Below are 96,696 nucleotides of genomic sequence, written 5' to 3' on the forward strand. Positions count from 1 at the left end.
GGGTCAGTCAGGGACAGGTTATCGGTTTAGTAGGAAGCACAGGTTTGGCAACAGGGCCACATGTTTGTTATCGATTTTGGAAAAACGGAAGACAAGTAGATGCATTAAGACTTAAATTGCCTAGTGGTGAGCCGATGAATGGCGCTAATAAAAGTCGGTTTTTGACACAAATAACGCCCTTGAAATTTGAACTGGATAGTGTGGCTAACTTATAATGCAGCACTTAAAAATTAATTGAAAACAATTATTCTGTTGAAAAATACAAATACGTGGTGTGATTATACGATGGTCATTATTCATTGTATTTCCTGATAAATTGTTATATAAATGAAAACTCATTTAGCATTAAAACTAATTTCACTATTTTTACCCTATTAAAATAATACTACAAAACACATAATAAATGGCTTTAAATACCACAAATCCAACCGAAACAAGCGCTTGGAAAAAACTTGAAAAGCATTACAGCGAAATGCAAAAAGCGTCGATTCAGGAATTATTTCAATTGGACGAATCCAGAACAAAAAAATTCAATTTGAAATGGAATGATTTTTTAATTGATTATTCAAAAAATATTATTAATCAAGAAACACTTCAGTTGTTATTACAACTAGCAGATGAAGTAGGACTTAAAAGTGCTATTGCTGATTATTTTAATGGTGCAATAATTAATCAAACCGAAAATAGAGCAGTACTTCACACCGCATTGCGTGCCAAAAAATCAGCAATAATAAATGTTGATGGAAGTAATGTACTTACTGAAATTAATGAAGTAAAAAGTAAAATTAAATTATTTACCAATGAAGTAATTTCCGGCAAAAGAACAGGTTTTACAGGGAAACCGTTCACGGATGTGGTCAATATAGGCATTGGAGGCTCGGATTTAGGGCCTGTTATGGTTGTTGAGGCATTGCAATTTTATAAAAATCATTTAAATGTTCATTTTGTTTCTAATGTGGATGGGGATCATGTAAATGAAATCATAAAAAAACTAAATCCAGAAACAACGCTTTTTGTGGTTGTTTCCAAAACATTTACAACTCAAGAAACATTAACCAACTCTGAAACCATCAGAAAATGGTTTTTAAAATCGGCTACTCAAGAAGATGTGGCCAAGCATTTTGTTGCCGTTTCTACCAATATTCAAAAAGTAACAGCGTTTGGGATAAACCCAGACAACGTATTCCCTATGTGGGATTGGGTTGGAGGGAGATTCTCTTTGTGGAGTGCCGTTGGACTTACGATAAGTTTAGCCGTTGGGTACGATAATTTTGACGGCATGCTAAAAGGAGCCAATGAGATGGACGAGCATTTCAAAACTGCCGATTTTGACCAAAACATGCCGGTTACGTTAGCGTTATTGAGTATTTGGTACAACAATTTTTTTGGTGCCGAAAGTGAAGCTTTGATTCCGTACACGCAATACTTACAAAAATTAGCACCCTACTTGCAACAAGGAACAATGGAAAGCAATGGTAAAAGTGTGGGTCGGGACGGGAAACCGGTCAATTACCAAACGGGGACGATCATTTGGGGAGAGCCAGGAACGAATGCGCAACATGCCTTTTTTCAGTTAATTCACCAAGGGACAAAACTGATACCTGCAGATTTTATTGGATTTGTAACTCCTCTATACGGCGACAATGATCATCATGATAAACTAATGTCTAACTTTTTTGCACAAACAGAAGCATTAATGCATGGGAAATCAGAAGAACAAGTACAAGCTGAATTTGATACACAAGGAATTTCAGCTGATAAAGCAAAATTCCTTTTGCCATTTAAAGTTTTTACAGGTAACAAGCCTACAAACACTATTTTAATCCAAAAACTGACACCCGAAACCTTGGGTTCTTTGATAGCCTTGTATGAGCACAAGATTTTTGTACAAGGAGTGATCTGGAATATTTTTAGTTTTGACCAGTGGGGAGTTGAATTAGGAAAACAATTGGCAAATTCTATCTTGGAAGAAATTAATACAAAAACGGTTCAAACACATGACGGATCTACCACTTTTTTATTGAATCATTTTTTGAAGAATAAATAGGAGCAAATAAGCTACTGATTTTTATGATCGTATCAATTTTCATTTAAGGTTGATTACTGCTCTGTTTTTGATGGAGGTATAAAACACTAAAAGCCTTGATTTTAGCTAATTCAGGGCTTTTTAGTATTTAAGTAATTCTGGCAGAGTACTTTTTTTAAATTTGTGTTATTTTTTTTAGTATTTGCAATTGGTAATTTGGTGTGGATAATTTAATATAAAATGATTTTAATTGAATAATTTCTTTTTTTTTAATTAAAAAAAGCGAGATTATTGGTTTGAGATAAAAATTCTGTTTAAAAGAAACGATATTCTTAACGTTATGTTAACTTATTAAAGCAAAAATGTTATATTTTTGCCAAATATTAATAAACTAGACAATATGAAAAAATTTTTAAAGTTGTTTTTTGCATTAGCGTTATTATTTTGCGCTAATCCTAACCTTTACGCACAGGGAAATACAAATTCCTCTGTAAGCGGAAATGTTTATGATAACGATTCTCAAACTTTACCAGGGGCATCTATTCTTGCAGTACATACTCCTTCAGGTTCCCGTTACACTGCATCTACAGATGGGACTGGTAATTTTAGTATTTCAAACATGAGAGTAGGGGGACCTTACAAAATTACTATCACTTATGTAGGTTTCAGAAACCATGAAGAAAACGAAATTTATCTTCAATTAGGAGAAAATAAAACCTTTAAAATTGCTTTGGCTGAAGAGTCAAATCAATTGAAAGAAGTAGTAGTTAGAAGCGCAAGAGACAATACGTTTAATTCTCAAAGAACAGGAGCGCAAACAGTAATTAATTCTGATAAAATCAATTCATTACCTTCCTTATCCAGAAACATTTCTGATTTTGCAAGATTGACACCTCAGGCACAAATTCGAGGCGATGATCAATTGTCTATTGGGGGACAAAATAATAGATTCAATGCAATTTATATTGATGGAGCTGTAAGTAATGATGTTTTCGGACTAGCTGCAAACGGAACTAACGGAGGGCAAACGGGTGTAAGTCCAATTTCTGTGGATGCAATTGAGCAATTTCAAGTAAGTGTAGCTCCTTATGATGTGAAACTTTCAGGTTTTGCGGGTGGAGCAATTAGTGCAATTACGAAATCAGGAACTAATGATTTTGAAGGATCTGCCTATTTTTTCAATAGAGACGAGTCTATTTCTGCTAAAACGCCTCCTTCATTGGCAGGTGCAGACGGAAGACAAAAGTTAGCTGATTTTTCTGCGCAAACGTACGGAGTTCGTGCAGGTGGATCAATTGTCAAAGACAAATTGTTTTATTTTATCAACTATGAAAAACAAAATAATGAAACACCACAACCTTTTGATTTTGGTACCTACGCAGGAGATTCTAAATTAGCTGATATTAATGCCTTAACTGCAAAATTAGCAGGTTTTGGATATGATCCAGGTTCTTACAATAATAATGTCAGAACACTTAAGAGTGATAAAATCATTGCTAAGTTAGACTGGAACATCAGTGATAATCATAAATTATCATTTAAGCACAGTATTGTTGATGCAGAGAATTTTTCTCCTAGCCGTTCTTCTGCTACAGCAATTAGTTTTATCAATGGTAGTCAGTTATTTAAATCGACAACTAATTCAACAGCTTTAGAACTAAACTCAAGATTTAGTAATAAATTTTCTAACAATCTTGTTATTGCTTACACAACTGTAGCTGATGACAGAGACCCATCTGGAGATCCGTTTCCTACCGTTCAAATTATAGATGGTCCAGGTAGTATTTTCTTTGGTGCAGAAGCTTTTTCAACTGCAAATCTTTTAGATCAAAAAGTATTGACTATTTCTGATAATTTTGAAATCAATCTTGGAAGAAATAAAATCACGATTGGAACTCACAACGAATTTTCACAATCTAAAAACGTATTCTTTGGTAACAATTTTGGAGCTTATCGTTACTCCAAATTATCTGATTTCTTAACAGATGCAAGAGCAAATAGGTTTTTAATGAACTATTCCTTGATTGGTGGTAGTGGAGATGAGTCGCTAGGAGCAGCTGAGTTTGGTACAAAACAATTTGGTTTGTATATTCAAAATGACATGAGATTGACTGAAAATTTCAAACTTTCTTACGGAGTAAGAGTTGATATGCCGGTATGGGAAGATGGTTTAGTAAATAATGATTTTAATGTTAGAACGGTTGGGTTATTACAAGCAGCCGGTAAAAACTTGAAAGATGCCAGAGTAGGTCAAGGGATATCTAATTATGCTCATTTTGCACCGCGTTTGGGTTTTAATTATGATGTAAATGGTGCAAAATTAACTCAAATTAGAGGTGGATTTGGAGTATTTACTTCTAGGTTACCGCTAGTATGGCCAGGTGGGACATATAACAATAATGGAGTTACTCAAGGAGCGATTCAAATTACCGGAGGGACAACGCCAGTGTTCAATCCTAATCCAAGCGTTGATAGTCAAATAGCGCCGCTTCCTGCTTCTGTCCCAAGACCAGGTTCAGGTAGTACGGGCGGTAATATTGATATTTTTGCAAAAGATTTTAAATTACCACAGGTATTTAAAGCAAGTTTTGCAGTAGATCAAAAATTGCCATTAGGCTTCGTGTTTACTTCTGAAGTTACTTACAATGATAACATCAGTGCTATCACCTATGAAAATTTGAATATCAAAGCGTCTACAAGTAACTTAACTGGAGCGGATACAAGACCAACTTACAATGCAAATAATAGAGTTGATAACAAGTATCTAGGAATTTATTTGGCCTCTAATACAGATGAAGGAAAAGCTTATAATGTGTCTTTTACTTTAACTAAAAACTTTAGATCACCATTTATTGACGGTAATATTTCTGGTACATATTCCTATGGTAAGTCTACCGTTCTATTGGATGCAACCTCATCTCAAAACAGTTCTCAGTGGAATAATACTGAAACCGTTAATGGAGCTAATTTTCCAACATTGTCAAGATCTGATTTTGATCAAGGTGCAAGAGTTATTTCGAACGGAAATGTTACTTTGAAATGGAGTAAATTCACAAAATCAAGAATTGGTTTCTTCTACGAAGGAGCTCAAGGAACACCGATAAGTTATGTGTATAATGACCGTGGAAATTTGTTAAAAGATACATTCTCTAGTTCAGCATTGATTTATGTTCCTGCTGCTAAATCTGAAATTAATTTAGTAAGCACAACTAATGGCTTAACCGCTGATCAACAATGGGATGCGCTTAGTGCTTTTATCGAAGGGAATGAGTATTTAAGAAGTAGAAAAGGTGGATACGCTGAGCGTAACGGAGATCGTTTAAAAACGACTCATGTTGTCGATTTGAAATTTGCACAAGAGTTTACTATCAACGTAGGGAATAAGAAACATACCTTAGAATTTACAGCTGATATTTTCAACTTTACCAATCTTATAAATAAAAATTGGGGTAAACGTTATTTTACAAGCTTTGACCAAGTGCAATTGCTTCAGCAAGTTGGATTCTTAGCTAATGGTACCACACCAACGTTTAGATACAACCCTGCTGTAGGAAATAATGTTAACCAAGTTGATGATGTAGGTCTTAACTCGTCAAGATGGCAAATGCAAACTGGTGTTCGTTATACATTCAACTAGTTTAGCTTAAAATAATCTAACCCTCATTTCAATTTGGAATGAGGGTTTTTTTTTATAACTAAAAACCACATTTTAAGTCTTTTAAAAAAAGAATAATCTTTAATAAAAAAAATAAATACTTTGGTTTTCGATCTAAAAAGAAATAATGGTTGAGGGCGAAAAAATTGTTTTGAAATACCGTATTCTTAACAGTATGTTAACTTATTTAAGTAAAAATGTTATATTTTTGCCAAACTTTTTTAACTAAACAAAAAAACAAAAATGAAAAGAATTATTTTTATTTTGATTATTTTTTTATCAGTTGTAGGTCATTCGCAGGTCACTAGTTCTGCTATGTCTGGTACTGTTAAATCGAATGCTGGAGAGACTCTTCCAGGAGCGTCAGTTGAGGTCGTTCACACGCCTACAGGAACAAAATATTTTTCAACTACAAGTGCCAATGGAGGCTATGCAGTTCAGGGTATTAGACCAGGCGGTCCCTACACTGTAAGAGTGACTTATGTAGGCTACAAAACAACAGAAATCACGGACATTAACGCTCCTTTAGGGAATAATTTAACTGTAAATATTGTTGTAGAAGAAGAATCAAATGCGTTGAATGAAGTAATTGTTTCTACAAAATCGAAAGGGACTTTCAATAAAGGAAGAACTGGAGCATCTCAACAATTTTCTAACAGAGAAATCACTGCCGTGCCAGTAACAGGTGCACGTTCCATAAATGCAATTACTAAGTACAATGCTAATGCAGGTAGTAACGGTACTTTTGGTGGTCAGGATTCAAGATTAAACAATTTTACTATTGACGGATCTGTTTTTAATAATGGTTTTGGTTTAGGTAGTGACTCACAAGCCGGAGGAAGAACCGGTTCTACAGCTATTTCATTAGATGCTATTGAGCAATTACAAGTAAATATCGCTCCTTATGACGTACGTCAATCCGGATTTTTAGGTTCTGGAATCAATGCGGTTACCAAAAGTGGAACCAATGAAGTGGAAGGATCAATATACAATTCATTCCGAAGCAACAAAAAAGACTTCATAGGAAGTAAAGCAGGAGAAAGAACAGTAGTGCCTGGAAAATTTGAAGAAAAAATTTGGGGTGCCAGAATTGGAGCACCAATCATTAAAGATAAATTATTTTTCTTTGGGAATGTTGAAACTATAGAGAACATTAGCCCGGCTACTACTTGGACATCTACAGGTTCGCCACAAGCAAGTGCACAGGTTTCGGCTCCTACTTTTGCACAAATGCAAACACTTTCTACTTTTTTGCAAGATAAATTTAATTATACCACAGGACCATGGGAAAACTATGATGCTGAAAGAATTTCAAAAAAATTCCTAGCCAGACTGGACTGGAATATTAATGATAATCATCAATTGACCGCTCGTTATGTTTTTCATAACTCTAATTCTGATGAGTTAACTTCAAACTCTAATTCATTAGGTTTTGGAAACAGAAGAACAAGTCCGTTAGCAATGTCTTTTAAAAACAGCGGATATGTAATTCAGGATAATACGAGATCAGTAGTCTTAGAATTGAATAGTAAATTAAGCAATTCTTGGTACAATAACTTTATTGCAGGTTACGATAAGCAAATTGAAGACAGAGCATTACAAGGTGGTGGTTTGTTTCCAACAATTGATATCTTAAACGGTTCAAACACATTTATTTCGGCAGGTTTAGATCCGTTCACTCAAGGAAATAAACTTTCGTATTCTACATTACATTTTACAAATAATTTGACTAAAACCATAGGAAAACATTCTTTATTGTTTGGTGCTAACTTTGAGTACTTCAAATCAAGCAACTTGTTTTTCTCTGGTTCAAATGGTGTTTACACTTTTAATTCACTTTCTGACTTTTATGCAGCAGCTAATCAGTCTGCAAACACAGGTGGCATTCCATCAACAACGGCACTTCCTGCACGTCTTCAATTCAGATATTCTGCATTGCCAGGTGCTCAAGAGCCATTACAAATCTTCAAGTCAAACAAATTAGATTTGTACACGCAAGATGAAATGAAATTGAGCGATAGATTTAAATTAACAGTAGGTCTTCGTGCCACAGCTGTTTGGTTTGCTGATACAGCTCTTGAGAATCCTGCAGTTACTGCATTAACTTTTGGACAAGGCCAAAAATTTAATACAGGAGAAATGCCTGATACACAGTATTTGTTTGAGCCAAGAGTTGGTTTCAACTTAGACTTAAATGGCGATGCAACGACGCAACTTCGTGGAGGTAGTGGTGTTTTTACAGGAAGAGCACCTTCAGTTTATTTATCTAATGCAATTGGTAATAATGGAGTGCTTACAGGTTTTGTTGATGTAAGTGGCACTGCATTGGCTTCTGGTGGGTATGGTTTTACTCCAAACCCAAATGATTATTTTATTCCGGATACCCCAACGCTTCCTACTACTTTTGAATTGGCTTTCACCGATAAAAAATTTAAGTTTCCGCAAGTTTGGAAAACTAATATAGCGGTTGATCAAAAACTTCCTTTTGGTTTTGTAGGTACAGTAGAAGGGATTTTTCAAAGAAATATTAATGCGATACATTATTATAATGCTAATTTTGATGCGCCAGTTGGAACTTTCAGCGGTCCGGATAACAGACCAAGATATGCTCGTACCGATGCAGGTGTTCGTGTTAATGATAATGTTTCCAGTGCCGTTGTTTTAACAAACACGGACAAAGGATATTTTTATTCTTCAACCTTTAAATTAGAGTATCCATACAAAAAAGGGCTATGGGGATCGTTTGCATACACGTATTCAAGTGCTAATGATTTGTTATCTCCGGGTTCTATTGCTTCTGGTTCGTGGACGGGCGCTAGATCTGTAAATGGAAATAACGACTTACCTTTAGCATTGTCTAACAATAATACACCACATAGATTAGTTGGTATTTTAGGATACAAAATTGAATACGGTAAAAATGTAGGGGCGGCAACTTCAATCAATTTAGGATACATTGGAGAACAATCCGGACCGTTTTCCTATTCTTACGGGGGTGATATGAATGGTGACAGAGTAAATAACAATGACTTGATTTATGTCCCTAAAAATGCAAATGAAATTCGTTTTCAATCACTTTCAGTAACAAATGGGACTGTGACAACAGTCTACACTGAAGCGCAACAACAACAAGCTTACGAATCCTATATCAATCAAGATGATTACCTTTCTACTAGAAGAGGGCAGTATGCAGAGAGAAATGGAGGAGTTTTACCTATGCTACATAGATTAGATTTATCAGCAACTCAAGATTTTTATATTACAATTGCGGGTAAAAAGAATAATTTTCAATTCAGAGCTGATATCCTGAACTTTACTAATTTCATTAATAAAGATTGGGGAGTTACACAACGAGTTACAAATACAAATGTTTTGAACTACAGAACAACGACTACGAATGTTCCTTTTTATCAATTAGCGACTCAAGTAGAAGCTAACGGAACTCGAGTTTTAATAAAAGACACTTTTCAAAAAAATGCTTCAACTTTTGATGTTTGGCAAGCACAATTTACACTTAGATACATTTTTGGTAAGTAGGAGTAATTTAAGTGTTTGAATATTTAAAACCACGTTGAAAAACGTGGTTTTTTTATGCCTTTTTTGCTTATATTTGTTAAAACAAAAATATTATTTATGGACGATTTTATTCAAAAATTTCATTCTGGCTGGGCTTATCTGGCACTTTTAGTTTTAGTGGTGGCTGTGGTTAATTCTTTGATAGGGATGTTTTCTAAAAAAGAATTTACTTCCAAAGACAGAAAGATAGCGCTGTTTGGCTTAATAGCAATACACACTCAATTAGTAGTAGGTGTACTTTTATACTTTGTGTCTCCCAATGGTTTGAATATGATAAAAGCCGTTGGAATGGGTGGGCTGACAACGGAAAGCCGATTGTTGGCTTTAGAACATCCTTTGATCAATATAATAGCAATTGTCTTGATTACTATTGGGTGGTCAAAACACAAAAAAGTAACTACAAGCGAATCTAAATTTAAAACATTTTCTATTTTTTATGGTTTAGGATTAGTGCTTATTTTAAGCCGAATCCCATGGAAAATATGGTTTTAAAAAAAACCGTGAAAGCTCTAGAAATAGAGCTTTTTTTATCTAGGTATGGTTTTTGTAAAATAGATTTAACTAAAAAAGACATAAATGAAAAAATCAATAACATTATTTTTTTTGTTGGCAATAATCACTTTAGCCAGTAGCCAAAGTTCCATCTCTGAAAGACAAAAAGCCACCATACAAAAAGACAGCATCAAAAAAAGTCGAACCGCAATGGAGCTGGAAGAAAAAAAAATAGACTCATTGATCTCTTCTTTAGGAAAATTTAAAATCTACAAAAAAGCCGCTCACGCATCCTATTACGCAGATAAATTCAATGGCAGAAGAACGACCAGCGGTACAAAATTTGACAATAATAAATATACCGCCGCCCACAAAAAACTGCCCTTTGGTACCAAAGTCAAAGTGACCAATGAAAAAAACGGGAAGTTCGTAATTGTAGAAATTACAGATAGAGGCCCATTTGTCAAGTCTAGAGAGATTGATCTTTCTAAACGAGCATTTATGGATATTGCAGCTAATAAAAACAGCGGAGGGCTGCAGGTAACTATAGCCGTAATGAGTAATTAGATTACCAGTTTCTAAAAGGCGAAGTGCTCAAATAAGAATTGTAATAGCGGGAGTCTCCGGTGACTTCCTTGTCCAGCCAAGCTGGTTTTTCAAAAAATTCTTCTTCAGAGTTTAATTCAATTTCTGCCACAACCAGTCCTTGATTTTCACCATGAAATTCATCTACTTCAAAAATATGAGAGCCCACTTTTATTTCAAAGCGAGTTTTATCAATAGCTCCCTTTTCACACAAAAGCAGTAATTTTTCAGCGTCACTAATGGAAATTTCTTTTTCCCACTCAAAACGGGACAGTCCGGAGGTATTAGAAATCCCCTTTATCGTCAGAAACCCCTTTTTTCCTTTTATTCGTACCCGTACCGTTCGCGCTGGCGCGGAACTCAAATAGCCCTGCGCAATATGATTTTGAGTAAAAGCAGATTCTTTATAGGAATCATCTTTGACTAAAAATTTTCTTTCTATTTCTATCATTTCAAGCGAAATTTGTTATTTTTAGTTATTTATTTTGTCAGTTCACTTGGCTCGTATCCAGATATTCATTTCAATTTTTACTCATAAATCTTTTTTCAATTTGTAAAAAATAGCGTCTTGGGTTGCTCTTTTTTAAATGAAAAATAGTTTTTTTCAATCGAAGATTTTTCATTGCTATCTGGGCTGATACCAGCAACCAAAGGTATTAAATATTTTGCTTTTGTTCCGTTTTTATCTCTTTGACAAAAGCGGAGTTTATGCTAGTTTGCTGTTTTTTATGTTCCAATTCTGTGTGTCGATTACCGATAATAGGAAGGAAATTTTGCGAATAGGTCTTTTTGTGCGTCCTTGAGCAATAATTTCAAGGATTTATTAATGAAAAATGATCAGTCTGTTCGTATTTTTACAAAAATTAAACAAAGTTGATAAAACCATTTTTTAAAAGAAAACACAAGCCAACTCCAGTGGGAGTGCTAACTGAATTTTTTGGGGAAGCAGAGTCTTGGCGTGATACAGAAGACAACCTGGAGCCTTTAGTGGAGTTAATTCGGTTGATTCGGCCTTTGCAAACAAAAAAATTGGCAACCGTGGATTTGCAGGATATTATTACTTTTTTGAAAGAAAATTATTCTTGTCGGAAACAACTTTCCCTTTATCTCAAAGAAATTCTCAAAGACATTAAGTTTAATAAAATCCTCACAGACGCAGCTATTTTACAAGATGTAGATTTTCTTTTTGAAGTCAAAAAAAGAATCTTTGCTAAGATATTGCCTTATCAACCTCAAAAAGACACTTTAGAATACATTTTCAATCAGGTTTTTTATCTAGCCAATGATGGGATTTGGGTAAATAAAATTCCAGTGGAGCAATTAGAGGAATTATACAGCCTTTTAAAATTCAAATCTATTTATGAAAGTGTAGCACCTCACTCCGTTTTATCAGAAATACTTGTTGCAATGCATCTTATTACACAACGCATCAGCGGTCGTGCCATGGAAACGGATGTGATTAAAATGGTACCTGAATTTGATGATTTTGAAAGTCCTTTTTCAGCTTTTGAAAAGGAATTGTTTCAAATAGAAGATCAAGTCCGGAGTTCTGAAAATCATTTCATCACTATAGATGATTTATCTTATTCCCAATTGATGGTTTTGCATAAGCAATGCGAAGAATTTGTGGACAGAGCTTTTCATAATAGTTCTAAATATGGCATTTCACTTCGGGTAAACCAGAATTTACTAAAAATCAGACAGCAATTAGAGCGGCTTAAATTTTTAATTCCGTTGCTGATCGTTGAAAAAGAGAGTGATAAAAAAAACAATGGGATTGTTTTAGCCTTACGTTTGATAAAATTCAATTGCTACAAGAACAATGTTAGGAAATTTATAGCCGAAAGTACACAATTAATCTCTTATGAAATTACCCAGCACACGGCTAAAACAGGTGAACATTATATCACAGAAAGTCGCAAAGAATATTTTAAAATGTTCCGTACCGCCCTAGGTGGAGGGTTTATTGTAGGTATATTATGTGTCATTAAGGTTTTGCTTGCTAGCGCTGACACTAGTTTTTTTGGGCATGCTTTTCTTTATAGTATGAATTATGCTTTTGGATTTATTGCTATTTATCTTCTGGGGTTTACTTTAGCTACAAAACAGCCAGCGATGACTGCTGCTGCCTTGATAAAAGCTCTAGAAAAAGGAGTTGCAAAACAAGGGAAGGAGGCGGAGAAATATGAAGCTTTTGCCATTCTTTTTGCACGTGTTTTCAGGTCCCAGTTTATTGCATTTTTGGGGAATGTAATTATGGCTTTTCCAGTTTCATTGCTTGGAATTTGGGCTATTGATTACTTATTCCATTATAATATTGCTGCAACTAAATGGGAAACGTTACTTATAGACATTAGTCCCATTCATTCATTAGCTATTTTTCATGCGGCAATAGCAGGATTTTTTCTGTTTTTATCTGGAATTATTTCGGGAAGTATTGCCAATAGGGATAAGCATAATCAGGTTTTTTTCCGAATAACGGAACACCCTATGTTGAAAAGAAGCTTAGGAAAAGTACGTACTTTAAAATTAGCCAAGCTGTACGAAAAAAGAGGGGCTGGAATTATTTCTAATTTTTGGTTTGGCGTTTTTATGGGAAGTACGGCTTCCGTTGGCTTGTTTTTAGGGTTGAATCTGGATATTAGACACATCACTTTCGTAAGCGGTAATCTTGCCTTAGGAGTGTATGGAGCAAATTATCAAGTAAGCAATACTATGTTGTTTTGGGGCATTTTTGGGATTGGAGTTATTGGGTTAGTGAATTTTACGGTCAGTTTTAGCCTTTCGTTGGGATTGGCGCTCCGCTCCAGGGCTATTTCTTTGTTTGAATTGCGATTTATTGCTGCTTCTATCTGGAATCATTTTAAATCCAGACCCATTAGTTTCTTTTTTCCAACGGAAAACAAAAAAAAATCAAAAGTAGTTGTCAATTATTTGAGTTCAGACGGTAAGAATTAATCAGAATGCTAGGTTCTTTGGAAGAAATCGAAGAGAATATTCAATTAGAACATTATGCAGGGATTCATTCCAGTAAGAAAAATTATTCACGTTGACATGGATGCTTTCTACGCCTCTGTGGAGCAATTGGACAATCCATTGTTGCGGGGAAAACCCATTGCAGTGGGAGGTTCAGAGAATCGAGGAGTTGTCGCTGCAGCAAGTTATGAGGCTAGGAAATTTGGCGTAAGGAGTGCCATAAGTGGCGTTATGGCTAAAAAAAACTGCCCAGAACTTATTTTTGTTACACCGAGATTTGATCGGTACAAAGAAATATCAAGAAAAATTCACAAGATTTTTTATGAATATACGGATCTAGTAGAGCCACTCTCACTCGATGAGGCGTATTTAGATGTCACTACAAATAAAAAAGGAAATCCTAGCGCCACTTTATTGGCACAGGAAATAAGACAACGCATTTTTAATGAAGTAGGTTTGACAGCTTCGGCAGGGATTTCAGTTAATAAATTTGTCGCTAAAATCGCAAGTGATTATAATAAACCCGACGGGCAGAAAACAGTCGATCCAAATGAAGTGATTGCATTTTTGGAAGAATTAGCCATTCACAAATTTCATGGGGTTGGAAAAGTAACCACCGAGAAAATGTACCAATTAGGGATTTTTACGGGAGTAGAATTAAAAAGTAAATCATTGGAGTTTCTGGAGAGACATTTTGGAAAATCAGGACATTTTTACTACAACGTAGTTAGGGGAATTCATAATAGTGAGGTTAAATCCAATCGAATCACAAAATCAGTAGCGGCAGAACATACTTTTGACGTCAACCTTTCTTCAGAAATTTTCATGATGGAGCAACTGGATCCTATTGCAAGTGCCTTAGAAAGAAGATTAAAAAAACAAACTATAGCTGGAAAAACAATCACTTTGAAAATTAAATACAGTGATTTTACCCAACAAACCCGCAGTAAAACCTTGCCTTATTTTATATCTGGCAAAGGACTGATTCTAGAGGTTGTGAAAGAACTTTTGTACCAAGAGCGCATGAAGGATTCCGTTCGTTTGCTGGGGATTTCTCTAAGCAATTTGAATACAGAGCAGAAAAAATTTGTTGTGGTGCAGCTGAAATTTGATTTCTAATGGAGAATGAAGGAGTTCAACAATGGTTAAAATCTGAAATTTGTAATTTTATCTTTGTGAATAAAATTACATTTGGTTCATTAAATTATGTGTTATGAGCAATTTTAAAGAATATGAAGACGCTATTGCGATGTATCACAGCGCTTTAAGTATTAAGACGGTTCCTGTTTGTTCTTGGGATTTTCATAATGAATTTTTGAGTTCAGTCAAGAATGTTTTTTTGGATTTAAACAAGCTAAACTCAATTGCTTTGCAAAATAAATGGTCAAAAAATGATTGGGATCTCAATAGTAGCCTGAAAGAAGAGGTTGTTATTGTTACGGATGTAAAATTGAATATTATATTTGCTTCACACAACATGAAAAAAATGAACGGCTATGCAGAATCCGAAGTTTTGGGAAAAAGCCCTAAGATTTTTCAAGGGAAAGCAACGAGCAAGAGTACTTCAAGTGAAATTCGTACGGCAATAGTAGAGCAGAAACCTTTTGAAAAAACAGTGTTGAATTATAAAAAAAATGGGACTATTTATGTTTGTTTCATAAAAGGGTTTCCTGTTTTCAACAATAAAGGGCTTTTAAGTCATTACATTGCTTTTGAGAAAGCAGCATAAAAAGAGTGACTCTTTTACACTTTAAAAGGTTCACTCTTTTTTATACAGCTATTAGCACGATTAGTTTTTACTGTTTAATTTTGAGAGCAATCTTAAAAATTCAATATACAGCCAAACAAGGGTGATCATTAACCCCATGGCACCATACCATTCCATGTATTTTGGCATTTTTTGTTCTGATCCTTTTTCGATGCGGTCAAAATCCAAAAACAGATTTAAAGCAGCAATCACAATTACAAAAACACTGATTCCAATACTCATCCATGAGCCGCCATAATGCACGGGCACAAAACTGGTGAACATTGAAAATACCCAAGATATAAGATAATACGTAGCAATTGCCAATGTTGCAGCCACAACTACCGATTTGAATTGTTCTGTTACCTTCACAATTTTATATTTATATAATCCCAGACAAATCATGAAGGTTACAAATGTAGCTCCTACGGCCTGAATGACAATTCCAGGATACATTGCTTCAAATATTGCTGAAATTCCACCAATAAATAAGCCCTCAAAAAGTGCGTAACCAGGGGCTAAATAGGGGGAATATTGAGGTTTAAACGCTGAAATTACCACTAGAATAAGTCCTACTACTGCACCGCCAATTGCTGGAACCATTGGGTTCATCCCATTAAAGGTCAACCACCATATTACCATAGCCGAAGCTGTAAGTAGTAAAAATAAAATCAAACTTTTATTTATGGTTCCTGACAAGGTCATCTCGTCATTATAATCAAGAATTGTGGTTTGATGTACTTGATCATTTTTTGAAACTGCAGTAGAAAAAGTTTTAGTATTTAAAAATGGATTTTTAGAATTAAAATTCATAATTGTTATATTTTTTTGTTATTCAAATATACGCTTTTGTTCCTATGTCTCTTTTGTTGCTGAACGCCAAAGCAAACAACCAATTTGGTATTTAAATGTGGCATGAAATACCTAGTTCACTCCTCTAAAAAAACCGGTACTATCGTCAGGGTAATTAATGACGAGAAAAAACGTCGGGTCATTAATCATTCAACTTCAAAACAGCCATGAACGCTTCTTGCGGAATTTCAACATTTCCAACCAATCTCATTCGTTTTTTACCTTTTTTCTGTTTTTCCAATAATTTACGTTTACGGGAAATATCTCCACCATAACACTTAGCGGTAACGTCTTTACGCAATGCTTTTATTGTTTCGCGAGAAATAACTTTTACCCCAATAGCCGCTTGAACAGGAATATCAAATTGTTGGCGCGGAATCAATTCTTTCAGTTTTTCACACATTTTTTTTCCTATTTGATATGCGTTGTCGGCATGCATCAAGGAGGATAATGCATCCACAATCGTTGCGTTCAATAAGATGTCTACTTTCACTAAATTAGAAGTTCGCAACCCAATTGGCGTATAATCAAAGGAAGCATATCCTTTAGAAACGGTTTTCAAACGGTCGTAAAAATCAAATACAATTTCTGCCAATGGCATATCAAAAGTCAACTCTACACGTTCCGTAGTCAAATAGGTCTGATTCGTAATCAACCCACGTTTTTCAATACACAAACTCATTACATTTCCAACATAATCCGATTTGGTGATGATGGTTGCCTTAATAAAAGGCTCTTCCACGTGGTCTAAACGGGAGGGCTCGGGCAGGTCCGAAGGATTGTTTACGATAAGTGGAGTTGTTGGATCCTTTTTGGTGTAAGCCAAATAAGAAACGTTGGGAACCGTGGTAATCACTGTCATGTTGAATTCACGCTCCAAACGCTCTTGGATAATTTCCATGTGTAACATTCCTAAGAATCCACAACGGAAACCAAATCCCAAAGCAGCTGAACTTTCCGGTAAAAATACTAATGAAGCATCATTCAACTGCAATTTTTCCATAGAGTTTCGCAACTCCTCATAATCTTCCGTATCCACAGGATAAATTCCTGCAAAAACCATTGGTTTCACCTCTTCAAATCCTTTAATTATATTCGTTGTTGGCGTTTTCGCATCTGTCAATGTATCACCTACCTTTACTTCTTTCGCTTCTTTAATTCCAGAAATTAAATACCCAACATCACCGGCTGAAATCACTTGTTTCGGAACTTGGTTTAATTTTAAAGTCCCAATCTCGTCTGCAAAATATTCGTTTCCGGTAGCCATGAATTTTATCTTCTGACCTTTTTTAATCTGACCATTTTTTACACGGAAAATAACTTCGATTCCTCGAAATGGATTGTAATGCGAGTCAAAAATCAAGGCTTGTAATGGCTCATCAACACTTCCTTTTGGAGGAGGAATTCGATCGATGATCGCTGCTAAAATATTTTCGACACCAAAACCAGTTTTACCCGATGCATGAATAATATCCTCTAATTTACATCCAAGTAAATCAATAATATCGTCACTTACTTCCTCTGGATTCGCGCTTGGTAAATCTACTTTGTTCAAAACCGGAATAATTTCCAAGTCATTTTCTAAAGCCAAATATAAATTCGAAATCGTTTGTGCCTGAATGCTTTGTGCTGCATCTACAATCAAAAGTGCGCCTTCACAAGCGGCAATCGACCGAGAAACTTCGTACGAAAAATCCACGTGTCCAGGAGTGTCAATCAAGTTCAAGATGTATTCTTGTCCTTTATACGTATATTCCATCTGAATCGCGTGACTCTTAATCGTAATCCCACGTTCACGTTCTAGATCCATGTTGTCCAGCAATTGCGCTTTTTCCTCACGAGCGGTAACGGTTTGTGTAGCGCCAAGTAATCGGTCAGCAAGCGTGCTTTTCCCGTGGTCAATATGTGCAATAATACAAAAATTCCGTATGTGTTTCATTTTCTGTTGATATCAAATTTATTTGGGTTTACCCTGATTTTTTTTCAGGGCGTGACCACAAGGGTCGGGCTTTCCGCTACAATCTTTTCCTTTTTTAAAGAAAAAAGGAAAAGGATTTTCACTGCAATCCCTCACGCAATCGCCAAACAGCGACTATTAATCTGCAAATATAAGCTAAATTCAACAGTTTCAAAGTCCCGAATTCGTAAACCAACACCTTTAATACGAAGTCTTTCTCCTTTCTTCTTTTATCCTTTCAGCTAAATGTCGTAATTTTGCAAAAAAATAAGGACGATGATCAAGATTGGCAACATAATATTACCCGAATTCCCTTTACTTCTCGCACCAATGGAAGATGTGAGTGATCCGCCTTTTCGCAGATTGTGTAAAGCGCACGGTGCCGATATGATGTATTCAGAATTTATTTCTTCCGAAGGATTGATTCGGGACGCCATCAAAAGCCGCATGAAATTAGACATCTTTGATTACGAACGCCCCGTTGGGATTCAGATTTTTGGTGGAGACGAAGAAGCGATGGCCATGTCCTCTAAAATTGTGTCTGCCGTAAACCCGGATTTAATCGATATTAATTTTGGTTGCCCTGTCAAAAAAGTCGTTTGCAAAGGAGCCGGAGCCGGCGTTCTTAAAGATGTAGATTTAATGATTCGCCTGACTAAAGCCGTTATTGATAGTACCCATTTGCCGGTAACCGTAAAAACCCGTTTGGGTTGGGACGATAACTCCATTAATATTGATGAAGTAGCAGAGCGTTTGCAAGATATTGGGGTTGCCGCTTTGAGCATACACGCCAGAACTCGTGCCCAAATGTACAAAGGCCATTCCGATTGGTCGCATATTGCCCGAGTTAAAAATAATCCAAGAATCACGATGCCTATTTTTGGTAATGGCGACATTGATTCTCCGGAAAAAGCATTGCAATATAAAAATGAATATGGTATCGATGGCATTATGATTGGTCGTGCTGCCATTGGTTATCCTTGGATTTTTGACGAAATCAAACATTACTTTAAAACGGGAGAACATTTGCCAAAACCTACCGTTATTGATAGAGTCGAAGCAGTTCGAAATCACCTTACTTGGGCCATGGAATGGAAAGGAGAAAGATTAGGAATTGTGGAAACAAGACCACATTACACCAATTATTTCAAAGGAATTCATTCTTTTAAACCCCACAAACAAAAATTAGTAACGCTGGACCGCCCTGAAGAATTATTCGCTGCTTTGAATGAAATCGAAGAAGCGTATGCGGGATATGAGTTGGTTTAAGCAGTATATATTAATCAACTTCTACCGCCAATTCGCTAATTTATAATAGCTTATTAATTAAACATCTTTGCTAAATCTAAAGAGTAATTTTTTTAAAAATTAGCGAATTAGCGGTAAAAAACTTACTCCAATAACTTCTTACTCACGCGACTACTTGCAATCAAGGATGCAATAAAGCCAAGCGTAATAATCGTCCCCATAACAATAAGTACATTTTCGAGAGAGAAAATCACAGGATAAGCCAGTGTAGGAGTAATCATTACAAGCTGAAGATGTTCTTGAAGTAGTACAATTATAATCCCTAAGGTTAGCCCAATAATTCCGCCAAAAACACTCAATAAAGTCCCTTGAAGCAGGAATATTTTTCGCAAATTTTTGATTTCAGTTCCCAAATTAAAAAGGGTTTTTAGATTCCCTTTTTTGTCTAAAATCATCATAATTAACGCGCCAATCAAGTTGAATAGTGCCACAACAATTACCAGAGTAAAGATTAAATAAACAACGATATTCTCGGTATTCAACATTTTGTAGAGCGAGTCGTTAAGTTGAGCCCTATTTTTTACGGTGATTTTATTCTTAAAAATAGTTTGAAGTTGATTTATAATAGCAGTTTCATCAGCACCAGTTTTTGCTTTGATTTCAATCCCGGAAACCTGATTGGTTTTGTATTCCAATAGTTCCTGCGCTAAACCCAAATCAGCAAAAACATATTTAGAATCTAAATCTTCGCTAATGGCGTAAATACCAACAGGAATTATATCCGTTTTGTTAAAGGCCTGTTCTTGATTTTCAATCGTGCCTTTTCCAGCTTTAGGCACCATTACTTCCAAATGATTATTAAAATCCAATAATCCCATCGAGAATTTCTGAGCAATTCCATACCCAACAACTACTTGATAGGTGTCAGGTTTAAACCATTGCCCATTGAAAAGTTTGGATTCAATAGCATTTACTTTGCTAAAATTAGCATCAACCCCTTTTAAGTACGTAACTTGTTGTTTTCCGTCAAAAGTAAATAAAACACGCTCTTCGATGATTTTGGTATACCAAGCAAGACCGTCTATTTTTTTGATTTGGCTTTCCTGATTGGGAGAAATCAAAAAGGATTTTCCTAAAGTGCTGCTTATTTTTAAATCCGGATCGATGTCATTGGTAAACGAAAGACTAAATACTTTTAGCCCGCTAAAAACGGATAAAACAACAAACAAAGCCATTGCACCAACAATAATTCCCATGCTGGCAATGCGATTGATGATGTTTATAGCATTGTTTTTACTATTGCTGAGGATGTATCGTTTGGCTATGTAGAGGGAGAAATTCAAACTTTATTGGAATCTGCGTTTGTCTAAAAGATCCCTGTTTTCTATAGGATTATCTCTGTTGGCTAACGCATTGTCAATTTTTTCAATGTAATCTAAAGAGTCGTCAATAAAGAAAACCAAATTAGGAACTTTTCTTAATTGCAAACGAACGCGTTGTGATAAATCATGTTTTATAGTTTTAGCATTGGACTTCACCGCCTCTAAAATTTCTTTGGCTTTGTCCTGAGGAAAAACGCTTAAATGTACTGTCGCCACTGATAAATCTGTAGTTACAGTAACTTTGGATACCGAGATAATTAAATTAGCTACTCCATTTTTTCTCACTTCACCTTGCAGAATATCAACCAAATCTTTTTGGATAACCCCACCTATTTTTTTCTGTCTATTTGTTTCCATAGTGCAAAAATACTACTTTTAAGTTTTATCCCGAAGTTTCGGGGCAAATTTTAAAAGTTACCTAACAATTGGTGCGTTTTTAGACGCTTTTTCCGAAGAATAAAAAAACACTTTAACTTTTATCAGGCCTTCAAATCGATAAAATCGCTAGTATTGGAAGCAAAAACAACAGATAATATTTGAATAAATAAGCTTAGGATCGTTTGAAAAGAATGAAAATTTTCAACTAAAACCGCGATGTTTTTGTATGTTTTTTATTTTTAACCTAAAGAGTAATTTATTTATTGAAAATCAATATGTTATTGTTTTTTTTGTACATTTAACATTATAATTCGTTCGTGACAACAGGCTGAATTTTAAATACCACTTTTTTCAGCATTATAGTAGTAAGGTTTTATACTCTTTTTCCAAAATTCATTTTTAATTGTTTTCAAAGTTATTCCCTTTCGGATGACGCTTTCTATGTTTTAGTTCAACCGTTGCAATTCATTGTAATGGTTGAACTTTTTATTGGAATTTATAATTTTTATTAAATAGAACCCTCATCGTTTGAATATATGAATAATTTTTACATAGCTTTCTTTTTCATGGTTCAACTGGGATGCATTACGGCACAAAATAACACAGGCTTTTTTGGAAAAATCATCGATTCAAAAACGCAAATTTCGTTAGGTTTTGTGGTTGTCAGTGTTCAAAACACGACTTTAATGCAACTCACTAAAACGGATGGTAATTTCAGTTTTGATACCGTTCCCACAGGAAATATTTTGCTTCTGGTACACAGTCAGGGTTTCAAAGATGGCTTGTATCCCGTTGAAATTACCGAAGGACAAATGCTGGATTTGGGAACCATATCTTTAGAACAAGACCAATCCATAGAGCAGCAAAACAGTATCATCACACTTATTGAAAGTGATTTTGGCGATGACAACAGCAGTTCCGAAAGTACTTCCGGACTCTTGCAATCCTCCCGAGATGCTTTTTTGCAAGCTGCCGCTTTCAACTGGGGACAAGCTCGTTTTAGAGTTCGGGGATTAGACAGCGAACATTCCACAATGATGATCAATGGCGTTTCCATGAATAAAATTTATGACGGCAGACCGCAATGGGGTGCATGGGGCGGATTGAATGACGCGCTACGTAATCAGGAATTTACCCTGGGAACTGCCCCTTCGGATTATACGTTTGGGGGTATTTTAGGGACACAGGAAATCAATACGCGAGCCTCTATTTACAGACCAGGTTCTCGAATTTCATTTTCTGGGACCAATACCAATTACAGTTGGCGCACCATGGCTACGCATGCTTCCGGAATGAATTCCCGTGGCTGGGCTTTTGTAGTTTCGGCAGGAAAGCGCTGGGCGCAAGAAGGGTATTTTGAAGGCAGCAGTTATGATGCGAATTCCTTTTTTATAAGTCTCGAAAAAAAAGTAGGCGAGAAGCATTCGTTGAATCTCACGGCACTGTACACTCCGAATTCCAGAGCCAAAAATTCCCCTAATACAGCTGAAGTTACCCAATTGACAAACGTAAAATACAATTCGTATTGGGGTTTTCAAGAGAATGAAAAAAGAAATGCCCGCATCAAAACCATTGAAGAACCCATGATAATGCTGAATCATTATTTTAAAATCAATGATAAAACCAATTTGAATTCGAGTGTGACGTATCAATTTGGAACAATTGCCAACAGCAACATCGATTATCAAAATGCGAATAGTCCTGATCCAACGTATTATCGAAATATGCCCAGTTATTACAGCTCTCTTTATGCGCCTGATAATGGAGAATTCTCGGGTGCATTTACTCCGGATTATGAAAATGCAGAAAAAAGTAAAGCGGAATTTTTAGCCAATTCGCAAATCGATTGGACGGCATTGTACCAAGCCAATCAAAATCCAGTTTTGGATGCTAATGGAACAATTACGAGCTACGAACCCACAAAAAGCAAGTATGTTTTGTATGAAGATCAAGTAGAAGATCAGACAGCGGTGGCCACAACAAATTTGAGTGCGCAACTGTCGGAAAATATTTTTTTGAATGCAGGAGCATCTTTCAAAAAACTAAAATCGCATAATTCACAAAAATTGTTGGACTTGCTTGGCGGTTCCTATTTTGAAGATATCGATGCTTTTTATAGTGGAAATCAATCCCAGTCTGATTTGAATAGTCCCGACCGTCAAGTAGTGGTTGGGGATACGTACGGATACAACTATAATTATTTTGCCAATACTGTAGAAGCGTTTACCCAATTCAAATTCACCTACAACAAAGCGGATTTTTATCTGGCTCAGCATTTTTCTACTGCCAATTATCAAAGGGAAGGTCTGTACAAAAACGGAATTTATGAAACCAATTCCTTCGGGAAAAGCGAAAAAATAGCATTTGAAAATTTTGGCTTCAAAGCCGGATTCAATTTCAAAATCTCCGGCAAACAGCTGGTGACTTTTAATGCGGCATATTTAACCAAAGCACCCTCTTTGAAAAATACGTTTGCGAATTCCCGATTGAATAATGCGATTGTAGACGGTATTGAAAGTGAGAACATCAGCAGTTTGGACGCCAGTTACATCTATCGTTCCCCAAAACTCAAAGCCAGACTAACTGCGTATTATTCCTTAATTAAAAATGCGACTCAAATTTCCTTTTTTTATGCCGAAGGAATTTTTGATGATGGCTCCGGTTATTTAAATACCGATGCTTTTGTGAGTCAGACATTAACACAATTGAATAAGAAAAATGTAGGGGCCGAATTCAGTTTGGAATACCAATTAAGCCAAACATTTAAAACCACTTTTTCGGCCGCTTTCGGGGAATATACGTATGACAGTAATCCAAGAGTGACTTTGACAAACGATGCTGAAGCAACTCCAGAAAATACCAGTCCGGTTTTTGATTTTGGAACGGCTTCCCTCAAAAATTATAAGCAAGCGGGAATGCCACAACGCGCGTATTCCGTGGGAATTGAATATCGAGATCCAAAATATTGGTGGATTAGCGCCAATGTAAATTACCTCACCAACAGTTATATTGATATTTCTCCTATTTCCAGAACCGAAATATTTTATAAAAATCCCGCAAGCGGTTTCAATTTTCCAGAGGCAACGGAGGAACGGGCTACAGTACTTATAAAACAAGAAAAATTTGATCCAACGATGTTGCTCAACCTTGTGGGTGGAAAATCATGGAGAATTTACGGAAAGAATGTCGGGATTTTTGCCAGCATCAATAATGTACTCGATGTTACCTATAAAACGGGTGGTTATGAACAAGCCCGAAACGCAAATTTCAGACAAATTAATCAAGATGTTTCCAGTGGCACGCCTTCTTTTGGACCAAAATATTTTTACGGATACGGAAGAACGTATTTTGTCAATCTTTATATCAATTTTTAAATTAAAGCACATGAAATCAATATTCAGCAAACCGGTTCTATTTTTACTGTTGACAATCACTTTCAGCAGTTGCGTAACGGATGAGGTTGTGGCTCCAAAACTCATGTGCACCCAGCCAGATTTAGTTATAAATAAAACAGTTAACGAAGTTCATGCGGTTGCGAATGCCATTGTAACACAGTACAAATACGAGGATATCATCGAGGCGTATGTGGTTTCCAGCGATGAATCGGGGAATTTTTTCAAGTCGATTTCCTTTCAGACTTTGGCAACAGCCACAACGCCAGCTATAGGATTTAGCGTTCCTGTGGATGCTACCAACTTGTATATTGACTATAGATTGGGCAATAAAGTATATATAAAATTGAAAGATCAATATACGGATATTTCATTTGGCGGGATGCGTATCGGAAGTATTTTTGTGAATTCCTATAATGAAGGTGGAGTGGGGCGACTTTCACAAAATGAGTATAAAAAAGTGTTGAATGCGTCGTGTAGGAATGTAAAGGAGGAGGTTTTGGTTCGGTCGTTAACCATGTCGGAACTGCTGAATGATTCTAATTTGAATACGTTGGTCGAATTGTCTGATGTTCAGTTTTCAGCTTTGGCCATAGGGCGTCATTATTTTGAGGAAACCAATAATGTGGGCGGTGCGACAAATTGGGGATTAGTAGATAAATTAGGCAATCAAGTCTATTTTAGAACGAGTAGTTTTTCTGATTTTTCGACTAAAGTTGTTCCCGAAGGAAGCGGAAAAGTAAGGGGAATTTTGACAAAATACGGAACGGATTACCAATTATTGCCGCGTTCCGAAAAAGATGTGGTGATGACTGGAAGCAGAGCTGTTCCTTTTTTCTCCCAAGATTTTGAAAAAGTTGTCGATAAGTCGAATTTGAGTCTTCCCGGTTGGGCAAATATGGTTCAAAAAGGAACACTTTTCTGGAAAGGCACCGTTTATTCCGGTAACGGGTATGCCGAGTTTGCCATTAGCGGAACTAAAGTTGTTTCGAATGTGGCTTGGTTGATCTCGCCAAAAATTGACATGGATGTTCATACGAAAGAAGTCCTTACTTTTAGAAGCGCTCAGCATCATTTAGACGTTGATTCCCAGTTAAATTCCTTGGAAGTGTATGCTTCCAGTAATTTTGACGGATTGAATTTTGCAACTGCCACTTGGATTCCTTTAATGGTTAATTTGCCCAAACAAGCCACGCCTTGGTATCAATTTGTAGGAAGTGGCGCAGTAGATTTATCTGCATTCCAAGGTAAAATCAGCATTGCTTTTAAATATACAGGCTCCGGAAAAAACCTGGCTTTGGATGGCGCTTTTCAAGTAGATGACGTCCAGATTTTTGGTGATAAATAATTTTTATAAAAGACTTTGCTTGAATTACTATATTTGCAGCATTAACGTTTAAATTAAATTATGAAATCTACTTTATTAGCCCTAATTTCTTTATTATTTGTTTCTTGTTTATCGGATAACGAAGCATCTAAACCTGTTGATTACACGGTTCAAAACGAAAAAGAAATCGTGGATTACATTGCGAAAAATAAATTGACTGCCACAAAAACCGATTCAGGATTGTATTATGTGGTTAATGAAGCGGGAACTGGCGCTCAACCAACAGCTTCATCTAATGTAACAGTAGCCTACAAAGGATATTTTACTAATGGAAATGTTTTTGATCAAAGTGATGCTTCAGGCATTTCATTTGGTTTGAACCAAGTGATAAAAGGATGGACAGAAGGTATTCCCTTTTTTAAAGAAGGAGGAAGCGGAGTTCTTTTAATTCCTTCTCATCTGGGTTATGGAAGCAACGGTAGTGGACCTATTCCAGCAGGATCTGTTCTTGTTTTCAATGTTAAACTGATTAAAGTAAATTAGTTAAAGAGAAAGATAAAACTAAAAAAGGCTGTCTAGATTTTCTAGGCAGCCTTTTCTGTTTTATGAATTTATGTGGTAGAATGAATTACAATACACGGATTATTATTATGAACTCGTTGGGTGTAATTAAAGAAAATTTCAATTAATCTTTAATAAAAAATTTGAACCGCATAGAGACATAGAAAAAAAGAGTAAGATAGCCTAATTCTTGGGTTCACATAGCTATGGTTTTCTAGGAAAAAGTGAAACGCATTACGGAATTTTAAAATCTATATTTCTATGTGGTTAAAAAATTAAACAAATTGAATTACACCCAACGGCTTATTATTATTTAATTTCAACGATGCTTATCGCATAACCTCCACCGGGCGCACTGAGTTGTGCCAGTTTTGATTTGTTAGTCACCGTCATTTTACGAATTGTATAGGCTTGTGGATTGGTTTTATAATGTGCCTCTTTTGCATCAGCATAAATAGTGGCAACATATTTTTTTCCTTTTTCCAAAAAATCAAATTTGATGGTTGATGTACGAGAAGTATCGCCATTTACATTACCAATAAACCAATTGTTCGTCACTTTTGCTTTACGCGCAACAGTAACATATTGACCAGGTTCTGCTTCAAGGTATTTGCTGTCAGACCAATCTACGGCTACATCTTTGATGAACTGAAAAGCATCAGGAAAGCGATCGTAATTTTCCGGCGTATCGGCTGCCATTTGCAACGGGCTGTACATCGTTACGTACAATGCCAATTGATTTGCAATCGTACTGTTGACATGGGAATTATTATCCGGATTCAATTTGCTTAAATCCATTTCAAAAATCCCAGGAGTATAATCCATCGGTCCGCCTACTAAACGGGTAAAAGGCAACACTGTCACGTGATTGGGTTTAGAACCACCAAAAGCTTGGTATTCTGTTCCTCTTGCTGCTTCGTTACCAATTAAATTGGGATAGGTTCTTGAAATTCCCGTTGGACGAACCGCTTCGTGAGCATTCAACATAATTTTATATTCGGCTGCTTTTTCCAAAGCATATTGAAAGTGATTGACAATCCATTGGCTGTAGTGGTTTTCGCCTCTTGGCATAATATCACCTACATAACCACTTTTTACAGCATCGTATCCATTGTCTTTCATAAACTGATACGCTTTATCCATGTGGCGCTCATAGTTACGCACAGATCCTGAAGTTTCATGGTGCATCATCATTTTAATACCTTTTGATTTGGCATATTCATGCAATCCTTTGACGTCAAAATCCGGATACGCAGTCAGAAAATCAAAAACATAATCTTTGGAATGACCAAACCAGTCTTCCCAACCTTCATTCCAGCCTTCTACTAAAACGGCATCAAAACCGTGTTTAGCTGCAAAATCAATGTATTTTTTTACATTAGTGTTGTTGGCACCGTGTTTTCCATTTGGTTTCGCTTTTGAAAAATCAGAAACGCCAAGTTGTACCGTTGGAAATTCATCCGTATACGCCCAAGAACTTTTTCCGGTGATCATTTCCCACCAAACACCTACATATTTAACGGGTTTTATCCATGATGTATCTTCAATTTTGCTTGGGTCATTCAAGTTCAATGTCATTTTTGAAGCCAGAATTTCTCTTGCGTCATCACTAACAATTATTGTACGCCAAGGCGAATGATTTGGGGCCTGCATGTATCCTTTGTCTCCTTTGGCATCTGGTGTTAACCAAGATTCGAATACCATATTTTTATCATCTAGATTCAAATGCATGCACGAATAATTGATTAATGCTGCTTCATGTAGATTGATATACAATCCATCTGCTGTTTTTAGCATTAGCGAAGTCTGTACTCCTGTTGTAGAAAAAGACTTTTGAGAAACATTTGCGGTAGTTGCTTTTTCTGATAAGCCTCGGATTTCCGATAATTTTGATGTGGTGTAATCGTATTCTTGAGTGTCATAATCACCCGGAATCCAAAATGCAGTATGATCTCCTGTCATGGCAAACTGAGTTCTTTCTTCTTTAATTACAAAATAAGTAAGGTTTTTTTGCGAAGGAAATTCATAACGAAATCCTAAACCATCGTCAAACAAACGGAAACGAATCACAATCTTTCTGTCTGTTTCTTTCTGATTTAAGGTTACTGCCAATTCGTTATAATGATTGCGAATGGAAGCTACTTCTCCCCAAACGGGTTTCCAGTTTTCATCAAAAGTAGCTGTTTGGGTATCTGTTATCGTGAAATTATTTAACAACGAATTTTTATCAAAAAGTAATTTTTTTTCAGCGGGATTAGTACTATATGTCAAATCAAACAACATTGTTTTTTTGTCGCTTTTTAGTTCAAGACCCAGTTTACTAGGTTTTATAACGACGTTATTTTTGTAGCTCAAAGTGTAACTTGGAGTGCCGTCACTTAACAATGAAAAATCCATTGTGAATTTTTGGTTGGGTGATTTTAATTGTTGTGCCGCAACGTTACTCAAGAACGTTAAAGTGAATAGTAGTGAAAAAAGATAATGCTTCATTTTTATTGAATATAAATTACTAATTGATTTTTGGTTTTATAATTCGGCTTGATTTTTACGAGATCGTTTTATTTAAAACAGTAACAAAATTGTAGTTATCGCTGCAATTTCTTAAAAAGTAAAAGTAAACTCTTTATTGTTTATTTCACACTCTTTCCAGTGGAATAAAATTTGGAATGATGTACTGTTTTGTTCAATTTAATTGATAGTAAGTCAAAATTAGCGCCTAAACTGTTTTCAAATAATGCACTTTATTAAAATAGAACTAACATTTAATGTGCGTAAGACAAAAACAAGGGTTTTTAAAATAACTTCAAATTCGACAAATTTTTTTAGCCACGAATTATCCGAATTTTCACTGATTTTTTTGAAATCAAATGGTGATTTGTGGCAAAATTTTTCTCGTTCTGGAGTTAAATAGCAGTTTCATCTGGAGAAATACACGGCTGAATTTATTTTATTCGCAGAAAAACATTTCAGCAGTATAATTTTCGGATCGACAAAAAAACTATCATTATTTACGGCTTCTAATTTTTTATAAACCCAGAACTCAATAAGTCCCTGACAAATCATTAAATTTGTAACTTATTCAAAAATATGTTAGAAAAAGAAGTAATAAATTTCGAAAAGACGGCTATAGTTGGTATTGTAACTCAAAACCAAAGTGAAGAGAAGCTGCGCGAATATCTTGACGAATTAGAGTTTTTGACTTTTACCGCAGGAGGGCAAGTGGTGAAACGTTTTTCGCAAAAAATGGAACGTCCTAATCCCAAGACTTTTGTTGGTACCGGAAAAATTGAAGAGATTCATCTTTTTGTAAAAGAAAATGATATCTCGACTTTGGTATTTGATGATGAATTATCACCTTCACAACAAAAAAATATATCTAAAATCATAACGGAATGTAAAATTCTGGACAGAACGCACCTTATCTTGGATATTTTTGCGCAACGTGCTGAAACTTCGTACGCCAGAACGCAAGTAGAATTAGCGCAATGTCAATATTTATTACCAAGGCTTTCCGGAATGTGGACGCACCTTGAACGCCAAAAAGGGGGAATTGGAATGCGTGGACCTGGAGAAACCGAGATTGAAACCGACAGACGTATTGTTCGTGACCGAATCGCGTTATTGAAAGAAAAAATAAAAACCATCGACAAGCAAATGGGTGTGCAGCGCGGCAATCGTGGCGCTATGGTTCGTGTGGCTTTGGTGGGATATACTAATGTGGGGAAATCAACCTTGATGAATGCCGTTGGTAAAAGTGATGTTTTTGTAGAGAATAAACTTTTTGCTACGCTGGACACCACCGTCCGAAAAGTAGTTATTAAAAACCTTCCTTTCTTGCTTTCGGATACGGTAGGATTTATCAGGAAATTGCCAACACAACTGGTTGATTCTTTCAAAAGTACGCTGGATGAGGTTCGCGAAGCGGATTTGTTATTGCACGTAGTTGATATTTCGCATCCTGAATTTGAAGATCATATTGCATCCGTAAACCAAACTTTATTGGATATTAAGGCAAATGACAAACCGGTAATTATGGTTTTCAATAAAATTGATGCTTACCAGCATTTGACTATTGACGAAGATGATTTAATGACCGAAAAAACGCCAAGACATTATACGCTGGAAGAATGGAAATCGACTTGGATGAGCAGAGTAGGCGAGCAAAATGCGTTATTTATTTCGGCTACTAACAAGGAAAATTTTGAGGAATTCAGAGAACGTGTTTATGAAGCCGTACGTCACATTCACATTACCCGTTTTCCGTACAATAAGTTTTTATATCCGGATTATAAAGACGCGGTGGAGAAAGAAGACAAAGACGCGGAAGAAATGGAATAATTTTCTCCAAAACATAAAATAAACCAATCCCTTTTGAAGTTTTAAGAGGGATTTTTTTTGGGCATGCCCAGCTGTATCAGGTTGTAGGCTGCACAACAAGTTCTCATAAAAGATGGCTGAACGAAGTAATTTAAAAAAGATATAATTAGAGATGAATTAATTTGGAAATTATTCTCGTTTTAAAAAAGCAACTAAGAATGTTGTTAGGGTTGAAAGTCTCAAAACACTAATTATTGGAGTCTAAATTATTTTCAAAAACAGTAACAGCTACACCATTCTTTACATCATAATCGCCAATTTTGGTTCGGCGTAAAGCCGTTAAGTGCGAACCAGAACCCATGGCTTTTCCAAAATCAAATGCCAAGGAACGAATGTAAGTTCCTTTGCTGCAAACTACTCTAAAGTCTATTTCAGGAAGTGCAATTCTGGTGATTTCAAATTCGTGAATCGTTGTTTTTCTGGTGGCAATTTCAACAGTTTCTCCTGCTCTGGCATGTTCATACAAGCGCACGCCATCTTTTTTTATAGCCGAATAAATAGGGGGTTTTTGATCTATTTCGCCTAGAAACTGTTTTATGGTATCATGGATTAAAGCATCATCAATATGATCTGTCGAGAAAGTTTGATCGATCTCCGTTTCTAAATCATACGAAGGCGTAGTCGCTCCAATGTAAAAAGTTCCGGTATATTCTTTGGCTTGACCCTGAAGTTCAGTGATTCTTTTGGTGAATTTTCCGGTACAAACTAACAGTAATCCGGTTGCCAAAGGGTCTAACGTTCCAGCGTGACCTATCTTGAATTTTTTTGGCAGATTCAGTTTAGTGATTAATGCCCATTTCAATTTATTCACCGCCTGAAAAGAAGTCCAGTTCAAAGGTTTGTCAATCAGTAAAATTTGTCCGTTTTGGTAATCTTCGGCTGTCTTCAAAGGAAATTATTTAAAGTATGAAAAGTAGATCAATAAAAAGATACCTACAATTATTCGGTACCAGCCCCATGGTTTGAAACCATATTTTTTGATAATTTCAATAAAAAATTTAATTGCTATAATGGCAACGATAAAAGCCACGACATTACCAATCAGGAATAATTGGATGTTTTCGTTAGACTTTAAAATCAATTCGTAGCCTTTCATTTGTGAAGTTTCGTAGGTTTTCAAGAACACAGAATAGCATGTTACCGCCATCATTGTTGGCACGGCCAAAAAGAAAGAGAATTCTGCCGCAGCATGCCGCGTTAATCCTTGTTGCATTCCCCCAATTATCGAGGCAGCGGAACGACTTGTCCCCGGCATCATGGCTAAACATTGCCAGAAACCAATAATTACAGCTTTTTTTACAGTAATATCTTCTTCTTGAATGACAGTGGGGCTTTGAAAACGACTGTCAATAAAAAGCAGAATTACACCTCCTATAATTAACACCACCGCTATAGGGATAGGATCACCCAAAATAGCTTCAATTTTATCGTCAAATAATTTTCCTAAAACCAAAGCAGGAATTACGGCACAAATGAGTTTAATGTAAAAATTGAATTTGGAGAAATCGAAGAATTTTTTCCAGTACAATACCACGACAGCTAAAATAGCTCCAAACTGAATAGAAACCTGAAAAAGCTTCACAAAATCATCTTCTTGAATTCCAAAATAGGAACTTAGGAAAACCATGTGTGCTGTGGATGAAACGGGCAAATATTCTGTTAATCCTTCGATTATGGCAATTAAAAAAGCTTGTAATGTATTCATTATAGCGTGATCAGTGTTCTGTTTTTAGTAGTCTGTTAATCAGTATTGTAACTTATAATGCGTCAATGTTTGTTATTTTTTTGGGTTTTTAAGAATGGCATATACAGTAATGCCAAAACCAATTAAAACAGTTGTTGGCGCAAGTCGAATTCTTCTAAAATTGAAGATGTCTTCGCTAAATACATTTGGATCATCACTTCCTCCGCCGGCCATTAGAATAAATCCCAAGGCAATTACACCAATCCCGATTAAGAGAATTTTATAATTTATTTTGTCAAAAAGAAATTCTGGTTTGTGGTTGTTGTTTTCCATAAAATCATTGCGAGGAGTTGCGCGGCACGAAGCAAAGCAATCTTATCCTCATTGTTTAATTAATAAAGGTCGTCTGTTCTTAAATTCAAGAACCGTTGTGTTGCAAAATGCGTGCTTAACCAGGTAATTAAAATACCAATTCCTAGAACACTCAATAAAACAAGTCCAATTAATGCTTTGTCTTCTAATATGCCAAGATTTGGAAAACTGGTTTCTATATAAATCAGTACACCAGTCAAGGCTATTATGGCTAAAAAAGCTCCAATCATGCCCAGTTTTATACTTCGCATTACAAAAGGTTTTCTGATAAATGATTTGGTAGCACCTACCATTTGCATGGTCTTAATGATGAATCTGTTAGAATGTATGGACAAACGCAACGAACTATTGATCAGTAATACGGCAATAAAAGATAAAAAACCGCTGATTATCAAAATCCACATGCTTACTTTTTTGATGTTATCGTTCACCAGATTTACTAATTGTTTGTCATACACAATATCGGAAATCATAGCGTTTTTGCGTAAGCTAGCTTCAATTTTTGTGATGCTGTCCTTTACTACATAATCTCCTTTCAGGTGAATGTCATACGAGTTTTGCAACGGGTTTTCTCCCAGAAATACCAGGAAATCCTCCCCAATAATATCGGTATGTTGTTTTGCTGCAGCTTCTTTGGTTACATAATCGTATGATTTTACAAAGTGACTTGCTTTTAATTCAGTTCCAAAAGCTTTTAATATCGTGTCATTGGCTTCGTTTTTGAAAAAAACGGTCATGGCAATATTTTCTTTGAAATCGTTCGCTAATTTTTTAGAATTTATAATGAAAAGACCCAATATTCCCAACAGAAATAAAACCAAGAATACACTTAGCACTACTGAGAAATAAGAGGAAATTAAACGACGTTTTTGGAAATTATCAAAGGAAGAACTCATAGTTTACTGAAATTATTGGGTAAAAATAACAAAGAATTTCTTTATTTAAAGTTAATAACGCTCAAAGTTTCAACTTTCGTACAATAAACGTAAATTTGCGACCTAAAAATAGTCATCGTAATAAAAGGTAGAACCTCAGTTGCTCATTTGTTCAGAACCTTATAAAAAGGACTTGAGTGCGCGACAGCATGACTCCATTAAAAAACAATAAAAAAGAGGAATGACTTGAGTGCGCGACAGCATGACTCCATTAAAAAACAATAAAAAAGAGGAATGACTTGAGTGCGCGACAGCATGACTCCATTAAAAAACAATAAAAAAGAGGAATGACTAAAAACAATAAAAAAGAGGAATGACTTGAGTGCGCGACAGCATGACTCCATTAAAAAACAATAAAAAAGAGGAATGAAATACAATCCGAACGAAATAGAGACCAAATGGCAGCAATATTGGTTAGAAAACGAAACATTTAAAGCTGAAAATAACGCAACAAAACCTAAATATTACGTACTTGATATGTTTCCGTATCCATCAGGAGCGGGATTACATGTAGGACATCCTTTGGGGTATATTGCCTCAGATGTGTATTCTAGATACAAAAGACACCAAGGTTTTAATGTGTTGCACCCTATGGGTTATGACAGTTTTGGTTTGCCTGCTGAGCAATATGCCATACAGACTGGTCAGCGTCCTGAGGATACTACTTCGGTAAATATTGACGGCGGAACGGATAAAGAAGGAAATAAAATTGCAGGATACAGAAAGCAATTGGACAAAATTGGATTCTCTTTCGACTGGAGTCGAGAAGTGCGTACTTCAAATCCCGATTATTACAAACACACACAATGGATTTTCATTCAATTATTCAATTCATGGTACAATAAAAACAGCGACAAAGCCGAAGATATTTCGACTTTGGTTTCGATTTTCCAAAAAGAAGGAAATGCAAATGTCAATGCGGTTTGCGATGAAAATAGTGAAGTTTTTTTAGCAAATGAATGGAACGCTTTCGCAAAAGAGCAACAGGAGCGAATTTTATTGCAATACAGATTGACCTATTTGGCCGAGACTGAAGTAAACTGGTGTCCGGGATTGGGAACGGTTTTAGCAAATGACGAAATCGTAAATGGTGTTTCAGAGCGTGGCGGTTTTACAGTGGTGCGCAAGAAAATGACACAATGGAGCATGCGAATTTCGGCTTATGCAGAACGTTTACTGCAAGGCTTAAACGATATTGACTGGAGCGAAAGCATTAAGGAAAGTCAGAGAAACTGGATTGGGAAAAGTGTTGGGGCGATGGTAACCTTTAATCTCCTCCCCCCAGCCGCCTCCAAAAGAGGGGGAGCCGAGCCTGTGTACATGACAGGGGATTCTCAGAATGCTAAACATTTATTGGTTAATGCCAAGGAAATGCGAAAAGAACCAACATTTGCTGAAGCGTTATTGTGGGATGCTGTTCGGAATAAAAAATTAGACAGTAAGTTTAGAAGACAACATTTAATTGGTAATTACATTGCTGATTTTGTTTGTTTGGAAAGTAGATTGGTTGTTGAAGTTGATGGAGAATATCATAATACTCCTGAACAAATAGAACTTGATGAAGAAAGGACTTTTGAATTAGAACAAAAACACAGATTCAAAGTTATTCGATTTTCAAATGATGAGGTAAAAAAAGATATTGAAGCAGTTTTGTCTAAAATTCAAACTGAATTAAATAATAGAAAACGAGAAGATATTACGAATTCAGCTTCGGCTCCCTCCCCTTCGGGGAGGGTTGGGGTGGGGATTTTCACCACTCGGCCCGACACCATCTTTGGAGTTACATTCATGACTTTGGCTCCAGAGCATCCTTTGGTTCAAGAAATAACAACTGAGGAACAAAAAGCGGCAGTCAATGCATATATCGAAAAAACGTCAAAACGTTCTGAAAGAGAACGTATGGCCGATGTTAAAACCATTTCTGGAGTATTTACTGGTGCTTACGTAGAGCATCCTTTTACGAAAGAACCAATTCCGGTTTGGATTGGGGATTATGTTTTGGCAGGTTACGGGACAGGCGCGGTTATGGCGGTTCCTTGTGGCGATGAAAGAGATTATGCTTTTACGAATTTCTTCAAAGGGCAACAAGGCATGCAAGAAATCAAAAATATTTTTGCCAATGTAGATATTTCTGAAGCTGCATACGTTTCGAAAGACAATGTGATTATCGCCAATTCTGATTTCCTAAACGGATTAACGTACAAAGAAGCGACTAAAAAAGTAATTGAAGAATTAGAAAAACTAAACCAAGGAAAAGGAAAAATCAATTACCGTTTGCGTGATGCTGTTTTCTCGCGCCAGCGCTATTGGGGAGAGCCGTTTCCGGTATATTATGTGAATGGCTTGCCGCAAATGATTGCCGCAAAACATTTACCAATCATCTTGCCGGAAGTAGAGAAATACTTACCAACCGAAGACGGGCAACCGCCTTTAGGTAACGCTTTGGTTTGGGCTTGGGACAGTGTAAATAATAAAGTGGTTTCGAATGAGCTTCTCTCCCCTCCTTCGGAGGGGTTGGGGGAGGAAACTATATTCCCATTAGAATTGAACACGATGCCAGGTTGGGCGGGAAGTTCATGGTATTGGATGCGTTATATGGATGCGAAGAACGAAAGCGAATTTGCAAGTAAAGACGCATTGGCATATTGGGAAAGCGTAGATTTATATATTGGCGGAAGCGAACATGCCACCGGACATTTATTGTATTCCCGTTTTTGGAACAAATTCTTGAAAGATAAAGGTTTTGCTCCAACCGAAGAGCCATTCAAAAAACTGATCAATCAGGGAATGATTTTGGGAATGAGTGCATTTGTTTATAGACTAGACGGAACAAATACGTATGTTTCTAAAAATAAAATCGGTGGACAAAACGTGCAGCCAATTCATGTTGACGTTTCAATGGTTAATTCTTCTGATGAATTAGATATTGAAAGATTCAAAGCTTGGAGAGAAGATTATGCAGATGCGGAATTTATTTTAGATGAAAACGGAAAATACATTGTAGGTCGCGAAATCGAAAAAATGTCGAAATCCAAATACAATGTAGTAACGCCAGACGATATTTGTAACGAATATGGAGCTGATACATTGCGTTTGTATGAAATGTTCTTAGGACCATTGGAACAAGCAAAACCTTGGAATACAGCAGGAATATCAGGAGTTTTTGGTTTCTTGAAAAAATTATGGCGTTTGTATCATACTGGACCAGACGACTCTTTCTACGTTTCTGACTCCCCTTCTTCGGAGGGGTTGGGGGAGAATCTAAAATCATTGCACAAAACTATCAAGAAAGTAGCAGAAGATATCGAAGGTTTTTCATTTAATACTTCGGTTTCACAATTTATGATTTGTGTGAATGAATTGTCAACGCAGAATTGTCATTCTCGTGCAATCTTGGAGCCTTTAGCGATTGTGATTTCGCCGTATGCACCACACATCGCCGAAGAATTATGGTCGTTGCTAGGAAATAAAGGTTCGATTGCAACAGTTGCTTTTCCTGTTTTTGAAGCTAAATATTTAGTAGAAAGTGAAAAGGAATATCCGGTTTCTTTCAATGGAAAAATGCGTTTCACGATGGTTTTGCCTTTGGATTTAACCAAGGAGCAAATCGAGAAAATTGTAATGAAAGATGAAAGAACCATCAAACAATTAGAAGGAAGAACGCCAAACAAGGTAATAATTGTTCCGGGAAAAATTATTAATTTAGTGGGGTAAATTTTTAACAAACATACTAATCCGTATAAATCTGCGCATATCCTTTTCATCCGCGTAATCTGCGTTCCATTTTTAGGAATGCCAAATTGACGCAATAAAAAAATGGTTCAGATTTTGATAATTCTTTTGTAACTTTAAATAATAAATTAAAAAACAAAAATATGGGAATGGGTTATTTGATTCTTGCCGGAGCAATCATGCTTTTCAGCTGGTTAGTTAGTTCAAGACTAAAAAGCAAATTTGAACATTATTCTAAATTGCAATTGCAAAACGGATTGTCCGGTGCTGAAATCGCCGAGAAAATGCTTGCCGATAACGGGATTCGTGATGTACGAGTAATCTCTACACCGGGACGTTTGACGGATCATTATAATCCATCTGACAAAACTGTGAATTTAAGCGAGGCCGTTTACAACCAAAGAAATGCGGCTGCGGCAGCTGTTGCGGCTCACGAATGTGGACATGCGGTGCAACACGCTGTAGGGTATCAGTGGCTGACAATGCGATCTAAATTAGTGCCGGTGGTAAATGTAGCCTCTACGTATATGCAGTGGATCTTGCTAGGAGGAATCTTGATGATGAAGACTTTTCCGCAATTACTACTGGTGGGAATTATCATTTTTGCAGCAACTACTTTATTCTCTATAGTTACTTTGCCGGTCGAATATGATGCGAGTAATCGGGCGTTGGCTTGGTTAGAAAACAAAAGAATGCTGACACAGCAAGAACAAGCGGGAGCCAAAGATTCGCTTAAATGGGCTGCTAGAACGTATGTTGTGGCTGCTTTAGGATCCATCGCGACACTCTTGTATTATGTTTCGATTTATATGGGAGGAAGAAGGAATTAGATGTTTGCTAAAAAAATACAAATCCGTCTTGTGTAAGAACAAGACGGATTTTTTTGCCTCTATTTCATCTTTACGGAGAAGAAATCTCATCAAGTTATTCGGAGTATGTGATTTATCCTACGCAGAAATGACAAGGTTCATGGAGTCACAAAGAGATAAAAGTGTTGCTACAATTGAATTTGTCTTTCAATTTGTTGGTCCAGAGAAATAAAAGTTTCTGTTCTGGAAACGCCTTCTATCGCTTGGATTTTGGTATTGAGTAATTGCATTAAATGTTCGTTATCCCGACAAATTATTTTAATAAGAATAGACCAGTTTCCTGTCGTATAATGGCATTCTAGTACTTCAGGAATTTTTTTTAGATCACGTACCGCCTCTGGATTTCTAGCCGCCTTGTCCAGATAAATTCCAACAAAAGCCATCGTGTTATAGCCCAAAATTTTATTGTTTACCGTAAATTTTGATCCCGAAATAACGCCGGATTGTTCCAGTTTTCGCAAACGTTGATGAATCGCAGCTCCGGAAATTCCAATTTTATTGGCGATTTGAAGAATTGGCTTTCGGGCATCTTCCATCAAGTCGCGCAAGATTTCTTTATCGATACCGTCAATTTCTACTACTAGTGAATTGATTTTCATAGGTTGTTGTTTTAAACTAAACTATTAAATTTAGTTTGAATTGAAAATCAAATTTAAAAAAAAAACGATTAAATTTAGTATTTGTTGAGTTTTATGTGATATTGAGCGCAGTCTGGATGCTAAAATGATTTTCGATTGTGCTCGAACTGACAGTAGTACTAATTTATATGTATCAGTAATACACGATAAAGAACCACAACGGAATTTTAGATTTTGTATTATCAAAAAAGCCATTCGGATTGCGAATGGCTTTTTTGATTTTATTTCGAAAAGTAATTTTTTATTTTCCTTTGTTGGCTTCCATAACATATTTCTCTAAAGCCATTGTCATCGAGGGAGTTTCCGGGGTTGGTGCAAGAATATCGATTCTTAAGCCATGATCCAAAGCTTCTTTTTGGGTGGTACTGCCAAAAACAGCAATTCGAGTATTGTTTTGCTCAAATTCTGGAAAATTCATGAACAATGATTTTATTCCGGTTGGACTAAAGAAGGCCAAAACATCATAATATACATCGGCTAAATCAGACAAATCGCTCATCACTGTTTTGTAAAAAATAGCGGGAGTCCAGTCTACTTTTAAGGCGTCCAGCGTTATTGGAGCATCCGCATTGAGTTGATCTGAAGCAGGTAATAAGAATTTTTCGTCTTTGTATTTTTTAATCAGTGGGGATAAATCGGCAAAGTCTTTTGGTCCAACGTAAATTTTCCGTTTTCGATATACCACATATTTTTGCAGGTAAAAAGCGACTGCTTCTGATTGGCAGAAATATTTTAATCCCTCGGGTACTTTAAATCGCATTTCTTCGGCCACTCTGAAAAAGTGGTCTACTGCATTTCTACTGGTTAAAATAATTGCGGTGTAATGATTAAGATCAATTTTTTGAAGGCGGATCTCTTTTGCATTAACTCCTTCTACATGAATAAAAGGCCTGAAATCAATTTTTACTTTATGCTTTTGTTGAAGTTCAAAGTATGGGGAATTTTCCACTTTAGGCTCTGGTTGTGATACCAAAATTGTTTTCACTTTCATATTTTAACGTTTTCTAAGCACTCCCTTTTGTGAACCAATAATACATGAAATAATAGGGAGCTATTTCGAGAGCGCAAAGATATAAAATAAAATAAAACAACTTACCGATTATTAAATTTTGATAATTTTTTATTGAAATAAAATAAGTTATAACATTGATTGTCAATATAATGCCTATAATTAATAATGGAATATTTATTGAGATTGTGTCGTTATAAAACAAAATAATATTGAATGGCAGTATGATTAATCCAATATAGGTCCTGTAAGTTACCTTTTGAAGGTTGAACTGCTCCATAAATTCTTCAATATTGAATGAGGTTGCAATTATTTTTTCGATTAAATACTTTGCTAAAACGAAGAAGATCAAGAACGTAAATATTTGAATATAAAGCAACCAGTCCGTTTTTGAAACAGGGCCAAAATAGCTCAATGCAATTTGGATGAAGAACGCAAGGGAGATGATTTGAACCAAAAATAAAGCAACAGTGAATCCGCTTTTGAGATGACTGCTGTCACGGTATACTTTGGTGTATTTATTGGAGAAAATAAGGTTCGCAAAATCACCAAAACGATTTTCGAAAATGGATCTAGTAATAGCAATAATAGCAAATGACAGCACAAAAAGTACGGTCGCCCAGTCTTTGTTCTCTGTTATTCTTGGATGAAGTATGGTTTCTATCATAACAGTGCAAAATTACTAATTTTTATGCCATTCTTTTTATTATAATTTTATTAAGGATCAAGTGGCATAAAAAGTTTACTTTTGCGGTGAAATTAGCCTAAATATGAATGATTGTATTGTTATAATTCCTACCTATAACGAAATTGAAAATATAGAAAGCATTATCCGATCGGTGCTTTCTCAACACAAACCCTTTCATGTGCTTATTATTGATGATAATTCACCAGATCACACTGCTGATAAGGTTGTTTTGCTTCAGAGAGAATTTGCAGGCAGATTGTTTTTAGAAAAAAGAAATAAGAAATCAGGTTTGGGAACGGCTTATGTACATGGATTCAGATGGGCATTGGAGCGCCGATATGAATATATTTTTGAAATGGATGCCGATTTTTCTCATAATCCCAATGATTTAGAAAAATTGTACAGTGCCTGTCATTTTGGGGATGCTGATTTAGCAATTGGATCTAGATATGTAACCGGTGTCAATGTGGTGAACTGGCCTTTAAGCCGGGTGCTAATGTCATATTTTGCCTCTGTTTATGTGCGCATGATTACCGGAATGAAAATTCATGATGCTACCGCTGGGTTTGTCTGTTACAAAAGAAAAGTTTTAGAAGAATTCCATTTAAATTCCATTAAATTCGTTGGGTATGCCTTTCAAATTGAAATGAAATATAGAACATATTGTAAGAATTTTCAAATCGTAGAGGTTCCAATTATTTTCACTGATAGAACCAAGGGGCAATCCAAAATGAGTAATTCAATAATTATTGAAGCCGTTTTTGGAGTTATTTCGCTTAGATTAAAAAGACTTTTCAATACATTATAAGAAAAAAATACGATGAACAGGGTTTTAATAAAGAATGCCAAAATAGTAAATGAAGGAGTCATTTTTGAAGGTGATTTGTTAATTGAGAATGACCTTATTGTTGAAATTGCAGAAAGCATCAGCGCTAAATCCTCTGAATGTAAAATCATTGATGCCGAGGGAAATTATTTAATTCCCGGAGCCATTGATGATCAGGTGCATTTTAGAGAGCCAGGACTCACGCACAAAGGCGACATCGAATCCGAATCTAAGGCCGCAATTGCAGGGGGAATTACGTCCTTTATTGAACAGCCGAACACGGTTCCGAATGCGGTTACCCAAGAAATATTAGAACAAAAATACGAGTTGGCTGCCCAAAAATCGTATGCGAATTATTCGTTTATGATGGGTGCAACCAATGATAATTTAGAAGAGGTTCTAAAAACAAATCCAAAGAATGTTGCCGGAATCAAAATATTTTTAGGATCCTCAACGGGAAATATGCTGGTGGATAATGAAGCCACATTAGAAAAAATATTTTCCAGTACACCACTGCTTATCGCGGTACATTGCGAGGATGAAACGACTATCCAAAATAATTTAGCAAAATACAAAGCAGAGTATGGAGAAGATGTTCCCATTACCGCACATCACCTGATCCGCAGTGAGGAAGCGTGTTATATTTCGTCTTCCAAAGCGGTTGCGCTGGCAAAGAAAACAGGAGCGCGTTTGCATGTTTTTCACCTTTCAACTGCTAAAGAAATGGATTTGTTTACCAATAAAATTCCATTGGAAGACAAGAAAATCACAGCTGAGGTTTGTATCCATCATTTGTGGTTTACCAATGATGATTATGCAACCAAAGGCAATCTGATCAAGTGGAATCCCGCGGTAAAAACTGCGAATGACCGGAAAGTGCTTTGGGAAGCCTTGCTGGATGATAGAATCGATGTGATTGCCACAGATCATGCGCCACACACATTAAAAGAAAAAAAACAATCGTATTTGAATGCGCCTTCCGGTGGGCCTCTGGTTCAACACGCTGTTGTGGCTATGTTTGAAGCCTTTCATCAAGGTAAAATTAGCGTGGAGAAAATTGTGGAAAAAATGTGTCATAATCCGGCAAAGATTTTCAAAATAGAAAAACGTGGTTTCATTAAAGAAGGCTATTATGCGGATTTAGTGATCGTAAATTCAGGTTTGCCGTGGAGTGTTAAGAAAGAAAATATTATGGCTAAATGTGGGTGGTCACCATTTGAAGGTTTTACTTTTAAGTCCAGAATTACCCATACTTTTGTAAATGGACAATTAGTATATAACGCATTTAAGGTAAAAGACATTCGTGTGGGCAAACGGTTGTTGTTTGAAAGATAAATTTTTGATAAATGAAAAAAATTATAGCATTTTTAGCGATCGGGACTCTCTTATTAGGTTGTAAAGAGGAAGTAGTCAAAAAACCGGAACGGCTTATTCATAAAGACGTTATGATAAATGTGATGTATGATTTGTCTGTTTTAGAAGCGATAAAATACCAAAATCCAGCCTCCCTGGACACGTTCAAAATAAATCCTACACAATATATTTATAAAAAATATAAAATTGACAGCCTGCAGTTTGCCAAAAGTAATATTTATTATGCGTCCGATTATGAGGGTTACAAAGTGATGTTTGAGCAAATGACCCAACGATTGGAGGATAACAAAAAACAAGTTGATTCTTTACTTACCATAGATAAAAAGAAAAAGAAATCCCTTCTTTTGAAAAAGAAAAAAACGCCTGTAATTGTTAAGGATACTTCGCGATTAAAACAGAATGAAGCGCCCTTTTAAAGCGCTGAAATGTCTTTTATGTAGTCGGTGATATTTGTAAAATCTGTTTTTAATCTGTTTTTAATCTTTTCATTGGAATACCTGTTTTTCGAGTAGGAAGCTTTTGCGGTAGCGTGCGATAATTTTCTCTTTTGTTGAAAAATAGTAGAAACGCACCAATCCAATCTCCAGAGAATTTCCATGAAAAAGGGTTTTGCATGAGTTTCAGGTCGTTTCACGCCCAATGCATCCGCCATAGTATTCAGGATGTCCCGGTAAACACTGTTTTCTGCAATCAAGGTAAAGCGTTCATTCTTGATTTCGCTTTGCATCAATTGATGTGCAATTCGGACCACATCAGTAACGGCAACAAATCCGGTTGAACCTAGCGTGTAAAATTGCAGTCCCTTTTTTACTTTCGTAAAAAGTTGTCCGCTTCCTTGCTCCCAATCCCGAAACTTCGGGACAGGCCCGAGAATGATGCCTGGATTTACAATTATCACATCTAAACCTTCTTGTTGTCCGCGCCAGATTTCCATTTCGGCACCATATTTAGAAATAGCATAATCAGTATGGTACTTTTCCGGATTCCATTCGGTTTCTTCGGTGATGAATTTTTCATGAGGCAGCAAATCACCCAAAGTGGCAATGGAACTTACAAAACACAGTTTTTTTATTTTATAAGCGATACAAAAATTCACAATATTTGCGGTGCCTTCAATGTTTGTTTTTCGCAAAGCATCTTCATCTTTTGGATCAAAGGAAATCAAAGCGGCACAATGGTAGACGGAATCAATATTCTGGAAGGCGATTTCTAACGAAGGGATTTCGGTAATATCTGCGGGAATCCATTCGATTTGCTCGAATAACGATTCCTTTTTGTAGATGGCAAATAGGGATTTCGTTTTCTCCATCGAGGCGGCACTTCGATAAATAGCACGTACTTTTTCTCCATTTTCAATTAAATGAAGCAATAAATGCGTGCCTACTAAACCCGTTCCTCCTGTGACTAAAATCATGCTACGAAAATACGAATAATTTTTTTCGAATAACCTATTAAACAAATAACCGAATCCACAATAAATTTTATCTTTGTGGAAATTGATTTTTATACAATGAAAAATATTATTTCCGAATTACAATGGCGCGGCTTAGTTCACGACATCATGCCTGGAACCGAAGAGCAACTTCTAAAAGAAATGACAACTACATATATAGGATTTGATCCAACATCGGATTCCTTACATATTGGAAGCTTAGTACCTATAATTCTTTTGGTTCACTTGAAAAATTTCGGACATAAACCGATTGCATTAGTGGGTGGAGCAACAGGAATGATAGGGGATCCATCTGGGAAATCGGATGAGAGAAATCTCTTGGATGAAGCGACTTTGAATTATAATGTGGAGGGGATAAAAAGTGTTTTATCCCGTTTTTTAGATTTTAATTCAAGCGAAATAAATGCGCCAGTTCTGGTAAATAATTACGATTGGATGAAGAATTTGTCATTCATTAATTTTGCTCGTGACGTGGGCAAACGAATTACGGTGAATTACATGATGGCCAAAGATTCTGTAAAGAAAAGATTGTCCGGTGAAGGCGAAGGAATGTCTTTTACGGAGTTTACGTACCAATTAATTCAAGGATATGATTTTTACCATTTGCACAAAGAATACAATTGTTTGTTGCAAATGGGAGGTTCTGATCAATGGGGAAATATTACAACTGGAACTGAATTAGTGCGTCGGATGAATGTAGGTGAAGAGGCCAAAGCATACGCGATGACTTGTCCGTTAATCACAAAAGCGGACGGAACCAAGTTTGGAAAATCCGAAGGAGGAAATGTTTGGTTGACGGCTGATAAAACATCGGTTTATAAATTTTATCAGTTTTGGTTGAATACCACCGATGTGGATGCGGAAAAATACATTAAGATTTTTACTTTTTTAGATGCAGCAACAATAGACACATTAATAGTAGAGCATAAAACGGCACCGCATTTAAGAGTCTTGCAAAGAAGATTGGCCGAAGAGCTTACCGTTTTTGTGCATTCCAAAGAAGACTTAGAAAATGCCATAAAAGCATCGAATATTTTGTTCGGAAATTCTACTTCAGATGATTTGAAGCAATTGAACGAAGCTACTTTCTTAGATGTTTTTGATGGTGTTCCTCAAGCAGAAATCAGCAGAGCCGAGATTGAATCAGGAATCAATATTGTTGATGTTCTAAACGAAAAAACAGGATTTCTAAAATCGAATGGCGAAGCAAGACGCGCTTTGACAGCTAATTCTATTTCAGTAAATAAAGAAAAAGTAACCGAAGAATTCTCGCTTTCGAACAAAGATTTAATCAACAATCAATTTGTATTATTGCAAAGCGGTAAGAAAAATTATTTTGTGCTTCGGGTTAAATAATTGTATAACTTTACTTGAAATAACGAAAAGCTATGGAAACTCAATTTTTAACTGACGAAAAAGGAAATAGAACCGCAGTTGTATTGCCTATCAAGAAATATAATAAATTGATTGAAAAATTGGAAGATTTAGAAGATGTACGTCTTTATGATGAAGCCAAAAAAGAGGATGACGGTTATCGAATTTCTATAGACGAAGCTTTTAAAATTATTGAAGAAAAGCGCAAATTAGCGAAGTAATGGCTTATACTATCGAATTTAGAAATAAAGTTTTGAAAGCTTTAATCAAAATTAATGAGCCTCACTATTCAGCAATCAAAAAGCAAATCTATGATTTAGCTGAAAATCCACGGCCGCAAGGGTATAGAAAATTGAAAGGAAGAAAAGGATATAGAATTCGCGTTGGAGATTACAGAATTATTTATGAAATTTTCGATGATATTTTGCTAATTGATGTTATCGACTTAGGTCACAGAAAAGATATTTATGAATAATTTTGCTCGTTAATTTGGTTAACCGATGAAATAAATTAACGATTAACCTTTTTACAAGACCATCAAATTACAACCTCGAATATCAGAATTATCAAAACGTCCCAATACTTCAAAAGAGTTGTTGGGATTTTTTTTGCCCAAATCCTGTGTAGCAATAAAGGAACAGGAATTGATGTTAGCCAAATCAATCACGTTGATTCCGCCTGTTTTTCCGTCTGGAATGTAAGTCAACGCATCTTCAGTATCGCGAACTAGGATTTGCATCCAAGATGGGCATTCAAATACGCCGTTTCCTAAGGAATACGCTTGCGAAAGCAACTCGGTCATTCCATATTCAGAATGTATGGCTGAAACGCCAAATCCTTTACACAATTGTTCGTGTAATTCTTCTCGAATCATTTCTTTACGTTTTCCTTTCATGCCGCCTGTTTCCATGATAATGGTGTGCTGCAGTTGAAACGAATGTTTTTTTTCTGAAAGTTCAGTTGTTTGCCCAAGGTCATCACGAACCTTCTTTTTTTTATCTAAAAAAGAACTTTTTTCGTTGAAGGTTTCAATTAAGTCCAATAAAGCAAAAGTAACCCCAATCAGGATTACATTTTGACCCGCTAGATCTAAAGCGATAAGCTTGGCAATCAGTTCGTCGTGATTGTGCAGGTAAAAACCACTCTCAGGATGATTGGAAAGTTCAATTAAATCCTTGACCATGTAAATTAAGGAAGATCCTTCCCGTTCCAGATAGGAAGGAAGCAAGGCCAAAACAACATAATCTTCAATATTGCCATAAAATTCGGAAAACCCTTTGCGGTAACTTTCTTCATACAGAGTGACGTCCGTAACTAAATGTTTGCTAGTTATGGGAATTACTTTTTTATCCAAATTTCCCCCTTTATGGGCTACGGGGCTTGTGGTTCCGCTGCTGGTAAAAGTTTCCTGAATGGGATTGGTATTCGAAACCACTTCATGACTCTTAAAAAACTGAATCGGTAAAAATGGAATTTGTTGTAGCGATTTTACTTTGTGAGGATCTGTTTTTAAAAAATCGCAAAATTCCTGATAGACCAAGTTGTTTTCGTATTGGAAACGAAACACTTTCAAAGCAATTTTCTCAAACTGTTTTTGACTGGAAATGGCAAATATATCGGAAGATGTGATCAATATTTTTTTTGCAAAAGTAATCAAAAATTTTAAGGCAAACCAATAACGGAATGGTATAAACTTGAATCTGGGAGTTGATTTGGTTTAAGCATTATACAAAAAAGCCCCAACAGGATTGGAGCTTTTCTGATGTATTTTTGAAATTATCGGATGATTAATTTTCTGGTCGCTGATGCTTCTTTTTCATTGATCTTGATGATGTAAACACCAGAGGTTAGATTAGAGACATTTAGTTCTTTTGAGCTCAATATGGTTTGAAGTACTTTTTTTCCTAAAACATCAAAGATGATAATTTCTTTATCAAAATCGTTTTTTGTAGAAATGTACACTCTACCATTACTCACAGGGTTCGGGTACAAGCTTAATCCTTCAATTGAGACGTTTTCTTGTGTCTTTGGTTGTTGCTTAGTTTCCTGAGCACTAATGCCAAGGGAAAATAAAAAAACCAATAAAGTAATAGTATAAAAGTAGTTTTTTGCCATTAGATTAATTTGAATAGTAAATATACAAAATATATTTCAAAAAGCATACCAAAAAAAACATCCTGAATTTTCAGGATGTTTGATATAAATCGATTGGATTGTTAATTACAAATTCCCTAACAAATTAACTCCATCAACAATTGCCCATGTTCCAGGAGTTAATGCCGCTCCAGTTGCTGAAGTGCTTGTTGTGTAGTTTGCAGATGGGAAAGCTACAGTAAATGTACTTGCACCAGCTCCAGATAATGGAGTATTATCAGAAATTTTAACATTCAACATTTTTATTTTACCTGAAAGAACTTGATTTGTGTTTGTATTCGCGTCTTGAATTCTAACAGCAACGGCATTTGTTGTTGTAGATCCAGAAGTTACAGTATTTGTATATCCTGAAATTACGACATTAGAATATTCTCCGTTTCCTTCTTTTTTAAATTGGAATGCATCAATTTCTGTTGGGTTGCCAGACTCTGTTACAGTTCCAGCGGCTCTTCTTAAAGTGATGTTTGATACTTTAGGACCAAATGAATTATTTACACTTTTCGATTCGATTTCCATTCCGTAATTTCCAGCTCCAGTTTGATAAGCATACCAGTTAGTATTTGCTTGACCTTGCCATCCATCTTGCCAGTCAAAAGAATCATCTGTATTACCGTATGAAATAAGATTTTTAGCGCTTACAGTTCCTCCATAAAACTCAAAACCGTCATCGGCTCCTTTATAAGCTACAAGATTTTCTAAAACTGTTCCGGAACCTACTGAATAAAATGAAAATCCATTCATCTCAGAATTTCCATCAAGAATCTTTTTACCAGCGTATTCTACTCGTACATATTTTAATGAACCACCATTATGTGATGCATTTGTACCTCCGTAAACAATATTTGTACCATCCTCAGAAGTTGCTGTTGTAATCGGAGTTCCATCACTTGTTTTTCCTGATACAATTGGAGCATCACCAAACATGATAATACCACCCCAAGAACCTGCAGTTTTTGATTTTTCAGTAAAGACAACAGGCTCTGCAGCTGTACCTGAAATATTTAATTTCCCTCCATTTTCTACTAATAGAACATCAGAACCATCCGTAACGTCAGCAGTAATTACTGAGCCCGCTTCAAAAGTTAGTGTTGCACCACTTTTAATTCTTACGGCTCCAATCAATTTGTAAGTACCTTTAGTGTAGGTTTTTGATGTTGTAACGTCACCTGTGATATCGCCTGTTGCAGTTGGTGTAGTTGTTACTGTTTCATTATCACTTGATGTGCAACTTGTAAAAACCAAGGTAAGTAATGCAAGACTAAATACTAATTTTTTCATTTTTAATAATTTAAAATTATAAGTTTTTTTGTTTATTATTTTAATCAAAATTACTCTAGAGTTTTTGTAATTTAGTTATGTAATTGTTACTAAAGTATTATATAACAATCAATTTGATGTAAAGTTTACGTTATATAAAAACCAAAAAAAGAGCCGTTACAGCTCTTTTTTTGGTTTTTAAAACGTATACCCTATAGTAAAGGAGAACCCAACACCCTTTTTGAATTCTCTTAAAACTAGAGAGTCTTCAGTAATGTTCAAAGTGCTTTTCCTTCCTAACTCTTTTTTATAGCTTGGATTTAGTATATTGTCTATTCCAAATTTAAGTTCAATACTTTTAGAAATAGAATTTGTCCAGACAAAATCTAATTTACTAAAAGATTTCTCGTAGATATGATCAATTCCTGAAGAACCTACAGCAAAGATTCTATCTCCATAAACGTTATACACTAAGGTCATAGAGTTTTTCCAATCTTTGTTAAGAATGAAATCATACTTTAAATCAGAATTAATTAACCAGCTTGAAGCACCTTGTAATTTACGGTTGGTACTGTTTTCTAATTCATTTCCTTGTTTTTTAAGATCAATTTTAACATCAGTACTCATTAATGATGTGTTGAAACCTAGAGAGAAATTAGAAAGCGATTCGTTTATTCTGCTCAATTGGATTAGCATTTCTATTTCGGCACCATAAATAACGGCTTGCTGCGAGTTTTTAAAAGTAGTAATCTGACCACCACTATTCGCAGTAGGTTTGAATACTCTTTCAATTGGATTATTAATCATTTTTCCAAATACTCCTATTGCAAACATTTCTTTATTATTAGGAAATAATTCGTATTTAAAATCTACGTTGTAGTTTTCGCTATCCTTCAAATCTTTATTTCCACTTTCAGAGGTTCCGTCAGCATTAATGTAATTTATTGGTAACAATTCCACAGCTACAGGTCTAGTGATTGTTTTTGCTAATGAAAGTCTAAGGTTGCTGTTTTCATTCAAAATACGTTTTGCATTTACTGACGGTAAGATATCAAGTTTATCATCAGTTTTTTTGCGATAAGCGCTTCCAAAAGGATCGCCTTGCTCTCTATATTTTATTTCACGAGTAGAGCTTTCTGCTCTAATTCCAGCATTTAAATCCCATTTTTCTCCAATATTCATGAACAAATTGAAGTATCCCGCATTAACGAACTGATTTAATTTGACTTTATAATCACCATTGGATTCCTCTTTAACATATACAATTCCATTGTTTATGTCTTGATTAATATTCTCACTAACAGTGTTGACATTTGCAGTGTAAGGTTGTGTATTAGTTCTGCTTTTCCCTGAAAAGAAGCGATAAGTAGACTGCATGTCATTTAGGGAGCTATTATATCCTATTGATAATTTATTGGATTCTTCTTCGTTTCCAAATTTTAAATTATATTCTAAGAGAGACGAATAATAAAAGTTTCCTTTTACGTCTAGATATTGACGGTTTAAATTATTACCACCGTATATCATGTCAATTTGATTGTCATTTATTCGTCCTGTAATGAATTTTCGGTCGGGCTGTTGGAATGAAGTCTTTACATAAGAACCTCCAGCTTTAAGGGAATGTTTGCCATCTTCAGTTAACTTATAGTCTCCAAATAATTGTGTATTCCAATACTTAGATTCCTCATATTGGTTCATTCGTATTAGATTATCAGTAATATTGGCAGCGCTATTAACATATCCTATTTGATCTTGAATTTTACTGTCAGTCGCTTTAATTAAAAAAGTATTGAAGTTTAAGTTGAATCGGTTTGTTTTGTATTTCATTCCAGCTAATCCAGAAAAAGTAGTCTGATAACTATATTGCTTGTTGTATAAATTATTATCGTAATTACTCTGTCCAAGGTTGAAGGTTCTGTCTACACCTTCTCTGTAAGAGTATTTATTATCAAAATTGAAAGACATAATGTAACTTATATTACTTTCGTTTTTAAGATTGAATTTTTGAGCATGTAAAAATCCAATGCTTGAATTCAAGGGGCTTTTAGTATTGTTAACGTCCCATGATTTTTTACCAAAACCATTTTCATATTCTGAAGGAGAAAGTTCTGCACCGTTAGGAACAGAACCAAAAGCACTAGGAAGTGCTCTGTCATTCCCAAGCATTCCTAAAGACCCTTTAGTAGAATTTGCATCATTGGACAGCAAAAATGCTTCAAGATTGTTGTTTGTGGTATAACCAAAACCAATATTCAATTTTGTGATATTTTTCGGCTGAGGTGTTTCAATATTGACAGTCGCTCCAGCAAAATCTCCTGAAATATTAGGATTGAATGTTTTGTATACATTTAAAATTCCTACAACGTCAGTAGGAAATAAATCCAAAGGAATAATTTTTTTGAAAGGACTATTAGAAGGGGATTGTAGATCGTTTATCAACAAGTTATTATAACGGTCTTCTAAACCTCTAATAAATAAACCTCTTCCGTCTACTTTTGTAATTCCGGTAATTTTCGTTAATCCTTCCTCAACATCGCTTACCCCTTTACGAGCCATTTCTTGTGAACCGATACTTTGTTTTATCACGACCGCTTGTTTTTGATCTAATAAAAGAGCGGTTTCCTTTTCTCTATTTACAGTAGATCGCACCACTACATCTTCTAGTTTGTAGCTTCCGGAACCTAAAGTTTTGTTTAATGTTACAGTTTGATTAGCAACTACTGTTACAGGAACTTCTACAGATTCATATCCTACAAAACTAAACTGTAAAGTATATTTTCCGGGAAGTATTGTTATGGCATATTTACCATCAATATCAGTATTTGTTCCTATATTAGTTCCTTTAATGAGAACGTTAGCAAATGGTAATGATTGGTTGTTAGAATCCTTATCTGTCAAGATACCTGCTATAGTTCCTTTGTTCTGTGAAAAAGAAACAGCGGTTATAAATAACGTTAAAAATAATAATTTGAATTTCATCTGGTTTAAATTTTTTGCAAAGTAACAGCCGAAATGTAAAATGTAAGTTATTGGTTTGTTATGATTATGTTTTATTTTACATCATAAAGAGGCTTCAATATTAAATTACCGTTAACAGCTTTTCAATAGCTCATTTATGATTACATTTACAATTCAAAATAATTTTTGGTGCTTTATGAAGAAAAAAAATACTAAAATTCTACTAGTAGACGATGAACCGGATATCTTAGAAATTGTAGGGTATAATCTCTCTCAAGAGGGATATCAAATCAGTACTGCCACAAACGGGAAAGAGGCTATAGCAATCGCTAAAAAAGAATTGCCGGACCTAATTATAATGGATGTAATGATGCCGGAAATGGATGGCATGGAAGCTTGCGAGAACATCAGAAAAATACCGGAACTCAGTAATGTAATCATAACTTTTTTAACCGCCAGAAGCGAAGATTACTCTCAAGTTGCGGGCTTTGATGCCGGAGCTGATGATTACATCACTAAACCAATAAAGCCTAAATTATTAGTCAGTAAAGTAAAAGCCTTACTGCGCCGATTAAAAGAAAAAGAACAAAATAGCGAAACTCTTAATGTTGGTGGAATCGAAATCAATCGGGAGGAATACAAAATTGTAAAAGATAATGTCGAAATTGCCTTACCCAGAAAAGAATTTGAATTGTTTTATTTATTGGCTTCAAAACCGGGAAAAGTTTTCAAAAGAGATGAAATTCTGGATAAAGTGTGGGGCAATGAAGTAGTTGTTGGTGGTAGAACCATAGATGTTCACATCAGAAAATTACGTGAAAAAATTGGCGAAGAGTTGTTCAAAACAATAAAAGGAGTGGGATATAAGTTTGAAGTATAAATGACAATAAATTTTAAAAAAACATATCGTTTTGCCGTAAAGTCGGCCCTGTATATTACCCTTTTTTCTACTGCATTGGTTAGTTTGCTGATTTACCTTTTTTTTACTTTTTCCTACCAGTTTAGCCTGATTTTTGCCATTTCAATTGCTACTTTTTCATTTATAGTGATTCAATATCGGGTGGAGCGTTTTATTTATAAAAAGGTAAAAAAAATATACGATGACGTTTCTTTATTAGAATCTAGCACCTTCAGAAACCAGCCCATAACCACTGACATGGCGACTCTTACAAGGGAAGTCAAGAAGTTTGCTACTGACAAAAAGCTGGAAATTGAAACCTTAAAAGTTCGGGAGGAATACCGGAGAGAATTTCTAGGTAATGTCTCTCACGAACTAAAAACACCTCTTTTTATGGTTCAGGGCTATCTGTCAACCTTACTTGACGGAGCCATGAATGACAAAACAATCCGAAAAAAATACCTGGAACGCGCCGAAAAAGGAGTCGAAAGACTGATCTACATTGTGCAGGATCTGGACATGATTACCAAACTCGAAATAGGGGATTTGCATCTGGAAATTGTCGAGTTTGACATCGTTAAACTCGTTCAGAATGTATTTGATTTGCTCGAAATGAAAGCATCTAAAAAAGATATTTTGTTGATGTTTGACATGAAATACAACAAACCCGTTATGGTCATTGGAGATCAGGAAAAAATACAACAAGTGGTGATGAACCTTATTGTAAACTCAATCAAATACGGAAAATTAAAGGGTTCTACCGAAGTAAGTATTGAGGATTTGACAGCAGAAAAAGTCATCGTTCGTGTCACCGATAACGGAGAAGGAATTGAGAAAAAAAATATCCCAAGACTTTTTGAACGTTTTTATAGAGTAGATAAAAGCGGAGCAAGAACAGAGGGAGGCTCTGGGCTGGGATTGTCCATAGTAAAACATATTATCGAAGCACATGACGAGAAAATTTATGTAGACAGCACGTATCATGTTGGATCTGAGTTTTCATTTACCCTGGAAAAATCCAAGTCAGGGGAATAAGTACGGCCATCTAAGTTCCTTCAGGTCAAATAGAATTAATAATATCCTTTACCTAATAAGCACAATTATTTTAGGATCATTCACTTGTGTTATTGATGTTATTAAGTTCATGTCAAAATAATAATTTAGTAACGACAGTCTTACTTTTGAGGGTCATATTTGCAAAAGACACCGGAAGTTTGTTGGGGTTAATTTATGATGACATCCAATTGTAACCGTACCATCACGACGCTTTTTTGAACTATAAAGCAACATTCAGGCATAAATCATCATGAGGTTGTCGTACAATGAGACAGTTGTTCTGAAGGCAAACTAATTCTATCAGAGCAAACAAAATTTCACCTTTCACTTTAATACAGATATGGAACAAATATATATAGTAATGCTTGTGGTTTTAGGCATTTTGGCAATAATTGATCTAGTTGTCGGGGTTAGTAATGACGCAGTAAATTTCTTAAATTCGGCAATTGGTTCTAAAGCAGTGTCGTTTCGTACTATTATGATTGTGGCCAGTCTAGGTATTTTAGTAGGAGCGCTATTTTCCAGTGGTATGATGGAAATTGCCCGAAGTGGTATTTTTGTTCCCGGCATGTTTAGTTTTAATGATGTTATGATTATTTTCCTGGCCGTAATGATCTCAGATATTATATTATTAGATGTTTTTAACTCAATAGGATTACCAACTTCGACAACAGTATCCATTATTTTTGAACTTTTAGGGGCAGCGCTCTGTTTGGCAGTCTATAAAATTTATGTTTTGGATGATAGTTTTGATACTTTAAGTGATTATATCAACACTGAAAAAGCATCACAAATTGTTTTTAGTATCCTACTGTCTGTCATTCTTTCTTTCACTCTTGGAAGTTTTGTGCAATATGTTTCTCGACTAATTTTTACTTTTCAATATGAAAAAAGAGTCAAATATATAGGTGCAGTTTTTGGAGGATTAGCCATTACTGCGATTACTTTTTTTATCCTGATTAAAGGATTGAAAGGAGTTTCTTTTATCGATCAAGCTACTCATGTCTGGATAAAAAGCAATCAATTACTGATAATAGGAGTAAATTTTGTTTTTTTTACACTGCTTTCTCAAGTGTTGATGACTTTCTTCAAAATAAATATTCTCCGAGTAATCATCATAGTGGGGACTTTTGCTTTGGCTTTAGCTTTTGCCGGGAATGATTTGGTTAACTTTATCGGCGTTCCTATTGCGGCCTATAATTCCTATGAAATTTTCAATGGTTCAGGAATTTCTGGAGATCAATTTATGATGGGAGCTTTGGCTAATGATAATATTGTGGCGCCATTTTATTTTTTAGTTTTTGCAGGAGTGGTTATGGTTATAACACTTTGGACTTCAAAAAAAGCCAAAACTGTCATCGAGACCGGCCTTAATTTATCCAGACAGGGTGATGGCGTAGAGCGTTTTTCACCCAATATGTTATCCAGATATATTGTGCGATTTGGCGTTTATATCGGACTGGGAATTAATTATTTTTTACCAAAATCAATCCAAATAAAAATTGATAAGCAATTTGAGAAACAGGAAGTCAAAGGAAAAAAAAGAAAGGACGAACCTGCTTTTGATATGGTTCGTGCTGCTGTAAATTTGATGGTAGCCAGCATTTTGATATCGATAGGGACTTCTTTAAAGTTGCCACTTTCTACAACTTATGTTACTTTTATGGTGGCCATGGGAACTTCATTTGCAGATCGAGCTTGGGACCGCGAAAGCGCAGTGTATCGTATTGCAGGGGTTTTTAATGTGATTGGGGGATGGTTTGTAACAGCAATTGTTGCATTTGTTTCGGCCTTTATCTTTGCGTATTTCCTCAAAGTAGGTCAAGTATATGCTTTCATCGGATTGCTGGTTGGATTAGGAATTCTTTTGTATCGAAGTTCAAGAAAGCATACTAAAACCATTAAAGCCCAGCAAGAATTATTGCTCTTGAAAAGAGAAGATATTGTTACCATAAATGAAGTTATTAGGGAGTGTACCATTCAGATTTCCAGAGTGATAAGCGGTTCAAACACGATTTATAGAGAGGTTATCGAAAATCTTAGCCTTCAGGATTTAGGGAAGTTAAAGGAGAATAAAAAAGACATCAAAAAACTCGAAAAAGAAGTCGATGAATTAAAGAGTAATGTATACTATTTTATAAAGAATCTGGATGAAACCTCGGCAGAGGGCAGTATGTTTTATGTCATGATTTTGGGTTATCTTCAAGACATGATTCAGTCCCTTGGATTCATCTCACAAAACAGCTATGCACATATCAATAACAATCACAAACAATTAAAATTCAATCAAATTAGGGATTTGAAAAGCTTAGACAATAAGCTTGAAAAATTATTTGAAGATATTATTGTTATTTTTCAAGAAGGTTCGTTTGACAAAATTGATGTTCTTTTAGAAACCAAAATGGAGATTTACGATCAAGTATCTAAATTAATTAAAAAACAAATTGAAAGAATTAGAACGGTAGAAACCAGTCCTAAAAACAGCAAGTTGTATTTCGCGTTACTTTTAGAAACTAATGATTTGATAAAAGCAACGATGCACTTACTCGAATTATTCAAAGAATTCAATAGCCATGCTAATTTAAAAGGTACAAATCTGTAATTCAGTAGTGCTTCTTTTTTTGGTAAACATTCAATACTAATCTTAAAAAAACCATTTGAGAGAATGGGTTTTTAGGGGTTAAGGGTACTTATTTTTGTGTTTTGGAAAATATCAAAAAGCGATTTCCAGTCAATATTGCAATGCAAGGTTTGTAAACCACGGTAGGACGCTACTTCACTAAGATTTTCAATTTTGAAATCGTCTTGATTTGCATAGGGAACTAACCCTTCTTTTTTTAGCTTTCTGGCTAAATATTCCTGTTCGTATTGGCCTGGAGTTGGAATAAAAAAAGCCTTTTTACGGAGTTGGGCTAGATCCATAATTGTGGTGTATCCGGAACGGCACAGCACCATTTCACTTTCGTTAAAAGCCTGCTCTAACTGGGAAGAATTCATGTAATTATAATAGGTAACAGGATTGATTTGAGTTACTATTTGTTCGGTTTCAATCTTTCCTTCAATAAATATGACATTCCCGTGGTATCGTGCGATTTCTTTTTTCAGGGAATCCTCCAGCAAGCCGCGCTGAGGTTCTGGTCCGGAAAGAATAATCATTAAATCATATTTTTTTGGGACTAATTTTTTTTGCAATCGACTCAAAGGACCAATGTATCTAATTTTGAGATTTGGATCGTCAACATGTCCCATTTTTCCGGTTAGATTAATTGATCCGGCAAGATCTGGAACCCAGCATTCTGTGTATTTTTTTATAATATGTTGGTGGATCTTACTGGTAATCCAAGTGGTATTGCCAGTCATTACATTCAATTGATGGGTAATAAATACCGAAGGAATTTTTTTGCTGAACACACCCAGTCGGTTGTCGGATATAATCCCGTCTATCCTATATTTTGAGATCCATTTTTTAATTATTTTTTTTTCTTCCCAAATTGCTTCAAGCATTTTTGGGCTATTTTTTAATAATTTCCATTTAAAGTGAGCTCCATTTTTTGCATATTCTATCTGGTAGGATGGCAGTTCCAGCGTTTGTACAGTAGGGAATTCCTTTTTTAGCAAAGCCAATGCAATTCCATCAGAAGCAATTATAGGAATGTAGTTGTTCTCTAATAAGGCCTTAATAATTGGAATACAACGTGTAGCATGGCCTAAGCCCCAGTTTAATGGCGCAATCAAAATAGTTTGTTGGTTGGCATTCAAATCCATGTGGCTTTGTAGTTTAGTGGTTTAAATTTGAAAGATAGACAATGAACGTGTATTTAATATTGCGAGGGCATTACCAAACTATTAAATTGTGGTATTAAAAATAGGCTCTCAATTGAATATTTCCAGTATGTATGGCCTGGGTTGTTTCACTTTTCCGACCCTGATAATTAAAATTAACATCTAAAAACTGGGTGATATTTTTTTGTAAAAGAAGCCTCCAAGTGATGTTTTGTCCGGTTTGTAGCCCTTCCAGCATTTGAAATCCAACCGAAGAGAATTCATTTCCTTCGAATTTATTTTGGTAAAAAGAGACTTCGCCGTTCATCGTAAATTTTTTTGTGCCTGCATACGAAAAGGCAGTTCCAAAACGGTTTTGCAGCAGCGTTTCTGAAACCCCAATTTGGTTTTTTTTATTCTGTAATTCATAAAAGAGGTCCCAGCTCGTGCTTTTAGAAAACAGATAACTGATTTTAGGAGCTAATTGATAACCGTTTATAGCATAATTTTTCTCCGGGAAATTTTCTGATTCAATGGTTGTTTGTATCGTTTTGGCAAAAAAACCAAGTAGCCAGCTTTTCTGGTACAAATGATTGTACTGCAATTGATGCGAATTGTTGGTAGCCTCTTGAGAGCCTATAGACAACAAGTTTTTAGTTTTATTTTGCAGATATGAATACGTGGCGGAGTGGTTTTGTTTTCCTCTATTGTAAAACAAACTGTTCCTTAAACTCGAGTTTAATCCCAACACATTTTCAGTAGAACTGCTGAACGGATTTAATTCGAAATTATCACCCTCACTTCTAGTTTTTCGGTCGATGATGAAAGCGGTTTGATTGTAGAAATACGAAAGTATTTTCTTAAAACCTTTTTCGTTCTGCCAGTGATTGGGATTCAGGGTCACGGATTGCGAGAATTTGTTTTGATGTGTTTTTATGTAAACCCTGTTGGGAAGAAAGATGCGGATGAATTTTGCCTGGTCAATAAACGTGGCGACTTCAAACTCCTGTAATTCCTGAATTCCATTGCCGTTATAGTCGTTCCAGGTGTAAATTCCCTGGCCCGCAGGAACTTCCAGATACGTGAATTCCTGTTGGGGAATGGTCCCGGAATTCGTTTCATAAACCGTTGTGCTTTGTATCAATTGATTGAAAAAACGATCCGTATAAATTATTCTGGAATTTAACGTAGGTTCTCTTTTTCTTGTTGCATCCACAAAATCCAAGATTCTGTAATTAGCATATAGGGATAAATCGCTTTTATTAGTTTGAATCAATTTTGATTTCAAAAGGAAAGTCTGAGACGAATTGACCCTTTGGATCAGTCCATTTTGTAAACTGTCATTGGATCTTCTTAGGTATCCCAATTCTACAAAAACTTTGGTGCTGTCTCCGCGACCGGTAAAAAATCCGTACTCTGTAAATTTTTGACTCAAAGCCGAAAATTCATTTGAAATTTTATTTTTCTCCTGATTGTCCTCTAAGCGCAAGCGAGAGCCAATCCAGTTTTTGTCAAAATGAAAACGGATTTGGGATTGGTTTCTTAAAAATTCAGAGGATGAAATCGTTCCGTCACTTTTTAGGGAACTGCCTTGATTTTGAAAAGTCCAGTTTTTTATTTGAAACAAGCCATTTAAAACATGTCGATTTCCCGAAAAATTTCCCGAAAAATCCAGTTTTTCAAACTGATACATCAATAGTCCTTTGTTTGTTGAGTTGGGTTTAGGGTTTAAATCCAATTGCAGTCCGGAAATTAACAAGCTTTGATTTCCTATAGCCGCAGTTCCTAAGTTCCAATCCCGGTCAAATTCGATGTTGTACAGCCGTTCTACAGCCCTGAAATTTCGCTGAATAAATTGATAATTCGCAAAAGCATCTACGTGCCATTTTTTTGAAAAAAGCCGTTGCTTGGCATTGATTTTTGCAGCCAGGCCCTGATTGTTTGCATCGTCAACGGGCGAAAATAAATTGCTGTCGTTATTGCTGAGACCAATTTCAAAATCGAGAACTGTTTTCTCAGTGGGATTGTATTTTCCTAAAAAGGTAGTCACTTGGATTTTTGTAGGAGCAATCAATTGTATGATGGGTGCATAATTTCCTTGCGGAACGCCGTTAATGGGAGCTATATACTCATAAACCCGGGTGATCGTGGCTGAATTTGTCAAAATATAATTTCCATTATTCAGTCCTACTAAAGTAAATCGTACATTGAATAATTCCTGCTGTGCTTCATTTGAGTACTCAAAAATTTCCACAGCATTGAGGATTGTTTTTCGGTACAGCACCTTGTTTTCAGAATAGGAATCTGCAAATGCTGACGGGGCAACCATTAAATCAGGATTATCTCCCGCATTAACTAATATCTGGGCTTGTTCTTGGGATAAATTTTGTTGTAAAGGTTGGTTTTTGAGGTCGTTTTCCGAATATAAATAGCCTCCAAAACTCCAGTTTTTATTCTCGTGTGTGGCGCCTGCATAGGTTATAAATCGAGTGTAATTTCGATCTGAATATTGGTATTCTATGGCAATTCGCATTTCGGAGGTAATCGTGAAAAGCGGGGTAAACACGATTTCACCCGCATTATAATCAATCGTGTAATCATTGTTTTCGCCTCGTTTTAATAAAACACCATTTACATACACCCGCTCTGAACCTGAAATAACGAGTACATACAACTCTCCATTTTGCCCTTTTAATTTATAGGGACCCTGATTGCCTTCTTGGCCCACGATATCGCTTTTTGCATATTGTCCTCGGACCAGCGCTGCTGAGGCAAATACATTTGTTTTGTTTTCTTCGGTTCCAAAGGTGAAGGTGGTGGCGAGTCCCTGCACTTTTTTATTGAAATTCAGGAATTGGGATTTCTTGTTCTCCAGAAAAATATCACCCGCTCGAATATTCCAATCGGCACTGAATAATTCCATGAATACATTATCGAACTGGTCTAATTTTTGGGAATAACCGCCATCCTGCAGCGGAATGTTACTGTCTTGAATGGAGGCTCTTAAGCTTACTTTTTCAGAGATTTTTCCTGTGATTTGTAAGTCTAAATTGGAATTCAAAACGGCATTTTGATTGTTTCCTATGGTAATGCCACGGGTAATACTTCCGGATGTGTTCAAGCCGTCAAAAGGCACATTTTTATTTGGGTTTTTATTTTTGAGGGTATATAAATCACCTGATCCGGCTTCGTTGCTTACTACTTTGGCAGAATCATAAATGCGGTATTCTTTAGTAAGGATCTCCGGAAATTTCAAATAGTGTATCGTTATTGAATCGTTGTATTGGGCGCTGTTTTCTTTTAAAAACAAAGTCCCTTCACTGAAATTTACCGTATAAAAAAGGGTTTCGATGGGTTTGCTATTGGCGTCAAGCAATTTGAAAAAACTGGAATTAATGCTTTCTTTTTCAAGATGAATGGTGTCACGGGAAAAAGGGATTTTTTTTGTTTTGTACAACGAATTTATTTCCTGTGCGTGGAGCCCAGAAATACAGCTTATTACAGTCCAAAAAAGTAATTTTTTCAACATAAATACTATAACTCGAAAGTGTCAAAAGTAGTATTTATAATTTGATAATTACAAAAGGTTTCGATTTTAGCGTTTGGGTTTTAAAGTATTAAAAGAATGGAGATCAGAATTTGATTCTGATCTCCATTTATACTTTGGGTTGCGCATCTTTTTTAGGGTTACACTTCCTTTGTGATCACTTGTATGGTTTCCCGACTGACCTGTTTCAATAACACAACTTTGTTTTTTTCAACGGTTTCGGCTGCTGTTTCGTTAAAATGTCGGATGGTGTATAAGGTGACATTTTCATTAAACTCTACCTTAAACTTTTTAGACAAGATAGCATTCAGGGCTTTGAAATTGTCAAATTTATCTTCTACACATACGGAGAAACTAATTGCTGAATTCTGAATCAAGTTCACTTTTATTTTGAATTGATGGAATAATGCAAAAATTTCGCTGATGTTTTCTTCCATGATAAAAGAGAAATCGATAGAGGAAAGCGAAATCAAAAGCTGGTTTCTTTTGACGATGAAACACGGTAAATAAGGTTCTAAGTCGACTCCTTTGGAAACGCTCGTTCCTTTTAGTAACGGATTTATAAAGGATTTTACATACAACGGAATTTCCTTTTTTTGCAAAGGTTGTAGTGTTTTTGGGTGAATAACCGTTGCCCCATAAAAAGCCAGTTCTATGGCTTCACGGTACGAAATCTGATTCAATAAACTCGCATTTTCAAAATATCTTGGATCGGCATTCATTACTCCGGGAACATCTTTCCAGATGGTCACGCTTTCGGCATTTAAGCAATACGCAAAAATTGCAGCCGTATAATCAGATCCTTCTCGGCCTAAAGTGGTGGTAAAGTTATTTTCGTCAGAACCTAAGAATCCTTGTGTAATGTTTAGTGTTTTACGTTTTACGTTTTTGGCAATGTTCTTCTGTGTCAATTCCCAATCTACTTCCGCATCCCTGTATGTAGCATTGGTTTTTATGAAATTCCGAACATCCAGCCATTGTGTTTTTATGCCCATGAAATTCATGAAATGACTTAGGATTGTGGTCGAAATTAATTCGCCATAACTGACAATTTGATCGTAGACAAAATTATAATTGGGTGATTTATTGTGGGTCAGGAAATACTCTAAATCTGAAAATTGAGTGTTAACAGCTTTGAAGACTTCGTTTTTTTCGTCCTCAAATAAATCTATCAAAATTTGATTGTGGTACTTTTTTACTTCTTGAACAGATGAATTTAATTCAGCGGATTTATCGAAATAATTTTTTATGACAACCTCGAGCGCATTTGTGGTTTTTCCCATTGCAGAAACGACCAACAATACGTCTTCATAGCCCACTTTTTGTAAAACGTCATACACGTTTTTAATTCCTTCAGCATCTTTTACAGAAGCTCCTCCAAATTTGAATACTCTCATATTTTAAACAAAAATTGTTCTTTATTTTATTTCAATTTATTCTCTACAAAATTGGTGATTCCCAATTCGTCCATGTGAACAACATACCAATCACGGAGTACTTTGGCGCCTGATTTTTCATAAAATTCTATTGCTGGAGTATTCCAGTCCAATACATTCCATTCTACTCTTCGAACCTGATCTTTTTTACCCTGTTTTATAATTTCAGAATATAAAGCATATCCTAATCCGGTGCCACGCATTGTCTCTTTTACCACTAAATCTTCCAGGTGAATTGTTTTTCCTTTCCAAGTAGAAAATCGGTAGTAGTACAAGGCGATACCTACAATTTGTTTTGCCTGTTCGCTATTGCTCGGGTCCGCTTGAACCTCGGCAACAAAAACATGAAATAGTGGCACCGGGCCAAAACCATCTCGAATTAAATCGGCAACAGTTACAAGGACGGCATCGGGTTCTTTCTCGAATATTGCTAATTCTTGAATGAGCCCTAAAACAGCTTCCATATCTTCAGGATTTCCTTTTCTGATCGTCATGTGCGGGATGTATTTGTGTTTTTTAGTTGAATAAGAAATTTGCTTTTTCGATTGGCTATTGGATCAATCTCCAATACGGCTCATTTCATAATTTTTTATTTTAATGCTTCAATATCACAATAAAATTAGATTTTTACGTATTAATTTTATGTTTTAATCAGCAAATATACAATACGGTTAAACTAAGCAACTATTTTTCAAATCAATTTCACAAAAAAAACGATATTTGTGACTTCAAAACAACTACAACGATTTCTTAATGGAAGAACGCAACAAAACACTTGGAGAATTTATCATTGAAAACCAGAATGCTTTTCAATATTCGTCCGGCGAATTATCTCGAATTATCAACTCCATCCGATTGGCTGCCAAGGTAGTCAATTATAAAGTAAACAAAGCTGGACTGGTTGATATTGTGGGTGCTGCCGGAGAGCAAAACATACAGGGGGAAGATCAGCAAAAACTAGATGTATATGCCAATGAAGTTTTTATTCAAACATTAATTAATCGCGAGATCGTATGCGGAATCGCTTCTGAAGAAAATGATGATTTCATTACTGTGGAAGGAAGTGACCACAGCCACAATAATAAATATGTTGTATTGATGGATCCCCTTGACGGCTCGTCTAATATTGATGTTAATGTTTCTGTAGGGACAATATTTTCGGTTTACAGGAGAATTACCCCAATAGGAACTCCAGTTACGTTGGAAGATTTTTTACAGCCGGGGATCAATCAGGTTGCTGCAGGCTATGTGATTTACGGGACTTCGACTATGTTAGTTTATACAACTGGGCACGGTGTGAACGGATTTACGCTGAATCCTGCTATTGGTACTTTTTACTTGTCTCATCCTAAAATGAAATTCCCAACCGATGGCCATATTTATTCCATCAATGAAGGTAATTATGTCCATTTTCCGCAAGGAGTAAAGGATTATATCAAATATTGTCAGCTGGAAGAAGGAGACAGGCCTTATACTTCTCGATACATCGGAAGTTTAGTTTCTGACTTTCATCGCAATATGATTAAAGGAGGGATTTATTTATATCCAACAAGTTCAAAAGCATCCAAAGGGAAATTACGATTGTTGTATGAATGCAACCCATTAGCTTTTATCGCAGAACAGGCGGGAGGAAAAGCATCGGATGGATTTGATCGGGTGATGGAAATTGAACCAACGGAACTGCATCAGCGCGTTCCTTTTTTCTGTGGAAGCTACAATATGGTTGAAAAATCGGAAGAATTTATGCTTAAAGCAAAACTAAGCAAGTACTAAAAACAAAAAGCTTCCGTCTTGGCGGAAGCTTTTTTATAGGTATAATCTACGTATTGATATTTTGTATTTCAGTAATGAACGTATCCAAATCTACTTCTTTTTCTACAAGCAGAAGCGCATTTTCTACAATTTGATTTATATTTTCAGGGTCAAATCCTATTCCAATGCCAATTTTCCGTAACATCAGCTCTTGTTTGTCTCCTAAATGGTGGTCAACATGAACGATTCTGGCTAAATCATACAGTCGCTCTATCCTTTGTTCATATAAATAAGGAGGATTGATAGGGTATTTTAGCGGATCCTGTAAAATTTCTTCATATTCTGCAGGAGAAATTTCTAATCGAACGGCTAATTTATCTACAAATGCTTTTTCTTCTGGAGAAATCTTCTCGTCAGTTAGTGCTACACGGACAATAGATGAAAAATGACCTCTATTTCTTTGTTTGAATTCGCTATCAAATAAATCTGAAAATGACATAATTGTGGTTTTTGTATCGTACAAAGATATATCTATTTTAAAGTATTAATTTTTATTTTTATTTTTATTTTTTCTTTCGACATACCTGCTTTTGATTTGTATTTATTTGAATGTTCAAATGAATCATTTTCAAAATTAATCGTAAGTTTACAGCCCCTTTATCAACTTAATACTTTGCTGATGTCAGAATTTTGGGTTTACTTTCAAATAGGATTAAAACACGTTTTAGATATCCATGCGTATGATCATGTTTTATTTTTAATCGCCTTAGCTGTACCATTCTCTTTTAAGGATTGGAAACGAGTTGTGCTTCTGGTGACCCTTTTTACCATAGGGCATACCATGGCTTTACTGCTTTCCGTTTTTGGAGTAGTTGCGATTAAAGTGAATGTGGTCGAATTATTAATTCCAATAACAATTTTGGTAACCGGATTGTTTAATCTTTTTGCAGCAGGAAAATCGAGCAAGAAAGAAAGCCTCAATCTGATGTTTTTTATCACGCTTTTCTTTGGGATAATTCATGGGTTGGGTTTTTCAAATTATTTCAAATCGATTCTTGGAGGAAATGCTATGTCTAAAGTCTTGCCACTGTCAGAATTTGCACTAGGTATAGAAGCCGCCCAGATTGTAGTGGTTTTTGTGGTTTTGATTTTAGCCTACATTGTTCAGACTGTTTTTAGATTTTCAAAACGCGACTGGACATTAGTAATGTCAGCATTTATAATAGGAGTAGTGATACCAATGATTGTGGAAAGTGAAATCTGGATAAGATAAAATGAACGAAAAAAAATTAAATAAATACGACAAAGCATACCTTAGAATTGCCAAAGAATGGAGCTTGCTGTCCTATTGTAAACGAAAACAAGTTGGTGCAATTATTGTGCGTGACAGAATGATAATCTCAGATGGGTATAACGGAACGCCCTCCGGTTTTGAAAACTGTTGTGAAGATGAGCAAGGATTAACCCGCTGGGATGTTTTACATGCTGAGGCAAATGCGATCCTCAAGGTAGCGCGATCAACACAATCCTGTGAAGGAGCCACCTTGTATATCACACTTTCACCTTGTAAAGAGTGCAGTAAATTGATTCACCAGTCGGGAATAAAAAGAGTGGTCTATCACAATGGCTATCGCGATGATTCCGGCATTCAGTTTTTGATAAAAGCCGGAGTAGAGGTTGAGCATATTCCAGTTTTGGAGGAATAAAAGAACGTGCAAAAAAAATTAAAACGATGATGCACGTCAGGTTATATTATTCTTTTAATGATAACTTTATATGAAATTTAATACAAAATATTTACCGCTACTCCTTTTCTCAACACTTGCTTTTGGCGTTGTGTTGGGCGGGATGTTGCATTTTCCCGGTAGAGCTGATTTCACAGCTAAAAATAATTCTAAAACTAAGCTGAATACACTCATTGATTTTATTGATACTGAATACGTTGATGCGGTTGATACGGATTCTATTGTAAATCTTACCGTTGATAATATTCTTGCGCAACTTGATCCGCATTCCGTATATATTCCCGCTAGCGAGCAGCAACAGGTAATGGAAAGCATGAAGGGTAATTTTGTGGGAATAGGAGTGAATTTTTATATGTATAAAGATTCTGTAGCGGTCATAAAACCTGTAGAAAACGGCCCTTCGGCAAAAGCAGGAATAAAATCAGGTGATCGGATTCTATATGCTGATAAAACCAAATTGTTCGGACGTAAGTTGCCCACAGACAGTTTGTTTTCTAAATTAAAAGGGGCCGTAGGTTCTAATATTGAGCTTACAATATATAGAAAATCAGAACGTAAAAAACTCAAGCTAAAACTAAAACGCGATGTTATTCCCTTAAAAAGTGTTGATGCCGCTTTGCTCTTGAGTAATGCGACAGGATACATAAAAATAAATCGTTTTGCCGAAACTACTTACAAGGAGTTTATGCAAAATTTGTCTGCACTTAAGCAACGAGGTGCGAAGTCACTTATTATTGATGTCCGAGATAACGGTGGCGGTTATATGGAAGAAGCAATTGCTATCGCGGATGAATTGTTGCCAAACAAACAACTGATTGTTTTTACCAAAAACAAAAAAGGTACTATAGACAAGACATTTGCAACCCAAAAAGGCAGTTTTGAAAAAGGAAATGTTTTTATTCTAATTAATGAAAACAGCGCTTCAGCAAGTGAAATTCTTGCAGGAGCCGTTCAGGATAATGATAGGGGGACTATTGTAGGCCGCCGTTCTTTTGGAAAGGGATTGGTGCAACGAGAAATGGATTTTGCTGACGGTTCAGCAGTTCGCTTGACTGTTGCCAGATATTATACGCCAACAGGCCGGTCGATTCAAAAACCCTATTCAAAAGGGAATGAAGCGTATTTTAAAGAATCAGAAACGCGTTTTGAAAATGGGGAACTATATCAAAAAGACAGTATAAAAGTTTCAGACACCTTGCAATTCAAAACTAAAAAAGGTAAAATTGTATATGGCGGTGGCGGTATTGTTCCTGATGTTTTTGTACCGCTTGAGGTGGAACATGGAAATGGAAGTACCGCTTATTTATTGCAATCGGGAATCGTAGGGAATTTTGTTTTCGAACAATTGGATAAAAATCGGAGCGCCTTTAAAGGACTCACTTTTGCTCAGTTCCAATCTAAAATGAATCAAACAGAGGCATATTTCAATTCATTTCAGAAATTTATTTTTGGCAACGGATTGGATTTGAAATTTGGAAAAAGCAAATCATTGGTAAAACGATACCTGGCTGCTGAATTTGCTCGGCAATTGTATGGGGAACGGTCTTATTATGAGATTATATTGAAAGAGGATGCCATGATTAAGGCAATTTTGAAAAAATAATAATCACTATATTTCACAGTATGGAAAGTAAGTTTTCTGGAATGACAGTTAATGAGCGTTTGTATGTTGGAGGCCTTATAAATGACTTTGATAATGCTCTGGAACAAAAAAATGTGGAAGGAATTAAAGCTGTTTTAAAGAAAGTGGCACTAAATGAAGATTCTATTTTTGAGATGCTTATTAGCTTAGGACTTGATGCTTAATTAGAAAATTTCACTCTTGATTTTGTTTGCCCTTAAAAAGAAAACTAATTTTGATTGTCCCAATCTTTTCTATATCGAATGAGTTCGTTATCTATCATTTTCTTTGACGTACTTAATAAATAGGCTGCATCTTCAGAATAAATAGCCGGAAAATAAGTTATTTTAATTTCAGTGGTCCGTTTTCCAAAGCATTTTAAAAAATGCGGAATGAAAGTGTCGTCACCAATAAAAGCGTCTGTTTTTTCTTTATAATCTATTGCAATAGGAATCACGGCAGCTTTAATCTTAGTAGCCATTACAAAAGAGCCGTAATTGAAATCAAGAGTCGTTGGCAAAACCGCTGTTGTCCCCTCTGGAAAATTAATGATCGAATATCCTTTGGCAAGAACTTCTCGGATATTTTCGGCGGTTTCTTGTCGGCTTTTTGGACACTTTCTATCTACAAATAAAACGCCGGATATTTTGCAGATGTAGCCAATCATAGGCCATGAGGCAACTTCTTTTTTCCCTACAGGAAAAGCATGTATTTGGTTTACGATAACAATTGGGTCAAAATAGGAACGGTGATTGGCTACGATTAGTCCTTGAACTTTCGGCTTGTCGCCATAGATAATAGTGCGTATGCCCAAAAGGGTATTTGAGGTGCGAATTATAAAGTCCCGCAGGATAAGAGCTTTTTGGGCGTTAATTTCGTTGCTTCGAAAAAAAGAAAAAAGAAAAAACACAATCGAAAAAAAAGAAACAAATCCGATAAAAATCAGGAGTCTTGCCAGTCCCAAAAAAAATGATCCCATAAAACAGTGAATTGAAGGTGTAAACCTAACACTATTTTTTGAGAGATTTTCCAGAATGAAATTCTATTTATCTAATGCTATCATGAGCATGAGTCTGAATTCCGCCATTCCATAAAGTTAGAATATCTGTTGCTACTGCAGCTCCACTGCCTGCAGCAATGGCCAGTTGGCTTCTCCATCCGGCTAAAGTGCCTATCACGTAAATGCCTTCCTTGACTTTGTGATCGCTGTTTTTGAGTTGGATTCGTTGTTTTTCGGGAAGGGATTTTTGATGTGGTTCTACAAATGGCATTAAACCTTCAATAGCAAAAGTATTTGCAGATCCGACACCTACAACAATTATGCGGGTCTTGTAGGTTTTTTTATTTGTAGTTACAGCAAACTCAGGAGCGGTGCCCTCAATTTTTAGTACTTTTTCGTTGGGAATTTGTGTAATGTGCGGATATTTTTCTAAAAGATGTCCTGTACTTTCTTTCAATAAATCAGCGCCTAATGTGCCTGCAGGGATTCCGTAGACATTATTGAATAGCGCTTCCTTAAGGGCAGAGGTTTTTTGATGGGTAAACACCCCGATTTTTTTATTAGACACAAAGGGTTTGTTGTTTGCAGAACCCAAAACTAGAGCGCATGACATGCCAGATACGCCACCGCCAAGGATAAGTACATCAAAGACCAAGGCTATTTTTCGTTTGTTTTTTCTTCTATTTTCTTTGACATTCTGAATATCAGAAGAATCAATACAGCACAAAAAGAGGCCGCCATTCCAATAAATGCAACTACGCTATCTCCTTGAAATGGATTTTTGAAATCCAGTAAAGTAACATTAAATAGGATTAGCGCTATTGCTAAAAATACCAAGATGTTAGTGAAAATTTTCATAAGATGTTTTTGTTTTTGGTAAAAAATGCAGATGTTTGGAGGGGTTATTTATTTAGAATAAAATGCTCCAAAAAAATCAGATTTTTTATTTTACAATAATTTAAGGGTAAATTTAGGAAATTATATTTTAGACAAACAAACCTTTAACATTCGCAGCGAATAATTTAACAGCAATCGCCAGAAGTACTACGCCAAAAGTCTTTCTGATTACACCAAGTCCGTTTTCGCCTAATAATTTTTCTATTTTTGAGGATGATTTTAAAACGATATAGACCAAAATGATATTTAATAAAATGGCAATTACAATATTTATGGTATAAAATTGGGAGCGTAAAGAGAGTAAAGTGGTCATTGTTCCGGCTCCAGCAATCAAAGGGAAGGCAAGGGGAACAATTGAGGCAGAGCTGGCTTCTTCGTCCCGGTAAATCCGAATTCCTAAAATCATCTCTAATGCCAAGAAAAACAACACAAAGGATCCGGCTACAGCAAAAGAATTGACATCGATTCCAATTAGTTTTAAGAGTTCTTCTCCGGCAAAAAGAAAAACAATCATGATGACGGCGGCTACAATGGATGCTTTTTCGGATTCAATATGTCCGTGTTTTGCTCTTAAATCAATGATAATCGGGATGGATCCCACGATGTCAATTACGGCAAAAAGTACCATTCCTACGGTGATTATTTCTCGAATATCGAATTCCATAACAGACTTTTTTTATTTATGGTAAAAGTAGATAATTTCCCTGATTATTGGAGGAGTAGATTTTTTAATTTTAATGCCTTTTTTTTTGAGAAGATTTTTTTTTCTAGGAGGGAATAGTTGACCTGTATTTCATAGTCCTAAAAAAGTAACAGTTTGATTTTTATCGTTTTTAGGGCACAACTAAGGCAATTAATACTCAATATTTTTTAAAACCATTTCAAATGGTTCTGTGTTTTTGGTTGGTGAAAGAGGATGAACTGTAAAGAAATAAAAAATGCAATTGTTTGTATAAGTTTGAAAACAAAAGTAAACGAAGTTAAAAAATCAGGAGTATAAAATTAGGTAAATTCGTTTTAATTTTATTCGGTTTTGTTTACGAATTTATGAGTTGCTGAGGTGCTTTTTCAAATTTCTTGAATATCTTTGCAGAATGTTTCAACTAGGAAAAACCATAGTCTCAGAAGACTTACTCGAAAAAGATTTTGTTTGTAATTTGACTGCTTGTAAAGGCGCTTGTTGCGTAGATGGTGACGCTGGTGCACCATTGAGTTTTGAGGAGACTCAAATCCTCGAATCTATTTATCCAAAGATCAAGCCTTTTTTACGCAAACAAGGAATTGCTGCAATTGAAGCGCAAGGAACTTGGGTAAAAGGTACCGATGGTGATCTTGAAACGCCATTGATTGACGACAAAGATTGTGCCTACGCAATATTTGACGGTAAGACCGCTCTGTGTGGTATTGAACAAGCCTATAATCAAGGAGCAATTAGTTGGAAAAAACCAGTTTCTTGTCATTTGTATCCAGTTCGGGTGAAAGATTTTACGGAGTTTGCCGCTGTTAATTATGACAAATGGGATATTTGTGATCCCGCCTGCTCTTTAGGTCAGGAACTTGAAGTTCCGGTATACAAATTTGTCAAAGAAGCCCTGATTCGTAAATTTGGCGAAGACTGGTATGCTGAACTTGAAAAGGTGGCGCAAGACATGAAAAAATAAGTAAATAAGAATTCTGTTTTTCTTGTTTAATTATTTAAAAAAACTATATTTTACGGTGCTTCATTCCTTTAATTATTATTTAAAATACTGAATTTAAGTGTTTTAAAATTTGTATGAAAAATATCTTAATTTTTCTATTTGTTAAAAACTATAGGGGATTGTGAATAAGTTTGGCTTTTATTAACCGCAATATTTTACAATCTTTGTATCTCTCAAAAAGCTTAAAAATTTGTTAAAACCTCAAAAAAACAAACAATTATAATGACTCAAGTTGAACCAATTTTACAAGAAAATAAAAATCGTTTCGTAATTTTTCCTATCAAACACCATGACATTTGGGAATTTTATAAAAGTATGGAAGCCAGTTTCTGGACGGCTGAAGAAATCGATTTGTCACAGGATTTAAATGACTGGAACAACAAACTCTCGGATGATGAGCGTTATTTTGTGAAGCACATTTTGGCATTTTTTGCTGCTTCAGATGGCATTGTAAATGAAAATCTGGCAGAAAATTTTGTAAACGAAGTGCAATATGCGGAAGCGAAATTCTTTTACGGTTTTCAAATTATGATGGAAAACATTCACAGCGAAACCTATTCGTTATTGATTGATACCTATGTAAAAGATGAAGTGGAGAAAGATGAATTATTCAATGCTTTAGAGGTTTTTCCGGCGATTAAGAAAAAAGCGGACTGGGCTTTGCAATGGATTGAATCGGATTCATTTGCAGAACGTTTGATTGCTTTTGCAGCAGTGGAAGGAATTTTCTTTTCGGGAGCATTTTGCTCGATTTATTGGTTAAAAAAACGGGGTTTAATGCCAGGATTGACGTTTTCTAACGAATTGATTTCTCGTGATGAAGGAGTGCACTGTGATTTTGCCGTGCATTTACACAACCATCACTTGGTGAATAAAGTGCCAAAAGAAAGAATCAGAAGCATTATTGTAGATGCTTTAAATATTGAAAGAGAATTTATCACCGAGTCACTTCCGGTAAGTTTGATAGGAATGAATGCCGTATTGATGACACAATATTTAGAATTTGTTGCTGACAGATTGTTAGTGGAATTAGGTTGCGACAGAGAATATAATACTACAAACCCATTTGATTTTATGGATATGATTTCGCTTCAAGGAAAAACAAATTTCTTTGAAAAGAAAGTGGCTGAATATCAAAAAGCAGGTGTAATGAACACAGATGGTGATGCTCAAAAAATATCTTTTGACGCCGATTTTTAGATTTTTATCAAACCATGAAGGAATTAAGATCGATTAAGTTTTGTCTTAATTTTTCTAAATATTTTAATGTTAAAGAAATATTTTGATTTTTTAAATCTTAAATGATTTACTGATTTCTTTTTGTTTCTAATACTGATTAGCCCAGATAGTAATGGAAATCCTTTCTAGTCCTGAACTTTTTTCAGGACTAGAAAGATTGAAATGGATAGCTGGATATGGCTCCAAAAAAAATTGAGCAAATGAAACAATAATTGAGATTGTTTCGTTCCTCGCAATGACTAACAAATAACGAAAAACAGCGAAGGGATTTTCTGTTTTAAAAAACAAACAAAAGTATGTACGTAGTAAAAAGAGATGGCCACAAAGAGCCGGTAATGTTCGACAAAATCACAGATAGAATTAAAAAACTATGTTATGGTTTGAATGATTTGGTTGATGCCGTGAAAGTCGCAATGCGAGTAATTGAAGGGCTTTATGATGGAGTTTCTACGTCAGAATTAGATAATTTAGCAGCCGAAACTGCCGCGTCGATGACTATTGCGCATCCTGATTACGCACAATTGGCAGCAAGAATTGCAATTTCGAATTTGCATTCCAATACTAAAAAATCATTTTCGGAAACAATGAACGATATGTTTCATTATGTAAACCCGAGAAATGGACAAGATGCACCTTTGTTATCTGAAGAAGTTCATCAGGTGATTATGAAAAATGCTGAATTTTTGGATTCACATGTGATATATAACAGAGATTTCAATTATGATTATTTTGGGTTTAAAACTTTAGAACGTTCTTATTTACTAAAAATAAACGGAAAAATAGTGGAGCGTCCGCAACATATGTTGATGCGTGTTTCGGTTGGGATCCATTTAGATGATTTAGATTCGGTGATTGAGACGTACGACTTAATGTCGAAAAAATTCTTTACGCATGCAACGCCTACATTATTCAATGCCGGAACTCCAAAACCTCAAATGTCTTCTTGTTTCCTTTTGGCGATGCAAGACGATAGTATTGACGGGATTTACGATACGTTAAAACAAACGGCTAAAATTTCGCAATCAGCTGGTGGTGTTGGGCTTTCTATTCACAATGTAAGAGCAACTGGTTCTTATATTCGTGGAACTAACGGAACCTCAAACGGAATTGTTCCAATGTTGCGTGTTTTTAATGATACGGCGCGTTATGTAGATCAAGGTGGTGGAAAACGCAAGGGAAGTTTTGCAATATACATCGAAACTTGGCATGCGGATATTTTTGAGTTCTTGGACTTAAAAAAGAATACCGGAAAAGAAGAAATGCGCGCCAGAGATTTATTCTTCGCCATGTGGACTTCGGATTTGTTCATGAAAAGAGTTCAAGAAGATAGTTATTGGACGTTGATGTGTCCTAATGAATGTCCGGGATTATATGATGTGTATGGCGAAGAATTTGAAGCCATGTACATTGATTACGAGAAACGTGGAAAAGGTAGAAAAACCATCAAAGCACATGAACTGTGGGAGAAAATTCTAGAATCGCAAATCGAAACTGGAACACCTTACATGTTGTATAAAGATGCAGTTAATAGAAAATCAAACCAGAAAAATCTGGGTACGATTCGTTCTTCGAATTTGTGTACCGAGATTATGGAATTTACATCCAAAGATGAAATTGCAGTCTGTAATCTAGCCTCTCTTTCCTTGCCGATGTTTGTTTCTAATGGAAAGTTTGACCATGAATTGATGTATACCGTTACAAAACGGGTAACTAGAAACTTAAATAAAGTAATCGATAGAAATTATTATCCGGTAATTGAAGGAGAAAATTCGAATAAACGCCACAGACCAATTGGACTTGGAGTGCAGGGATTAGCCGATGCTTTCATTATGTTGCGTATGCCGTTTACGAGCGACGAGGCTAAAAAACTGAATCAGGAAATTTTTGAAACATTATACTTTGCAGCGGTAACCGCATCGATGGAAATGGCCAAAGAAGAAGGGCCTTATTCCACTTTTGAAGGTTCGCCAATTTCTCAAGGAGAATTCCAATATAATTTGTGGGGAATGAAAGATGAGGAATTATCTGGTCGTTGGGACTGGGCTTCATTACGAAAAGAAGTGATGGAACACGGAGTGAGAAACTCGTTGTTAGTGGCACCAATGCCAACGGCATCGACTTCACAAATTTTGGGGAACAACGAAGCATTTGAACCATATACTTCTAATATTTACACCAGAAGAGTCCTTTCAGGGGAATTTATTGTGGTAAACAAACACTTGTTGCACGATTTAGTGGAGCGTGGTTTGTGGAACGAAACATTGAAACAAGAATTAATGCGAAATAACGGTTCGGTTCAAGACCTGAATATTCCGCAAGACTTGAAAGAATTGTACAAAACAGTGTGGGAAATGTCCATGAAAGACATTATCGATATGTCCCGTCAGCGTGGTTATTTTGTGGATCAATCCCAATCGTTGAACTTATTCATGCAAAACGCCAATTATTCTAAATTGACATCAATGCATTTCTATGCATGGCAATCCGGATTGAAAACGGGAATGTATTATTTAAGAACAAAAGCTGCGGTGGATGCAATTAAATTTACATTAAACAATGATAAAAAAGCAGAGCCAATCGAAATTAAAGAGCAATCAATCGCTGTTCCTGCAGTCGCTGAAGCAGTAGAAATGACTGCCGATGAATACAGAGCCATGCTCGAATTGTCTAAAAATGCAGGTCCGGATGAGTGTGAAATGTGTGGGTCGTAGGCCATTGCGAGAAACGAAGCAAACTCATTTTGAAACCATTTTGTTGACATCAACGAAATGGTTTTAAAACAAAAAAGCAGTTATTGTTATGATAACTGCTTTTTTTTTGGAGCTATCTACTTCGTCAGTTCGCTTCGCTCGTGTCCCGCTTTCCGTTGCAATCTTTTTATTCACCAAAAAAAGGCGAATAAAAAGGATTTTCACTCTAATCGGGGCTAAAACACCAAGATTTAACAGTAATATTTGTAAACAATTCACTATATTTGAGATAGTTATTAGCCTTGAAGACTTTTTTATAATAATCAAAACGATAAAAAATGGAAAATAAAAAATTTACTATTACAGATGATTTATTAGCTTCCAAAAGCCAGCGTCTCCTGAATTTCATTATCGATGTATTGATTGTTTATATTATCGGAATCACTATCGGCACCACCATAATTATAATTGGAGACTTGACTAATAGTTATGCAGTCTCAGATTGGGTCAAATCGTTGAGCCCAATCGAAAGCTTCTTTTTTGGACTCATTATCCTGTTTTTTTACTACGGACTTACTGAAATGTATTTCTCGAGAACCTTCGCTAAATATTTTACTAAAACACTAATTGTAAAACACGATGGTTCAAAACCAAATATGAAAAGTATAATTATACGAACACTTTCTAGATTAATTCCTTTTGAGCCTTTTTCTTTTTTAACGGGTTCGCGAGGATGGCATGATACATTATCGGTTACATATGTGGTGAAAAAGAATGATTTTATAGCCAAAAAGAAATTGTTTTCGGTGGATTAAGAAAGTAGATAAGATAAAATTAGCAGTCATTTTAGACTGTTTTTTTGTTTATAAACACAACCTTTTCTTTATATTAGCTCCTTGTAAAAACCAAAAATATAATGATGCACTGGGAACAACTTTTATCACTAAAACGACAAGGAGACAAAGGCAAACGATTGCGGATAGAACAAGACGACACCCGTTTGGGTTTTGAGGTGGATTATGACCGTATTATCTTCTCGGCTGCCTTTAGAAGTTTACAAGATAAAACGCAGGTTATTCCGTTATCAAAAACTGATTTTGTACACACCAGATTGACGCACAGTTTAGAAGTTTCTGTCGTGGGACGTTCTTTAGGGCGATTGGTGGGTAAAAAAATCATCGAGAAATATCCGCATCTGCAAGAAGTGCATGGCTATCACATGAATGATTTTGGGGCTATAGTTGCCGCTGCATCATTGGCTCATGATATTGGGAATCCGCCTTTTGGGCATTCCGGTGAGAAAGCAATTGGTGAATATTTTTCCATTGGGAAAGGACAACAATACAAGGACCAGCTTACGGCAAAAGAATGGCAGGATTTAATTGATTTCGAAGGAAATGCGAATGGATTTTCGGTATTGACGGCCAGTCGTCCCGGAATTGAAGGAGGACTTAGAATTTCGTTTGCAACTCTGGGTGCTTTTATGAAGTATCCAAAAGAAAGCTTGCCGAAGAAACCAACCGCAGCTATTGCCGACAAAAAATACGGTTTCTTTCAAACGGATAAAACTTTTTTTCAAGATGTGGCTTCTGATATGGGATTGATTCCAAATAAAACAGGGATCGATATTGGTTTTGAAAGACATCCTTTAGCGTATTTAGTCGAAGCGGCTGATGATATTTGTTATACCATTATTGATTTTGAAGACGGAATCAATTTAGGATTAGTTTCCGAAGATTTTGCCTTGGAATATTTAATAAAATTGGTGAAAGACAGCATTGATACTTCAAAATACAAGACTTTAGAAACCAAAGAAGATAGAATAAGTTATTTGCGCGCTTTGGCAATTGGAAGTTTAATCAATGATGCCGTAAAAGTATTTGTCGAAAATGAAGTGCTGATCCTGAACGGAAAATTCCCGTATGCCATAATGGATAAGAGCAAATACAAAGCGCAGATGGACGATATTATCAAAATAAGTGTGGATAATATTTACCAAAGTCGGGAAGTCATTGAGAAAGAAATTGTAGGCTACCAGATTATTCAAACCTTGTTAGATAAATTCATAACGGCTTTCAATAATAAATTCGATGGGAATGCATCAAATTACGACTCTTTAATTCTGAAAATGTTGCCTGAAAAGCATCATTTGGAAAAAGAAAATTTATACGGAAGATTACTTCATATTTGTCATTTTATCTCATTACTGACAGATGGAAATGCGTTGTTGTTTTATAAAACAATTACTGCTGTTAAAAATTAACAATTGTGTACTAATCATTAATTTGTTATTGTAGATTAAAAAAATTAGATTTGTTTTCAGCTTTTATGATTGATGAATTATTAGATTTTTATGAAAAAAATTATACTTTTTTTAGTTTTTTTAACGCATTTTTTTGCTTTAGGACAATCGAACACTTTAATTATTCAACGATATTTAAATACTCCTAATGCTAAAATTAATGTTTCGAAAAGCGATTTTAAGGATTGGGTAATACAAAGCGATGGTGGAGCGACCAGCTCCGGAATACAAAATTGTTATGTAGTGCAACGTTATAAAGGTATTGAAATCTTTAGGGCAGTTTCTAATTTTTCAATACAGAATAGTGAAGTTATTGATGTTCAAAAACGAATAGTGTATGGTGTTTCTAAAAAAGTAAATACAACCAAACCCTCATTATCAGCAGTAGATGCTTTGACTAAAGCGTATTCGCTCTTAGGCATGAAAGCCGATGAAATTTTCACTGTTATAGAAAATAAAGAAGCTCATAAATTTAAAATAAGCAATGGGTTAGGCATTCAGGAGCCAGTCACTGCTAATTTAGTTTTTCATCAAGCCAGTAATGGTAAATTAATTTTGGCGTGGGATTTTACCATTTATACACCAACTCAGGACCATATATGGAGCGTGAGAATTGATGCCACTGATGGGGGACTGTTAGAAAAAAATGATTTTGTTATTTCTTGCAGTTTTGATCATAGTAAAGCAATCAGTCATTCTCATGAGTCTTGGGCAAATTCATTTGACTCCAGTTACAAACAAATTTTTTCGGCCTCTCCAACGCAAACAACTAGCGGGTCCTACCGAGTGATACCATTCAATTTTGAAAGTCCCAACCACTCTGCTTTTCAACTTGTTTCGAACCCAGCGAACAGCCATGCATCTCCTTTTGGCTGGCATGATGTTGATGGTGTGGCGGGACATGAATTTACGATAACCAGAGGAAATAATGTATGGGCTAAAGAGGATTTTGTCAGCACTAATTCAACTTCGGGTTTTAGCCCTTCAGGTGGAGCATCACTACTTTTTGATTTTCCTTATGGTGGTACAAATGTACAGGCATCAACCTATATAGATGCGGCAATTACGAACCTTTTTTATATGAATAATGTCATGCATGATGTTTGGTATCAATATGGTTTTGATGAAGCAAATGGAAATTTCCAAGTGAATAACTACAATCGTGGCGGGAAAGATACGGATCATGTTAATGCTGATGCACAAGATGGATCATTAGTGGTACCAATGAGTTTAAATAATGCTAATTTTTCAACTCCGGTGGATGGGAGTAGCGGAAGGATGCAGATGTTTCTGTGGGATCGAGGTCCAGAAATTAAGCCAATAATAATTAATTCGCCTGCAAGTATTGCTGGAAGTTATGTAGCAAGGCAAAACTCCTTTAACCCAGGACGTGTTGATTTGCCTGTGGCTCCCAATTTCCTGCAATCTGATGTAGTGCTCTACTTAGATAGTACGGGTGGCACCTCCCAAGGGTGTGTAGCACCTTCTAATGCTGCGGCAATGAGTGGAAAAATCGTTGTGCTGAGAAGAGGGAGCTGTACGTTTGTAGTAAAAGTAAAAGCGGCGCAAAATGCTGGGGCTATTGCTGTAATTGTTGTTAATAATGCTGATGGAGATTTAATTATGTCGGGAGCTGATGAATCGATTACCATACCTGCGATAAGTGTTACTCAGTCCGTTGGGGAGAATATTATAACCCAGATGCAGACTCAAACCGTGAATATAAAGATTCAATTAGAGGCTTCTCCTTTCATAAATTCAGATGGTGATTTCGATAATGGGATTATTGCACACGAATATGGTCATGGGATTTCTACTCGTCTGGCCGGCGGGAGCAATAACTCCAGTTGTTTGAATAATGCGGATCAAATGGGAGAAGGTTGGTCTGATTGGTTTGCATTAATGATGCAAATTAAACCTGGAGATTCTGGTGGTGCCAAAAGAGGAATAGGGACTTTTGTTTCTTCACAAGCCACAGATGGCAGGGGAATACGAGATTTTCAGTATTCTACGGACAGGGCGATTAATCCAATGACATACGCCTCTACCAATAATTATCAGTTTATTGACACAGATAATGTATCAAAAACCTCCGTACACGGGGTAGGTTCCGTTTGGGCTACTATGCTGTGGGATTTAACGTGGGCTTATATCAATAAATATAGTTTTGATAATAATAAATATACAGGATCAGGAGGGAATAATAGAATCATGCGAATTGTATTAGATGGAATCAAATTACAAGTTTGCAGTCCTACTTTTGTAGATGCAAGAAATGCTATTATAGCTGCAGATCAGGCAATAACAGGCGGTAAGGATTTCTGTTTGATTTGGGAAGTTTTTGCTGCCAGAGGACTAGGAGTAAACGCATCTGCTGGAGACAATAATGTCGGGAATGATCAAGCTGAAGATTTTACAAGACCCGTATCAGGACCAAATTGCGCCTTAGCGGTAGACAACTTTGAGAGTGATGTGATGCGCGTATTTCCAAACCCATCCAAAGGGCCAATAACAATTAAAATTGATCAATACTCTGGTAGGGTAAATATCCAAGTAATAGATCTTAACGGACGAGTGCTTTATGATGTTAAAAACCAAGAATTCAGTAGAGCAAAATCAATTGATTTAAGTGCATTGGCAACCGGGATTTATATATTGGATATAAAAGGAGAAAATTTACATTATGTTGAAAAAATAATTAAAAATTAATAGCATAAATTTTAAAGCCCTGAAAAAATTTTTCAGGATTTTTTTAAAACAAATATTGTATTCCAACACCTATAGCTTGCCGTACTTGTACTTTTGGGCCTTCAGTGACTTGAATTCCCGCTATTTCTCTTTTTGATTTAATGTCATCATCATAAATAATATGTGCGCCAATATTCGCTTTTACGTATTGGTTTACAACTAATTCAAATTGGAGGTCGTAATCGATATCTATGTTGCCAAAATGATTCACATAATCAGAATATAAACTGAGGCGATTTTCTAAATGAATATTTTTAAAAATTTCTTTTTTCAGATGACCCGTAAATAAAAATCCGAGCTCTGTTCTGGATTTTTCGCCTTTTTCGATCAAATTTCCGTTCAGATCGTAAATGGCTTTAGTGACACCAAAAGCACCTTGATTCGCTAATCTTTGATCTAAAACCAAGGTTGTTTTAAATGTAAATGGGGAAATATAAAACGTTCTTTTTTTCTCTTTATTTATATTCTCAGCTCCTATTCCCATGAAGGCATAAGCGGGTGCAAAGGGCTTTGATATTGCAGTTTGAGTATTTGGATAAGAATAACCATTAGTGAACTGCGTATTGAAATTTAATTTTGCGGAATGGTACCAATTCGAAAGGGTGTCTTTTCGATAACCAAATGTTGAGTTTAATAAAAGGGCATCATCCGTTTTTCTTACTTCGATGCGGTCTTGTTTGTTTAAACCATATCGGATTAAAAGTTCATTGGTCCAATTGTAATTGCTTCGGTTGTACGTTCTCAGAAATTTTCCGTTGAACAACCCGGAAACGGAGCTTGTTCCTCCGGGACTCCAGTTGATAAAAGCGACTTCGGATATGTCAAATCCTAAACTATTTTTTTTTGTCCAATACGATAAAGGGACATGTGGTTTCTTAGTTCGTATATTGACTACTACGGTCAGCGGTTTCTTTACTTTTGTGAGTGTTGTTACAGGTTCAAGTGCAGTTTTCATAGTACTGACTGTTGCTTCTTGGGAAAAACTATTTATAGAAACTGAAAATAAAAAAAGTAAAAATGCAGTAGGGAGTAATTTCATTACGGGGGAGATTAAATTTAAACGTGCAAAATAATTATTTTAATAGCTTGAAAAAAGGATTTCAAGACTTTTAACGTCAATTTTGCAATATTGTTGTAATTCAGCCACTGTTCCCTGTTCAATAAATTCGTCAGGAATGCCTAATATTTTTATTTTTGAAGTGTAATTATTTTGGGAAGCAAATTGAAGTATAGCACTCCCAAAACCGCCATTTACAACGCCGTCTTCTAGCGTGATTATAGTTGAAAATTTAGTAAAAATGGTATGTAGTGCTTTTTCGTCTAATGGTTTGACAAATGAAAAATCATAATGGGCAATGGTTTCCTGATGGTCTGTCTTGGCTATAGCCAAAGTGACATTGTGACCAATAGTTCCATTTGATAATACTGCGATATGTGTTCCTTTTTTAATACAAATGCTTTCTCCAATTGCTATTTTTTTATACTTTCCCAGATGTTGATCTTGCCAATTCTGAATCACACCGCGACCTCTTGGATAACGGATAGCGATGGGCTGATTCAATCCCAGTTGTGCAGTATAGAGAATGTTTTGAAGCGCTATTTCGTTCATTGGGGAATAAATAATCATATTAGGAATACAGCGCAAATAAGCAAGATCAAAAACACCGTGATGCGTTGCGCCGTCTTCTCCCACTAATCCCGCTCTGTCCAAACAGAAAATTACCGGTAAGTTTTGCAGTGCTACGTCATGAATGACTTGGTCGTATGCTCTTTGCAAAAAAGTAGAATAAATATTGCAAAATACGATCATTCCTTGTGCCACCATTCCGGCCGCTAAGGTAACGGCATGTTGCTCGGCGATTCCTACATCAAAGGCGCGTTTTGGGAAAGCTTCCATCATGAATTTGAGGGAACTTCCCGAAGGCATTGCAGGTGTAATTCCTATTATTTTTTCGTTTTTTCGGGCCAAATCCAATACGGCCAAGCCAAAAACATCCTGGTATTTCGGCGGTAAATTCTCTTCTGATTTGATGTGAATTTCCCCAGTTGTAGCGTCAAATTTCCCCGGCGCATGGTATTTAACCTGATTTTCTTCGGCTTGTTGCAGTCCTTTACCTTTGGTGGTGATGATATGGAGAAATTTTGGTCCTTTTACTTTTTGCAAGCGTTTGAGTTCCTTGATAACCGCAAAAAGATTATGCCCGTCAATAGGACCCGAATAATCAAAATTCAATGATTTAATCATGTTGTTCTGCCTCGGATTTTTCCCTTCTTTTACGGCAGTAAGATACTTTTTTAACGCACCAACGCTCGGGTCAATGCCGATGGCGTTATCATTAAGAATCACCAGTAAATTAGCATCAGTAACTCCGGCGTGATTTAATCCTTCAAAAGCCATTCCTGATGCGATGGAGGCATCTCCAATCACTGCAATATGTTGTTTATCGTATTCGCCTTTCAAATTAGAAGCAATCGCCATTCCTAATGCTGCTGAAATGGAAGTCGAAGAATGTCCTACGCCAAAAGCATCATAGATACTTTCACTTCTTTTTGGGAAACCGGAAATACCGCCGAGTTGCCTGTTAGTATGAAAACTTTCTCTTCGGCCGGTGAGTATTTTATGTCCATAGGCCTGATGGCCTACATCCCAGACCAACAAATCATTTGGTGTGTCAAACACATAATGCAAAGCGATGGTGAGTTCAACAACACCCAAACTGGCCCCAAGATGGCCTTCTTTTGCGGCTACAATATCAATTATGAAATTGCGTAATTCTTGAGCGACCTGAGGAAGTTGGGTTTCATCAAGCAGGCGTAAATCGGTTGGATTGTTGATATTATAGAGAAGGCTATTTTTCATTATTTGCAAAAATACAAAATTACATTTTTAATGTTAGAACATGTCGTTTTCGTACTTGGTAATTCGTTTAATTTGTAAAGTGTCAATCTTCGTTATAATTTTGGTTCTAAAAAAAGACTTTTTAATGGTGTCTGGTATAATTGTAAGTGATAATTGAAATTCACAATTTCTTTTTTTACCATTCTCTTCTCCAGGATACCATTTTGGAGAAGATTTTAAAACTCTAGATAATTCCTCACTGCTTATAACTCCTATTCCTTTAATAATTTTCACATCGTTTAATCTTCCATCTTTTTCAATTACGAAAGAAGCTTGAATTTCTCCTACTTCTTTTACTTTTTTAGATAAGTGGTAATTATCTTTAACAAAAGAATAAAACTTAGACATACCACCTATATAATCTGGATAAACGCTAATTCCTAGGCCGCCATAGATAGTATTATCTTCGTAGATAACGCTTGTTTCATTTTTTGTTTTTTCTTCTTTTTTCGATGTTACTTCTCCACATTTAATAGTTTTAGGTTTTTTAAATTTTACTTGATTTACTTTTGATGTGGGTTGTAATTTATGATTCAACGAATCATTTGATTGTGGAGGTAATAACTTACCAACACCAATAGTTTTAATTTCGCTCGTATCTTTAACAATCTTTATTTTATCAATTTTTTGCTTTTTACCATTTTCATTTTTACAACTAAATAGTGTGGTTCCCATAGCGATAAACAATGCCAATAAGAACATTTTGTGATAATGTGTTTGTGTGAATAAAACACGACTCGGAATATGAATCGTTATCGTATCTAATTGTGATTTTCTAAATCTTCCGCAGATATTTTTGTTTTGATTTTGAATGAAAAAATGCTGTATTTCCTGAGGTAACATTGTTGTAAAATCGATGACCGACTTGGAGCAACTTAAGCAAAAACGACCGTTTTCGTTTGGAGTCATTTCATCCCAGTTTTCGCTACAAGGTTCGGGAATCGCTATTTTGTACTTTCTTTCCATTTTTAAATTTCAATATTTAAATGTACTGAAAAATAAATTGTAAAGCCCTATTTTTGTAGTTATGATAAATCCTTTCACTGACGAATATTTTATGAAAAAGGCTTTGCAGGAAGCCGAAATGGCTTTTGAAAAAGGCGAAATTCCGGTTGGTGCCATTATTGTCATTGATAATAAAGTTATTGCCAGAAGTCATAATTTAACCGAATTACTTCATGATGTTACGGCTCATGCGGAAATGCAATCCATAACTGCCGCAGCTAATTATCTTGGCGGAAAATATTTAATGGGTTGTACGCTGTACGTCACACTGGAACCTTGCCAGATGTGCGCCGGCGCTTTGTACTGGAGTCAGATTTCGAGAATTGTCTATGGAGCCACTGATGAAAATAGGGGTTTTGTTAAAATGGGAACACAATTGCATCCTAAAACAACTGTTGTGAAAGGTGTCTTGGCTAATGAAGCTTCGGAGTTGATGAAGCGGTTTTTTGTGGAGCGAAGGAAGTAAACTATCTTTTGATGCGCGACAGTTTAAATGTTTTATTGGTATAAAAAACCATATCATCAATAATAAAAAGTCATATTAGGAAATATATTTTTCACTAGTAATCATATTATTTTTATAATTTTAAAGTGTTAACTTAAAATGGTTGTGATTGTTTATTAGGTCTTGAAATATATTTTCCCAGCAATATTTAAAATCTTCGCCATTTGCAGCTTCTGAAAAAATCCCGAAATGAACCTCTTCAATTCCTAATAGTTTTAACTGATTAAATAAAGTATTGAAAAAAAATATTGTTCTTAATTCATTTTTCTGATACAACTGTAGTAGATGATAATAATCAAGATCAAAAGAAATACTGATTTCTATAAAATCATCATAAAATATTAATGAAACGTCATTCAATACTAACTCATATCTCATGTCGGGTAGAATACTTGATTTTTTCTCAATTAATTGTGCCTTATTAATTGTAAATGTATCATGAATTGTTTTTAGATAAGAGTTTTTATGGTTTTGCATTTCTACATTTAAAGTCAGACGATTAGCTAATTGACTTGCAAAATATTCAAAAACTGAAACATCTAAATTATGGGCACAAACTATTACAGGATGTTGAAAAGCATCTTCAAATGTATCCATTATACTATTCTATTAATTTCCAGTTTAACTCTTTTTCGATTTTAGTTCTTAAAGCGGTTTTTATTTGAATGGGAGTTCTTCTAATATATTCTTCAGCTAAAGCACTTTTATTACCGGTTAATGATTTTAAATACTCAAGAGGATCTTTTGATTCTAATTTCTCGGGTAGGTCAGTCCAAATAACAGCGTCAAAATCCGTTTGCTCTATCCATTTTTCAATATTGGATTTAATATTTAAATTCGTTGAAAAGAAAGCGTTATTATTTTTATCGTAATAACCAATACTTTTTTTGCCGGAACCTTCTCTAACGGCCAAATTAAAAATCGCTTCATGTAAGTCATGATAATTTGATAAAGCATATAAGGTTGTTATTTCTGTTCCTTTTTCTGTTATCACGAGTGTTAATCTGCCATCATTAGATATTCTTGCAAATTCTATAGGTAAAATTGGTCCATCTGGTTTCCATCCAAACTCTTTATTGAAGGCTAAATCTTTGGGTTGCCAAATTAAAGAACCCCAACCAAGGATTGCTATTTTCATATTTATTTAAAAATTAAAACTATAAAAGGTATTGATGAGAATACAAATCCAATAAATAAAAAAGTTTTTTGCATTTTATAATAATCCCAAGACCTTGTGCCTAGTTCACGAGTTAAATTTCTAACTTCTTCAGTGTTTTTGCCTTGATTAATTAGTGTTGCAGTTTTTTTGTAATCTTTTAACTTGTTGTCAGTGAGTCTGACATAAAAGAAAAGCGATACTAAATGAAATAGAATACTAATGATGAATAATAATTTCAAGCATATGGTTGTTTTTAAAGAATTGGTTATCAAAGTGTTCAGTGTATATGCCACGATACTGGCACTAAATGTGAAATAGACATTACTGCTAATAGTAAGTTGGTTTCTCTGAACTTCTCTCCAATAATTATAGTTATAAAAATTCTTTTTCGTCTTGTTTTTCATTTTTTAAATATAAAATTTCTGTTAATCAATTCCAAAATAAAATTTTCATCGATATATTCTTTTACGGTGTTCCATATTATAGGAGAATCAATATTTAAGTTGCTTAAATTTTCATTAATAAACGTGACAGACCATGGTAACCCTGGATTGGACTCTAATTTTTTCCAATCCCAATTGTTGTAATATTTTTTAATAAAACATATCGACCAAGGCAGATTTTTATTTTCACTTAAAGATTGCCAATTCCATTTGTTGATATAATTTTCAAAAAACGAAATAGACCAAGGTAAATTTTCATTAAGACTTAATTCTTCCCAATCCCATTTATCATAAAAATAATCGATTAACTCTATTGACCATGGAATTCCTATATTTTTACTAATATTGTGCCATTTTAGTTTATTACTATATTGATTCATCAGTTTAATATCCCAAGGGAATGACTTGTTTTTTGAGATACAATTCCAATCAATCAGATCTTTAAATTCGTCAACTAATTCTCTCGACCAAGGTATATTATTCACATGGCAGACTCCAACGCAATTCCATTTGAAATTTGATTTAAACTTTTTTAAAAAGTCAAGACTCCAAGGTAGGCTTTCATTAGAACTTAAACTTTCCCAATCCCATTCAGAATAAAAATATTCTAAAATATCAATACTCCAAGGCAAATTAGGATTATGACTTAATAACGACCAATCCCATAATTTTTTGTATTCGTTAATTAATTCTATTGACCAAGGCAAAGATTGGTTATTGCTCAATGATTTCCAATTCCATTCATTTTTATGTTGTTCTAATAATGATTGTGTCCATGGTATTGATTTGTTGTGGCTTAATAGCAACCAATCCCATTTGCTTTTGTACTTTGTAATAAGTTGACTTGTCCAAGGTATATTAGAATTGAGACTCAACCCTATCCAATCCCAATCATCCCATTTTATTTCATATTTTTCAATTAATTTTGGTGTCCAGGGTAACGATACGTTTTTACTTAATTCAATCCAATCAATAATATCCCATCTGTGTTCATATTTTTCGATTAACTCTTCAGACCATTTTAAGTTCTTATTTGAACTAATAAGCCCCCAATTTAGATAATCTTGATGTTTGTAAATTATTGTCTCATTAAGTTGATAATATTTCGAAATCAAATCAATAAACAATTTTGGATTATTTTCAAAAATCTCTTTAACTAATTGTCTGTTATTTTCCGCAATCAATTTATTAGTTATAGCAATACTGGTATTTACTTTCTTTACTAAATTATTTTGAGCAAACGGTATGAGTTTGTTATTGTCTTCCATAATTTAATTTGCTAGTTCCAGCGATAGGTTTTGTAATTCCTCCTCTAGTTGGGTTTTGGTTTCTTTAAAATAGATGTCCCAATCGATAATGTTGGTTATTGTGGTAAATGTTTCGCTTTCTTTTAAAGTAATTATATCTTTTTCAAGTTGTTTCAGCTTTTCTTTTAGTTTTTCTAAAACTGTCATTAGCTTTTCTTTTTCGGTTACAGTATCCGCTTGTGATAAAAAAGAATTACCCGATTCTAAATCTTTCAGTATTTGATTTACTTTCTCTATATTGTGTTCGTCGTAGGCTTTTTTAAGTTCTATGAAAATTCTTTCGGCCTCGTCTTTTTGTTCTTCATTTACTTTATCAGGATGACAAAGTGTAGTTGCTTTTCTGAATTTTTTTTTGAGTTCTAGTTTTTCTTCTTCATTCAGTTCAAATTGTCGCTTTTCTTTTTCATTCTCAAATTGCTCGCTATAATTATTATAATCCTCTTCAACCTCGGCTTCTTTTTCGCGATTCTTATATTTTATTTTGCGCAGTTTTAAAACTTCCAAAATTAATATTCCTAATTCCAAAGTATGACGGTGCTGGAAATCAGATAATATTTTCTCCAACTCTATTTTTTCATTATCAAAAGCATTGACTTGGTTTTCGAGTAGTTTAATTTCTAGTCTGATTCCAGCCATTTCAGGGTCGTTCCACAAAGCTAGTTGTTGGTAAGCTGTTATGAATTTTTGAATGATTTTCATTGCAGTTCCAAATTCCCTATTGTTTACTGCATTTATCAATAATTTTACGTCTTCATTAAACTCATATTCAGTAAGTTTTTGGGTTTCGGTTTTAACATCATCAATATCTTCCAGGATAATGAAGTTCTTAATGATTTCAAGTCGTTTAATGATTTTATCCAAAGGAAAGTCGCTTTCAGCTTTTACTTCATCAGGATAATATTTCAGTTTAATTTGAATAAACTCAGTTACAAATTGTTCTGCTAGAGATGTGTCATTAGTGTTGACGACAATGTTTTCAAAATTATTTTCGGCTTTGTAACTCCAATTATAGGAGCCGGTAATAACCGTATTGTAATCAATTACACAGAATTTATTATGCATTAATTCGGTATTACCATTCCCGATTTTATAAACTTTACCTTTTAATTTTTCTAATAGCTCAAAATCAATAGCTGAGTTTTTATTGATTTCATCATTTGAAAGGATAATTTGAATATGGCATCCGTTTTTAGCTTTTACAAGAAGTTGCTCGAAAATAATTTTGTTGGTAAACCAAGCCACTGCTATATAAATAGATTTATTTGCTTTTTGGATTTCTTCAATAATTCTATTGGCAATATTTTCAAAAATGGCTTCTGTATGCATGTTTAAAAAGGGTTTTGTAAAAGTATCTTAATCGTAAATGTATAAAAGATAATTCATATTATTTAAGAGTTTTTGTTATTAGGAGTTTTAATTTCTAAATGGAGATTATTTAAAAATTATGCTTTTGGTCGCGAAAGTTTAATGCTTTATCTAATGTTTCAATTTGAGATATAGCCCTAGCCCAGATAGCAGTGGAAATCCTTTTCTTTTTTTCTTTAAAAAAGAAAAGATTGTAACGTATAGCTGGATTAGCTCCTGATTGCTTCGTGCCTCGCAATGACCGCTTGCTTCGAAAAATCTCGCAATGACGCACAAAAAAACCGCCAATCTTGCGAAAGGCGGTTTGTAATTTAATCTATGACAGCATTTTCTTTTTTGTCGTAGAAATGATATTCTAAATACGTGTAAGCATCACGAGGTATAATTTTCACCCATTTTTTATGTTCAAGAAACCATTTTGAACGTAATGATGGAAAACCTTTGGTAAGGTATGCGGCCACAAATGGATGTACGTTAAGCACAACATCTTTGTGATTTTTTAATACTCTTTCCAGATCAAAAGCGATTTTATCAATGATTTGAATTGGCGCTTCAATTTCGCCACTTTCATTGTTTGGATCTTCTTCTCTAGTTTTAATATTTACTTCTGGTCTTACTCTTTGTCGTGTAATTTGGACTAATCCAAATTTGCTAGGGGGTAAGATCTTATGTTTTGCTTTATCATCGCTCATTTCTTCTTTCAAGAAATCGAACAGCACTTTGCGATTTTCAGGATTTGACATATCGATAAAATCGATTACGATTATTCCGCCCATATCACGAAGACGCAATTGTCTTGCAATTTCGGCTGCTGCTATCATGTTGACTTCCATGGCTGTATCTTCCTGGTTGGTAGCTTTATTAGAACGGTTTCCGCTGTTTACGTCTATAACGTGCAAGGCTTCAGTATGTTCGATAATAAGATACGCCCCTTTACTCATGGATACTGTTTTTCCAAAAGAAGTTTTGATTTGTCTCTCTATGTTGTATTTCTCAAAAATAGGTGTGTCATTTGATTGATAAAACTTCACTATTGATTGTTTCGAAGGGGCAATTTCTTGCAAATAATCCTTCGTTTGGTTGTACAACTCTTCATCATCAATTTGAATACCACTAAAGGTATCATTAAATACATCTCTTAATATCGAAGAGGCTCTATTGAGTTCTCCTAATACTTTGGAAGGATGATGAGCAGTTGGTAATTTTTTACACATTGCAGTCCATCTGCTGAGCAGGTTCTGCAAATCTTTTTCTAATTCGGCTGTATTTTTGCCTTCGGCTACTGTGCGAACAATAACACCAAATCCTTTTGGTTTGATGGATTGTACTAATCGTTTCAAGCGTTCTTTTTCTTTTTTGTCTTCTATTTTTTGAGAAATAGAAACACGATCAGAAAACGGAACCAAAACTATAAATCTTCCGGCAAGAGAAAGCTCAGCGCTAATCCTTGGTCCTTTTGTAGATATAGGTTCTTTGACAACTTGTACTAAAACAGATTGATTGGCACTCAAAACATCAGTAATGGTACCATCTTTGTCTATTTCTTTTTCAAACTGAAAGTTTTTTAGGGAGAAATCTTTTAATTTACCTGCGCTTACAAGTTTTATGAATTTCAGTTGGGAAGCTAAATTGGGTCCTAAATCATGATAATGTAAAAAGGCATCTTTTTCAAAGCCAACATTTACAAAAGCAGCATTTAGTCCGGCAACGGGTTTCCTGATTTTGGCAATAAAAATATCGCCAACTTGGAAGTTGCTTTTTTCTTCTTCTTTGTGTAATTCAATTAGTTTTCCATCTTTTAATAAGGCAAAATCTACGGCTTCAGAACTAGATCGGATGATTAATTCTTTATTCACGCTGTACATTTTTATCTATTCGCTGTGGCGAACAAATGGATTAAACAATATTTTTAACAGGTATTGAACCCGGGGAAAATTAGCTGGCAGTTTGCAGTGTTAAGTTCGCAGTTGACTGACTACTAAAAACTGAATACTGATTACTAACTTTCAATTTCAATGAACATTTAAAAAGAAAAAAGTAGTTTAAAACTACTTTTTCTTTTTGTGACGATTAGCTCTCGCTCTTTTTTTACGTTTGTGAGTTGCTACCTTATGTCTCTTTCTTTTTTTACCACTTGGCATATCTTATGATTTTATGATTAATTAATATTATTATTTTGCTTCGTTATTTATTTTCACCCCTTCAACAAAAACTTTTGCAGGTTTGAATGCAGGAATGTTGTGTGCAGGAATTTTTATTGTAGTATTTTTAGAAATGTTTCTTCCAGTTTTCTCTGCTCTGGTTTTCACTATAAAGCTTCCAAAACCTCTTAAATAAACATTGTCTCCAGTTTCTAATGAATTTTTTACTTCATTCATAAAAGTCTCTACAGTTGCCTGTACATCTCCCTTTTCAAGACCTAATTTTTCTGAAATTTTTGCTACGATATCTGCTTTCGTCATTTTCTTTCCTATTTATAATGTTGTACTATTTTTTTGAGTTTGCAAATATAGGAATTTAAAAAACAATTATTCAAGCTAATTCATTAAATTTTAATCACATAAACTTTTACTTTTGCAGTCTAATATTTAAAAATGAATTTTTCTAACCTGCTGATAAAATGGTATTTACAAAATAAACGGGATTTGCCATGGCGAAACACTACGGATCCGTATCCTATTTGGCTCTCCGAAATCATGTTGCAGCAGACACGCGTTGCCCAAGGAATGCCTTATTTTATGTCTTTTACTGCCGCTTTTCCTACTGTTTTTGATTTAGCTAAAGCCAATGAAGAGCATGTTTTGAAACTTTGGCAGGGATTAGGATATTATTCCAGAGCGCGAAATTTGCATAAAACGGCGCAATATGTGGCCTCAGATTTAGGGGGAAGTTTTCCGGATAACTATGCGGATTTACTAAAATTAAAAGGCATTGGGGAATATACCGCTGCGGCCATCGCTTCTTTTTCTTATAACGAAGCCGTTCCGGTTGTTGATGGAAATGTATTCCGAGTTTTATCGCGTTATTTCGATATAGATACAGATATTGCTCAGGCTTCTGCCAAAAAAGAATTCGCTGCTTTGGCATTCGAACTGATGCCAAAAGATAACCCGGCAACCTTCAATCAAGCCATTATGGAATTTGGGGCTTTGCAATGTGTTCCTAAAAGTCCAAATTGCGGTATTTGTGTTTTTAACGAAAGTTGCGCTGCTTTGCAAAAAAACAAAGTTAATCAGTTGCCTGTTAAGACTAAAAAACTAAAAGTGAGAAGCCGTTACTTTAATTATCTGGTTGTTGCAGATGAAAATGACAACACCATAATTCAAAAACGAACAGACAAAGGAATTTGGCACAATCTCTATGAATTCCCTTTGATAGAAACCGAAAAAGAGGTAGATTTTGATTGTGTTAGCGAAGCTATTCAAGCGGATTATTTTAAAGATAATACTGTCGTAAGTATGTTAGAATACAACGAAAAAAGCATCCTTCATAAATTGTCACACCAGCATTTACATATTAAGTTTTGGAAAGTGAAAATTGAAGGAACAATTGAAAACGGAATTGACGTTGAAACTTTGAGAACTTTTCCGTTCCCAATTGTGATTCATAATTTTATTGAAAAGGATTTATAGAGTTTCTAAAAAAATGTACCTTTGATATAAATACCATATTCTAAAATGAACGGAACATTAAATAAGGTTATGCTAATTGGTTTTCTTGGCGACGACATCAAAATGCATTATTTTGATGGAGGCAATTGTATTGGAAGATTTCAGTTGGCCACAAACGAAGTGTATATCAACAAAACCACCAATGAAAAAATCACTTCTACGGAGTGGCACAATTTAGTTGTTCGCAACAAAGCAGCGGAACTTTGTGAAAAATACCTTTCTAAAGGCGATAAAATTTACGTGGAAGGACGCATTAAATCCCGTCAATGGCAGTCAGAGGATGGGAGTACTAAACACACCACTGAAATTCAGGTAACCGAATTTACTTTTCTGTCAACTAAGAAAGATACTGAAAGTAATAAACAAATTCCTGTATCTGATGTCCCGAAAAACACTAATTTTGACACCGAAAAGAATGTCTTGCCTATAAACGACTTGCCATTTTGAGTGTTTAACTAATCCTTACCAATTTGGACTCAGAGCCCAGTTTGCTTTTTGCTTACGCAATAGATACTAATTTAGCATTTGGTTTTACAGTAATAATCATATTGCTGTTTTGTTCCGCATTAATTTCAGGTGCCGAAGTAGCCTTGTTTTCGTTGTCACAAAAAGAGATTGATGAAATCATTCAAGAGAATGATTCTAAAGGAAAAATCATTGCCGCGCTTTTAGAAAAACCCAAAAAACTGCTGGCCACACTTCTGGTTGCTAATAATTTTGTCAACATAGCGATAGTAATATTTTTTTCATATGCTGGCAAAAGCATGTTTGCAGCGATAACCCAACCGGTATTGAAATTCATCTTGGAAGTATTGGTAGTCACTTTTTTGATTTTGCTCTTTGGAGAAGTCTTGCCTAAAGTATATGCCAGTCGAAATAATACCAAGTTTGCCAAACTTATTGCTTACCCTATTTTCTTTTTAGATAAGCTTTTGACGCCTATTAGTTTACCAATGCGTGCAGCAACGATTTATTTGCATAACAAATTAGGAAAACAAAAAACAAATTTTTCTGTTGATCAATTATCACAGGCTTTAGAGCTTACGGCTTCGGATGAAACCTCTTCCGAAGAGCAAAAAATATTAGAAGGAATTGTGAGTTTTGGAAATACGGATACCAGACAAGTAATGAGTCCGCGAATCGATATTTTTGCTTTAGAAATAGAAGAATCTTTTGCTGCTATTTGTCCCAAAATTATAGAAAAAGGATATTCCAGAATTCCGGTATATCGAGACAATATAGACCAGATAGAAGGCGTTTTGTTTGTCAAAGACTTGCTTCCGCATATTAATACAAATGAATTTGACTGGAAAGCATTGCTGCGAGAACCTTTTTTTGTCCCTGAAAACAAAAAGCTGGATAATTTGCTGAAAGATTTTCAGAACAAGAAAAGTCATTTAGCGATCGTGGTAGATGAATATGGAGGAACCTCAGGGTTAGTTTCTCTTGAGGATGTTATTGAAGAAATTGTTGGGGATATCAGCGATGAATTTGATGATGAGCAGATTAGTTTTTCTCAAATTGATGAAAAAAATTACCTTTTTGAAGGAAAAATAAACCTGAGAGATTTTTATCGGATTATTGATGTTGATGAAGAATTATTCGAAATTAAAAAAGGAGAAGCCGAAACATTAGCCGGATTTATTCTGGAAATTTTAGGCAATTTCCCTAAAAAAGATCAAAAAATTGCATTCGAAAACTGTCTGTTTACTATAGAAGCAGTGGATAAAAAACGAGTTAAACAGATAAAAGTAACGATTGAATAATCCTTCCATGGTCCTCTGCGAAGGAAAGAGAGCCATTGGAATGCGTTTTCTTAAAATTTGTAAGATTAAAAAAAATAGAAATGTTTAAAAAAACAATCCCTTTTCTGGTAATAGCACTAACGTCATTGTTGAGTTTTAGTTGCAAAGACGCCGTGATCCCAAAACCATCCGCTTATTTGCGGTTGGATTATCCGCAAGCCAGTTATATGAATTTTGAAAACGAATGTCCTTTTGCTTTTGAAATGAATTCAGAGGCCGTTATCCAGAAAGAGCCCAATTGTGGTTTCACGATTACCTATCCAAAAATGAAAGCGACTATTTATCTCACCTATAAACCAGTCACTAAAAACATTAATGAACTGTTGCGGGATGCACAAAAATTGACTTATGAACACGTGATAAAAGCAGATGATATTCTGGAACAACCGTATTTGAATCCCGATAAGAAAGTGTACGGTATGTTTTATCAGGTAGAAGGAAATGCAGCAACGAATTCCCAGTTTTATGCTACGGACAGTACTAGTCATTTTTTGACGGGATCCGTTTATTTTTATGCGAAACCCAATTATGACTCGATTATGCCAGCGGCAAGTTATATCAAAAATGATATGCAGCGGCTAATGGAAACCTTGAAGTGGAAATAACAACAATAGCCATTTACCGGAATAGTACAAAATAAGCAATACTCTTTTTAGAATAAATAAGGCTTTTAAGTTTAAATTAGCCTGTTAACACTAACTGTACGCTTTTTTTAATGACCTTCAACATCCTTGTGTGGTTCAAAAAAAAACATCCCCGTAAAGAGAATGTTTTGTTGCGATAAAGGTAAAGTTCTATTTAGGACTTCATTTTAGAAACCTTGTATGTTTTGCCATCAGCAGCGGCTTCAACCACTGTTGTCAATTTTTCTGGTGTTTGAACTGTTTTGTCAAAAGTTACAGTGGCCATTTTAGTATCAAAATCTACTGTTGCTTTTTGAACACCATCCTGTGCGGTTAGATCTTCTTGAATCGTTTTGGCGCAGCCTACTGCGCACGTCATTCCTTCTACAGAGAAACTCGCTGTTTGAAGATTAGCAGCTGCAATTTCCTTTTTAACTTTTGGAGCAGTTGTTTCAGCCGTTTCTTTTGAAGCTATGTCTGTTTCTTTTTCTTTGCAACCTACAAATAAAAGACATGTAAGTACCAGTGTTGCGATTGATTTTTTGAAATTCATTATAATGTATATTTTGAAGATTAACTACTTTTTTATGAATTACAAAATTAATTAAAAAAAGAAGGACTAATTCATAAAATAATTACAATTTTGGGCAAAATTATTTTTATGGAATCGAAGCAGTTAAAATGGGTGTATTTGTTGGTTCTTGCCTTGGTTTGGGGAAGTTCCTTTATACTGATAAAAAAAGGATTAATAGGTTTGACAGCGTTACAATTGGGATCGTTGCGAATTATTTTTGCAGCTGTTTTTTTAATATTAATAGGGTTCAAAAGTTTGTCTAAAATCCCAGTATTTAAATGGAAATACATTGCTTTAACATCTTTATTCGGGACATTTATACCCGCTTACTTGTTTGCAATTGCACAGACTGAAATTGATAGTTCCGTGAGTTCTATTTTGAATTCCCTGACCCCTTTGAATACGCTGATTCTTGGCGCTTTGGTTTTTGGACTGCAGTTCAAAAGAAATCAAATTTTTGGAATTCTAATTGGTTTATTAGGAAGCGCCTTGTTGATTTTGAACGGCGCCATGCATCATCCGGAACAAAATTATTATTATGCTATTTTGGTTTTAATAGCTTCGATATGTTACGCAGTCAATGTCAATTTAATCAAAAAATATTTGCATGATTTGAGTCCGCTGAGTATTACTACCGGGAATTTTATGGTATTGTTTTTTCCGGCATTCATTATCTTGTTTTTCTCCGGTTTTTTTGAAGTGGTACATGATGTGAAAGTGCAGGAATCAATTTTGTTTATAATGGTTTTAGGTGTGGTAGGAACTGGAATTGCGAATATTCTGTTCTTTAAATTGATCCAGATGTCATCGCCGGTTTTCGCTACTTCGGTAACGTATTTGATTCCCGTAGTTGCTTTTTGCTGGGGATTATTGGATAATGAAATGCTAACGCCAGTTCAGTTTTTTGGTGCGTTTATTATTTTAATCGGCGTGTATTTGTCGGCTAAGAAGTAGTAGCTGTTCTTGATCAGTTTGTGTTTAGGATCTTATTAAAAATAATAAAGGCTGTCTAAAAATAGACTGCACCCAAAAGTTTAGACAAATTTATAATTAATTTTGATAATAATGAGCCCGATATTGTGTCGGGCTCATT

Annotated in this window: 79 protein-coding genes (1 of these 79 running past the window's edge); 42 read left to right on the plus strand and 37 right to left on the minus strand. The window is 35.3% G+C overall.

The window, feature by feature from the left end:
• The 6 genes from EKM03_RS01580 to EKM03_RS01605 form a co-directional block, all read left to right on the plus strand.
• On the plus strand, positions 1-215 hold the 3' portion of the coding sequence (locus tag EKM03_RS01580) for a peptidoglycan DD-metalloendopeptidase family protein (protein WP_126457630.1). The gene continues 1,006 nt to the left of window position 1, outside the view; only the last 215 of its 1,221 coding nucleotides appear in the window; its start codon lies off the left edge, out of view; it ends in the stop codon at positions 213-215.
• Between the two features lie 188 nt (positions 216-403).
• On the plus strand, positions 404-2,047 hold the full coding sequence (gene pgi / locus EKM03_RS01585) for a glucose-6-phosphate isomerase (RefSeq protein ID WP_126554030.1): 1,644 nt from the start codon (positions 404-406) through the stop codon (positions 2,045-2,047).
• Positions 2,048-2,426: 379 nt separating this feature from the next.
• Entirely contained in the window at positions 2,427-5,663 is a 3,237-nt protein-coding gene (locus EKM03_RS01590; RefSeq protein ID WP_126563585.1) for a carboxypeptidase regulatory-like domain-containing protein, read from the plus strand.
• Positions 5,664-5,924: 261 nt separating this feature from the next.
• Complete coding sequence (locus tag EKM03_RS01595) at positions 5,925-9,218, plus strand: TonB-dependent receptor (protein WP_126739767.1); 3,294 nt, start codon at positions 5,925-5,927, stop codon at positions 9,216-9,218.
• Between the two features lie 96 nt (positions 9,219-9,314).
• Positions 9,315-9,749, plus strand: coding sequence for a hypothetical protein (locus EKM03_RS01600; protein WP_126739768.1), 435 nt, complete (start codon positions 9,315-9,317; stop codon positions 9,747-9,749).
• Between the two features lie 84 nt (positions 9,750-9,833).
• Positions 9,834-10,316, plus strand: a complete 483-nt coding sequence (locus EKM03_RS01605) for a septal ring lytic transglycosylase RlpA family protein (RefSeq protein WP_126563586.1) — start codon at positions 9,834-9,836, stop codon at positions 10,314-10,316.
• A 1-nt stretch (position 10,317) separates the two neighbouring features.
• Here the strand turns inward: EKM03_RS01605 and EKM03_RS01610 are convergent, their stop codons facing one another.
• On the minus strand, positions 10,318-10,785 hold the full coding sequence (locus EKM03_RS01610; RefSeq protein WP_126457624.1) for a CYTH domain-containing protein: 468 nt from the start codon (positions 10,783-10,785) through the stop codon (positions 10,318-10,320).
• Between the two features lie 422 nt (positions 10,786-11,207).
• Between EKM03_RS01610 and EKM03_RS01615 the strand changes: the two genes are divergently transcribed.
• The 3 genes from EKM03_RS01615 to EKM03_RS01625 all read left to right on the plus strand — a co-directional run bounded on the left by EKM03_RS01615 (position 11,208) and on the right by EKM03_RS01625 (position 15,039).
• Positions 11,208-13,292 carry a site-specific recombinase gene (locus EKM03_RS01615; protein ID WP_233584044.1) on the plus strand — a complete coding sequence of 695 codons (2,085 nt, stop codon included), beginning with the start codon at positions 11,208-11,210 and terminating at the stop codon, positions 13,290-13,292.
• Between the two features lie 54 nt (positions 13,293-13,346).
• Positions 13,347-14,429 (plus strand): DNA polymerase IV, encoded by a 1,083-nt coding sequence (gene dinB / locus EKM03_RS01620; protein ID WP_126554018.1) that lies wholly within the window; start codon positions 13,347-13,349, stop codon positions 14,427-14,429.
• 94 nt (positions 14,430-14,523) lie between these two features.
• Positions 14,524-15,039 (plus strand): PAS domain-containing protein, encoded by a 516-nt coding sequence (locus EKM03_RS01625; protein WP_126739769.1) that lies wholly within the window; start codon positions 14,524-14,526, stop codon positions 15,037-15,039.
• Between the two features lie 60 nt (positions 15,040-15,099).
• Here EKM03_RS01625 and EKM03_RS01630 read toward each other — a convergent pair whose 3' ends face one another.
• Together EKM03_RS01630 and lepA are read right to left on the minus strand one after the other, a co-directional pair.
• A complete protein-coding gene (locus EKM03_RS01630; protein WP_126739770.1) occupies positions 15,100-15,870 on the minus strand; it encodes a Bax inhibitor-1/YccA family protein in 771 nt (256 codons plus the stop codon).
• Between the two features lie 181 nt (positions 15,871-16,051).
• A complete protein-coding gene (gene lepA / locus EKM03_RS01635; protein ID WP_126452060.1) occupies positions 16,052-17,848 on the minus strand; it encodes a translation elongation factor 4 in 1,797 nt (598 codons plus the stop codon).
• A 294-nt stretch (positions 17,849-18,142) separates the two neighbouring features.
• Between lepA and dusB the strand changes: the two genes are divergently transcribed.
• The gene (dusB, locus tag EKM03_RS01640) at positions 18,143-19,135 is read left to right on the plus strand and encodes a tRNA dihydrouridine synthase DusB (RefSeq protein WP_126457620.1); all 993 of its coding nucleotides are present in this window, start codon (positions 18,143-18,145) and stop codon (positions 19,133-19,135) included.
• A 122-nt stretch (positions 19,136-19,257) separates the two neighbouring features.
• On the opposite strand, the gene EKM03_RS01645 is transcribed toward dusB, so the two are convergent.
• Entirely contained in the window at positions 19,258-20,457 is a 1,200-nt protein-coding gene (locus EKM03_RS01645; protein WP_126554014.1) for an FtsX-like permease family protein, read from the minus strand.
• Positions 20,458-20,460: 3 nt separating this feature from the next.
• A complete protein-coding gene (gene rbfA / locus EKM03_RS01650; protein WP_126452046.1) occupies positions 20,461-20,853 on the minus strand; it encodes a 30S ribosome-binding factor RbfA in 393 nt (130 codons plus the stop codon).
• Between the two features lie 557 nt (positions 20,854-21,410).
• Between rbfA and EKM03_RS01655 the strand changes: the two genes are divergently transcribed.
• Genes EKM03_RS01655 through EKM03_RS01665 form a run of 3 tightly spaced genes read left to right on the plus strand, consistent with a single transcriptional unit; the run spans position 21,411 to position 26,136 of the window.
• Positions 21,411-24,248: a carboxypeptidase-like regulatory domain-containing protein gene (locus tag EKM03_RS01655; RefSeq protein WP_126739771.1), complete on the plus strand. Its 2,838-nt coding sequence runs from the start codon at positions 21,411-21,413 to the stop codon at positions 24,246-24,248.
• A gap of 10 nt (positions 24,249-24,258) precedes the next feature.
• Entirely contained in the window at positions 24,259-25,614 is a 1,356-nt protein-coding gene (locus EKM03_RS01660) for a DUF5689 domain-containing protein (protein WP_126457617.1), read from the plus strand.
• Positions 25,615-25,674: 60 nt separating this feature from the next.
• Complete coding sequence (locus tag EKM03_RS01665) at positions 25,675-26,136, plus strand: FKBP-type peptidyl-prolyl cis-trans isomerase (RefSeq protein WP_126576713.1); 462 nt, start codon at positions 25,675-25,677, stop codon at positions 26,134-26,136.
• 327 nt (positions 26,137-26,463) lie between these two features.
• Here EKM03_RS01665 and EKM03_RS01670 read toward each other — a convergent pair whose 3' ends face one another.
• Complete coding sequence (locus EKM03_RS01670; protein ID WP_126739772.1) at positions 26,464-28,644, minus strand: glycoside hydrolase family 97 protein; 2,181 nt, start codon at positions 28,642-28,644, stop codon at positions 26,464-26,466.
• Between the two features lie 597 nt (positions 28,645-29,241).
• Between EKM03_RS01670 and hflX the strand changes: the two genes are divergently transcribed.
• The gene (hflX, locus tag EKM03_RS01675; RefSeq protein ID WP_126456307.1) at positions 29,242-30,492 is read left to right on the plus strand and encodes a GTPase HflX; all 1,251 of its coding nucleotides are present in this window, start codon (positions 29,242-29,244) and stop codon (positions 30,490-30,492) included.
• 226 nt (positions 30,493-30,718) lie between these two features.
• Here the strand turns inward: hflX and truB are convergent, their stop codons facing one another.
• From truB to EKM03_RS01695, 4 genes are all read right to left on the minus strand, one after another.
• The gene (truB, locus tag EKM03_RS01680; protein WP_126457614.1) at positions 30,719-31,420 is read right to left on the minus strand and encodes a tRNA pseudouridine(55) synthase TruB; all 702 of its coding nucleotides are present in this window, start codon (positions 31,418-31,420) and stop codon (positions 30,719-30,721) included.
• Between the two features lie 6 nt (positions 31,421-31,426).
• The gene (locus EKM03_RS01685; RefSeq protein ID WP_126457613.1) at positions 31,427-32,236 is read right to left on the minus strand and encodes an undecaprenyl-diphosphate phosphatase; all 810 of its coding nucleotides are present in this window, start codon (positions 32,234-32,236) and stop codon (positions 31,427-31,429) included.
• Between the two features lie 72 nt (positions 32,237-32,308).
• Positions 32,309-32,548 (minus strand): DUF3098 domain-containing protein, encoded by a 240-nt coding sequence (locus EKM03_RS01690; RefSeq protein WP_126457612.1) that lies wholly within the window; start codon positions 32,546-32,548, stop codon positions 32,309-32,311.
• A 59-nt stretch (positions 32,549-32,607) separates the two neighbouring features.
• Complete coding sequence (locus EKM03_RS01695) at positions 32,608-33,483, minus strand: ABC transporter permease (protein ID WP_126457611.1); 876 nt, start codon at positions 33,481-33,483, stop codon at positions 32,608-32,610.
• 405 nt (positions 33,484-33,888) lie between these two features.
• Here EKM03_RS01695 and EKM03_RS01700 point away from each other — a divergent pair, with 405 nt between their 5' ends.
• Together EKM03_RS01700 and EKM03_RS01705 are read left to right on the plus strand one after the other, a co-directional pair.
• A complete protein-coding gene (locus EKM03_RS01700; protein ID WP_126739773.1) occupies positions 33,889-37,236 on the plus strand; it encodes a class I tRNA ligase family protein in 3,348 nt (1,115 codons plus the stop codon).
• Positions 37,237-37,397: 161 nt separating this feature from the next.
• Positions 37,398-38,084, plus strand: a complete 687-nt coding sequence (locus EKM03_RS01705) for a zinc metallopeptidase (RefSeq protein ID WP_199736773.1) — start codon at positions 37,398-37,400, stop codon at positions 38,082-38,084.
• A gap of 167 nt (positions 38,085-38,251) precedes the next feature.
• On the opposite strand, the gene EKM03_RS01710 is transcribed toward EKM03_RS01705, so the two are convergent.
• From EKM03_RS01710 to EKM03_RS01720, 3 genes are all read right to left on the minus strand, one after another.
• On the minus strand, positions 38,252-38,722 hold the full coding sequence (locus EKM03_RS01710; protein ID WP_126457606.1) for an Lrp/AsnC ligand binding domain-containing protein: 471 nt from the start codon (positions 38,720-38,722) through the stop codon (positions 38,252-38,254).
• 280 nt (positions 38,723-39,002) lie between these two features.
• Positions 39,003-39,752, minus strand: a complete 750-nt coding sequence (locus EKM03_RS01715; protein WP_126457605.1) for a uroporphyrinogen-III synthase — start codon at positions 39,750-39,752, stop codon at positions 39,003-39,005.
• Between the two features lie 13 nt (positions 39,753-39,765).
• Positions 39,766-40,437: a DUF4271 domain-containing protein gene (locus EKM03_RS01720; protein ID WP_126457604.1), complete on the minus strand. Its 672-nt coding sequence runs from the start codon at positions 40,435-40,437 to the stop codon at positions 39,766-39,768.
• Between the two features lie 103 nt (positions 40,438-40,540).
• Here EKM03_RS01720 and EKM03_RS01725 point away from each other — a divergent pair, with 103 nt between their 5' ends.
• Genes EKM03_RS01725 through EKM03_RS01735 form a run of 3 tightly spaced genes read left to right on the plus strand, consistent with a single transcriptional unit; the run spans position 40,541 to position 43,074 of the window.
• Complete coding sequence (locus EKM03_RS01725) at positions 40,541-41,266, plus strand: polyprenol monophosphomannose synthase (RefSeq protein WP_126457603.1); 726 nt, start codon at positions 40,541-40,543, stop codon at positions 41,264-41,266.
• A gap of 12 nt (positions 41,267-41,278) precedes the next feature.
• Positions 41,279-42,619, plus strand: coding sequence for a dihydroorotase (locus tag EKM03_RS01730; protein WP_126457602.1), 1,341 nt, complete (start codon positions 41,279-41,281; stop codon positions 42,617-42,619).
• A gap of 11 nt (positions 42,620-42,630) precedes the next feature.
• The gene (locus tag EKM03_RS01735; protein ID WP_126739774.1) at positions 42,631-43,074 is read left to right on the plus strand and encodes a DUF4296 domain-containing protein; all 444 of its coding nucleotides are present in this window, start codon (positions 42,631-42,633) and stop codon (positions 43,072-43,074) included.
• On the opposite strand, the gene EKM03_RS01740 is transcribed toward EKM03_RS01735, so the two are convergent.
• Positions 43,071-44,072: an NAD-dependent epimerase/dehydratase family protein gene (locus EKM03_RS01740; RefSeq protein WP_126739775.1), complete on the minus strand. Its 1,002-nt coding sequence runs from the start codon at positions 44,070-44,072 to the stop codon at positions 43,071-43,073. The two genes, EKM03_RS01735 and EKM03_RS01740, sit on opposite strands and share 4 nt — an antisense overlap.
• Before the next feature lie 96 nt (positions 44,073-44,168).
• Here EKM03_RS01740 and tyrS point away from each other — a divergent pair, with 96 nt between their 5' ends.
• Genes tyrS through EKM03_RS01755 form a run of 3 tightly spaced genes read left to right on the plus strand, consistent with a single transcriptional unit; the run spans position 44,169 to position 45,960 of the window.
• The gene (gene tyrS, locus EKM03_RS01745; RefSeq protein WP_126739776.1) at positions 44,169-45,467 is read left to right on the plus strand and encodes a tyrosine--tRNA ligase; all 1,299 of its coding nucleotides are present in this window, start codon (positions 44,169-44,171) and stop codon (positions 45,465-45,467) included.
• A 32-nt stretch (positions 45,468-45,499) separates the two neighbouring features.
• Positions 45,500-45,706, plus strand: a complete 207-nt coding sequence (locus tag EKM03_RS01750) for a hypothetical protein (protein ID WP_126457598.1) — start codon at positions 45,500-45,502, stop codon at positions 45,704-45,706.
• Positions 45,706-45,960, plus strand: coding sequence for a type II toxin-antitoxin system RelE/ParE family toxin (locus EKM03_RS01755; RefSeq protein WP_126563595.1), 255 nt, complete (start codon positions 45,706-45,708; stop codon positions 45,958-45,960). The genes EKM03_RS01750 and EKM03_RS01755 overlap by 1 nt, the downstream gene beginning before the upstream one ends.
• A 51-nt stretch (positions 45,961-46,011) precedes the next feature.
• Here the strand turns inward: EKM03_RS01755 and EKM03_RS01760 are convergent, their stop codons facing one another.
• From EKM03_RS01760 to EKM03_RS01775, 4 genes are all read right to left on the minus strand, one after another.
• Positions 46,012-47,118, minus strand: a complete 1,107-nt coding sequence (locus EKM03_RS01760; protein WP_199741547.1) for an acyl transferase — start codon at positions 47,116-47,118, stop codon at positions 46,012-46,014.
• Positions 47,119-47,261: 143 nt separating this feature from the next.
• The gene (locus EKM03_RS01765; RefSeq protein WP_126561447.1) at positions 47,262-47,600 is read right to left on the minus strand and encodes a T9SS type A sorting domain-containing protein; all 339 of its coding nucleotides are present in this window, start codon (positions 47,598-47,600) and stop codon (positions 47,262-47,264) included.
• A 105-nt stretch (positions 47,601-47,705) separates the two neighbouring features.
• Entirely contained in the window at positions 47,706-48,917 is a 1,212-nt protein-coding gene (locus tag EKM03_RS01770) for a hypothetical protein (RefSeq protein ID WP_126739777.1), read from the minus strand.
• A 177-nt stretch (positions 48,918-49,094) separates the two neighbouring features.
• A complete protein-coding gene (locus EKM03_RS01775) occupies positions 49,095-51,875 on the minus strand; it encodes a TonB-dependent receptor (protein WP_126739778.1) in 2,781 nt (926 codons plus the stop codon).
• 175 nt (positions 51,876-52,050) lie between these two features.
• Here EKM03_RS01775 and EKM03_RS01780 point away from each other — a divergent pair, with 175 nt between their 5' ends.
• The 3 genes from EKM03_RS01780 to EKM03_RS01790 all read left to right on the plus strand — a co-directional run bounded on the left by EKM03_RS01780 (position 52,051) and on the right by EKM03_RS01790 (position 56,410).
• Complete coding sequence (locus EKM03_RS01780) at positions 52,051-52,734, plus strand: response regulator transcription factor (protein WP_126739779.1); 684 nt, start codon at positions 52,051-52,053, stop codon at positions 52,732-52,734.
• A complete protein-coding gene (locus tag EKM03_RS01785; protein WP_126457593.1) occupies positions 52,735-53,787 on the plus strand; it encodes a cell wall metabolism sensor histidine kinase WalK in 1,053 nt (350 codons plus the stop codon).
• 361 nt (positions 53,788-54,148) lie between these two features.
• Positions 54,149-56,410 carry an inorganic phosphate transporter gene (locus EKM03_RS01790; RefSeq protein WP_126739780.1) on the plus strand — a complete coding sequence of 754 codons (2,262 nt, stop codon included), beginning with the start codon at positions 54,149-54,151 and terminating at the stop codon, positions 56,408-56,410.
• A gap of 71 nt (positions 56,411-56,481) precedes the next feature.
• Here EKM03_RS01790 and EKM03_RS01795 read toward each other — a convergent pair whose 3' ends face one another.
• From EKM03_RS01795 to EKM03_RS01810, 4 genes are all read right to left on the minus strand, one after another.
• Positions 56,482-57,573 (minus strand): glycosyltransferase, encoded by a 1,092-nt coding sequence (locus EKM03_RS01795; protein WP_126739781.1) that lies wholly within the window; start codon positions 57,571-57,573, stop codon positions 56,482-56,484.
• Between the two features lie 94 nt (positions 57,574-57,667).
• Positions 57,668-61,099, minus strand: a complete 3,432-nt coding sequence (locus EKM03_RS01800) for a hypothetical protein (protein ID WP_126739782.1) — start codon at positions 61,097-61,099, stop codon at positions 57,668-57,670.
• 158 nt (positions 61,100-61,257) lie between these two features.
• Entirely contained in the window at positions 61,258-62,514 is a 1,257-nt protein-coding gene (locus tag EKM03_RS01805) for an aspartate kinase (RefSeq protein ID WP_126553975.1), read from the minus strand.
• A gap of 26 nt (positions 62,515-62,540) precedes the next feature.
• The gene (locus tag EKM03_RS01810) at positions 62,541-63,047 is read right to left on the minus strand and encodes a GNAT family N-acetyltransferase (RefSeq protein WP_126561452.1); all 507 of its coding nucleotides are present in this window, start codon (positions 63,045-63,047) and stop codon (positions 62,541-62,543) included.
• A gap of 259 nt (positions 63,048-63,306) precedes the next feature.
• Between EKM03_RS01810 and fbp the strand changes: the two genes are divergently transcribed.
• The gene (gene fbp / locus EKM03_RS01815) at positions 63,307-64,326 is read left to right on the plus strand and encodes a class 1 fructose-bisphosphatase (RefSeq protein WP_126457587.1); all 1,020 of its coding nucleotides are present in this window, start codon (positions 63,307-63,309) and stop codon (positions 64,324-64,326) included.
• Between the two features lie 46 nt (positions 64,327-64,372).
• On the opposite strand, the gene EKM03_RS01820 is transcribed toward fbp, so the two are convergent.
• A complete protein-coding gene (locus EKM03_RS01820; protein WP_126457586.1) occupies positions 64,373-64,804 on the minus strand; it encodes a TerB family tellurite resistance protein in 432 nt (143 codons plus the stop codon).
• Positions 64,805-64,984: 180 nt separating this feature from the next.
• On the opposite strand from EKM03_RS01820, the gene EKM03_RS01825 reads away from it, so the two are divergent.
• From EKM03_RS01825 to EKM03_RS01840, 4 genes are all read left to right on the plus strand, one after another.
• The gene (locus EKM03_RS01825) at positions 64,985-65,578 is read left to right on the plus strand and encodes a HupE/UreJ family protein (protein ID WP_126739783.1); all 594 of its coding nucleotides are present in this window, start codon (positions 64,985-64,987) and stop codon (positions 65,576-65,578) included.
• Position 65,579: 1 nt separating this feature from the next.
• Positions 65,580-66,011 carry a dCMP deaminase family protein gene (locus EKM03_RS01830; RefSeq protein WP_126457584.1) on the plus strand — a complete coding sequence of 144 codons (432 nt, stop codon included), beginning with the start codon at positions 65,580-65,582 and terminating at the stop codon, positions 66,009-66,011.
• A 70-nt stretch (positions 66,012-66,081) separates the two neighbouring features.
• Positions 66,082-67,653 (plus strand): S41 family peptidase, encoded by a 1,572-nt coding sequence (locus tag EKM03_RS01835; RefSeq protein WP_126553973.1) that lies wholly within the window; start codon positions 66,082-66,084, stop codon positions 67,651-67,653.
• A gap of 20 nt (positions 67,654-67,673) precedes the next feature.
• Complete coding sequence (locus EKM03_RS01840; protein ID WP_126457582.1) at positions 67,674-67,856, plus strand: hypothetical protein; 183 nt, start codon at positions 67,674-67,676, stop codon at positions 67,854-67,856.
• A gap of 44 nt (positions 67,857-67,900) precedes the next feature.
• Here EKM03_RS01840 and EKM03_RS01845 read toward each other — a convergent pair whose 3' ends face one another.
• From EKM03_RS01845 to EKM03_RS01860, 4 genes are all read right to left on the minus strand, one after another.
• Positions 67,901-68,650, minus strand: coding sequence for a 1-acyl-sn-glycerol-3-phosphate acyltransferase (locus tag EKM03_RS01845; protein ID WP_126457581.1), 750 nt, complete (start codon positions 68,648-68,650; stop codon positions 67,901-67,903).
• A gap of 67 nt (positions 68,651-68,717) precedes the next feature.
• Complete coding sequence (locus tag EKM03_RS01850) at positions 68,718-69,284, minus strand: NAD(P)/FAD-dependent oxidoreductase (RefSeq protein ID WP_126739802.1); 567 nt, start codon at positions 69,282-69,284, stop codon at positions 68,718-68,720.
• A 44-nt stretch (positions 69,285-69,328) separates the two neighbouring features.
• Positions 69,329-69,529 carry a hypothetical protein gene (locus EKM03_RS01855; protein WP_126456406.1) on the minus strand — a complete coding sequence of 67 codons (201 nt, stop codon included), beginning with the start codon at positions 69,527-69,529 and terminating at the stop codon, positions 69,329-69,331.
• 127 nt (positions 69,530-69,656) lie between these two features.
• Entirely contained in the window at positions 69,657-70,232 is a 576-nt protein-coding gene (locus EKM03_RS01860; RefSeq protein ID WP_126457580.1) for a MarC family protein, read from the minus strand.
• 430 nt (positions 70,233-70,662) lie between these two features.
• Here EKM03_RS01860 and EKM03_RS01865 point away from each other — a divergent pair, with 430 nt between their 5' ends.
• The 6 genes from EKM03_RS01865 (at position 70,663) to EKM03_RS01890 (ending at position 80,208) form a co-directional block, all read left to right on the plus strand.
• Positions 70,663-71,229: a DUF3109 family protein gene (locus tag EKM03_RS01865; RefSeq protein WP_126456402.1), complete on the plus strand. Its 567-nt coding sequence runs from the start codon at positions 70,663-70,665 to the stop codon at positions 71,227-71,229.
• Between the two features lie 261 nt (positions 71,230-71,490).
• On the plus strand, positions 71,491-72,468 hold the full coding sequence (locus EKM03_RS01870; RefSeq protein ID WP_126457579.1) for a ribonucleotide-diphosphate reductase subunit beta: 978 nt from the start codon (positions 71,491-71,493) through the stop codon (positions 72,466-72,468).
• Positions 72,469-72,803: 335 nt separating this feature from the next.
• Positions 72,804-75,218, plus strand: a complete 2,415-nt coding sequence (locus tag EKM03_RS01875) for a ribonucleoside-diphosphate reductase subunit alpha (RefSeq protein WP_126739784.1) — start codon at positions 72,804-72,806, stop codon at positions 75,216-75,218.
• A gap of 317 nt (positions 75,219-75,535) precedes the next feature.
• Positions 75,536-76,012, plus strand: coding sequence for an RDD family protein (locus EKM03_RS01880; RefSeq protein ID WP_126739785.1), 477 nt, complete (start codon positions 75,536-75,538; stop codon positions 76,010-76,012).
• A gap of 104 nt (positions 76,013-76,116) precedes the next feature.
• The gene (gene dgt / locus EKM03_RS01885) at positions 76,117-77,460 is read left to right on the plus strand and encodes a dGTP triphosphohydrolase (RefSeq protein ID WP_126554080.1); all 1,344 of its coding nucleotides are present in this window, start codon (positions 76,117-76,119) and stop codon (positions 77,458-77,460) included.
• A gap of 90 nt (positions 77,461-77,550) precedes the next feature.
• Positions 77,551-80,208 (plus strand): T9SS-dependent M36 family metallopeptidase, encoded by a 2,658-nt coding sequence (locus EKM03_RS01890; RefSeq protein WP_126739786.1) that lies wholly within the window; start codon positions 77,551-77,553, stop codon positions 80,206-80,208.
• A gap of 43 nt (positions 80,209-80,251) precedes the next feature.
• Here the strand turns inward: EKM03_RS01890 and EKM03_RS01895 are convergent, their stop codons facing one another.
• The 3 genes from EKM03_RS01895 to EKM03_RS01905 are packed head-to-tail and all read right to left on the minus strand — an operon-like array spanning position 80,252 to position 84,055.
• A complete protein-coding gene (locus tag EKM03_RS01895) occupies positions 80,252-81,286 on the minus strand; it encodes a DUF3078 domain-containing protein (RefSeq protein ID WP_126457575.1) in 1,035 nt (344 codons plus the stop codon).
• A 39-nt stretch (positions 81,287-81,325) separates the two neighbouring features.
• Positions 81,326-83,107 (minus strand): 1-deoxy-D-xylulose-5-phosphate synthase, encoded by a 1,782-nt coding sequence (locus EKM03_RS01900; protein WP_126739787.1) that lies wholly within the window; start codon positions 83,105-83,107, stop codon positions 81,326-81,328.
• A 33-nt stretch (positions 83,108-83,140) separates the two neighbouring features.
• Positions 83,141-84,055 carry an energy transducer TonB gene (locus tag EKM03_RS01905; RefSeq protein WP_158616362.1) on the minus strand — a complete coding sequence of 305 codons (915 nt, stop codon included), beginning with the start codon at positions 84,053-84,055 and terminating at the stop codon, positions 83,141-83,143.
• 118 nt (positions 84,056-84,173) lie between these two features.
• Here EKM03_RS01905 and EKM03_RS01910 point away from each other — a divergent pair, with 118 nt between their 5' ends.
• Complete coding sequence (locus EKM03_RS01910; RefSeq protein WP_126455127.1) at positions 84,174-84,617, plus strand: nucleoside deaminase; 444 nt, start codon at positions 84,174-84,176, stop codon at positions 84,615-84,617.
• 120 nt (positions 84,618-84,737) lie between these two features.
• On the opposite strand, the gene EKM03_RS01915 is transcribed toward EKM03_RS01910, so the two are convergent.
• The 6 genes from EKM03_RS01915 to EKM03_RS01940 all read right to left on the minus strand — a co-directional run bounded on the left by EKM03_RS01915 (position 84,738) and on the right by EKM03_RS01940 (position 91,392).
• Positions 84,738-85,253, minus strand: a complete 516-nt coding sequence (locus EKM03_RS01915) for a hypothetical protein (RefSeq protein WP_126739789.1) — start codon at positions 85,251-85,253, stop codon at positions 84,738-84,740.
• A gap of 4 nt (positions 85,254-85,257) precedes the next feature.
• Positions 85,258-85,794 carry a hypothetical protein gene (locus EKM03_RS01920; RefSeq protein ID WP_126739790.1) on the minus strand — a complete coding sequence of 179 codons (537 nt, stop codon included), beginning with the start codon at positions 85,792-85,794 and terminating at the stop codon, positions 85,258-85,260.
• Between the two features lie 421 nt (positions 85,795-86,215).
• Positions 86,216-87,526 carry a hypothetical protein gene (locus EKM03_RS01925; protein WP_126739791.1) on the minus strand — a complete coding sequence of 437 codons (1,311 nt, stop codon included), beginning with the start codon at positions 87,524-87,526 and terminating at the stop codon, positions 86,216-86,218.
• 3 nt (positions 87,527-87,529) lie between these two features.
• A complete protein-coding gene (locus tag EKM03_RS01930; RefSeq protein WP_126739792.1) occupies positions 87,530-88,891 on the minus strand; it encodes a phospholipase D-like domain-containing protein in 1,362 nt (453 codons plus the stop codon).
• Positions 88,892-89,241: 350 nt separating this feature from the next.
• Positions 89,242-90,786 carry a ribonuclease E/G gene (locus EKM03_RS01935; RefSeq protein WP_126739793.1) on the minus strand — a complete coding sequence of 515 codons (1,545 nt, stop codon included), beginning with the start codon at positions 90,784-90,786 and terminating at the stop codon, positions 89,242-89,244.
• Between the two features lie 315 nt (positions 90,787-91,101).
• Positions 91,102-91,392, minus strand: a complete 291-nt coding sequence (locus EKM03_RS01940; protein WP_016989051.1) for an HU family DNA-binding protein — start codon at positions 91,390-91,392, stop codon at positions 91,102-91,104.
• Positions 91,393-91,524: 132 nt separating this feature from the next.
• On the opposite strand from EKM03_RS01940, the gene mutY reads away from it, so the two are divergent.
• The 4 genes from mutY (at position 91,525) to gldD (ending at position 95,011) form a co-directional block, all read left to right on the plus strand.
• Positions 91,525-92,562, plus strand: a complete 1,038-nt coding sequence (gene mutY / locus EKM03_RS01945) for an A/G-specific adenine glycosylase (RefSeq protein ID WP_126739794.1) — start codon at positions 91,525-91,527, stop codon at positions 92,560-92,562.
• Between the two features lie 45 nt (positions 92,563-92,607).
• The gene (locus EKM03_RS01950) at positions 92,608-93,048 is read left to right on the plus strand and encodes a single-stranded DNA-binding protein (RefSeq protein WP_126457570.1); all 441 of its coding nucleotides are present in this window, start codon (positions 92,608-92,610) and stop codon (positions 93,046-93,048) included.
• Positions 93,049-93,071: 23 nt separating this feature from the next.
• Positions 93,072-94,367 carry a gliding motility-associated protein GldE gene (locus EKM03_RS01955; protein ID WP_126739795.1) on the plus strand — a complete coding sequence of 432 codons (1,296 nt, stop codon included), beginning with the start codon at positions 93,072-93,074 and terminating at the stop codon, positions 94,365-94,367.
• An 80-nt stretch (positions 94,368-94,447) separates the two neighbouring features.
• Entirely contained in the window at positions 94,448-95,011 is a 564-nt protein-coding gene (gldD, locus tag EKM03_RS01960; RefSeq protein ID WP_126455137.1) for a gliding motility lipoprotein GldD, read from the plus strand.
• Positions 95,012-95,204: 193 nt separating this feature from the next.
• Here gldD and EKM03_RS01965 read toward each other — a convergent pair whose 3' ends face one another.
• Positions 95,205-95,582: a heavy-metal-associated domain-containing protein gene (locus EKM03_RS01965; protein WP_126553949.1), complete on the minus strand. Its 378-nt coding sequence runs from the start codon at positions 95,580-95,582 to the stop codon at positions 95,205-95,207.
• Between the two features lie 108 nt (positions 95,583-95,690).
• On the opposite strand from EKM03_RS01965, the gene EKM03_RS01970 reads away from it, so the two are divergent.
• A complete protein-coding gene (locus EKM03_RS01970; protein WP_126553947.1) occupies positions 95,691-96,557 on the plus strand; it encodes a DMT family transporter in 867 nt (288 codons plus the stop codon).
• Positions 96,558-96,696 lie beyond the last annotated feature (139 nt).

Source organism: Flavobacterium sp. GSP6 (assembly GCF_003984855.1).
Lineage (GTDB): Bacteria > Bacteroidota > Bacteroidia > Flavobacteriales > Flavobacteriaceae > Flavobacterium.

Coding starts and splice junctions, on each gene's coding strand:
- EKM03_RS01965 (WP_126553949.1), bottom strand. CDS start 95,582: ATGAATTTCAAAAAATCAATCGCAACACTGGTACTTACATGTCTTTTA.
- EKM03_RS01595 (WP_126739767.1), top strand. CDS start 5,925: ATGAAAAGAATTATTTTTATTTTGATTATTTTTTTATCAGTTGTAGGT.
- EKM03_RS01795 (WP_126739781.1), bottom strand. CDS start 57,573: ATGGATTTGAATGCCAACCAACAAACTATTTTGATTGCGCCATTAAAC.
- EKM03_RS01710 (WP_126457606.1), bottom strand. CDS start 38,722: ATGAAAATCAATTCACTAGTAGTAGAAATTGACGGTATCGATAAAGAA.
- dgt (WP_126554080.1), top strand. CDS start 76,117: ATGCACTGGGAACAACTTTTATCACTAAAACGACAAGGAGACAAAGGC.
- dusB (WP_126457620.1), top strand. CDS start 18,143: ATGATCAAGATTGGCAACATAATATTACCCGAATTCCCTTTACTTCTC.
- EKM03_RS01950 (WP_126457570.1), top strand. CDS start 92,608: ATGAACGGAACATTAAATAAGGTTATGCTAATTGGTTTTCTTGGCGAC.
- EKM03_RS01610 (WP_126457624.1), bottom strand. CDS start 10,785: ATGATAGAAATAGAAAGAAAATTTTTAGTCAAAGATGATTCCTATAAA.
- EKM03_RS01875 (WP_126739784.1), top strand. CDS start 72,804: ATGTACGTAGTAAAAAGAGATGGCCACAAAGAGCCGGTAATGTTCGAC.
- lepA (WP_126452060.1), bottom strand. CDS start 17,848: ATGAAACACATACGGAATTTTTGTATTATTGCACATATTGACCACGGG.
- rbfA (WP_126452046.1), bottom strand. CDS start 20,853: ATGGAAACAAATAGACAGAAAAAAATAGGTGGGGTTATCCAAAAAGAT.
- EKM03_RS01845 (WP_126457581.1), bottom strand. CDS start 68,650: ATGGGATCATTTTTTTTGGGACTGGCAAGACTCCTGATTTTTATCGGA.
- EKM03_RS01730 (WP_126457602.1), top strand. CDS start 41,279: ATGAACAGGGTTTTAATAAAGAATGCCAAAATAGTAAATGAAGGAGTC.
- hflX (WP_126456307.1), top strand. CDS start 29,242: ATGTTAGAAAAAGAAGTAATAAATTTCGAAAAGACGGCTATAGTTGGT.
- EKM03_RS01700 (WP_126739773.1), top strand. CDS start 33,889: ATGAAATACAATCCGAACGAAATAGAGACCAAATGGCAGCAATATTGG.
- EKM03_RS01755 (WP_126563595.1), top strand. CDS start 45,706: ATGGCTTATACTATCGAATTTAGAAATAAAGTTTTGAAAGCTTTAATC.
- EKM03_RS01695 (WP_126457611.1), bottom strand. CDS start 33,483: ATGAGTTCTTCCTTTGATAATTTCCAAAAACGTCGTTTAATTTCCTCT.
- EKM03_RS01855 (WP_126456406.1), bottom strand. CDS start 69,529: ATGAAAATTTTCACTAACATCTTGGTATTTTTAGCAATAGCGCTAATC.
- dinB (WP_126554018.1), top strand. CDS start 13,347: ATGCAGGGATTCATTCCAGTAAGAAAAATTATTCACGTTGACATGGAT.
- EKM03_RS01605 (WP_126563586.1), top strand. CDS start 9,834: ATGAAAAAATCAATAACATTATTTTTTTTGTTGGCAATAATCACTTTA.
- EKM03_RS01920 (WP_126739790.1), bottom strand. CDS start 85,794: ATGAAAATAGCAATCCTTGGTTGGGGTTCTTTAATTTGGCAACCCAAA.
- EKM03_RS01790 (WP_126739780.1), top strand. CDS start 54,149: ATGGAACAAATATATATAGTAATGCTTGTGGTTTTAGGCATTTTGGCA.
- EKM03_RS01625 (WP_126739769.1), top strand. CDS start 14,524: ATGAGCAATTTTAAAGAATATGAAGACGCTATTGCGATGTATCACAGC.
- EKM03_RS01850 (WP_126739802.1), bottom strand. CDS start 69,284: ATGTCATGCGCTCTAGTTTTGGGTTCTGCAAACAACAAACCCTTTGTG.
- EKM03_RS01880 (WP_126739785.1), top strand. CDS start 75,536: ATGGAAAATAAAAAATTTACTATTACAGATGATTTATTAGCTTCCAAA.
- EKM03_RS01685 (WP_126457613.1), bottom strand. CDS start 32,236: ATGAATACATTACAAGCTTTTTTAATTGCCATAATCGAAGGATTAACA.
- EKM03_RS01655 (WP_126739771.1), top strand. CDS start 21,411: ATGAATAATTTTTACATAGCTTTCTTTTTCATGGTTCAACTGGGATGC.
- EKM03_RS01830 (WP_126457584.1), top strand. CDS start 65,580: ATGAACGAAAAAAAATTAAATAAATACGACAAAGCATACCTTAGAATT.
- EKM03_RS01905 (WP_158616362.1), bottom strand. CDS start 84,055: ATGACTCCAAACGAAAACGGTCGTTTTTGCTTAAGTTGCTCCAAGTCG.
- fbp (WP_126457587.1), top strand. CDS start 63,307: ATGGAAGAACGCAACAAAACACTTGGAGAATTTATCATTGAAAACCAG.
- EKM03_RS01805 (WP_126553975.1), bottom strand. CDS start 62,514: ATGAGAGTATTCAAATTTGGAGGAGCTTCTGTAAAAGATGCTGAAGGA.
- EKM03_RS01770 (WP_126739777.1), bottom strand. CDS start 48,917: ATGAAAAAATTAGTATTTAGTCTTGCATTACTTACCTTGGTTTTTACA.
- EKM03_RS01940 (WP_016989051.1), bottom strand. CDS start 91,392: ATGACGAAAGCAGATATCGTAGCAAAAATTTCAGAAAAATTAGGTCTT.
- EKM03_RS01890 (WP_126739786.1), top strand. CDS start 77,551: ATGAAAAAAATTATACTTTTTTTAGTTTTTTTAACGCATTTTTTTGCT.
- EKM03_RS01740 (WP_126739775.1), bottom strand. CDS start 44,072: ATGATTTTAGTCACAGGAGGAACGGGTTTAGTAGGCACGCATTTATTG.
- EKM03_RS01765 (WP_126561447.1), bottom strand. CDS start 47,600: ATGGCAAAAAACTACTTTTATACTATTACTTTATTGGTTTTTTTATTT.
- EKM03_RS01870 (WP_126457579.1), top strand. CDS start 71,491: ATGACTCAAGTTGAACCAATTTTACAAGAAAATAAAAATCGTTTCGTA.
- EKM03_RS01665 (WP_126576713.1), top strand. CDS start 25,675: ATGAAATCTACTTTATTAGCCCTAATTTCTTTATTATTTGTTTCTTGT.
- tyrS (WP_126739776.1), top strand. CDS start 44,169: ATGAAAAATATTATTTCCGAATTACAATGGCGCGGCTTAGTTCACGAC.
- EKM03_RS01860 (WP_126457580.1), bottom strand. CDS start 70,232: ATGGAATTCGATATTCGAGAAATAATCACCGTAGGAATGGTACTTTTT.
- EKM03_RS01785 (WP_126457593.1), top strand. CDS start 52,735: ATGACAATAAATTTTAAAAAAACATATCGTTTTGCCGTAAAGTCGGCC.
- EKM03_RS01720 (WP_126457604.1), bottom strand. CDS start 40,437: ATGATAGAAACCATACTTCATCCAAGAATAACAGAGAACAAAGACTGG.
- EKM03_RS01800 (WP_126739782.1), bottom strand. CDS start 61,099: ATGTTGAAAAAATTACTTTTTTGGACTGTAATAAGCTGTATTTCTGGG.
- mutY (WP_126739794.1), top strand. CDS start 91,525: ATGAATTTTTCTAACCTGCTGATAAAATGGTATTTACAAAATAAACGG.
- EKM03_RS01775 (WP_126739778.1), bottom strand. CDS start 51,875: ATGAAATTCAAATTATTATTTTTAACGTTATTTATAACCGCTGTTTCT.
- pgi (WP_126554030.1), top strand. CDS start 404: ATGGCTTTAAATACCACAAATCCAACCGAAACAAGCGCTTGGAAAAAA.
- EKM03_RS01895 (WP_126457575.1), bottom strand. CDS start 81,286: ATGAAATTACTCCCTACTGCATTTTTACTTTTTTTATTTTCAGTTTCT.
- EKM03_RS01835 (WP_126553973.1), top strand. CDS start 66,082: ATGAAATTTAATACAAAATATTTACCGCTACTCCTTTTCTCAACACTT.
- EKM03_RS01900 (WP_126739787.1), bottom strand. CDS start 83,107: ATGAAAAATAGCCTTCTCTATAATATCAACAATCCAACCGATTTACGC.
- EKM03_RS01750 (WP_126457598.1), top strand. CDS start 45,500: ATGGAAACTCAATTTTTAACTGACGAAAAAGGAAATAGAACCGCAGTT.
- EKM03_RS01825 (WP_126739783.1), top strand. CDS start 64,985: ATGTCAGAATTTTGGGTTTACTTTCAAATAGGATTAAAACACGTTTTA.
- EKM03_RS01930 (WP_126739792.1), bottom strand. CDS start 88,891: ATGCATACAGAAGCCATTTTTGAAAATATTGCCAATAGAATTATTGAA.
- EKM03_RS01910 (WP_126455127.1), top strand. CDS start 84,174: ATGATAAATCCTTTCACTGACGAATATTTTATGAAAAAGGCTTTGCAG.
- EKM03_RS01715 (WP_126457605.1), bottom strand. CDS start 39,752: ATGAAAGTGAAAACAATTTTGGTATCACAACCAGAGCCTAAAGTGGAA.
- EKM03_RS01735 (WP_126739774.1), top strand. CDS start 42,631: ATGAAAAAAATTATAGCATTTTTAGCGATCGGGACTCTCTTATTAGGT.
- EKM03_RS01690 (WP_126457612.1), bottom strand. CDS start 32,548: ATGGAAAACAACAACCACAAACCAGAATTTCTTTTTGACAAAATAAAT.
- EKM03_RS01915 (WP_126739789.1), bottom strand. CDS start 85,253: ATGGATACATTTGAAGATGCTTTTCAACATCCTGTAATAGTTTGTGCC.
- EKM03_RS01705 (WP_199736773.1), top strand. CDS start 37,398: ATGGGAATGGGTTATTTGATTCTTGCCGGAGCAATCATGCTTTTCAGC.
- EKM03_RS01725 (WP_126457603.1), top strand. CDS start 40,541: ATGAATGATTGTATTGTTATAATTCCTACCTATAACGAAATTGAAAAT.
- EKM03_RS01820 (WP_126457586.1), bottom strand. CDS start 64,804: ATGTCATTTTCAGATTTATTTGATAGCGAATTCAAACAAAGAAATAGA.
- EKM03_RS01660 (WP_126457617.1), top strand. CDS start 24,259: ATGAAATCAATATTCAGCAAACCGGTTCTATTTTTACTGTTGACAATC.
- EKM03_RS01630 (WP_126739770.1), bottom strand. CDS start 15,870: ATGAATTTTAATTCTAAAAATCCATTTTTAAATACTAAAACTTTTTCT.
- EKM03_RS01840 (WP_126457582.1), top strand. CDS start 67,674: ATGGAAAGTAAGTTTTCTGGAATGACAGTTAATGAGCGTTTGTATGTT.
- gldD (WP_126455137.1), top strand. CDS start 94,448: ATGTTTAAAAAAACAATCCCTTTTCTGGTAATAGCACTAACGTCATTG.
- EKM03_RS01670 (WP_126739772.1), bottom strand. CDS start 28,644: ATGAAGCATTATCTTTTTTCACTACTATTCACTTTAACGTTCTTGAGT.
- EKM03_RS01925 (WP_126739791.1), bottom strand. CDS start 87,526: ATGGAAGACAATAACAAACTCATACCGTTTGCTCAAAATAATTTAGTA.
- EKM03_RS01590 (WP_126563585.1), top strand. CDS start 2,427: ATGAAAAAATTTTTAAAGTTGTTTTTTGCATTAGCGTTATTATTTTGC.
- EKM03_RS01970 (WP_126553947.1), top strand. CDS start 95,691: ATGGAATCGAAGCAGTTAAAATGGGTGTATTTGTTGGTTCTTGCCTTG.
- EKM03_RS01810 (WP_126561452.1), bottom strand. CDS start 63,047: ATGACGATCAGAAAAGGAAATCCTGAAGATATGGAAGCTGTTTTAGGG.
- EKM03_RS01780 (WP_126739779.1), top strand. CDS start 52,051: ATGAAGAAAAAAAATACTAAAATTCTACTAGTAGACGATGAACCGGAT.
- EKM03_RS01865 (WP_126456402.1), top strand. CDS start 70,663: ATGTTTCAACTAGGAAAAACCATAGTCTCAGAAGACTTACTCGAAAAA.
- EKM03_RS01600 (WP_126739768.1), top strand. CDS start 9,315: ATGGACGATTTTATTCAAAAATTTCATTCTGGCTGGGCTTATCTGGCA.